Annotated in this window: 98 protein-coding genes and 2 pseudogenes (1 of these 100 cut by a window edge); 44 read left to right on the top strand and 56 right to left on the bottom strand. The window is 72.0% G+C overall.

Annotated elements, in window-relative coordinates:
• The 3 genes from OG285_RS05295 to OG285_RS05285 form a co-directional block, all read right to left on the bottom strand.
• A protein-coding gene (locus OG285_RS05295; RefSeq protein WP_356830380.1) for a ribonuclease D crosses the window boundary here: on the bottom strand, window positions 1–475 show its start. The gene continues 809 nt to the left of window position 1, outside the view; 475 of the gene's 1,284 nt are visible here — the first part of the coding sequence; the start codon lies at window positions 473–475; the stop codon falls past the left edge of the window.
• A 118-nt stretch (window positions 476–593) separates the two neighbouring features.
• Window positions 594–1,250: a response regulator transcription factor gene (locus tag OG285_RS05290; RefSeq protein ID WP_164259399.1), complete on the bottom strand. Its 657-nt coding sequence runs from the start codon at window positions 1,248–1,250 to the stop codon at window positions 594–596.
• A gap of 337 nt (window positions 1,251–1,587) precedes the next feature.
• Window positions 1,588–2,238, bottom strand: a complete 651-nt coding sequence (locus OG285_RS05285; protein WP_356835206.1) for a DUF3000 domain-containing protein — start codon at window positions 2,236–2,238, stop codon at window positions 1,588–1,590.
• A 92-nt stretch (window positions 2,239–2,330) separates the two neighbouring features.
• Between OG285_RS05285 and hemE the strand changes: the two genes are divergently transcribed.
• Window positions 2,331–3,395, top strand: coding sequence for a uroporphyrinogen decarboxylase (gene hemE / locus OG285_RS05280; RefSeq protein ID WP_356835204.1), 1,065 nt, complete (start codon window positions 2,331–2,333; stop codon window positions 3,393–3,395).
• A 60-nt stretch (window positions 3,396–3,455) separates the two neighbouring features.
• Here the strand turns inward: hemE and OG285_RS05275 are convergent, their stop codons facing one another.
• Entirely contained in the window at window positions 3,456–4,841 is a 1,386-nt protein-coding gene (locus OG285_RS05275) for an FAD-dependent oxidoreductase (RefSeq protein WP_371790296.1), read from the bottom strand.
• Between the two features lie 196 nt (window positions 4,842–5,037).
• On the opposite strand from OG285_RS05275, the gene hemG reads away from it, so the two are divergent.
• Together hemG and hemQ are read left to right on the top strand one after the other, a co-directional pair.
• Window positions 5,038–6,459: a protoporphyrinogen oxidase gene (gene hemG / locus OG285_RS05270; RefSeq protein ID WP_371790295.1), complete on the top strand. Its 1,422-nt coding sequence runs from the start codon at window positions 5,038–5,040 to the stop codon at window positions 6,457–6,459.
• Window positions 6,460–6,463: 4 nt separating this feature from the next.
• Window positions 6,464–7,201, top strand: coding sequence for a hydrogen peroxide-dependent heme synthase (gene hemQ, locus OG285_RS05265; protein WP_356835197.1), 738 nt, complete (start codon window positions 6,464–6,466; stop codon window positions 7,199–7,201).
• Window positions 7,202–7,231: 30 nt separating this feature from the next.
• Here hemQ and OG285_RS05260 read toward each other — a convergent pair whose 3' ends face one another.
• Complete coding sequence (locus OG285_RS05260; RefSeq protein WP_371790294.1) at window positions 7,232–8,890, bottom strand: alpha/beta hydrolase; 1,659 nt, start codon at window positions 8,888–8,890, stop codon at window positions 7,232–7,234.
• A 123-nt stretch (window positions 8,891–9,013) separates the two neighbouring features.
• A complete protein-coding gene (locus OG285_RS05255) occupies window positions 9,014–10,417 on the bottom strand; it encodes a DUF692 domain-containing protein (RefSeq protein WP_371790293.1) in 1,404 nt (467 codons plus the stop codon).
• Window positions 10,418–10,596: 179 nt separating this feature from the next.
• On the opposite strand from OG285_RS05255, the gene OG285_RS05250 reads away from it, so the two are divergent.
• Window positions 10,597–10,803, top strand: a complete 207-nt coding sequence (locus OG285_RS05250) for a hypothetical protein (protein WP_356835191.1) — start codon at window positions 10,597–10,599, stop codon at window positions 10,801–10,803.
• 120 nt (window positions 10,804–10,923) lie between these two features.
• Here OG285_RS05250 and OG285_RS05245 read toward each other — a convergent pair whose 3' ends face one another.
• Window positions 10,924–11,874: a LysR family transcriptional regulator gene (locus OG285_RS05245; RefSeq protein WP_371790292.1), complete on the bottom strand. Its 951-nt coding sequence runs from the start codon at window positions 11,872–11,874 to the stop codon at window positions 10,924–10,926.
• Window positions 11,875–11,986: 112 nt separating this feature from the next.
• Here OG285_RS05245 and OG285_RS05240 point away from each other — a divergent pair, with 112 nt between their 5' ends.
• Both OG285_RS05240 and OG285_RS05235 read left to right on the top strand, forming a co-directional pair.
• Window positions 11,987–12,880, top strand: coding sequence for an NAD(P)H-binding protein (locus OG285_RS05240; protein ID WP_356835187.1), 894 nt, complete (start codon window positions 11,987–11,989; stop codon window positions 12,878–12,880).
• A 106-nt stretch (window positions 12,881–12,986) separates the two neighbouring features.
• Entirely contained in the window at window positions 12,987–13,352 is a 366-nt protein-coding gene (locus tag OG285_RS05235) for a darcynin family protein (protein WP_356835185.1), read from the top strand.
• A gap of 80 nt (window positions 13,353–13,432) precedes the next feature.
• Here the strand turns inward: OG285_RS05235 and OG285_RS05230 are convergent, their stop codons facing one another.
• A complete protein-coding gene (locus OG285_RS05230; protein ID WP_371790291.1) occupies window positions 13,433–14,161 on the bottom strand; it encodes a peptidyl-tRNA hydrolase in 729 nt (242 codons plus the stop codon).
• Window positions 14,162–14,274: 113 nt separating this feature from the next.
• Here OG285_RS05230 and OG285_RS05225 point away from each other — a divergent pair, with 113 nt between their 5' ends.
• Window positions 14,275–14,952: an AIM24 family protein gene (locus OG285_RS05225; RefSeq protein WP_371790290.1), complete on the top strand. Its 678-nt coding sequence runs from the start codon at window positions 14,275–14,277 to the stop codon at window positions 14,950–14,952.
• A 100-nt stretch (window positions 14,953–15,052) separates the two neighbouring features.
• A complete protein-coding gene (locus OG285_RS05220; protein ID WP_371790289.1) occupies window positions 15,053–15,241 on the top strand; it encodes a hypothetical protein in 189 nt (62 codons plus the stop codon).
• A 65-nt stretch (window positions 15,242–15,306) separates the two neighbouring features.
• On the opposite strand, the gene OG285_RS05215 is transcribed toward OG285_RS05220, so the two are convergent.
• Entirely contained in the window at window positions 15,307–15,732 is a 426-nt protein-coding gene (locus OG285_RS05215) for an OsmC family protein (protein ID WP_356835177.1), read from the bottom strand.
• Window positions 15,733–15,763: 31 nt separating this feature from the next.
• A complete protein-coding gene (zapE, locus tag OG285_RS05210) occupies window positions 15,764–16,822 on the bottom strand; it encodes a cell division protein ZapE (RefSeq protein ID WP_371793456.1) in 1,059 nt (352 codons plus the stop codon).
• Between the two features lie 81 nt (window positions 16,823–16,903).
• Between zapE and OG285_RS05205 the strand changes: the two genes are divergently transcribed.
• From OG285_RS05205 to OG285_RS05180, 6 genes are all read left to right on the top strand, one after another.
• Complete coding sequence (locus tag OG285_RS05205) at window positions 16,904–17,713, top strand: pyrimidine reductase family protein (protein ID WP_356835173.1); 810 nt, start codon at window positions 16,904–16,906, stop codon at window positions 17,711–17,713.
• Between the two features lie 104 nt (window positions 17,714–17,817).
• Window positions 17,818–18,288, top strand: a complete 471-nt coding sequence (locus OG285_RS05200; protein WP_356835171.1) for an indole-3-glycerol phosphate synthase — start codon at window positions 17,818–17,820, stop codon at window positions 18,286–18,288.
• A 47-nt stretch (window positions 18,289–18,335) separates the two neighbouring features.
• On the top strand, window positions 18,336–19,730 hold the full coding sequence (murC, locus tag OG285_RS05195) for a UDP-N-acetylmuramate--L-alanine ligase (RefSeq protein ID WP_356835169.1): 1,395 nt from the start codon (window positions 18,336–18,338) through the stop codon (window positions 19,728–19,730).
• A 9-nt stretch (window positions 19,731–19,739) separates the two neighbouring features.
• On the top strand, window positions 19,740–20,147 hold the full coding sequence (gene msrB, locus OG285_RS05190; protein WP_356835166.1) for a peptide-methionine (R)-S-oxide reductase MsrB: 408 nt from the start codon (window positions 19,740–19,742) through the stop codon (window positions 20,145–20,147).
• 255 nt (window positions 20,148–20,402) lie between these two features.
• On the top strand, window positions 20,403–21,872 hold the full coding sequence (locus OG285_RS05185; protein WP_371793455.1) for a hypothetical protein: 1,470 nt from the start codon (window positions 20,403–20,405) through the stop codon (window positions 21,870–21,872).
• 41 nt (window positions 21,873–21,913) lie between these two features.
• Complete coding sequence (locus OG285_RS05180; protein ID WP_371790288.1) at window positions 21,914–22,243, top strand: hypothetical protein; 330 nt, start codon at window positions 21,914–21,916, stop codon at window positions 22,241–22,243.
• A gap of 66 nt (window positions 22,244–22,309) precedes the next feature.
• Here OG285_RS05180 and OG285_RS05175 read toward each other — a convergent pair whose 3' ends face one another.
• From OG285_RS05175 to OG285_RS05140, 8 genes are all read right to left on the bottom strand, one after another.
• A complete protein-coding gene (locus OG285_RS05175; RefSeq protein ID WP_371790287.1) occupies window positions 22,310–23,653 on the bottom strand; it encodes a protein kinase in 1,344 nt (447 codons plus the stop codon).
• A gap of 10 nt (window positions 23,654–23,663) precedes the next feature.
• Window positions 23,664–24,557, bottom strand: a complete 894-nt coding sequence (locus OG285_RS05170) for a protein phosphatase 2C domain-containing protein (protein ID WP_371790286.1) — start codon at window positions 24,555–24,557, stop codon at window positions 23,664–23,666.
• Window positions 24,554–25,216 (bottom strand): tellurium resistance protein, encoded by a 663-nt coding sequence (locus OG285_RS05165; RefSeq protein ID WP_371793454.1) that lies wholly within the window; start codon window positions 25,214–25,216, stop codon window positions 24,554–24,556. The genes OG285_RS05170 and OG285_RS05165 overlap by 4 nt, the downstream gene beginning before the upstream one ends.
• 78 nt (window positions 25,217–25,294) lie before the next feature.
• The gene (locus OG285_RS05160; RefSeq protein ID WP_356835158.1) at window positions 25,295–25,426 is read right to left on the bottom strand and encodes a hypothetical protein; all 132 of its coding nucleotides are present in this window, start codon (window positions 25,424–25,426) and stop codon (window positions 25,295–25,297) included.
• Window positions 25,427–25,437: 11 nt separating this feature from the next.
• Entirely contained in the window at window positions 25,438–27,063 is a 1,626-nt protein-coding gene (locus tag OG285_RS05155) for a hypothetical protein (RefSeq protein WP_371790285.1), read from the bottom strand.
• 5 nt (window positions 27,064–27,068) lie between these two features.
• Window positions 27,069–29,558 (bottom strand): GTPase-associated protein 1-related protein, encoded by a 2,490-nt coding sequence (locus OG285_RS05150; protein ID WP_371790284.1) that lies wholly within the window; start codon window positions 29,556–29,558, stop codon window positions 27,069–27,071.
• A complete protein-coding gene (locus tag OG285_RS05145; protein WP_371790283.1) occupies window positions 29,555–30,820 on the bottom strand; it encodes a hypothetical protein in 1,266 nt (421 codons plus the stop codon). Before OG285_RS05145 ends, OG285_RS05150 begins: the two co-directional genes overlap by 4 nt.
• Before the next feature lies 1 nt (window position 30,821).
• Window positions 30,822–33,047, bottom strand: coding sequence for a hypothetical protein (locus OG285_RS05140; protein ID WP_371790282.1), 2,226 nt, complete (start codon window positions 33,045–33,047; stop codon window positions 30,822–30,824).
• A gap of 165 nt (window positions 33,048–33,212) precedes the next feature.
• Here OG285_RS05140 and OG285_RS05135 point away from each other — a divergent pair, with 165 nt between their 5' ends.
• The 4 genes from OG285_RS05135 to OG285_RS05120 all read left to right on the top strand — a co-directional run bounded on the left by OG285_RS05135 (window position 33,213) and on the right by OG285_RS05120 (window position 36,381).
• The gene (locus tag OG285_RS05135) at window positions 33,213–33,833 is read left to right on the top strand and encodes a TetR family transcriptional regulator (protein ID WP_371790281.1); all 621 of its coding nucleotides are present in this window, start codon (window positions 33,213–33,215) and stop codon (window positions 33,831–33,833) included.
• Between the two features lie 2 nt (window positions 33,834–33,835).
• Window positions 33,836–34,570 (top strand): 4'-phosphopantetheinyl transferase superfamily protein, encoded by a 735-nt coding sequence (locus OG285_RS05130; protein ID WP_356835145.1) that lies wholly within the window; start codon window positions 33,836–33,838, stop codon window positions 34,568–34,570.
• Between the two features lie 276 nt (window positions 34,571–34,846).
• Complete coding sequence (locus tag OG285_RS05125) at window positions 34,847–35,125, top strand: hypothetical protein (RefSeq protein ID WP_356835143.1); 279 nt, start codon at window positions 34,847–34,849, stop codon at window positions 35,123–35,125.
• Window positions 35,126–35,172: 47 nt separating this feature from the next.
• Window positions 35,173–36,381: a Gfo/Idh/MocA family protein gene (locus OG285_RS05120; RefSeq protein WP_371790280.1), complete on the top strand. Its 1,209-nt coding sequence runs from the start codon at window positions 35,173–35,175 to the stop codon at window positions 36,379–36,381.
• Here the strand turns inward: OG285_RS05120 and OG285_RS05115 are convergent.
• Window positions 36,368–37,153 (bottom strand): DeoR/GlpR family DNA-binding transcription regulator, encoded by a 786-nt coding sequence (locus OG285_RS05115; RefSeq protein WP_266851854.1) that lies wholly within the window; start codon window positions 37,151–37,153, stop codon window positions 36,368–36,370. The two genes, OG285_RS05120 and OG285_RS05115, sit on opposite strands and share 14 nt — an antisense overlap.
• A 124-nt stretch (window positions 37,154–37,277) precedes the next feature.
• Here OG285_RS05115 and OG285_RS05110 point away from each other — a divergent pair, with 124 nt between their 5' ends.
• Window positions 37,278–38,162, top strand: a complete 885-nt coding sequence (locus OG285_RS05110; RefSeq protein WP_371790279.1) for an SIS domain-containing protein — start codon at window positions 37,278–37,280, stop codon at window positions 38,160–38,162.
• 3 nt (window positions 38,163–38,165) lie between these two features.
• A complete protein-coding gene (locus tag OG285_RS05105; RefSeq protein WP_356835136.1) occupies window positions 38,166–39,023 on the top strand; it encodes a class II fructose-bisphosphate aldolase in 858 nt (285 codons plus the stop codon).
• A 168-nt stretch (window positions 39,024–39,191) separates the two neighbouring features.
• On the opposite strand, the gene OG285_RS05100 is transcribed toward OG285_RS05105, so the two are convergent.
• The gene (locus OG285_RS05100) at window positions 39,192–40,667 is read right to left on the bottom strand and encodes a hypothetical protein (RefSeq protein ID WP_356835134.1); all 1,476 of its coding nucleotides are present in this window, start codon (window positions 40,665–40,667) and stop codon (window positions 39,192–39,194) included.
• A 166-nt stretch (window positions 40,668–40,833) separates the two neighbouring features.
• Between OG285_RS05100 and OG285_RS05095 the strand changes: the two genes are divergently transcribed.
• Window positions 40,834–41,454, top strand: coding sequence for a nucleoside/nucleotide kinase family protein (locus OG285_RS05095; RefSeq protein WP_371793453.1), 621 nt, complete (start codon window positions 40,834–40,836; stop codon window positions 41,452–41,454).
• A gap of 68 nt (window positions 41,455–41,522) precedes the next feature.
• Entirely contained in the window at window positions 41,523–42,647 is a 1,125-nt protein-coding gene (locus OG285_RS05090) for an aminopeptidase P family protein (protein WP_371790278.1), read from the top strand.
• 40 nt (window positions 42,648–42,687) lie between these two features.
• Here OG285_RS05090 and treZ read toward each other — a convergent pair whose 3' ends face one another.
• Window positions 42,688–44,433: a malto-oligosyltrehalose trehalohydrolase gene (treZ, locus tag OG285_RS05085; protein ID WP_371790277.1), complete on the bottom strand. Its 1,746-nt coding sequence runs from the start codon at window positions 44,431–44,433 to the stop codon at window positions 42,688–42,690.
• Between the two features lie 120 nt (window positions 44,434–44,553).
• Here treZ and OG285_RS05080 point away from each other — a divergent pair, with 120 nt between their 5' ends.
• Both OG285_RS05080 and OG285_RS05075 read left to right on the top strand, forming a co-directional pair.
• Window positions 44,554–45,933 carry a GH1 family beta-glucosidase gene (locus OG285_RS05080; RefSeq protein ID WP_356835128.1) on the top strand — a complete coding sequence of 460 codons (1,380 nt, stop codon included), beginning with the start codon at window positions 44,554–44,556 and terminating at the stop codon, window positions 45,931–45,933.
• Between the two features lie 14 nt (window positions 45,934–45,947).
• A complete protein-coding gene (locus OG285_RS05075) occupies window positions 45,948–47,042 on the top strand; it encodes an alpha-L-fucosidase (protein ID WP_371790276.1) in 1,095 nt (364 codons plus the stop codon).
• Window positions 47,043–47,093: 51 nt separating this feature from the next.
• Here the strand turns inward: OG285_RS05075 and OG285_RS05070 are convergent, their stop codons facing one another.
• Window positions 47,094–48,056, bottom strand: a complete 963-nt coding sequence (locus tag OG285_RS05070) for a GNAT family N-acetyltransferase (protein ID WP_356835123.1) — start codon at window positions 48,054–48,056, stop codon at window positions 47,094–47,096.
• A 124-nt stretch (window positions 48,057–48,180) separates the two neighbouring features.
• Between OG285_RS05070 and OG285_RS05065 the strand changes: the two genes are divergently transcribed.
• Window positions 48,181–48,750 (top strand): DUF1707 and FHA domain-containing protein, encoded by a 570-nt coding sequence (locus OG285_RS05065; protein WP_356835121.1) that lies wholly within the window; start codon window positions 48,181–48,183, stop codon window positions 48,748–48,750.
• Between the two features lie 12 nt (window positions 48,751–48,762).
• On the opposite strand, the gene treY is transcribed toward OG285_RS05065, so the two are convergent.
• Together treY and glgX are read right to left on the bottom strand one after the other, a co-directional pair.
• The gene (treY, locus tag OG285_RS05060; RefSeq protein WP_371790275.1) at window positions 48,763–51,108 is read right to left on the bottom strand and encodes a malto-oligosyltrehalose synthase; all 2,346 of its coding nucleotides are present in this window, start codon (window positions 51,106–51,108) and stop codon (window positions 48,763–48,765) included.
• 49 nt (window positions 51,109–51,157) lie between these two features.
• Window positions 51,158–53,332, bottom strand: coding sequence for a glycogen debranching protein GlgX (gene glgX / locus OG285_RS05055; protein ID WP_371790274.1), 2,175 nt, complete (start codon window positions 53,330–53,332; stop codon window positions 51,158–51,160).
• Between the two features lie 218 nt (window positions 53,333–53,550).
• Between glgX and OG285_RS05050 the strand changes: the two genes are divergently transcribed.
• The 4 genes and pseudogenes from OG285_RS05050 to OG285_RS05035 all read left to right on the top strand — a co-directional run.
• Window positions 53,551–54,783 carry an SAV2148 family HEPN domain-containing protein gene (locus OG285_RS05050; RefSeq protein ID WP_371793452.1) on the top strand — a complete coding sequence of 411 codons (1,233 nt, stop codon included), beginning with the start codon at window positions 53,551–53,553 and terminating at the stop codon, window positions 54,781–54,783.
• A gap of 114 nt (window positions 54,784–54,897) precedes the next feature.
• Window positions 54,898–55,161 (top strand): GlsB/YeaQ/YmgE family stress response membrane protein, encoded by a 264-nt coding sequence (locus tag OG285_RS05045; RefSeq protein ID WP_356835114.1) that lies wholly within the window; start codon window positions 54,898–54,900, stop codon window positions 55,159–55,161.
• Between the two features lie 87 nt (window positions 55,162–55,248).
• Window positions 55,249–55,962, top strand: coding sequence for a 3'-5' exonuclease (locus OG285_RS05040; protein WP_356835112.1), 714 nt, complete (start codon window positions 55,249–55,251; stop codon window positions 55,960–55,962).
• A gap of 114 nt (window positions 55,963–56,076) precedes the next feature.
• Window positions 56,077–56,184, top strand: a pseudogene (locus OG285_RS05035) (short-chain dehydrogenase); the annotation flags it as partial.
• 34 nt (window positions 56,185–56,218) lie between these two features.
• On the opposite strand, the gene OG285_RS05030 reads toward OG285_RS05035, so the two are convergent.
• The gene (locus OG285_RS05030) at window positions 56,219–57,070 is read right to left on the bottom strand and encodes an aminoglycoside phosphotransferase family protein (RefSeq protein ID WP_356835110.1); all 852 of its coding nucleotides are present in this window, start codon (window positions 57,068–57,070) and stop codon (window positions 56,219–56,221) included.
• 70 nt (window positions 57,071–57,140) lie between these two features.
• On the opposite strand from OG285_RS05030, the gene mgt reads away from it, so the two are divergent.
• The gene (gene mgt, locus OG285_RS05025; RefSeq protein WP_371790273.1) at window positions 57,141–58,415 is read left to right on the top strand and encodes a macrolide-inactivating glycosyltransferase; all 1,275 of its coding nucleotides are present in this window, start codon (window positions 57,141–57,143) and stop codon (window positions 58,413–58,415) included.
• Between the two features lie 94 nt (window positions 58,416–58,509).
• Window positions 58,510–59,064, top strand: coding sequence for a DUF1697 domain-containing protein (locus tag OG285_RS05020; RefSeq protein WP_371790272.1), 555 nt, complete (start codon window positions 58,510–58,512; stop codon window positions 59,062–59,064).
• A gap of 15 nt (window positions 59,065–59,079) precedes the next feature.
• On the opposite strand, the gene OG285_RS05015 is transcribed toward OG285_RS05020, so the two are convergent.
• Together OG285_RS05015 and OG285_RS05010 are read right to left on the bottom strand one after the other, a co-directional pair.
• The gene (locus OG285_RS05015; protein ID WP_371790271.1) at window positions 59,080–59,880 is read right to left on the bottom strand and encodes an ABC transporter ATP-binding protein; all 801 of its coding nucleotides are present in this window, start codon (window positions 59,878–59,880) and stop codon (window positions 59,080–59,082) included.
• Window positions 59,877–60,122: a hypothetical protein gene (locus tag OG285_RS05010; protein WP_356835102.1), complete on the bottom strand. Its 246-nt coding sequence runs from the start codon at window positions 60,120–60,122 to the stop codon at window positions 59,877–59,879. The genes OG285_RS05015 and OG285_RS05010 overlap by 4 nt, the downstream gene beginning before the upstream one ends.
• Window positions 60,123–60,291: 169 nt before the next feature.
• Between OG285_RS05010 and OG285_RS05005 the strand changes: the two genes are divergently transcribed.
• Entirely contained in the window at window positions 60,292–61,332 is a 1,041-nt protein-coding gene (locus OG285_RS05005; protein WP_371790270.1) for a ketopantoate reductase family protein, read from the top strand.
• A 49-nt stretch (window positions 61,333–61,381) separates the two neighbouring features.
• Here the strand turns inward: OG285_RS05005 and OG285_RS05000 are convergent, their stop codons facing one another.
• From OG285_RS05000 to OG285_RS04930, 15 genes are all read right to left on the bottom strand, one after another.
• A complete protein-coding gene (locus OG285_RS05000; protein ID WP_371790269.1) occupies window positions 61,382–62,131 on the bottom strand; it encodes a sirohydrochlorin chelatase in 750 nt (249 codons plus the stop codon).
• A 6-nt stretch (window positions 62,132–62,137) separates the two neighbouring features.
• A complete protein-coding gene (locus OG285_RS04995) occupies window positions 62,138–63,016 on the bottom strand; it encodes an ABC transporter permease (RefSeq protein WP_371790268.1) in 879 nt (292 codons plus the stop codon).
• Complete coding sequence (locus OG285_RS04990; RefSeq protein WP_356835094.1) at window positions 63,003–63,788, bottom strand: ABC transporter ATP-binding protein; 786 nt, start codon at window positions 63,786–63,788, stop codon at window positions 63,003–63,005. Before OG285_RS04990 ends, OG285_RS04995 begins: the two co-directional genes overlap by 14 nt.
• A gap of 36 nt (window positions 63,789–63,824) precedes the next feature.
• Window positions 63,825–64,937 carry an aliphatic sulfonate ABC transporter substrate-binding protein gene (locus tag OG285_RS04985; RefSeq protein WP_356835092.1) on the bottom strand — a complete coding sequence of 371 codons (1,113 nt, stop codon included), beginning with the start codon at window positions 64,935–64,937 and terminating at the stop codon, window positions 63,825–63,827.
• A gap of 300 nt (window positions 64,938–65,237) precedes the next feature.
• The gene (locus OG285_RS04980; protein WP_371790267.1) at window positions 65,238–66,596 is read right to left on the bottom strand and encodes a sulfate adenylyltransferase subunit 1; all 1,359 of its coding nucleotides are present in this window, start codon (window positions 66,594–66,596) and stop codon (window positions 65,238–65,240) included.
• Window positions 66,597–67,532, bottom strand: coding sequence for a sulfate adenylyltransferase subunit CysD (cysD, locus tag OG285_RS04975; protein WP_356835088.1), 936 nt, complete (start codon window positions 67,530–67,532; stop codon window positions 66,597–66,599).
• Window positions 67,529–68,098 (bottom strand): adenylyl-sulfate kinase, encoded by a 570-nt coding sequence (cysC, locus tag OG285_RS04970; RefSeq protein WP_371790266.1) that lies wholly within the window; start codon window positions 68,096–68,098, stop codon window positions 67,529–67,531. Before cysC ends, cysD begins: the two co-directional genes overlap by 4 nt.
• Window positions 68,098–68,799 carry a phosphoadenylyl-sulfate reductase gene (locus tag OG285_RS04965; RefSeq protein ID WP_356835084.1) on the bottom strand — a complete coding sequence of 234 codons (702 nt, stop codon included), beginning with the start codon at window positions 68,797–68,799 and terminating at the stop codon, window positions 68,098–68,100. The genes cysC and OG285_RS04965 overlap by 1 nt, the downstream gene beginning before the upstream one ends.
• Window positions 68,796–68,984, bottom strand: a complete 189-nt coding sequence (locus OG285_RS04960) for a hypothetical protein (protein WP_371790265.1) — start codon at window positions 68,982–68,984, stop codon at window positions 68,796–68,798. The genes OG285_RS04965 and OG285_RS04960 overlap by 4 nt, the downstream gene beginning before the upstream one ends.
• Entirely contained in the window at window positions 68,981–70,678 is a 1,698-nt protein-coding gene (locus OG285_RS04955) for a nitrite/sulfite reductase (protein ID WP_356835079.1), read from the bottom strand. The genes OG285_RS04960 and OG285_RS04955 overlap by 4 nt, the downstream gene beginning before the upstream one ends.
• A 174-nt stretch (window positions 70,679–70,852) precedes the next feature.
• Window positions 70,853–70,936 carry a putative leader peptide gene (locus OG285_RS04950; RefSeq protein ID WP_323136651.1) on the bottom strand — a complete coding sequence of 28 codons (84 nt, stop codon included), beginning with the start codon at window positions 70,934–70,936 and terminating at the stop codon, window positions 70,853–70,855.
• Between the two features lie 188 nt (window positions 70,937–71,124).
• The gene (locus OG285_RS04945; RefSeq protein WP_356835077.1) at window positions 71,125–71,703 is read right to left on the bottom strand and encodes a GNAT family N-acetyltransferase; all 579 of its coding nucleotides are present in this window, start codon (window positions 71,701–71,703) and stop codon (window positions 71,125–71,127) included.
• A gap of 33 nt (window positions 71,704–71,736) precedes the next feature.
• Window positions 71,737–74,352, bottom strand: a complete 2,616-nt coding sequence (locus OG285_RS04940) for a GNAT family N-acetyltransferase (protein WP_371790264.1) — start codon at window positions 74,350–74,352, stop codon at window positions 71,737–71,739.
• 96 nt (window positions 74,353–74,448) lie between these two features.
• Complete coding sequence (locus tag OG285_RS04935) at window positions 74,449–75,750, bottom strand: GAF domain-containing protein (RefSeq protein WP_371790263.1); 1,302 nt, start codon at window positions 75,748–75,750, stop codon at window positions 74,449–74,451.
• Between the two features lie 278 nt (window positions 75,751–76,028).
• A complete protein-coding gene (locus OG285_RS04930; protein WP_371790262.1) occupies window positions 76,029–77,666 on the bottom strand; it encodes an acyl-CoA dehydrogenase family protein in 1,638 nt (545 codons plus the stop codon).
• A 17-nt stretch (window positions 77,667–77,683) separates the two neighbouring features.
• Between OG285_RS04930 and OG285_RS04925 the strand changes: the two genes are divergently transcribed.
• Window positions 77,684–78,838, top strand: a complete 1,155-nt coding sequence (locus tag OG285_RS04925) for a YihY/virulence factor BrkB family protein (protein WP_356835068.1) — start codon at window positions 77,684–77,686, stop codon at window positions 78,836–78,838.
• Between the two features lie 157 nt (window positions 78,839–78,995).
• Window positions 78,996–81,326 carry a LuxR C-terminal-related transcriptional regulator gene (locus OG285_RS04920; RefSeq protein WP_356835066.1) on the top strand — a complete coding sequence of 777 codons (2,331 nt, stop codon included), beginning with the start codon at window positions 78,996–78,998 and terminating at the stop codon, window positions 81,324–81,326.
• 151 nt (window positions 81,327–81,477) lie between these two features.
• On the opposite strand, the gene OG285_RS04915 is transcribed toward OG285_RS04920, so the two are convergent.
• Window positions 81,478–81,828 (bottom strand): hypothetical protein, encoded by a 351-nt coding sequence (locus OG285_RS04915; protein WP_356835064.1) that lies wholly within the window; start codon window positions 81,826–81,828, stop codon window positions 81,478–81,480.
• A gap of 88 nt (window positions 81,829–81,916) precedes the next feature.
• Window positions 81,917–85,957 (bottom strand): amino acid adenylation domain-containing protein, encoded by a 4,041-nt coding sequence (locus OG285_RS04910; RefSeq protein ID WP_371790261.1) that lies wholly within the window; start codon window positions 85,955–85,957, stop codon window positions 81,917–81,919.
• Between the two features lie 250 nt (window positions 85,958–86,207).
• Here OG285_RS04910 and OG285_RS04905 point away from each other — a divergent pair, with 250 nt between their 5' ends.
• The 5 genes and pseudogenes from OG285_RS04905 to OG285_RS04885 all read left to right on the top strand — a co-directional run bounded on the left by OG285_RS04905 (window position 86,208) and on the right by OG285_RS04885 (window position 91,790).
• Entirely contained in the window at window positions 86,208–87,191 is a 984-nt protein-coding gene (locus OG285_RS04905) for an Ig-like domain-containing protein (RefSeq protein ID WP_371790260.1), read from the top strand.
• A 203-nt stretch (window positions 87,192–87,394) separates the two neighbouring features.
• A pseudogene (locus OG285_RS04900) lies at window positions 87,395–87,642 on the top strand (GNAT family N-acetyltransferase); the annotation flags it as partial.
• 117 nt (window positions 87,643–87,759) lie between these two features.
• Complete coding sequence (locus tag OG285_RS04895) at window positions 87,760–88,974, top strand: low temperature requirement protein A (RefSeq protein ID WP_371790259.1); 1,215 nt, start codon at window positions 87,760–87,762, stop codon at window positions 88,972–88,974.
• 295 nt (window positions 88,975–89,269) lie between these two features.
• Window positions 89,270–90,376, top strand: a complete 1,107-nt coding sequence (gene rsgA / locus OG285_RS04890) for a ribosome small subunit-dependent GTPase A (RefSeq protein ID WP_371790258.1) — start codon at window positions 89,270–89,272, stop codon at window positions 90,374–90,376.
• An 82-nt stretch (window positions 90,377–90,458) separates the two neighbouring features.
• Window positions 90,459–91,790, top strand: coding sequence for a DNA-3-methyladenine glycosylase 2 family protein (locus OG285_RS04885; protein WP_371793451.1), 1,332 nt, complete (start codon window positions 90,459–90,461; stop codon window positions 91,788–91,790).
• 91 nt (window positions 91,791–91,881) lie between these two features.
• On the opposite strand, the gene OG285_RS04880 is transcribed toward OG285_RS04885, so the two are convergent.
• From OG285_RS04880 to OG285_RS04865, 4 genes are all read right to left on the bottom strand, one after another.
• Window positions 91,882–92,247, bottom strand: coding sequence for a PPOX class F420-dependent oxidoreductase (locus tag OG285_RS04880; protein WP_356835055.1), 366 nt, complete (start codon window positions 92,245–92,247; stop codon window positions 91,882–91,884).
• A gap of 82 nt (window positions 92,248–92,329) precedes the next feature.
• Window positions 92,330–94,684, bottom strand: a complete 2,355-nt coding sequence (locus OG285_RS04875) for a Tat pathway signal sequence domain protein (protein WP_371790257.1) — start codon at window positions 94,682–94,684, stop codon at window positions 92,330–92,332.
• A 133-nt stretch (window positions 94,685–94,817) separates the two neighbouring features.
• Window positions 94,818–95,300, bottom strand: coding sequence for a DUF456 domain-containing protein (locus OG285_RS04870; protein ID WP_356835051.1), 483 nt, complete (start codon window positions 95,298–95,300; stop codon window positions 94,818–94,820).
• A 128-nt stretch (window positions 95,301–95,428) separates the two neighbouring features.
• The gene (locus OG285_RS04865) at window positions 95,429–96,472 is read right to left on the bottom strand and encodes a helix-turn-helix domain-containing protein (RefSeq protein ID WP_371793450.1); all 1,044 of its coding nucleotides are present in this window, start codon (window positions 96,470–96,472) and stop codon (window positions 95,429–95,431) included.
• Between the two features lie 266 nt (window positions 96,473–96,738).
• Between OG285_RS04865 and OG285_RS04860 the strand changes: the two genes are divergently transcribed.
• Window positions 96,739–98,262 (top strand): protein phosphatase 2C domain-containing protein, encoded by a 1,524-nt coding sequence (locus OG285_RS04860; protein ID WP_371790256.1) that lies wholly within the window; start codon window positions 96,739–96,741, stop codon window positions 98,260–98,262.
• Between the two features lie 12 nt (window positions 98,263–98,274).
• Here the strand turns inward: OG285_RS04860 and OG285_RS04855 are convergent, their stop codons facing one another.
• Window positions 98,275–99,024: a TetR/AcrR family transcriptional regulator gene (locus OG285_RS04855; RefSeq protein ID WP_356835047.1), complete on the bottom strand. Its 750-nt coding sequence runs from the start codon at window positions 99,022–99,024 to the stop codon at window positions 98,275–98,277.
• 104 nt (window positions 99,025–99,128) lie between these two features.
• On the opposite strand from OG285_RS04855, the gene OG285_RS04850 reads away from it, so the two are divergent.
• Window positions 99,129–100,265, top strand: coding sequence for an FAD-dependent oxidoreductase (locus tag OG285_RS04850; RefSeq protein ID WP_371790255.1), 1,137 nt, complete (start codon window positions 99,129–99,131; stop codon window positions 100,263–100,265).
• A 41-nt stretch (window positions 100,266–100,306) separates the two neighbouring features.
• Window positions 100,307–102,049, top strand: a complete 1,743-nt coding sequence (locus OG285_RS04845) for a pyruvate dehydrogenase (RefSeq protein WP_356831303.1) — start codon at window positions 100,307–100,309, stop codon at window positions 102,047–102,049.
• A 65-nt stretch (window positions 102,050–102,114) separates the two neighbouring features.
• Here OG285_RS04845 and OG285_RS04840 read toward each other — a convergent pair whose 3' ends face one another.
• The 3 genes from OG285_RS04840 to OG285_RS04830 all read right to left on the bottom strand — a co-directional run bounded on the left by OG285_RS04840 (window position 102,115) and on the right by OG285_RS04830 (window position 107,154).
• Window positions 102,115–102,327: a DUF397 domain-containing protein gene (locus OG285_RS04840; RefSeq protein WP_356831301.1), complete on the bottom strand. Its 213-nt coding sequence runs from the start codon at window positions 102,325–102,327 to the stop codon at window positions 102,115–102,117.
• A complete protein-coding gene (locus tag OG285_RS04835) occupies window positions 102,324–103,184 on the bottom strand; it encodes a helix-turn-helix transcriptional regulator (protein ID WP_356831299.1) in 861 nt (286 codons plus the stop codon). Before OG285_RS04835 ends, OG285_RS04840 begins: the two co-directional genes overlap by 4 nt.
• Before the next feature lie 862 nt (window positions 103,185–104,046).
• Complete coding sequence (locus OG285_RS04830; RefSeq protein WP_356831297.1) at window positions 104,047–107,154, bottom strand: glycoside hydrolase family 38 C-terminal domain-containing protein; 3,108 nt, start codon at window positions 107,152–107,154, stop codon at window positions 104,047–104,049.
• Between the two features lie 171 nt (window positions 107,155–107,325).
• Here OG285_RS04830 and OG285_RS04825 point away from each other — a divergent pair, with 171 nt between their 5' ends.
• Window positions 107,326–107,784, top strand: coding sequence for an ATP-binding protein (locus tag OG285_RS04825; protein WP_371793449.1), 459 nt, complete (start codon window positions 107,326–107,328; stop codon window positions 107,782–107,784).
• Window positions 107,785–107,869: 85 nt separating this feature from the next.
• Here OG285_RS04825 and OG285_RS04820 read toward each other — a convergent pair whose 3' ends face one another.
• Together OG285_RS04820 and OG285_RS04815 are read right to left on the bottom strand one after the other, a co-directional pair.
• Complete coding sequence (locus OG285_RS04820; RefSeq protein ID WP_371790254.1) at window positions 107,870–108,940, bottom strand: DUF2637 domain-containing protein; 1,071 nt, start codon at window positions 108,938–108,940, stop codon at window positions 107,870–107,872.
• A gap of 166 nt (window positions 108,941–109,106) precedes the next feature.
• Entirely contained in the window at window positions 109,107–109,955 is an 849-nt protein-coding gene (locus OG285_RS04815) for a (2Fe-2S)-binding protein (protein ID WP_356831293.1), read from the bottom strand.
• Window positions 109,956–110,075: 120 nt separating this feature from the next.
• Here OG285_RS04815 and OG285_RS04810 point away from each other — a divergent pair, with 120 nt between their 5' ends.
• Complete coding sequence (locus tag OG285_RS04810; RefSeq protein WP_371790253.1) at window positions 110,076–110,909, top strand: GntR family transcriptional regulator; 834 nt, start codon at window positions 110,076–110,078, stop codon at window positions 110,907–110,909.
• A 102-nt stretch (window positions 110,910–111,011) separates the two neighbouring features.
• Here the strand turns inward: OG285_RS04810 and OG285_RS04805 are convergent, their stop codons facing one another.
• Together OG285_RS04805 and OG285_RS04800 are read right to left on the bottom strand one after the other, a co-directional pair.
• On the bottom strand, window positions 111,012–111,782 hold the full coding sequence (locus OG285_RS04805) for a hypothetical protein (RefSeq protein WP_356831347.1): 771 nt from the start codon (window positions 111,780–111,782) through the stop codon (window positions 111,012–111,014).
• Window positions 111,783–111,934: 152 nt separating this feature from the next.
• A complete protein-coding gene (locus OG285_RS04800; RefSeq protein WP_371790252.1) occupies window positions 111,935–113,638 on the bottom strand; it encodes a PucR family transcriptional regulator in 1,704 nt (567 codons plus the stop codon).
• Between the last annotated feature and the right edge of the window lie 121 nt (window positions 113,639–113,759).

Below are 113,759 nucleotides of genomic sequence, written 5' to 3'. Positions count from 1 at the left end.
CGCTCTCGACCATCGCGCCGAGGCCGACCCGCGGGAAGCCCGCCAGGCGCCCGGCCAGCTCGGTGTCGAAGATCCGGGTGGGAATCATGCCTATTTCCCGCAGGCACGGGAGGTCCTGGGTGGCGGCGTGCAGCACCCACTCGGCGTCGGCGACGGCCGCGCCGAGGGCGGAGAGGTCGGGGCAGCCGACCGGATCGACGAGGGCGCTGCCCGCGCCCTCGCGGCGCAGCTGCACCAGGTAGGCCCGCTGCCCGTACCGGTAGCCGGACGCGCGCTCGGCGTCGACGGCGACCGGCCCCGTCCCCGCGGCGAACGCCGCCACGACAGCGGCCAGTGCTTCATCGGTGGCAACCACCGGCGGAATGCCCTCGCGGGGCTCCAGCAAGGGGATCGGCGCCTGTTCGACGTCGTCCGGGGGAGCGCCCCCAGTGGTTCGCAGTGCTGTCTCTGCTGCGGTCTCTTGAGCGTCGGTCACCCGTCAAGGGTATCGGTGAACGCACAGCACCCGCCGACGTAACGCTGCGTCGACGGGTGCTGAGGGGGCTGAAACCAGTCAGTGCCGTGCCGTGGTCCGCCCTGTCGGGCGGATCACGTCAGTGGATGATTCCGGTACGCAGCGCGACCGCGACCATCCCGGCCCGGTCGCCCGTGCCGAGCTTGCGCGCGATGCGGGCGAGGTGGCTCTTGACGGTCAGGGCGGAGAGCCCCATGGAGACGCCGATGGCCTTGTTGGACTGACCTTCGGCGACCAGCCGCAGCACTTCGACCTCACGGCCGGAGAGCTCGCGGTAGCCACCCGGGTGGCTCGGGGTGCCCGGGGGGCGGCGCTGCATCCGGGCGGCGCCGATGGGTGCGGCGCCGGGCCGGGTCGGGTGGCCGATGTTGTTGCGGGTGCCGGTGACGACATAGCCCTTGACGCCGCCCGCGAGGGCGTTGCGCACGGCGCCGATGTCGTCGGCGGCGGAGAGTGCCAGACCGTTGGGCCAGCCGGCGGCCCGGGTCTCGGACAGCAGGGTCAGCCCGGAACCGTCGGGCAGGTGGACGTCGGCCACGCAGATGTCACGTGGTTTGCCGACGCGGGGACGGGCCTCCGCGATGGACGACGCCTCGATGACGTCACGTACTCCGAGGGCCCACAGATGGCGGGTGACGGTGGAGCGGACGCGCGGGTCGGCCACGACGACCATGGCCGTCGGCTTGTTCGGGCGGTAGGCGACCAGGCTTGCGGGCTGCTCGAGGAGAACGGACACCAGGCCTCCTGGGAAGGTGCGGAACGAATGCCGGCCGGGGGAAGAGCCGGGGCGAACCGTGCTTGAAGGGTCACAGACTTCTTCGGCAGCAAACCCGCCCGCCTTTAGAGAATGATCACGATTTAGTGAGTAACAATTCGGGCAAATCGGATGCCTGACCGATCGTTCGAAAGATGCCCGTGTCCACGAAGGCCCTGTTCGTGCCGCCCGTGGTTCCGTTCGTGCGCCGAGCCCGGGTGTCATGCGGCGAGCCGGACCGGGCGCCGGCCGGGGGCCCCGGGCCGTGCCGTCGGCCCACCGGTGGGCCGACGGGCCGGGGCGCGAGCGCGTCGGTGCGTCAGTGCGTGCGCGGGCCGCGCCGCTGCGGCAGCGAGACCACACCCGTGTCCGGCGGCCCGACCGGCGGCAGCCCGGCGATCTGGCAGAGCAGATCGCACCAGGCGGCCAGATGCGCCCCGGTGTCCGGCACCCCGCCCAGTCCTTCGCGCGGGGTCCAGGACGCCCGGATCTCGATCTGGGTCGCCGGTTTGCGCTCCGAAAGCCCGCCGAAATAGTGCGACCCGGCGCGGGTGACGGTGCCGCTGGCCTCCCCGTACGACAGTCCGCGCCCCTCCAGCGCACCCGTCAGCCACGACCAGCAGACCTCGGGCAGCAGCGGATCGGCGGCCATCTCGGGCTCCAGCTCCGCGCGGACGAGCGTCACCAGCCGGAAGGACCCCTGCCAGCTGTCGTGACCGTCGGGGTCGTGGAGCAGGACGAGCCTGCCGTCCGCCAGGTCGTTGTCGTTCTCGACGACCGCGGCCTCCAGCGCGTAGGCGTACGGCGCGAGCTTGCGTGGCGGCTTGGTCGGGTCGATCTCCATCTCCGGCCGCAGACGCGCCGACTGCAAGGCGTCGACCGCCTGCCTGAATGCGGGCGGGACGGAGTCCGTCTCCGCGCTGTTCATACCGTCAGCGCCATCTGAAAATCGTCCCTGAGCCGCAGCCATGCCGGGAAGACTAGGCGGAACGAGGCAGTTGCGGGGGGAAGGACACCCGGCCCGGGGCAACCGCTTCGCCCGCACATGCGAAACTTCTCGGCGTGAGTGCCAACGACCGCCCCCTGGGCGCCCAGAACCCGACAGCCGACTCCGTCTTCCTCAAGGCGTGCAGGCGCGAGCCGGTGCCGCACACCCCTGTCTGGTTCATGCGGCAGGCCGGACGCTCACTCCCCGAGTACCTCAAGGTGCGGGAGGGGACCGCGATGCTCGACTCGTGCATGCGGCCCGACATGGTCACCGAGATCACCCTCCAGCCGGTCCGCCGCCACAAGGTGGACGCGGCGATCTACTTCAGTGACATCGTCGTACCGCTCAAGGCCATCGGGATCGACCTCGACATCAAGCCGGGCGTCGGCCCGGTGATCGCCCGGCCGATCCGCACCCGCGCCGACCTGGCCCAGCTGCGCGATCTGGAGCCCGCCGACGTCTGGTACGTGACCGAGGCGATCGGCATGCTCACCGCCGAGCTGGGACAGACGCCGCTCATCGGTTTCGCCGGTGCGCCCTTCACCCTCGCCAGTTACCTCGTGGAGGGCGGCCCGTCCCGCAACCACGAGCACACCAAGGCGATGATGTACGGCGACCCGGAGCTCTGGGCCGAGCTGCTCGACCGGCTCGCCGGGATCACCTCCGCCTTCCTCCGGATCCAGATCGAGGCGGGCGCGAGCGCCGTCCAGCTCTTCGACTCCTGGGTGGGCGCCCTCGCCCCGGCCGACTACCGGCGCTCGGTGATGCCCGCTTCGGCGAAGGTCTTCGACGCGGTGGCGCCGTACGGGGTCCCGCGCATCCACTTCGGTGTCGGCACCGGTGAGCTGCTCGGGCTGATGGGCGAGGCCGGCGCGGATGTCGTCGGCGTCGACTGGCGGGTGCCGATGGACGAGGCGGCCCGGCGGGTCGGCCCCGGCAAGGCGCTCCAGGGGAACCTCGACCCGGCCGTCCTCTTCTCCACCCGGGAGGCGGTCGAGGCCAAGGCGGACGAGGTGCTGGCCGCGGCGGCGGGGCTCGAAGGGCATGTCTTCAACCTCGGCCACGGCGTCATGCCGACGACCGACCCCGACGCGCTGACCCGGCTGGTGGAGCACGTCCACACCCGCACGGCCCGCTGAACCCCTCCGCTCCCGGTGCGCCGGACGGCCGGACCGTCCGGCGCACCGGGGCGTGAACGGTCAGTCCCGCGCGCCCGCCCGGCGCACCGCGGTGACCGCCTTCCGCGCGGCGACCAGCACCGGGTCCCAGACCGGTGAGAACGGCGGCGCGTACCCCAGGTCCAGCGAGACCATCTGCTCCACCGTCATCCCCGCGGTGAGCGCGACGGCCGCGATGTCCACCCGCTTCGCGGCGCCCTCCCGTCCTACGATCTGGGTGCCGAGGAGCCGCCCGGTCCGCAGCTCGGCGAGCATCTTCACCGTCATCAGGGCCGCGCCCGGGTAGTAACCGGCGCTGTTCGTCGACTCGATGGTCGCCGTGACGTACCGCAGCCCGGCCGCGTCCGCGTCCTTCTCCCGCAGCCCGGTCCTGGCGATCTCCAGATCGCAGACCTTGCTCACCGCGGTGCCGACGACACCGGGAAACGTGCCGTATCCGCCGCCGGCGTTGGCGCCGATGATCTGGCCGTGCTTGTTCGCGTGGGTGCCGAGCGCGATGTGCCGGTTCCGGCCGGAGACCAGGTCGAGCACCTCGACGCAGTCGCCGCCCGCCCAGATGTTCCGGTGGCCGCGCACCCGCATCGACAGATCGGTCAGCAGCCCGCCGTACTCGCCGAGCGGCAGCCCCGCGTCGGCCGCGAGACCCGTCTGTGGCTCCACGCCGATCCCCAGAACCACCACGTCGGCCGGGTATTCGGCGGTGTCCGTGGCGACCGCGTGGGCCCGTCCCCGCTCGTCCGTGCGGATCGCCGTGACCTCCGCGCCGGTGACGGTGGTGATGCCCATGCCGTCCATCGCGTCGTGGACCAGCTTCCCCATGTCCGGGTCGAGCGTGGACATCGGCTGGGCGCCGCGGGTCAGGACCGTCACCTCGTACCCGCGGTGCAGCAGCGCCTCCGCCATCTCGACGCCGATGTACCCGGCCCCGACGATCACCGCGCGGCGGCCGGACGCCGTCCGCAGCGTGTCGATGAGGGCCTGGCCGTCGTCCAGCGTCTGCACGCCGTGCACGCCCGGCGCGTCGATGCCGGGCAGCGCGGGGCGCACCGGACGCGCTCCCGTGGCGATGACGAGCTTGTCGTACGGGGTCCAGCCGGCCGCGCCCGATTCCAGGTCGCGGGCGTGCACCCGCTGCCCCGCGACGTCGATCTCCGTCACCTCGGTCCGCATCCGCAGATCGATCGACCGTTCGCGGTGCTCGCCGGGGGTACGGGCGACGAGGTCGTCCCGCTCGCCGACCTCGCCGCCCACCCAGTACGGGATGCCGCACGCGGAGAACGAGGTGAAGTGGCCGCGCTCGAAGGCCGTGATCTCCAGCTCCTCCGGGCCCCTGAGCCTGCGGGCCTGGGACGCGGCGGACATGCCCGCCGCGTCACCGCCGATGACCACCAGTCGCTCCGCTGCCATTGCGCGTACCTCCGGGGCTTGTTACCGCTCCTCGTGCGGGGCTTCCCGCTCCGTCTCTCCTGCGAAGGTACGTGTGCGGGACGCGGAACATTCCCCCGTGGTGCGGACGCCGTACCCCGGGTCGCGCCGGCACCACCTCGATCCGCCGGACCACGGCCCCCTCCGGGCCGCGGAAAGGATTTGAGAGAGTGGGGGCATGAATGCGGACACGCGTGCGGCCCATGTCGTCGTCATCGGAGGCGGGATCTCGGGTCTCGCGGCAGCGCACCGGCTGGCCGGCACCGGGGCCCGGGTGACGGTCCTGGAGGGGGCGGGCCGGGTCGGCGGCAAACTCCACGCGGGTGAGATCGAGGGCGTACGGGTCGACCTCGGCGCCGAGTCGATGCTCGCCCGGCGCCCCGAGGCGGTGGCCCTCGCACGCGAGGCCGGTCTGGGGGACGCGCTCCAGCCGCCGGCCACGAGCGGAGCCGCCCTCTGGAACAGGGGCGCACTGACCCCCATGCCCACGGGCCATGTCATGGGCGTACCGGCCGGGGCGGGCGGGCTCGGCGGTGTGCTCTCCGACGAGGGGCTGCGCCGGATCGGCCGGGACGCCGAACTGCCGCCCACCGAGATCGGCGAGGACATCGCACTCGGCGAGTACGTGGCCGCCCGGATGGGCCGCGAGGTCGTCGACCGGCTCGTCGAGCCGCTGCTCGGCGGGGTCTACGCGGGCGACGTCTACCGCACCTCGATGCGTGCGGCGGTCCCCGCGCTGTACGAGGCCGCACGCACGCATCCCACGCTGGGCGCCGCCGTGCGTTCGGTGCAGCAACGCGTCACCCCCGCCTCCGGCCCCGTCTTCATGGGACTCGACGGCGGCATCGGCACCCTTCCGCCTGCCGTGGCCGACGCGGTCCGCGCCCGGGGCGGCGAAGTCCTGCTGCACCGGCCCGCGCTGGAGCTGCGGCGCACCCCGGGCGGCTGGCTGATCCGTACCGGAGGGCAGGACGGCGGCCGCCACATCGAGGCCGACGCCGTGGTGCTCGCCGTACCGGCCTGGGCGGCCTCCGCGCTGCTGGCGGGTGAGGCGCCCGCCGCCTCCGCCGAGCTGGCCGCCGTCGAGTACGCCTCGATGTCGCTCGTCACCCTGGCCTTCCGCCGGACGGAGCTGAACCTCCCCGACGGCACGGGCTTCCTCGTACCGCCCGTGGACGGCCACTCCATCAAGGCGTCCACCTTCTCCAGCCGCAAGTGGGCCTGGTCCGACGCCGATCCGGACCTCGTCGTGCTGCGGACCTCGCTCGGCCGCCACGGCGACGAGGACCATCTGCACCGTGAGGACGCCGACCTGGTGGACCTCTCGCTGCGCGACCTGGGCGAGGCCGTCGGGCTCACGGCGAAACCGGTCGCCACGGAGGTGACCCGGTGGATCGGCGGGCTGCCCCAGTACCCCGTCGGACACCTCGCGCGGGTGGCCCGGGTCCGGGAGGCGGTCGCCGCCCTGCCGGGTCTGCGGATCTGCGGCGCGGCCTACGACGGGGTGGGCATTCCGGCCTGTGTCGCCGGCGCCGAGCGGGCTGCGAAGGAGATCACAGCAACCCTGGCGTCGGGCACCACCGGCGGCGCGGGAGAATAGCGGCATGACTGATGCTCCGGAGACCGTGACGTCCCCCAAGGCCCCGAACGCGGGCAAGAAGGCCAAGGACCTCAACGAGGTCGTGCGCTACACGCTGTGGTCCGTCTTCAAGCTGCGCGACGTGCTCCCCGGCGACACCGACCGCGCCGCGGTGGCCGGTGAGGTCCAGGAACTGTTCGACCAGCTCGCCGCCAAGGACATCACCGTCCGCGGCACGTACGACGTCTCCGGGCTGCGTGCCGACGCCGACGTGATGGTCTGGTGGCACGCGGAGACCGCGGACGAGCTGCAGACCGCGTACAACCTCTTCCGCCGCACCCGCCTCGGCCGCGCCCTGGAGCCGGTCTGGTCGAACATGGCGCTGCACCGCCCCGCCGAGTTCAACAAGTCGCACATCCCGGCGTTCCTCGCCGACGAGACTCCCCGCGACTACGTCTCGGTGTACCCCTTCGTGCGCTCCTACGACTGGTACCTGCTGGCCGACGAGGACCGCCGCAGGATGCTCGCCGAGCACGGGAAGATGGCGCGCGGCTACCCGGACGTGCGGGCCAACACGGTCGCGTCGTTCTCGCTCGGCGACTACGAGTGGCTGCTGGCCTTCGAGGCCGACGAGCTGTACCGCATCGTCGACCTGATGCGTCATCTGCGGGGCTCCGAGACGCGGATGCACGTCCGCGAAGAGGTCCCCTTCTTCACCGGCCGGCGCAAGTCGGTGGCCGACCTGGTGGCCGGGCTCGCCTGAGGCGGACCCGGTCGTCCATGACCCGGAAGATCAGAGAGCGGGCCGCGGCCTCGGCAGCGTCCGCTTCTCCAGCGACACCGGGTCCGGCAGCGGGTGCGGCGCGCATGACGCGCGCCGCACCGGCGTCCGCCCCGTCAGCAGGTAGTCGTCCAGATACGTGTTGACGCACGTGTTGGGGCCGCCGCCGATGCCGTGCGTACCCGCGCCCTTCTCCGTGATCAGCACCGACCCCCGCAGCCGCCGCTGCAGCTCCAGCGCGCCCGGGTAGGGGGTGGCGGCGTCCCGCTCGGCGGCCAGGATCAGCGTCGGCGGCAGCGCCCCGTCGGAGCTGCGGACATCGAGCGGCTTCTGCCGAGGTGCGGGCCAGTAGGCGCAGGGCAGATTCATCCAGACGTTGTCCCAGGTCTCGAAGGGCGCCCGGCGCGCCAGCGCGGTGTTGTCCGTGTCCCAGACCTGCCAGTCGCCCGGCCAGTCCGCGTCGTTGCACTCGACGGCCGTGTAGACCGCCGTGCCGTTCTCCTCCGCCTTCGCCGCCGCCGGGTTCGGTGCGGCCAGCTTGATCAGCGGCTTCGGGTCGCCCTGGAGGTACCGCGCGAGCGCCCGGGCGTCGGCCGGCCAGACGTCGTCGTAGTAACCGGCCTGGAGAAAGGCGCTCTGCAGCTGTGCGGGGCCGACGCCGCCCGCCGGCCTGTCCGCGAGCCGGGCCCGCGCCGTCTCGTAACTGGCCAGCACGTCCGAAGCGTCGGCCCCCAGGTGGTACGTCTTGTCGTGGTGCGCCACCCAGGTGCGGAAGTCCGTCCAGCGCCGCTCGAAGGCGAGCGACTGGTCGAGGTTGTCGCGGTACCAGATCTTGGCGGGATCCGGGTCGACCGCCGAGTCGAAGACCATCCGGCGTACGTGCGAGGGGAAGAGCGTGGCGTAGACCGCACCGAAGTACGTGCCGTAGGAGGCGCCCATGAAGGTCAGCTTCCGCTCGCCCAGCGCGGCCCGCAGCACATCCAGGTCCCGGGCGTTGTTCAGCGAGTTGTACTGCCGCAGGGCCGCACCCGCCCGGCGGGCGCAGCCCTGGGCGTAGGCCTTCGCCTGAGCGATCTTCTTCTGCTTGAACGCCTCCGACGGGTAGATCGGGGCCGTCGTCGCCGGCTTCGCGTACTCGGCGGGATCCTGGCAGGAGAGCGGCGCCGAGCGCCCGACCCCGCGCGGCGCGTACCCCACCAGGTCGTACGCGGCGGCCAGCGGCTTCCACACCGGTACCGCGGTCGCCATCGGGAAGAACATGCTGGAGGCGCCGGGGCCGCCCGGGTTGTAGATCAGCGCGCCCTGGTGGTCGGCGGACTTGCCGGTGGCGTGCGCCCTGCTGACGGTCAGGGAGATCTGCGCGCCGTCCGGCCGGGCGTAGTCGAGCGGGACCCGGACGCTGCCGCACCGCACGGACGCGGGCAGCGACTCGCTCTTCGGGCAGGTGCCGAAGGCGATCCCCGTGGCGGCCGCGCGGGCCGCGGCGGTCAGGGTGCCCGCCGCCTCGGCCGCTCCGGTGCCCGGAGCCGTGGCCGACCCGCCGTCGTCCGTGTACGTGCCGCCCGTGTACGTGCCCGGGGCATCCGTGCTGCCGGGCGGCGCCGCGGCCAGGGCGGCCAGCCCGGACAGCACCAGAACGCCGGCCGTTCCGTACAGCGCCACTGCCTTCATCGGGATCCCTTCGTACAGCTGCTGAATAAAAGGGATAATTCGTCCGGCAGTCGATGTTGTAAAGGACCGCTCGGCAGTGTCGGTGTCATTGACCCCGCTGACCGGTGACCGACGCGCCGGCAGTCACCGGTACGCGCGGCTGAGCCGGGTGCGGGCCGCGCGGGCGAACCTGGCCGCCCTGGTCGGCCGGCGCGGGGCCGACCGCTCCTGCCACCAGAGAGCGAGCCGGCGCCGGGCCGCGGCATCGGCGGGCTGTCCGGCGCGCAGCAGCTGCTCCGCGAAGCCGAGCGCGTCGCGCCGGTAACCTCCGCTCATCGGGCGGGACTTGGCGTACGCCAGGAACGCCGGCCGGTACTCGGCGCCGAGCAGGGCGGGCAGCTCCGGGGCGACCTGCGACACGACGTCGGCGCGCTTGGCGGCCAGCGCGCGGCTCTGGACGCTCAGGCGCCGGGTGTCGAACCCCTCGGGCGAGGGGGTGCCCGCGACCAGCGCCGAGAGCAGCGCGGTCTCCGCGAGGGCCAGCCGCTGCCGGGACTCGGTGGTGGAAGCGGGCGCCGGTGCCGCGGTCGGCGCCGACGGGCGCTGTGCGGGTGTCTCCCGGCCGCCGGGGGTCACACTCTCCCGTGCCGTGACCGATTTCCGTACGGCCCCGGCCCCGGCCCCGGCCTTTCGTGCCGTGACCGCTTCCCGGACGGTCACTGCCTCCCGGGCGCCCAGGGTCTTCCGTATCGCGGACAGTTCACCGGCCAGTTCCGCCGCGGGCGGGAAGTCGTCGTCCCGCTCCAGCAGCACACCCGGCGGGTCCACCCGGTCGCGCAACTGCGCCAGCACGTCGAGGACCGGCGCGGTCACCGGGTGGGCATGGGTGTCGTGCCAGACGCCGTCCTTCTCGACGCCGCCCGCGACGTGGACGTACGCGATGGCCTCCACCGGGAGTTCGTCCAGGGCGGTGGCGGGGTCCTCGCCGCGGTTCACGTGGTTGGTGTGGAGGTTGGCCACGTCGATCAGCAGCCGTACGCCCGTACGCTCCACCAGTTCCGCCAGGAACTGTCCCTCCGTCAGCTCCTCGTCCGGCCAGGAGATCAGCGCGGCGATGTTCTCCAGGGCGAGCGGGACGGGCAGGGCGTCCTGGGCCACGCGGACGTTCTCGCACAGCACGTGCAGCGCGTCCCAGGTGCGCGGGACGGGCAGCAGATGGCCGGCCTCCAGACCGGGGGACGCGGTGAGCGGCCCCCCGGCCCTGACGAACGCGATGTGCTCCGTGATCAGCGGCGACTCCAGCAGAAGGGCCCGCTCGGCCAGCGCTGCGAGCCGGTCGGCGGCCGGGAGTTCGGCGCCGCCGACACCCAGGGAGACCCCGTGCGGAACCACCGTCACGCCGCGCTCACGCAGCCGCAGCAGGGAGTCCGGGAGATGGCCGGGGCAGAGGTTCTCCGCGACCACCTCGACCCAGTCGATGCCCGGCAGCTCCTCCACCGCCGTGGCGATCTCCGGCCGCCATCCGATCCCGGTTCCCAGCTTCTCCATGGTGTCCCCCTCCGTCGCCGCTTCCGCGGCACGTGCGGGGGTGATGACCCCGCGGCGCCGCGGTGAATCCACCCGGTGGGACGTTCAGAGCTTTATTTGAGGTTCCCGGGCCCAGGTGCGGGCGTCGGCGGCCGGGGAGACCATGGAGAGCGACGACATGAGCAGGGAAGTGGGATCTCATGGCCAGTGCACCAGACGCGGAGCGCAAGGAAGAACCGCAGGCCGAGCGGGGCGCGAAGGGGTCACGTGACACCGGGTCGGCGCACCCTTCCGGTGGCCCTTCGGACCGGCCGTCCGGCACCGGCGACGCGAAGTCGGACACCTCGATCCGGCCCCGCAAGTCCGCCGACCCCGACGCACCCGACCTGCAGTCCGGCGGCGGGTGAGCTTTCCCCGCGACAGCCCTTGAGGTCCTGGCGACGGCACAGGCCCTGGCAGCGGAGGAGGGGCGCCTTCACGGCACTCCCTCCGCCGCCGGGAACGGCGTCGGTGCCACCGGGCCCACGTCAGGTGCCCGGGTTCCCGGGAGCGCGAAGAGTCCGGCGGACGGCGTCGCGGAGCCAGTGGTGGCCCCCGTCGGCCGCCTGACGGGGGTGCCACGCGATACCGACGGTGAGCGGCGGCAGGGGCAGGGGAATGTCGAGGAGGACCAGGCCGAGGGTGGTGGCGACGTCGGTCAGGGGGGAACGTGCGCCCCCGGGCAGCGCGGTGGGGACCAGGCACACCACATCGCTGCGGGCGGCCAGGGCCATCGCGGTCATATGGCTGGGGAGGACGACACTGACCCGACGGCGGAGGTTCCGCTCGGCCAGCGCGGTGTCCAGGGGGCCGCTGAACCTGCCGCGGCGGCTCACCACGACGTGTTCGGCGGCGGCCAGCCGGTCCGGTGTCAGGGCGGCGCCTTCGGTGAGGGGGTGGCCGGGCCGGACGGCCGCCGCCATCCGGAGGGTCACCAGTTCCTCGACCCGGGTCTCCGGGTCGACGTGGTCGATGGATCCGACCTCCAGGTCGATCCGGCCGTCACGGAGGGCCTGTCCCGCTTCCAGTTCCTCGGCCAGGAACCGCAGCGAAACCCCCGGCGCCTCCTGACGGGCCAGCCGCAGCAGCCCGGGCGCCAGCGCCGCGCCGACCAGGTCGGCCGCCTGGACGGTGAAGGTGCCGCGCAGGACGGCGGGGTCCACACCGGTGCCGGGCGCGAGCAGCGCGCCGAGACTGCGCACCACCGCGGCGGCCTCGTCGCGCAGGGCCTGCGCGCGAGGAGTGGGGACCATGGTCTGGCCGGCCCGGACCAGGAGGGGGTCCTGGAGGACGCGCCGGAGACGGGCGAGGGTGCGGCTCATCGCCGCGGGGGACGTGTGCAGGCGGGCGGCGGCGCGGGTGACGCTCTGCTCGGCCAGCAGAGCGTCCAGTGCGACGGCGAGATTGGCGTCGATGACAGGCTCTGGAGTGCTGCTCATGGGCGTAATTCCATTTCAGGCAATGACCCCGTGCTGAAGTTCCCATTGTGGCAACACTGAGGTCTCCGCAGGATGAGGGACGTACCGATCCGGCACGACCCTTGAGGTTTTCATGATCGTCATCACTGCTCCCACCGGGAACATCGGCCGTCACCTGCTGCCCCTGCTCCTGGATTCCGCTCCCGCCCGCGACGAGGCGTTGCGCGTGGTCGTGCGCGACCCCGCACGGCTCCCCGACGCGGTACGGGAACGCGTCGAAGTGATCACCGGCTCGCACGGCGACCCCGAGGTGGTCGACCGGGCCTTCGACGGCGCGGACGCGGTGTTCTGGCTCGTCCCCCCGGACGCCTCCCTGACCCCGGAGGAGGCCTACTGCGGCTTCACGCAGCCTGCGGCGAAGGCACTCACCGCCCACGGCGTGGGCCATGTAGTCGGCGTCTCCGCGCTCGGCCGGGGCACGCCGGTCGCCGCACGGGCGGGGCTTGTCAGCGCGTCCCTCGCCATGGACGACCTCATCGCAGGCACCGGTGTGGCTTACCGGGGCCTGGCCAACCCGTCCTTCTTCGAGAACGTCCTGGAGGAGGCCGACTCGATCCGCGAGAAGGGCGTCTTCACCGACGCCGTCGCCGCGGACCGCAGGGCTCCCCTCGTCGCCGTCGCCGACATCGCGGCGGCTGCCGCCGCCCTGCTCCTGGAACGTACGTGGACCGGCAGCGACAGCGTCCCGGTGCTCGGGCCGCAGGACCTGTCACCCAACGACCTGGCCCGCATCATGACGGAGCAGCTTGGCCGCCCCGTCCACTACGAACGCCGGCCGCTCGGCGAGCTGTACACCAGCCTCATCGGCTACGGCCTCAACCAGGCGTTCGCCCAGGGCATCGTCGACATGAAGCGGGCGAAGGACGAGGGCCTCGACGCAGGCGCCGTCCGGACCCCGGACACCGCGTCCCCCACCACCTTCGAGGAGTGGTGTGCCCGGACGCTCAAGCCCGCCGTCCTCTCCTGAATCCGCAGCACCACCCGTCACGGAACAGAACATCCCCACCGCGAACATGCGCACCGCGAACATGCCCACCGCGCCACAGCCGTACGCCACTTCGGAGCCGCCCGTCATGCCCGCTGAGAAAACCACGCCCCCGGTCACCGCGTTCCTGCTCGTCAAGACCACCCCCGAGTGGCTCGCCATGACCCCCCAGGAACGGGTGGACGCTTTCGCCACCCGGGTCGTCCCCGCGATCGAGGCCAGGACCACCGGCGTCCGGTCGCGTTTCTACGACACGGAGTTCTACTCCACCCGCGTCACCGACGTCTGGGTCTGGGAGGCCGACGACCACGGCGCCTACCAGCTCCTCATCGACGCGCTGCGCGAAACGCCGTTCTGGGACCGCTACTTCGAGGTCGTCGACCTCCTCGTCGGCACCGAGAACGGCTATGCCCGCACCTACGGCATCGACCCCGTCGCGACCGTCAGCACCTGATATACGGCACGAGCCGCGACACCGGTGCCTCCGGACCCTTGGACCGGAGGACACCGGCGTCGCGGCTCGGAAGCAGTGGCCTACGGCCGTCGTCCGCGCGGGAGAGGACAGAAACGACTGCCGCCTTCGGTCACCACGGTGCAGGACCCGGGTGCGATCTCGGTGAACCCGGCGTCGAGCACGGCAGGCAGCCCGCTCGCGGTCAGCTCCTTCCACTGCCCGGGATCCGCCGTCCGTACCGACAGCGGGAACCGCGCGGCCTTCCACGCGATCCGCTCGGAGGCCGACAGCTCCCACCAGGCGAGCTGTGCGCCATGGCCGGTCTGGGCCATCGACTTGCCCGCCGACATGTCCAGTCCGGGGTTGAGCCAGATGACCGGCGCGCCGGGGTCCGGCGCGGGCAGCGGTCCGGCGTCCTCCAGATCGGTGCCGCTGACCTGGAGCTTCGCCAGCTCCTTGGGCCAGCCGTCCAGCGGCACCGGCGGATAGACCCGCACCTCGGCCGCCATCCCGGTCACCGTCGTGCCGGGCAGCTGCGACGCCTTGCGCCACTCGGCGCCGCGGGCCCGCCGTACGACCTTGCGGATCCGGGCGTCCTGCCAGTCCGTCATCGCCTGCGCCCACTCGCCGTCACCCAGCGACCGTTCGTCCGAAAGCATCACGAGCACCGCACGCGCCGCCGTCTCCAGCGCGTCCGTCCGGGCCGGGGGATCGGCCTTCTCGATGTGGACCACCAGCGGAAGGACGAACTGAGGGGCCTCGTCGCGTGCCGTCGGCTCCGCGCGGAAAGGGCTGTCGTTGCTGCTCACCCGCCCCAGTCTGCCAGCCCGTCCGGGACGGATTCTCCGCGGAATCCCCGGAATTCCCGGCGGTGCCCGGCGGATTCTTGGCGGAGGGGAATCTTCCGGGTGAGGATGCTCCCATGAAGAGCGATCTTTTCCAGACCGAGCACATGGCGCAGCAGGCGACGGCCCCCGGCATGACCCTGCAGAACGCCAAGTCGATCAAGTACGCCGTCAACGGTGACATGCTCGCGCGGCAGGGCGCGATGATCGCTTACCGGGGGAGTCTCCAGTTCGAGCGCAAGGGCCAGGGCATAGGCGGGATGCTCAAGCGGGCCGTCACCGGCGAAGGGCTGCCGCTGATGTCCGTCACCGGTCAGGGCGAGGCCTGGTTCGCGCACGAGGCGGCGAACTGCTTCATCGTCGACGTCGAGCAGGGCGACGCGCTCACCATCAACGGCCGCAACGTCCTGTGCTTCGACTCCACCCTCTCGTACGAGATCAAGACGGTGAAGGGCTCGGGCATCGCGGGCGGCGGGCTGTTCAACAGCCTCTTCACCGGGTCCGGCAAGCTCGGGCTGATCTGCGAGGGCAACCCCATCGTCATCCCGGTCACCCCGCAGCAGCCGGTCTACGTGGACACCGACGCGGTCGTCGGCTGGTCCGCCCATCTGCAGACCTCGCTGCACCGCTCGCAGTCGATCGGCTCCATGATCCGCGGCGGCTCGGGCGAGGCCGTCCAGCTCATGCTTCAGGGCGAGGGATTCGTGATCGTACGACCCAGCGAGGCCAAGCCCGAGAAGCCGCAGCAGCACTGAGGACGAGCCCGATCGCCGCTGAGCCGGAGTGGTGCCGGACAGGGGCGGGGCTGACGGGGAGGGGTGCTGAGAAGGAGCGTTGCTGAGTAGGCTCGTACGCATGGACGAGTCCTACTGCGCGACACCGGCGGCACCCGCGTCGGCGACCGAAGCCGTGCCGGGCGGCCCTCCGTACGCCGAGTGCGTGCTGTGCCGCAAACCGACCGAGTACCCGGAGTCGACGCGCGGTGCGACGCTCTGCCCCGTCTGCGAATGGCAGGAGGCGGGCCGGACAGCCTGCTCCGGCTGAGAGTACGAGGCGCCACTGAGAGCGGCCGGCCGGCCGGGGTGCTCCCGGCCGGCGAGGCGTGCTGCTCAGCCCAGCTTGGCGGTGAGCGTGATCTTCGTACCCGTGAGTGCCTGGCTGACCGGGCAGTTGGCCTTGGCGTCCTCGGCCGCCGCGGTGAAGCCGTCCGCGTCGAGGCCGGGAACCTCGCCCTCCACGGTGAGGTGGATACCGGTGATGCCCTCACCCGGCTGGAAGGTGACCTCCGCCTGGGTGGTCAGCCGGGTGGGCGGGTTGCCCGCGCCGGTCAGGCCGTTCGAGAGGGCCATCGAGAAGCAGCTGGAGTGGGCGGCCGCGATGAGCTCCTCCGGGCTGGTCCTGCCGTTCGCCGTCTCGGCGCGGGAGGCCCAGGTGACCGGGTAGTCGCCGATTCCCGAGGTGTCGAAGGTGACCGTGCCCGAGCCCTTGAAGAGCTCGCCCTCCCAGACCGTATGAGCGACACGCGTGGTGGCCATGGTGAATCCCTTCTGGTGGCGGATTTCCAACCTACTGGCCCACCAGCGGCTTCGCGTCGCGCGCCAGCGCCGTCAGCCGGGAGATCGCCCGGAAGTACTTCTTCCGGTATCCGCCGTTCAGCATCTCGTCACTGAACAGCCGGTCGAAGGGGAGACCGGAGGCGAGGACCGGGACCTCCCGGTCGTAGAGCCGGTCGGCGAGCACGACCAGGCGCAGCGCCGTCGACTGGTCGTCCACCGGCCGCACACCGGTGAGGCAGACCGCGGCGACGCCCTCGGTCAGCGCGCCGTAGCGGCTGGGGTGGATCCGGGCGACATGGTCGAGCAGGGCCGGGAAGGGGTCGAGCGAGGCCCCGGCGGTCGCGTACGCCGCCTTGGTGACCTGCTCGTCGTCGTACGGTGCCGGGGCCTCGGGCAGGCCCCGGTGGCGGTAGTCGTCGCCGTCGATCCGCAGCGGCCTGAAGTGGGCCGAGAGCCCCTGGATCTCCCGCAGGAAGTCGGCGGCCGCGAACCGGCCCTCGCCGAGCTTGCCGGGCAGTGTGTTGGAGGTGGCGGCGAGCGCGACGCCCGCCTCGACCAGCCTGCTGAGCAGGGAGGAGACGAGGACGGTGTCGCCCGGGTCGTCCAGTTCGAACTCGTCGATGCACAGCAGCCGGTGGCCGCTCAGCGTCTGGACGGTCTGCTGGAAGCCCAGCGCGCCGACCAGGTTGGTCAGTTCGACGAAGGTGCCGAAGGCCTTGTGCTCCACCGGGGCGGGCGTCGCGTGCCAGAGGGAGGCGAGCAGATGTGTCTTGCCGACGCCGTAACCGCCGTCGAGGTAGACACCGCGCGGCCCGGTGGGCGCGGCGGGCCTGCGGCCGCCGAACCAGCGCTTGCGGCCGGAGCCGCTGGCCGTCGCCCCGCCGAGTCCCGCCGCGAAGGCGCTGAGTACGGTCACCGCCTCGCTCTGGCTCGGCTGATTCGGGTCCGGTACGTACGTATCGAAGCGGACCGAGTCGAAGCGCGGCGGCGGCACCATCTCGGCGACCAGGCGGTCGGCGGGGACGCGTGGCTCGCGGGCGCACAGGGACTGGGGGACCACTTCAGCTATGGGCGACGACACGTCCCCAGGGTAACGGCCTGCACCGCGACAGGCGGTGGAGGCCGTGAGCGCCGTGCCACACTGCCTGACATGCGACGCCTGCTCCCTGTGACCGACCAGACAGCTGCTGCTCCCGGAACGGAGCGGCCCGGCGGGGCCGCCCGCGAGTGGAGCCTGGACGAGCTCGCCGAGGCCTACGCGTATCCCGCCGACGCCGACGCCGACGCCCGGCCGGGCCGGGCGTGGCTGCGCGCCAACATGGTCTCCTCGATCGACGGCGCGGCCCAGCACGACGGACGCTCGCAGCCGATCTCGACCGAGACGGACATGCGGATCTTCGGCACGCTGCGCGCTCTCGCCGATGTGGTGGTGGTCGGTGCGGAAACGGTACGCCTGGAGGGGTACCGGCCGGCGCGGGCGCGGGCCGCCTTCGCCGAGCGGCGCGAGGCGGCCGGGCAGGGTCCCGCGCCCGCCATCGCGGTGGTCAGCGCGAGTCTGGATCTGGACTTCTCCCTTCCGCTGTTCGCCGCTCCTCTCGTACCGACTCTGGTGGTCACCGGCGCCGGGGCTCCGCCGGACCGGCTGGAAGCGGCGCGGCAGGCGGGTGCGCGGGTCGTGATCGCGGGGGACTCGCGTGCGGTCGACCCCGCCAGGGCCGTGCGGGAGCTGGCCGGTCTCGGTTTCCGGCGGCTGCTGACCGAGGGCGGGCCGCGGATGCTCGGTCAGTTCGTGTCGGCGGGGGTGCTGGACGAGCTGTGCCTGACGCTCTCGCCGATGCTCACATCGGGTGACGCCCAGCGGATCGTGGGCGGTCCGGGGCTCGCGGTCCCCGACCGGTTCGCGCTGGCCGCGCTGCTGGAAGAGGCCGGGTTCCTTTTTGCCCGATACCTTCGGATCTGACAATCTGCGGAATCTTCCGTTCCGCTTTCCGTTCATTGGGCAGACTTAGATCGCAGACCCCGTGCGGGCACGGGGAAGGATGGTTTCAGCAGAAGGGCCCTCAGTTGTTCACGAGCGTATTGATGATCGAGAAACCTCTGACGTCCGAGGACGTGGAGTTCGTGACCACGCTGCACGGGGACGAGCCCGTCTCCTTCGTCGTGCTCATGCAGCCCCGCGGCGACCAGGCGGACTTCCTGCTCCGGGCGATCGACGACGTCGCCCTGGGTGAACTGGACGAGGCGGGCCACGAGAACCAGGTGCCCGAGGGGCAGGAAGCGAGGGTCCCGGCGGAGTCCGCGCTCCTGCAGTCGCTGGAGGCGCTGCGGGCCACCGGCTGCACGGCGGTCGGCCGGGTCGTCGAGGAGCAACCCCTCGACGTGCTGCAGACCGTGGTCGGGGAGCACTCCGCCGATGAGGTGATCGTGCTGACCGCGCCGCACTACGTGGAGGAGTTCTTCCACCGGGACTGGGCGTCGCGGGCCCGCCACAAGGTCGGCGTACCGGTGCTCAAGCTCTTCGCGCACAGCGAATAGGCTGGGGCCTTCCATTACGCAGACGTACAGCTTGGGGAGACACCCGTATGGCACCCGGTAGCCCGACCGCCATGGACCGACCGCACTTCATCGGCATCGGCGGCGCCGGGATGTCGGGCATCGCCAAGATCCTCGCCCAGCGCGGCGCCCGGGTGGCGGGCAGCGACGCCCGGGACTCGCCGGCCGCCGAGGCGCTGCGCGGGCTGGGTGTGACGGTGCACGTGGGGCATGCGGCCGGGCATCTGGCGTCCGACGCCACCTGCGTCGTCGTCTCCAGCGCCATCCGCGAGGACAACCCGGAGCTGGTCCGCGCCGCGGAGCTGTCCATCCCGGTGGTGCACCGCTCGGACGCGCTCGCCTCGCTGATGCGGGGGCTGCGCTCGATCGCGGTGGCCGGCACCCACGGCAAGACGACGACCACCTCGATGCTGGCCGTGGCCCTGACCGAGCTCGCCCTCGACCCGGCGTACGCGATCGGCGGTGATCTCGCGGGCCCCGGCACGAACGCCCGGCACGGCGCGGGCGACATCTTCGTCGCGGAGGCCGACGAGAGCGACCGCAGCTTCCAGAAGTACGACCCCGAGGTCGCCGTCGTCCTCAACGTCGAGCTGGACCATCACGCCAACTACGCCTCGATGGACGAGATCTACGACTCCTTCGAGACCTTCGTCGGCAAGATCGTCCCCGGCGGCACCCTGGTGATCAACGCCGACCAGCCGGGTGCGGTCGAACTGACCGCCCGGGTCCGCGACCTCTCCACGCTGAAGGTCGTCACCTACGGCGCGTCCGACACGGCCGACGTCCGCGTCCACAAGGTCACCCCGCGCGGTCTGACCAGCGAGGTCACGGTCCTGCTCAACGGGAAGTTCCTGACCTTCACGGTCTCCGTCCCCGGCACCCACTACGCCCACAACGCGGTCGCCGCTCTGGCGGCCGGTGTCGCCCTCGGTATCCCGGCGCACAATCTGGCGTCCGCGCTCGGCAAGTACACCGGGGTCAAGCGCCGCCTCCAGCTCAAGGGCGAGGCCGCGGGGGTCCAGGTCGTCGACTCGTACGCCCACCACCCCACCGAGATGACCGCCGACCTCGAAGCCATGCGCGGCGCGGTCGGTGACGCGCGGATCCTGGTGGTCTTCCAGCCCCACCTGTTCTCCCGTACCCAGGAGCTGGGGATCGAGATGGGCCAGGCGCTGCGTCTCGCGGACGCCTCGGTGGTCCTGGACATCTACCCGGCCCGCGAGGACCCGATCCCGGGCATCACCAGCGAGCTGATCATCGACGCCGCCCGCGCGGCGGGCGCCGACGTCACGGCCGTCCATGACAAGGACCAGGTCCCCGGGACCGTCGCGGGAATGGCGAAGCCCGGTGATCTCGTTCTCACCATGGGAGCGGGCGACGTCACCGACCTCGGCCCGCGGATCCTGGACCACCTGTCGAGCTGAGGGAGCCCCATGCCGTACGACATCGAGAAGCCGGACGAGCAGTGGCGGGCGGAGCTGTCCGACGCGGAGTACGCCGTGCTGCGCAAGGCCGGCACCGAGCCCGCTTTCGTGGGTGAGTACACGGACACGAAGACGACCGGTGTCTACTCGTGCCGGGCCTGCGACGCCGAGCTGTTCCGCTCGGACACCAAGTTCGAATCGCACTGCGGCTGGCCGTCGTTCTACGACCCGAAGGACACGGACGCGGTCGAACTGATCGAGGACCGCTCGCACGGGATGCGCCGGATCGAGGTGCGGTGCGCGAAGTGCGGCTCGCACCTCGGGCACGTCTTCGAGGGTGAGGGCTATCCGACCCCGACCGACCAGCGGTACTGCATCAACTCCATCTCGCTGCGGCTGACGCCGGACGCGGGCTGAGTGTGCCGGGGGCTTCGAGCGGACGCCCGGTCATGACCGGGGCGCACTGAACGGGTGACGGAACGGACCGTCCGGGCCCGAACCCGGCCTGCCGCGCCGGACCTTGGCGTGGCAGGCCGGTGTGGTGCCGGGCGGCCCGGAGGAGCGCGGCCGGGCCCCTGATGTGTCGTACCATCCATCCGGCGTGCGGACGGGGCACGGACCGGACGGCCCCCGGGCGCCGGGGGAGGACATATGGGGAACCGGCAGTTGCCTGTGTTGCCGAAGTACCGGACGGACGCGGTGACACGTCGGCTGTGTGCGTCGGCTCATCTGGACGAGGGATTCGCCCGGCAGGTCCATGAGGAGTTCACCGCCGACGGGATGACCGCGACCGGGCTGACTCTCGGCGTCAATCTGGTGGCCCTGGTACGGCATGCCACTGCGGCGGTCGGACGTTCCGACGTGCGGGACCGCCGGCTCAGTTGGCTCTTCGGCGCGCTCGTGGCGGCGGTGATCATGTTGCTCTGCGGGATCGTCGACGGGCTTTCCGGGCTCGCTGCGGCAGGTGGCTGCGCGATCCTTGCCGTTCTCGGGACCGCGTGGTGGTGCGTTCACCGGGCGGAGAGCGAGGCCCGCGCCGTCGCGCTCGCCGTTTTCTGGACCGGCGCCAGGCCCGAGGATCTGGCGCCGGCCGTGTCCCCGGAGGTGGAGGGGCGGCTGCTGGAGATGAAGCGCGCCAACGTGGTGCCGTACGCGGCGGGAGCCGAGCGCACCAGTCCGTTCGTCGGCAGCGGGACGAAGATCAAGGAGGTCGTCTGGCAGCCCATGGACATCAGCCGCCCTGCTGACGCCCCCGGTGGTGGCAGCCTGACCATCACACCCTTCGACGCCGTCGACCTGCACACCTATGTGGCCAAGGAGATGGCGAAGATCGCCGGGCTCGAAGGGTTGCGGGCGCGGAACAGGCTCTATGTGCTGGGTACCCATGTTCCCCTCGTCGGGCCGGATTTGCTGCCCGATCCGCTGGGCCGCCCCTGCGCGCAGATCCCCAGTCGACTGGTGCAGGCCGGACTGATGCAGCCCGGTGCGGGGACGCGCACCTATCTCAGCCTGGAGCGGGTCGGCGACGGCGGACGGGTGATCGTGTCGATGCATCTGCGGGCCCGGCTGCAACACCCCAGCCTCTCCTGGGAAGTCGCCGCCTACGGAATCCCTCCGGTCAGCAGGACCTTCCACCGTGTCGATCGTCTGCCGCCCGACGGTTTCGAGCGGTGGTGGAGCCTGGTCCGGCTGGCGACGGTACAGACCTGGCCCGCGCTGCGCGGCGCGCCGCGCCGGAACCATCGCCGGGGCTCCGATGCGAACCGCAAGGCACGGGCGTTGGAGAAGTGGCGGAAGGACATCAGCAAGCGCCACGCGGCATACGACTACGGGGCGGTCGACAGCCTGCGCGAACGCGTCTCGTCCACAAGGGAGTTGGGTCACTCGGACCGTACGGACTCCCAGGACTTCCTGTACCGGCTCCAGCAGGGCGTACTGATCGCCACGGAGCGGTTCCTGAAGGACCACCACGTCGACACCAGCTCGTTCGACCGGGCGCAGCAGGTCATCAACACCCAGACGTACAACTTCTCCGGGGACGTGAACGGCCCCAGCAACTTCGGCGACAACGGCCGGATCGCGTCGTACGGACCGGGGGCACAGCCGTCCGGAGCCGCCGGGCACGGCGCCGGACAGCCCTGACCCGCCGGAAGTACCGGCGCATTCGATGATCAGGAGTATGGATGAGCACGTTCAATTTCCACGGCGGGGTCTCCGGGCCCAGCAACTTCGGTGACGGCGGGAAGATCGAGATCCACCATCACGGGGTGGGCCCGGCCGAAGCGATGCGGCTCGCGGGCGAACTCGTACAGCAGCTTCGTACCGAAGGCCGCCCCGCGCTTGCCGCGGAAGCCGAGGCGGTGCGCGGCGAGCTGGCGCGGGCCGGTCAGGGGCAGCTCCCCACGGATCAGGGGCGGATCCGGCAGGCCCTGGAGACCATCTCGCTCGGGCTGGCCACGGGCAGCGGGGGACTGCAGCTCGTAAGGGAGCTGGGCCGCGTCGTCGGACTGTGAGCCGGCCAGGGCCGCGGTGTCCGGTCACCGCGGCCCTGCCCGCGGTGACCGGAACCGCCGCCCGGCTCATTTCACCTGTACGACGGCCTTGGCCCTGGTCGTTCCATGACCGAGGTCCAGTTCGAGTCCTGAGCGGAGCGGTACGGTCTGCCCCGCTGCGATCTCCTGGGTCGTGCCGTCCGCGCGGGTGCCGGTCCACGGGGTGCCCGAACGGTTCGCCAGTCCGAACTTGCCCGGTTTCTGCGGGTGTTCGGTCAGTTCTGCGACCAGCGTGTCATCGCTGTAGTCGTGCCGGCCGGGCTCCGGCAGCAGATGGTGGATGTGCACCCGCGAGGTACGGTGCAGCCGGATGTGCCGCTCCGCGCGCGGCGGGGCAGTGGTGAGCACGAGCCGGGGCGGCAGGATCAGCGTGCTGCCGCAGGACCAGCATGCTCCGGCCGTGCTCTGTGCCGGCTGGGTCATGTTCTGCCGGCCGCAGTGGGCACAGTCGATCACCGAGTCGAGTGCGGCCCGCAGAGCATCCCGCCACTCCGATTCCCGTACCCGGGCCGCCGGATCCCGCAGTCCGGTCGTGAAGTTCTTCGTGAACAGATCCCGCAGCGACGGCGGAGCCACGGCCCAGGTCGCGAGAACGGTACTCTGCTCGACGGGGTCGGGTTCATTGGCGGCGTCGTGCGGATCGAAGACGAACAGCGGCTCCGCGCCGTACAGCCGCTTCTCAGCTGCCTCGTCCAGGCAGTGGATGGCCAGCTCCTTGCGGCCTTTCATCGGGTGATGGTTCATCAGGAACATGAACAGCAGCACCGAGAGGGAGTGCAGGTCGCTCTGGGTGCCGGGCGCCGCACCGCTGTCCCCGCGTACCAGTTCCGGCGCCATGAATTCCATGGTCCCGGAGATGCCGCTGCTGTCTCCTTCCACCACGGCGTTGTCGTTGTCGCACACCCGGACGTCCCCGGTGACCGGGTCGAAGAAGATGTTGCCCCACGAGATGTCCCGGTAGGCGATGCCCCGGGAATGCAGCGTCTGATAGGCCTCCACCGTGTACAGGCAGGCGGTCAGCAGCGCGCGCGGTGTGGTGCTCAGCTGCCTCTTGAACAGCATGGGCAGGCCCTTGAAACGGTCGGGGCGGACGTCCATGAGATAGCCGAACGCGCCGTTCACACCCTCGACGTACGCCGTGGGCCAGAGAAAGCGGTCGTCGTGGAGGTCACGGGCCACCAGCTGTCGCACGATGTCCTGCTGTGCGGGGGTGGCGCACGCCGGGTAGTACCACTTGAGCGCCTTGTCGCCGCCGTGTGTCCGCACCCGGTACACCTCGCCCTGCCCGCCGGCCCCGAGCATGCCGGTGACCTCCACCTCCTCCCCGTCGTCCGAGGTGAGGAGGGTGCCGTTGTCGAGCATTCCCGTCATGGTCTCTCCGTTATCCGTCTTCTTCGAGGGGCGGCAGGCACCGCCGGGCCGCGACCAGCGTGGTGTCGTCGCCGGAGAACTGTGCTGCCTTCGCCAGCCATTCGGGCAGCACCTCCCGTACGCGGGCGGTGCCCTCCGCGGACAGCCGCTCGCCCAGGCCGGTCATGAACTCGGTGAAGCCCCGGTCCGATGCGAAGCTCTTGGACAGGCCGTCCGTGGAGAGGGCGACGAGCCGGGGCAGGCGCGACGGATCGGTGACCGGGGCCCAGTGCATCCGCACCAGACGCCAGGCGTCGCGGCTGCACAACGACTCCGTCTCGTCGCCCAGTTCCGCCTCGACCGGGGCCAGCGGTGATTCCACCCGGCCGTCGTCACCCACCAGAGTCAGGTCGCCGTCACCGAGCTGCCAGGCGGCGAACAGCTGCGGAGTGAGGACGGCGCCGATGAGCGTGGTGCCGTACAGCACGAGCTTCTGCTCATCGGTGGCTGCCGGGTCGGCCCGCTGCTCCGACTCCTGGAGGCGCTCCCAGTTGCCGAGCGCCTCCTTCCGCCAGGCGCTGACGAGCCGGCGGGGGAAGGAGTACTGGGCGTGGTTCAGCAGCCAGGCCAGACTCGGCGGCCCGTCCGTGCCCGCGCCGGCGGCGAGTTCGCCGAACTGCTCCGCCTGACGGGTGAACGTGTCCACCGCGAACCGCGCACCGAGGCTGCTCCGCGCGTGTGCGGCCGAGCCGTGGCCGTCGGCGACCGCGAGGATCAGCGGCTCCTTCGCCGTGCCGCGTCCTTCGGCGTGGTGGAAGTCCTGGTTGCGCGGTTTGTTCACGCCCTGGACGGTGCCGGTGAGCGTGGTCCAGTCCGGTACGGGCGGCTCGTGCACCGCCGCTTCGTGCACCTGTGGCTCGCTCACCACACGTCGTCATCGTCGTCGTCCAGCACCGGCGGAGCATAGGGCGGCTGCGTCACCTTGGTGGTCGCAGAGCCCGCGACAGGTTGCGAAGCGGCCTTGACCGCAGCGGTCGAGGCCCAACGGATCGCCGCGGCAAGCTGCTTGGGGCTGTTGGCGTCCAGCGGCTGGAGCTCCGGATTGCCGAGGAACTCCTGCAGCACGCTCCGGTCGGCGTCCGTTCCGATGGCGATGGCCACCCGTACCGCCTTCCTGCCCCACGGCGTTTCGTCGATCGCCTTCAGCCCCGCCTTCCAGTCGTCGGTGGGCACCCCGTCCGAGACCAGTGCCAGCACCGGTTTGAGCGCACGCTGCGGCATGGGCGGGGTACGGAGCTCCGCTGCCACCACGTGCAGTGCCTCACCCAGATTGGTTGTCCCGTCCACCTGTACGTCCTGCCAGACGAAGTCGTCGACCGGTACCGGGTCCTTGTGGTGCCACTGAGCGGTGGTGGAGAACGTGAGCGTACGCAGCAGAAGCTGGGCCGCCGGATTGTCGTCCGCGACGGCACGCATCTCCGGGACCGCCTCCCGGATCGCGTAGTTGAGCTGGCCGATCTTCTCACCCAGCATGGAGTACGAGCAGTCCAGCAGCCAGATGAAGTGGACCGGCCGGTTTGCCATCGGTCCGCCGGGGATGTCACTCACTTCGGGTCCTTCCTTCGATTTCGTCGTTTCTGCCGGAGGTGCCGCAGAAGTGCGTCAACCGCCCAACCCTGTGATGAGGTACCGGGCGAGCAGCGAGAGCAGGGCGACCGGGACGACCGTCGCGGTGATGAACAGGGCCAGCGCGAGCCGCCGCCCCCTGGCCACATGTGGTGTGACGACTCCCATGCTGCCTCCGGTCACCCCTTCACCCGCTCAGTCCCGGTCTCAGTCCCGGTCGCGGCTCCGGCACGCGGTCCGGGAAGATCCACCGGGGGCTCTTCGGCGACGAGCGCCCCGACGCGGAGTCCCGACCGGGCCAGCAACCACAGCACCGGCTCCGCGGCCCGCCGCTGCTCACCGTCGAGCGCGCCCGCACCGGTGGCCTCGTGTGCGCTCACCGCCCAGTAGCGGGCTGCCCCGAAGTCGTGGCGCACTCCACGGACCAGTGCGCCCAGGCCGATGCTCTCCAGCCAGCTGTCGATCCTGCTTCCCGGCACGGGCAGAGAAGCGGTCCTGTCCAGCACATCCCGTTTGGTGACCACCGTGGCGACCGGGATCCGCCGTCGGTGCCCGGTGAGCGCCGCGAGTTCACCGGTGATCCGCTGGTAGGTGTCCATGGGGCCCTGGTCGGCGGGACGGGCGGCGGCCGCCCGACCGGCGTCCTCGCCGTGCAGCGAGCGCCGGACGTGAGGTTCCGCGAGGACGTCGGCCACCAGGATCACACCGTCGGCATGGGCCAGGTACTGCTGCTCCCTGACCACGCCGGCGTCCCGCAGGGATTCGCCCATCGGGTCGTACAGATACAGCAGGCGCCACCGTCTGCCGTACCCGACGCGCAGCATGAGAGCCCTGGGCTGGCCACCCTGTGTCTTGCGTGCCCAACCGGTGCTGTCCACCTGCCGGCTGAGTGCCCCGGCGTCCTGGCGGTCGGTCAAGGAGGCGTACTCGACCTTCAGCCCGCTGCGCCGTGACCAGGACTGCAGTCCGGCGACCATCGCGGCCATCAGCATGGTCTTTCCGGAGGACGATCCGCCGATCAGCGGCAGGTGCACGACACGCAGACCGCCGACCGCTTCGGGCAGCCGCTGTGCGCAGTACGGACAGCCCGCGGCGAAGCCGCCCCGGCCGCCGAGTGTGCTGGTGGCCAGCCGTCGCCCGCAGCCGCAGATGTGCCACAGCACTCCGTACCGGCCGGGTTCCAGTTCGCGGTGGGCGGCGCCGCAGTCCGGGCAGAGGTGGACGGCCAGCCGGAACGGCAGGTAGCAGCCGGGATGCGGGCACTTCATCCGGATGCCCCTGGCGAGCCTCCAGAGCCGTTCCGCAGCGCGCAGGAGCCCCGCACCCGTCAGGGCGGACAGCCATGTCAGGCCGAGCAGCGCCCCGAAGACCAGCAGGACCAGTGAGGTGAACAGCGCCGCGAGCAGTGCGCCCAGGACCGCCCCGGCGGCCGTTCCCGGTGCCATGGCCCGCAACACCGTGCGGGTGAACCTGTTCACACCGCGGATCCCGGTGCCGGGCCGCCGTCCCCGCAGGAGCCGCCCGGCCGATCGGCTCAGCCACTCGGTGGTCAGCCGGTCCCGGATCGAGAACAGCCCGCCGCGCGCCGCGTCCCGCGCGTCCCGCCACATCTGGCCCGACCAGTAGGCGCGGTGCGCGGGCTCGCCCGTACCGACGCCCGGGGTACGCGGATCGGGCGCCCCGGCCCGCCGGGGGCCCAGCATGTTCCCCGCGGTCATCAGGGAGAGCCCCAGGAACATCCAGAGCGTGTATCCGAGACAGAGGGGGACGGCCACCGCGACGGTGCCCCACAGGGCCACGTTCACCAGAATCACGCTGACCGGCCGCCCTGGCGCGGCGGCTCCACGTCGCCCCGGCGCACGCCGTCCACGGAGGGCCGGCGGCCTCGCCCGGACAGGCGTCGGCCGATACGGCCGAGGGCCCCGGGCCGGTTCCAGTCGCCGAACTCCCGTACCCAGCCGCCTCCGGCGCGCGTCAGCTGTTCTTCCACGGCGGCGATGTCCGCATCGGGCAGCGCTCGTACGACCGGCCTGAGCACCTTGTCCAGCAGCGACGTCCGCGTTTCGTCCCAGGCCCGGCTTGCCCGCGGCCGTGCGGACCAGGCGCTGAAGCAGTCGGCCACGTACGCCGGGGTCACCCGGAGCCGGTCTCGGACGGCCTCCTCCCGCGCGGCGCGGCCGTATGCCGCGATGAGTTCCGGGTCGCCGGTGTCGATCAGCATGTACAGCTCGCCGTCCGGCGGGTCCGGGGACAGCAGACGCCTGGCGACCGCCCCGAAGGCCTGCTCCAGCACCCCCGCTTCGACGGGCTCCGCGACGGCCCGCAGCGCCACCGCGCGGTTTGCCCATCCGCTGTCGACCGCCCCTTCACCGAGGTCCCGGGCGAATTCGAGGAGCAGGAGGGCCGCCCGTACCCTCGAATTGAGCTCATCGGGGAAGCAGCGCAGTACGTCGCGCGCGAGATCCGGTGAATGGGGGTCGTCGCCGGGGGCATCGAGCGCGGCCGTGACGAGGTCGGACCAGGTTCCGGATGCGCGGAAGGGGTCCGACCCGGTCGCTCCCAGCAGCAGGCGTGCTTCGCCCGCCGTCATCGCGCCGCCGCCCCACACCAGCCGTACGGCAGTACGCAGCACCCGGGCATCGGCGAACAGAGAGACCCCGCCTGCCCGGACCACCTCATGCAGCACGGCGACGCGGTCGCTCCCGGCGGCTTCGGGAGCAGCGGGTGCCTCCGCGCACATGCGCAGATGGGGCAAGGTCTGAACCCCCGCGACAGACAGCGGAACGCGGGCGAGCAGCCGGGCAACCGCGGGTGGATCGTCCGCGGCGAGGCTGTCGAGTTCGCCGAGCAGGGCGGCACGGAACTCGAACCGGTCCTCCAGCACGGTACGTACGACAGGGGTGTACGCGCCGTCCGGATCGTTGATCAACGCGTGGGACAGCCGGCCCGCTGTCCTGTCCAGCAGATCCGCGCAGTCCAGGCCCAGGATGTCGGCGATATGCAGCAGTTCGACCGCTCGCGGCACGTCCTGCGATGAGTCGGTGATCCCGGTGCGCAGTTCGGGAGCGAGCTCGGCGGCGAGGCGCTGTCTGAGGTCCGCGGTGAGCGCGGAACCCCGCGGAAGGACAGCCCCGGGTACGGCGGCGCGGACCGCGTCGGTCAGTACGGCGCCCCCGAGCGGTGCCGTGACCGTGCGTGGCGCCCGGCCCGCGAGTGCCGTGAACAGCCGGGACAGGGCCAGTGATTCGGCGGGGAGCCGGGACGTCCCGGGTGTGCTCAGCGCCTCGGTGAGTCGTGCCAGCTCCGTGTCGTCCAGCGCGTCCGGGTGGGCGCACACCCAGTCGGCGGCTGCGGTACGACCGCCCGGACCGAGGGCGATCCCGGAACGGAGTGCGACGACGGCGAGGCGGCCCGCGTCGAACGGGCTGCCGGGCAGCGCCGCCGCTGCCTTGAACAGGTCCGGCGCCCCGCCCAGCCAGACCTCGGCCGCGATCCCGGCCCAGTGGTCCGCTTCGGACTGCGGGGGCTGCTGCCGGGCCGGCTCGCCGGGGCCCGCGGCGGTGCAGTCGAGCACCAGGTGGCGCTGGTCGTGGGCCGGCGCGGGCCCGTCGTCCGGCAGCACCCCGATGATCTGCTGCCGGGCCTGCTGCGGTCGCCTCGTATAGGTGGTGAAGGTGAGCCGGCGGGCGCTCTCGCGCGGCAGTACGGCGACGGCCAGCGCGATCCACCGGGCCACGTCGGCGCTGTCCCGCTCGATGAGCACGATCTGCGGTGCGGATTCCTCCTCGCTCAGCCTCCGCAGACCGGCGAAGAACACCGCGAGCCACGGGGCGCGCGAGGTGGCGAATCCCGCAGGCCCGTCCCAGTCGAAGCGGCCCGGCGCGGGCAGCGCCTCCAGCGGCACCGGCACCCCGCCGTCCGGGGTCCCGGTGGCCCATTGCGGGGAGCGCCAGGCGGTGATGGGCAGCGCACTGCCCGGCAGCTCTGGGCCTGCCGGCAGGTGCACGGCATGGGCGTGGAAATTGCCCCATCGCCCGCTGTAGTCGGCTCCGGTGTAGACCGTACGGGTCAGCAGCCGGCTGCCGTCCGCGAGTGAACTGTGGCTGAACGCCTCGGGGAACGAGGAGAGTTCGGCATCGGTGGGGCGGGGCGGGGCGCTGCGGGGCGGCTCGTAGCCGATGAACTGCTCGGCTTCCCTCAGCACCGACTCGGGCATCCCGGGGGTCACCGCTGTGAACCGGAACCCCGAACCATCGGCTCCCGGCGGCGCCGAGGTGTAGTGGAACTGTGCCAGGCTCATGCGTCGGCCTTCCGTACAGGCTTGCCGGAGTCGTGGGCCCTGCCGGGCTTGTCGAGGGGGAGGAGACCGCGCCGGCTGAGCAGCCACAGCAGCGGATCCTCGATACGCAGCGGCCGCGGCCCGGACTTGGGGGCATCGGCCGGGGCGTCCGGGGGCGGTGGAGAGCCGAGAGCCGAGAGCCCGAAGAGCGACAACTGGGCGAAGTCCCGCTCCAGTTGCCGCGTCAGGGCGCCGGAGTCCCAGCTCTCCATCAGCGAGCGCATCTCCTCGTGCACGGCCAGCCGTTCCTGCTCACTCACCAGCCCGCCGCTGTGCGGTGCGTTGCGGAGCAGCAGGGAGTGCGGGTCGAGCAATGGCTGAAGCATGTCGGTCTTGGTGACGGCGACGGCGATCGGGGTGGTGACCCGGCCGCGGGAGCCGCCGCGGCCGTGCGCGCGCAGCTGGGCGGCCAGGTCGGCGGCGATCTGCTGCGGGGACGTCTCCACCGCGGGCAGGGGCGGCCCTTCGCCGACCGGCAGCTGGTCACGTACGGAGCCGAGCTGGAGCGGGTCCACGAGCAGAATGACACCGTCGGCCGCGGCAAGGTAGTGGGTGTAACGGTCCATGGCCTCAGCGCTCTTCAGGTCCTCACCCGCGGCGTCGAAGAAGACGAGCGCGGTGTGCCGGCTGCCGTCTCCCAGCCGCCCGCGCCGGGGCAGACTCAGCCGGTAGAGCAGCGGGTCGTTGAAGCCCATGGCGGCGGGCCGGGTGGCCTCGGGCAGACGCAGCCGGTCGTACAGATCCTCCGACATCTCCCGGTCGCGGCGCTGGGTGTCGCTACCCATCGCGGCGATCGACGCGTTGTAGGCACGTCCCACCCGGTTGCGCAGCTCATTGACGAGCACGGAGACGTAGGTGCTCTTGCCGGACGCCTTCGCGCCGACCAGGGCGATGATGCGGCTGTCCTGGTCGCAGTAGTCACTGGGCAGGTCGCTGTGACAGCGGCGGCAGACCCTTACGTGCGTGGAGACACCGCAGCCGGGACAGGAGGCGCGTGCGCCGTTGCCGCGCAGTCCGCCCAGCGTGCGCGAGGGCAGGAAGACCGGGCCGCGCATCCGCTGCGCCGGGGGTGTGCCGGGTCCCATGAACTCGGCCCAGGCGTCGTCGCGTTCCGCGGCGCAGGGCGCGCCGCCGCGTAGCCCGGTGGTCGGCATCGGGCAGCGGAACGGCAGCCGTGCGGCCGGGGCGCGATCGAAGCAGTAGGGGCAAATGACGGTTGTCATGTCAGCGCATCACCAGGGTTGCGGGAGAGAGTTCCTCGAGGCGTACGTGGGCGGCCGGGGCGCCGAGCAGGAACCCCCTGAGAGCATAGGGAGGTTGGCAGACGTCGGCGGCGATCTCGTGTTCGACGGTGCCGGTACGGTACAGCTCCTCGCCCGTCAGCCGGAGGACGGTGGTGCCGTCGGCGGGGCCGGTCGGCCGCAGGGGCGACGGCCCCTCACCGCCGCGGGCGACCAGGACGAACTCCGGCAACTCCGAAGGGGAGTGGGCGTCCGGCGGGGAGAGCGTGATGTGCACGGTGGTGGGCTTCCTGCGCAGCGGGCGGCGGGCCCCCGGCACGATCCGGTAGGCGATGGTGAGCTCTGCGGGGAGAACGGCCTCGGTGCGGACGGGTGGCACGACGATCGTATCCGTCCCGCGCGGTAAGGAAGTTGCGGTGAAGTGCGCGGCGGTCGGCCCCACCGGGACGTACAGGCCTTCGCGCAGGAACACGCTGCGTGCGATCCGGTGCGGGGTGCACCGGCCGTCCTGCTCCGTGCTCACGGCCACCAGCCCGGTGTCCGCAGGCCAGTCGAAGGTGACCCTGGCGAGCCGGGCGGTCGTGCGGGTCACGGCGAGTGAGTGAACGGGGGCCGGTGCCTCGATCAGCACGCTGGGGCCGACGACAGCGCATCCGCCGAGGACCGCGACGGCGGTGACCCGGCTGAGGCTGCCCGGTGGGGCCACCAGGCCCCCGGCTCGCGGCGCCCAGGGCAGAGGAGCGGGCAACTGCCCGCCGGCGTCCGGTAGTTCCGTACCGGGTGCGGGCGGTTCGCCCGGCCACTCGACCAGTTTCACCTCGGCGTCCTCGCCGCCGGTCCAGCCGAACCGTACGACCCCGTCCCGCGCCACGGCGCTGAGCTCCCGCACGGGGGACGGCCAGGGACGGACGGTGACGCGCGCATCGGATCCGGTTGACTCGACGTCCAGGCCGTCCGCCGTGCGGTAGCGGCAGCTGATCCGGATCCGGTACTCGCCGGTCCGCAGTCCGTGCGCCGTGAACCGGCCGCCCGGGGGAGTGGCCACCTGCTTCTGGCCGCCGGGGCCCGTGAGCAGCACGGTGACACCGGCGGCCCCGGGCGGCTGCTCCCAGCCCACCTCGATTCGGGACCTCCCGGCGACCGGCCTGATACGGGTCACTTCCGGTGTGGCGCGCAGGGGAACGGAAACGAGCGGCGCGTCGTCGACGACCCCGTCGAGCATCGGCAGCACCGCGTACCGGACCTCGCTGCCCAGCGGGGGCCGTGGGTCGAGCGCGGCTCCGCCCGTCGCCTGCGGATGGACTTCCGCGAGGGATGCCGGGCCGCCGTTCGAGTCACGGGTGAGCCTGATGACACGCCAGGTCCTGTCGGCTGCCCGGGCGGTCCCGTCGGGCCAGGTGAGTCGGACGGCGTCCGCGGTGAGTTCCAGCCGCAGCGGGCGGGGAGAGCGGGCGGTGGGGCGGTGGGTCCGGATGAGGCCGCGCATCGCGACGGGGCAGTCGTGCGCCAGCCGGGCCGCGCGCAGATAGTGGCCGCCCGCTGCTGGTACGTCTCCTTCGCCCTCGGACGAGCGGGCCCTGTCGAGTGCGGCATCCGCCTCGCGCACCCGGGCGGTGACGGCCGCCAGCCTGCCCGCGAGGAAGGGGTCCCGTTCGCCGCACGGCAGCAGCAGCGCCGCCAGCCGGGCGGCCCGGCGCAGCCGGCCGCGCTCCCATTCGTCCTGCAGCCCCTCGGCCGCGGTCCGCTCTCCGGCGCTGAGCTGCCGTCGTGCGCCTGCGGCACGGACGAGCGCGGCGGCTTCCGCAGGATCGACACCGAGCGAGACCGCCGTGCTGGTCCGGCCGCCCTGCGGATGGCTCTGCAGAAGCTCGGTCAGCTGATAGAGCAGCACCCGTCGCAACGCGGTCCGGTCCTGACCGTGCAGCTCCGCCAGCTGCTCCAGCAGAACAGCCATGTCGGGCTTCTGCGCCCGCAGTCTGCGCAGCTCCTCACCATCGACCCGGCGCCGCCCTCGTGGCGCGCGCGGTACGAATACCCCGTCGAGCACACGCAGTGTCCCGCCGCGCGCGATAAGCGCCTCGCCGAGATGTCGCAGTCCGAGTCCGTGCTGCTGCGCGACCAGGTTTCCGTAGCGGGGAACGAGCGGGGAGAGGGGCAGCCACGGCAGGGCTCGGGGCAGCCCGAGGTGGTGCCCGAATTCCAGCTCCACCGTCTGCCCCCATGAACGTGCGCGTTCTCCCGGGGCCATCCCAGCAGATGACGGCCCATGGTGCCGGGGATTCCGGGATCTTGAGTCCACTCGTGCCCGAAAAGAGGGTGCGCGGCCGCCACCCCCGGTAGCCACGCACGGGCCGGAGCACGGAGAATCACCGCTATGAGCCCCGCCGAGACCCCGACCGCCTCCGCGACGCCCGCTCCCGGGCTGCGCGAGCGCAAGAAGCTGAAGACCCGGCAGACCATCCGGCGCGAGGCGTACCGCCTCTTCGCCGATCAGGGGTACGCGGCGACGACGGTCGAGCGGATCGCCGAGGCGGCCGAGGTCTCGCCCAGTACCTTCTTCCGGTACTTCCCCACGAAGGAGGACGTGGTCCTCGACGACGAGTACGCACCGGTCCTCGCCGACGCGTTGCGGTCCCGGCCCGCCGGGGAACCGGTCGTGGACGCCATCCGGCACGCGCTCACCGGCTCGCTGGCCCAACTCCTCGGCGCCGACCGGGAGGAGCTGCTGTTCAGGGCGCGGCTCGCCTGCACCGTCCCGGCCGTCAGGGTCCGTGCGGCGGACGAACAGCTGCGCAGTCAGGACGCCGTCGCCGCGCTGATCCTGGAGCGAACAGGCCGCGAACGGGGTGACCTTGAGGCGCACTGCGCGGCCGCGGCGGTCACCGCTGTCTTCTCGGCGGTCGTCCGGCACTGGACCGAGGGCGGCGGCGCCGAGGATCTCGCGGAGCTCTTCGACCGTCAACTGTCGCTGCTCACGGCAGGTTTGAGGATCTGACGGTGCCGATGTCACAGCCGGGGTGCGTCCCCGGCCCCGGTCTGCGGACCGGCAGGTTCGGGTCGTTCGGCCCGGGCGCGGGGGGATCGCCGAGCGGTCCGGTCGTGCTGGTCGAGTCCTACGGTGACCCCGCGGAGGCCGCCCCGCTGCTCCCCGGGGAGGAGCGGCTGGTGGCCCGTGCGGTGCCCTCCCGCAGGGCGGAGTTCGCGACGGCCCGCGCGTGCGCCCGTGCGGCGCTCGCCCAGCTCGGCGTGGCGCCCGCCGCCATCCTGAAGGGCGCCCGGGGCGAGCCGCTGTGGCCCGCCGGGATCGTCGGCGCCATGACGCACTGCGCCGGCTACCGCGCCGCCGCCGTGGCCCGCGCGGCCGATGTCGTGTCGCTGGGCATGGACGCCGAGCCCCACCTCCCGATGCCGGGGGACGGGGAGCTGGGCCTGGTCACCGTGGACGAGGAGCTCCGGTACCTGCCCGAGCTCGCCGCCCGGCGCCCCGAGGTCTGCTGGGACCGGCTGCTCTTCAGCGCCAAGGAGAGCGTGTACAAGGCGTGGTTCCCGATGACGGGCCGGTGGCTCGGTTTCGAGGACGCCGTGATCACCCCGGACCCGGACGCGGGCACGTTCACCGCACGGCTGCTCGTGCCCGGCCCCGTCGTCGGCGGGAAGCCGCTCACCGGCTTCGAGGGAACCTGGTCGGTCCAGGACGGGCTGATCCGCACCACTGTCTCCGTCGGTCACTGACACCTGCCGCGGGCGTACCCCGTTCCTCCGTCACCCGGTCGGGGACGGGGCGGCCGAGACTGCCGTGCCTCGCAGGTCAGCGATGTTCCGTGCTCGAAGAGTGCGTGAAGCATGCTCGTAACTGCGCTAAGGAAGGTTTTTCCGAGCAGCTATTGTCATTTGCGTGGAGTGCAGTGCAGGATCAGTGCATCTTGCAGACCAGAACACCAGATTCCGCTTTTGGGCGGGGTTCAGCAGGTCTGCGCTCCCCCGACCGCCCTCTACGCGGAGGTGACTGTGCCGGCCGCTGTGCCCAGGACCGCCGTGATCAACGGCAGGATCTTCGGCGTCCCGGTGGCGTACGGCGGCCGCATGGGCCAGGTCCATGTGACCAATGACGGGAACGCCGGTCAGGGCGCCTCCCTGACGACGGGCGTCAACGACGGCATCAAGGACATCGTCGCCGGACGCGAACCGGTCTCCGCGTGCGGCGGTCCTGGGCGCACCCGGCGCTCCGGCGGCGGCGACAGGATCCGCGCCGAGTTCGAGATGTCCATCGCGCTGACCACCGAGTGACCTGCCCCACCACCCTCCCATCCGTACAACTGCGTTCAAGGAGCACCATGCAAGACCTCCGTATCGGCGTGGTCGGCCTCGGTCTGCGGGCCAGTCTGGCCGATGCCGCCCACCGTCCCGGCGCGGGGTCCGTCGTGACCGCCGTCGCCGACACCGACCCCGCCGTGCGGGCCAAGGTGGCGGACCGGTTCGCCGGGGCGGTCGCGGTGGACGACTACCGCGAGCTGCTCGACGGCGACACTGTGGACGCCGTCATCGTGGCCACCCCCGACGACACCCACGAGGCCATCGCCTGCGACATCCTGCGCGCGGGCAGGCCGGTGTACGTGGAGAAGCCGCTCGGCATCACCGTCGAGCAGTGCGACACCATCCTGCGCACCGCCCACGAGACCGGCTCCCGGCTCTACGTCGGCCACAACATGCGGCACATGGGGGTGGTGCGCCTGATGCGCGACATCATCGCGCGCGGCGACATCGGTGAGCCGAAGACCGTGTGGGTACGGCACTTCGTCTCGTACGGCGGCGACTACTACTTCAAGGACTGGCACGCCGACCGCACCCGCACCACCGGACTGCTGCTCCAGAAGGCCGCGCACGACATCGACGTGGTGCACTGGCTGGCGAACGGCTACACCTCGCGCGTCAACGCCATGGGCGACCTGATGATGTACGGGGACCTGCCGCGCCGCGAGCCGGGCACCCCCCGGCCCGAGGGCTGGCTGCGGGAGTTCGACTGGCCGCCGGCCACCCGCAAGGACCTCCACCACGTGGTGGACGTCGAGGACGTGTCCGTCATGAACATGCGGCTGGACAACGGCGTGATCGCCGCCTACCAGCAGTGCCACTTCAGCCCCGACTACTTCCGCAACTACACGGTCATCGGGACCGAGGGGCGGCTGGAGAACTTCGGTGACCGGCCGGGCGACGAGGTCAGGGTCTGGAACACCGGGCCGACCGACTACCGTGCCGACGCCGACGCGGTGTACCGGGTGCCGGAGTCGAAGGGCTCGCACGGCGGTGCGGACGGGCGGATCATCGCCGAGTTCTGCCGCTTCGCCAGGGACGGCGGCGTGACCGACACCTCGCCGGTCGCCGCCCGGATGAGTGTGGCCGCCGGCGTGATGGCCACGCAGTCGCTGCGGGCCGGCGGTGCACCGTACGACGTGCCGCCGCTGGACCCGGAGCTGATCGCCTACTTCGAGTCGGGCCAGCAGCGGGGCGCACAGGACGCGGCCCCGGCGCTCACACCGCGATGACCTCGACACCGGCGTCGGTGAAGAGAGCTGTCATCTCCTCGCTGATGCCGGTGTCCGTGACCAGCGTGTCCACCTGGTCGGTGGTGCAGATCCTGGCGAAGGCGCGGGTGCCGAGCTTGGTGGAGTCCGCTGCGACGACCACCCGCTCGGCGCGCTCGCACAGCAGCCGGTTGATGCCCGCCTCGTCCTCGTGGTGCGCCGCGGCGCCGTGGACGACGTCGAAGCCGTTCACCCCGAGCACGGCGGTGTCCATGGTGATCTGGCCGAGGACACCGTCGGCGAGGGGGCCCGTCAGCTCGTACGACTGGGGGCGGGCCACCCCGCCGGTCACGACGATCTTGAACTGGGGTCTGATCGCCAGCTCGTTGGCGATGTTCAGCGCGTTGGTCACGACGGTGAGGGCCGGGGTGCCGGACGCCAGGTCGGGCCGGACGGCGAGCGCGCGGGCCACCTCCGTGGTGGTGGTGCCGCCCGTCAGGCCGACCGCCTCGCCCGCGGTGATCAGCTCGGCGACGGCCTGCGCGATGCGCTGCTTCTCGGAGGCGCGCCGGGCCGTCTTGTAGCGTAGCGGGAGCTCATAGCTGACACCGTGGACGACGGCGCCGCCACGGGTGCGCACCAGCATCTGCTGCTGGGCGAGTTGGTCGAAATCGCGCCTGATGGTGGCGGCCGAGACATCGAGCGCGAGAGCCGCCGCTTCGACGTCGAGGCGGCCCTGCTCGACGAGCAGTTCCAGGAGTGCCTTCCAACGCGCGTCGCGGGACTGGGACATCTCTCGCACTCTCCTCTTCGGTGGAACGCTGTGACCTTAACCCAGAAACGTCTACTTGCTTGATTGTGCTTGAAACAACGCAGTATCTTGCAGAAGCAATCATTACCTTGAGGGGTGGATCAGCATGAGCCATGTCCAGAACGAGCTGGCCAGTCAGCCCGAGTGCTGGGAGCGCGCCGCGGCGCTGGCCGGGAGCCAGGCGGCGGCGCTGCCGGCCGCCGGGGAGCGCGTCGCGATCGTCGGCTGCGGTACCTCGTGGTTCATGGCGCAGGCCGCTGCCGCGCTGCGTGAGGGAGCCGGCCAGGGCGAGACCGACGCCTTCGCCGCGTCCGAGTTCCCCTTCAGCCGCACCTATGACCGGGTGATCGCGCTCAGCCGCTCGGGCACCACGACCGAGGTGCTCGAACTCCTCGCCAGGGTACGGGGACAGGCCCGCACGACCGCCATCACGGGTGACCCCAAGACCCCGGTCATGGAAGCCGCCGACGACATCGTCGTCCTCGACTTCGCCGACGAGCGGTCCGTCGTCCAGACCCGGTTCGCCACCACCGCGCTCACCCTGCTCCGGGCCCACCTCGGCCTGCACACGGACGCCGTGGTGGCCGACGTGCGGACCGCGCTCGCCGAGCCGCTGCCCGAAGGGCTCGTCGACTGCTCGCAGTTCACCTTCCTCGGCCGTGGCTGGAGCAACGGCCTGGCCCAGGAGGCCGCGCTCAAGATGCGGGAGGCGTCGCTCTCCTGGACCGAGGCGTACCCGGCCATGGAGTACCGCCACGGTCCGATCAGCATCACCACCGAGGGCACCGCCACCTGGATGTTCGGCGAGGCCCCCGAGGGCCTCGCCGAGCAGGTCGGCTCCACCGGCGGGATGTGGGTGGCCGGGGGCCTCGACCCGCTGGCCGAGCTGGTACGGGCGCAGCGCCTCGCCGTCGCCATCGCGGCCGCGCGCGGCCTCGACCCGGACTCGCCGCGCCACCTCACCCGCTCCGTCATCCTCGACGAGGGCTGAGCGATGGCACTTGCCGAGAGCGGCGCGCTGGTCGCCGACGCCGCCGCGCGGCGTAGCGCGGTGGCCGCGTTCAACATCATCACGCTGGAGCACGCGGAGGCGGTGATCTCCGGGGCGGAGGCCGCCGGCGCCCCGGTCATCCTCCAGATCAGCGAGAACGCGGTGAAGTACCGGCAGGGCCAGGTGCTTCCACTGGCCCGCGCCGCCGCCGAACTGGCCGGGGCGGCCTCCGTCCCGGTCGCTCTCCACCTCGATCACGTGAAGAGCGACGCCCTGCTGCGGCAGGCCGCCGACGCCGGGTTCAGCTCGGTGATGTACGACGCCGCGCACCTTCCGTACGCGGAGAACCTCGCCGCGACCCGGGACGCGGCCGGCTGGGCGCACGCCCGGGGGCTCTGGATCGAGGCCGAGTTGGGCGAGGTCGGCGGCAAGGACGGGGCGGCGCCGCTGGACGCGCACGCCCCGGGTGCGCGGACCCGCCCGGACGAGGCCGCTGCCTTTGTGGCCGAGTCCGGCGTGGACGCGCTCGCCGTGGCGATCGGCAGCTCGCACGCGATGACCTCGCGGACCGCGGTGCTGGACCACGGACTGCTCGGCCGGCTGCGGGACGCCCTCGGCGTGCCGCTGGTACTGCACGGCTCATCGGGGGTGCCGGACGCCGAACTGTCGGCGGCCGTCACCGGCGGCATCGCCAAGGTCAACATCGGTACGGCGCTGAACATCGCCATGACCGCGGCCATCCGTGAGGTGCTGACCGCTCAGCCCGAGGCGGTCGACTCGCGCAAGTACCTCAAGGCCGGGCGGCAGGCGATGGCGGACACCGTCACCAGGCTGGTCGAACTGGTCGGAGCCGCCGTCTGACGAGGCGGTCGCGGCCCGGGCCGGCGGCGGGTACGGAAGCGTGCCTGCCGCTGCCCGGTCCTGCCGGGCCGGCGGGCTGATCACCGCCGTTCGCGCGTGGTGACGCGGTTCTTACGCCCCTGCTCACGAGCGGTTCTTGCCGCCCTGCTCACGCCGGGCCGCGCCCACTCACTTCAGCCGGGCCACGGCCCACTTCGTCTCCTGGGCCAGCATCCCGAGGCTCCGCTGGGCGGACTTGCCCATTCCGGCGTGCAGGTCCCCGGCGACGGCCAGCGACTCCCGGGCGACGGGCGCGAGCCCCGCCCCGGCGGCGGCCAGAGCGAGTTCGAAGTGTTCGGCCGCGACCATCCGGCCCAGACCCAGCCGCCGCCACCCGCGCTCGGAACCCTCCGTGTCGAGGATCTCCGGGACCGGCCGCAGAGTCCGCCAGGCCGTGGGCAGGTCGCCGGTGCGCCGCTGGAGCTCGGCGAGCCTGCGGCAGGCCGTCCCCCGGTCACGGGGCCCGTCCGCCAGTGCGGCATACCCGGACTGGGCGCGGGCCGCCTGGCCGAGGTCGCCGAGCGCCTCCAGCTCGACACTCAGCACCCGCAGCAGATCGGCCTGTTCCCCGGTGGCGTCCAGGATGCGCAGCAGCGCGACCCGCGCATCCTCGGTCCGGCCCTGCCGCCTGGCCAGCCGTATCCAGGTCAACTCCGGCTCCCGCGCCGGATCCTCGCCCAGCTGCGAGCCGTCGGGCCCGCGCGCCCACTCCACGACGGCGCCGGGGTGCTCGGGTATCTCCGGCAGCCCCCACCGGACGGCCTGCGGCGCGGCGCGGGCGGCGCGCAGCAGCGGCAGATCCTCAGCGCTGCCGTGCAGAGCGACCAGCACGGCGGCGAGGCGCAGCTCCTCGCTGGTCCCCGCGCCGGCGGTCTCGGCCGCCAGCAGGTGGCGCAGCAGCGGCAGATCGCGGTCCTGCCGGTCGAACTGCGCCGCACGCAGCACCGTGGCGCGCCGCGCGATGTCGCCTGCCACCTCGGTCCACTGCGCCGTGTCGTCCCGGAGCCGGGCCAGATCCGCCAGACCGGGGCTCAGCACCGTCTCGCGCAGGGGCGGGCGCGGATGCGGGTCGAGCCGCGCACGGGCCCGGCCGCCGGCCGCGTCGAGCAGCAGGTGGTCCGGCTCGGTACGGAGCAGCGCCGTGTGCAGCCGGGCGAACAGCTCGGCGGGGGAGCGGTCGGGCAGGCCCAGTGCCCCGCGCAGTGCGGCCCGCCGGGCGTCGAGATCCGGCAGCGACTCCCGTATCGCCTCCTCCGACGCGGCCACCGCGGCCGGCAGCCGCGCCTCGGCGTCGGCGGGGGACAGGTGCACCAGACCGTGCCACCCGGGCAGTCCGACCGTCAGCTCCAGCGCCTCGTCGGCGCTCGCGGCGACGAGCCCGGCCGCGCCGTCGGCCGAGGCGTACAGCACGGGCCCCCCGCCGCACACGAAGTACGTACCGCCCGTGCCGTCCCCGGCCACCGCCTCCAGCGGGGCACCCGACGCCAGCCGGACCGCCGCGCCGTGCGCCGCCCCGGCCAGGTCGAAACCGAAGGGGCGCGCGGCCGCTTCGGCCAGCTCCGGCCGGTCCCCGAGGAGACCGATGGCACGTCCGTAAACCGTCATACGGGAAACGTAACAGCCATGTCCGACATGACTCCCACGCCGGTTGCACGAGGTCCCGGGCCCGTGGGACACGCCGGCCCGTGGGACATGCCAGGAAGGCCAACGGCAGAGGCGTTCCGCGTATCACTCGCGCCGGGGGCGACCGCGTGGAGAGAGAATGACCGCCATGACTCCGCAGCACCTCATCGACCGTGCCCGGCTGCTCGCCGGGGCCGGGCACCGGCGGATCCTCGGCATCGCGGGGCCACCGGGCGCCGGGAAGTCCACCCTCGCCGCCGGTCTCGCCGACGCGCTCGGGCCGAGCGCCGTCGTGGTCCCGATGGACGGCTTCCACCTCGCCGGGGCCGAACTGCGCCGCCTCGGCCGCGCCGACCGCAAGGGCGCCCCCGACACCTTCGACGAGGCCGGGTACGCGGCCCTGCTGGCCCGGCTGCGTACGCCCGGCAGCGACGTGGTGTACGCGCCCGCCTTCGACCGCGCGCTGGAGGAGCCCGTCGCGGGGTCCGTGCCGGTCGCCCCCGGTGTCCCGCTCGTGATCACCGAGGGGAACTACCTGCTGCACTGGCCGCGGGTGCGGGCCCTGCTCGACGAGGCCTGGTTCATCGGTCCGGAGAGCCCCGGGGGTCCTGCGGACGCCGCACGCGTCCGCAGGCTCGTCGAGCGTCACATCCGGCACGGCAGGAGCCGCGCGGAGGCCGAGCGCTGGGTGCACCGGTCCGACGAGGCCAACGCCCGGCTGATCGAGCAGACCAGGGACCGGGCCGGTCTGGTCGTGCCGTACCCCTGAACACCGCGTCCCGGGCCGCCGCCTCACTCGGCGTCGCGTCCGCGGGCGCGGCCCGGCAGGATGGGGCCATGTCCTCCGAACCCGTACCGTTCACCGCCGACGACTACCGCGCCCGTATGGCCCGTGCCGCTCGGAGCGCGGCGGAGGCCGGACTCGCCGGAGTGCTGGTCGCACCCGGCCCCGACCTCGTCCACCTCACCGGCTACCGGCCGACCGCCGCCACCGAGCGGATGACACTGCTGGTCATCACGGCCGGGCAGGACCCGGTTCTCGTCGTACCGGCGCTTGAGGCCGCGGACGCCGAGCACGCCGTCGGCGCCCCCGCGCTCACCCTCCTGGACTGGACGGACGGGAAGGATCCGTACGGCATCGCCGCCGCGCTCCTCAGCCCGGACGGCCGCTTCGCGGTCAGCGACAACGGCTGGGCGATGCATCTGCTCGGGCTCCAGCGCGCCCTGCCCGACAGCTCGTACCTGTCGCTGACGGAGGCCCTGCCGATGCTGCGCGCGGTGAAGGACGCGCCCGAGCTGGCCCGGCTCGAAGCGGCGGGCGCCGCGGCCGACGCGGCGTACGAGGAGATCCTCACGGTCCGTTTCTCCGGGCGCAGGGAGACCGACGTCGCAGCCGATCTGGCCGCGCTGCTGCGGCAGTTCGGTCACTCCCAGGTGGACTTCACGGTCGTCGGTTCGGGCCCCAACGGCGCCAACCCGCACCACGAGGCGGGCGAACGGGTCATCGGGACCGGCGACATGGTCGTCCTGGACTTCGGCGGCCTCAAGGACGGGTACGGCTCGGACACCTCCCGCACCGTCCACGTCGGCGCCCCGGGCGCCGAGGAGCAGCGGGTGCACGACATCGTCCGTGCGGCGCAGGACGCGGGCTGCCGGGCGGTGCGTCCCGGGATCGCCTGCCAGGAGATCGACCGGGTGGCGCGCGCCGTCATCACCGACGCCGGGTACGGCGAGCGCTTCATCCACCGCACCGGCCACGGCATCGGGGTCACCACGCATGAGCCCCCGTACATGATCGAGGGCGAGGAGCAGCCGCTGGTGCCCGGTATGTGCTTCTCCGTCGAGCCGGGCATCTACCTGCCCGGCCGTTTCGGCGTCCGGATCGAGGACATCGTCACCGTCACCGAGGACGGCGGACGGCGGCTGAACACCACCCGGCGTGAGCTGGCCGTCGTCGAGTGACCGCCCGGCCCGCCCCGGTCACCTCACCCGTGGCGGGCTCCTACGCATCCGCCAGCACGACACACGATTCCGGCGGCAGCAGCAACAGCCCGTCGGCGCCCGGCGGCCGGACCGGCTCCCAGGAGGCCAGGGTCCGGCTGCCGCGCCCGTTCAGCGGGATCCGCGCCGGTTCGTCGCCGAGGTTGACCGCGATCCGCAGATCGCCCCTGCGGAGCGCCAGCCACCGTGCCGCCTCGTCGTACGCCACCTTGACCGCGGCCAGATCCGCGTCGACCAGGTCGGGGCAGGTGCGGCGCAGCGTGATCAGCTCGCGGTACCAGGCGAGCAGCCGCGAGTGGTGGCCGCCGTCCAGCTCACCCCAGTTCAGACAGGACCGCTCCCTGGTGGCGGGAGACTGGGGGTCGGGGATGTCCCCCTCCGCCCAGCCGTGCTCGGCGAACTCCCGCCGCCGCCCGTTCCGTACGGCCTCCGCCAGATCCGGGTCGGTGTGGTCGGTGAAGAACTGCCACGGGGTGCCCGCCCCCCACTCCTCGCCCATGAACAGCATCGGTACGGACGGCGCGGTGAGCACCAGGGTCGCCGCGCACGCCAGCAGGCCGGGCGACAGGGACGCCGAGAGGCGGTCGCCGAGCGCCCTGTTGCCGATCTGGTCGTGGGTCTGCGCGAAGCCGACGAAGCGGTGCGCGGGCGTCGACGCACGGTGCACGGGCCGGCCGTGGGTCCGGCCGCGGAACGTCGAGTACGTGCCGTCGTGGAAGAAGACGCGGGTGAGCGTCTTGGCCAGGGCGGCCAGCGGCTCCCGGGCGAAGTCCGCGTAGTACCCCTGGGACTCACCGGTCAGGGCGGTGTGCAGGGCGTGGTGGAAGTCGTCGTTCCACTGGGCGTGCACACCGAGACCGCCCGCCGCGCGGGGGGCCGTCGTCCGCGGATCGCAGAGATCCGACTCCGCGATCAGGAAGAGCGGCCGCCCGAGACCGGCCGAGAGCGCGTCGGTCGCGGCGGACAGCTCCTCCAGGAAGGTCAGCGCCCGCCCGTCGGCGAGTGCGTGGACGGCGTCCAGGCGCAGTCCGTCGATCCGGTAGTCGCGCAGCCAGGCCAGCGCGCTCCCCAGCAGATACGCCCGGACCTCGTCGGACCCGGGTGCGTCCAGGTTCACCGCGGAGCCCCACGGCGTGTGGTGGGTGTCGGTGAAGTACGGCCCGTAGGAGGGCAGATGGTTGCCGGACGGGCCCAGGTGGTTGTGGACCACGTCCAGGACGACCCCGAGCCCCCGCTCGTGAGCCGCGTCGACGAAGCGCTTCAGCCCCTCGGGGCCGCCGTACGGTTCGTGCACCGCCCACAGCGAGACCCCCTCGTACCCCCAGCCGTGCCGGCCGGGGAAGGGGCAGACCGGCATCAGCTCCACATGGGTGACCCCCAGCGCGGCCAGATGGTCCAGCCGCCCGGCCGCCGCGTCGAAGGTGCCCTCCGGGGTGTACGTGCCGATGTGCAGCTCGTACAGGACGGCGCCCGGCAGCGCGCGGCCCGGCCACTCCTGGCGCCACTGGTACGCGTCGTGCGCGACGACGGCGCTCAGCCCGTCGGGTCCTGCGGGCTGACGGCGCGAGCGCGGGTCGGGCAGCACAGGGCCGCCGTCGAGCCGGAAGCCGTAGTGGTCGCCGCCCGCCGCGTCCGCGGTGACGGCCCACCAGCCGTCCCGCAGCGGATCGGGCTCCATGGCCAGCTCCCGTCCGGCCAGCTCCAGCATGACTTCGCTCTTCTCCGGTGCCCATACATCGAACAGCACAGCATCCCCTAGGGCCACTCGTCGGATCATGTCGTCGGGACCGCCATCGGCCGGCAGGCTCTCATCTTGACAAGATCAGGGGCTGGAGCGAGCGCACTCGGGCCATTAGGGTCGCGAGCCATGAGGATTCCGCCGCTGCCCGCCTTCCCGCCCGGTTTCCTGTGGGGCGCCTCCGCTTCCGCCTTCCAGACCGAGGGAGCGGCGGGCACCGACGGCAAGGGCCCGTCCGGCTGGGACGTCTTCGCCGCCCGGCCGGGCCGTATCAAGGACGGTGCCGACGGCTCGCGCGGCACCGGCTTCTACGAGCACTACCGCGAGGACGTGGCGCTGCTCGCCGGGCTCGGCGCCGGAGCCTTCCGCTTCTCGGTGAGCTGGCCGCGCGTCGTCCCGGACGGCTCGGGCGCCCTCAACCCGGCGGGTCTCGACTTCTACGACCGGCTCGTCGACGAACTGTGCGGCCGGGGCATCACCCCCGCGCCGACGCTCTACCACTGGGACACCCCGCTCGCGCTCGAACGGGACGGCGGCTGGCTCAACCGTGACACCGCGTACCGCTTCGCCGACTACGCGGGGGCCGTCGCCGAACGTCTCGCCGACCGGGTCCCGATGTGGATCACCATCAACGAACCGGCCGAGGTGACGCTCCTCGGCTACGCGCTGGGCGAGCACGCCCCCGGCAGGAAGCTGCTCTTCGACGCGCTGCCCGCCGCCCACCACCAACTGCTCGCGCACGGCCTCGCCGTCGGAGCGCTGCGCGCGGCCGGGGCCTCCGCCGTCGGGATCGCCGTCTCGCACACTCCGGTCTGGACGGCGGGCGAGAGCGAGGAGGACCGGTTCGGGGCCGGGCTCTACGACACGCTCTCCAACTGGCTGTTCGCCGACCCGCTCCTCACCGGCGCCTACCCCGACGAGAACTTCGCGGCCCTGATGCCGGGACCGGTCGCCGACGACCTGGAGACCATCTCGGCCCCGCTCGACTGGTACGGGGTCAACTACTACAACCCCACCCTCGTCGGCGCGCCCGCCCCGCAGGCCCTCGACACCTTCGCCGGGTTCGACATACCTCCCGAACTGCCCTTCGGCATACGGGAGATAGCCGGGTACGACCGCACCGACTTCGGCTGGCCGGTGGTCCCCGACGGGCTGCGCGACATGCTGATCCAGCTGGAGAACCGGTACGGCGACCGGCTGCCACCGCTCTACATCACCGAGAACGGCTGCAGCTACGACGGTCTGCGGGACGCCCGCAGGATCGACTTCCTCGACGGCCATCTGCGCGCCCTGCACGCGGCCATGGACGAGGGGGTCGACGTCCGCGGCTACTTCACCTGGTCGCTCACCGACAACTTCGAGTGGATCGAGGGGAACGCCCAACGGTTCGGCCTGGTCCACGTGGACTACGAGACGATGGTGCGCACCCCGAAGGACTCCTACCGGTGGTACCGCGAGGTGATCCGCAGTTCACAGGCCGGACTCCCTTACGAACACCCCCCGCGATGATCAATACTTCAACCATGCTCGCTCCGTGGTGGCAAGAGGCTCAGCTGGGGATCTTCGTGCACTGGACGCCCGCGTCCGTGCCGGGATGGGCCCCGCCGTACGACGCCGCCGGGCGCTCGCACCTCGGCTGGACCTCGTACGGCGAGTGGTACGAGAACTCCCTGCGCTTCCCCGGCAGCCCGGTCTCCGCACACCACAGGGAGACGTACGGCAACCGCCCGTACACGGCGTTCGGCGGCGACTTCGCGGACGCGCTGAGCGGCTGGGACCCGGCGGACTGGGCACGCCGCTTCCGCGCGGCCGGGGCCCGCTACGCGGTCCTCGTCACCAAGCACCACGACGGCTACTGCCTCTGGCCGTCCGAGGTCCGCAACCCCCACCGCCCCGGCTGGCACACCCCGCGCGACGTCGTCGGTGAATTCGCCGAAGCGGTCAGGGCCGAGGGGCTGCGCTTCGGTGTCTACTACTCCGGTGGCCTCGACTGGACGTTCCAGCCGCGCCCCATCGCGACCGGCGCCGACACCGTCGCCGCCGTCCCGCGCGGCGCCTACCCGGCCTACGCGGACGCCCAGTTGCGCGAGCTGATCAGGCGCTACCACCCGGACATCCTCTGGAACGACATCGCCTGGCCCGCGGGGCGCGCCGGGATCCGGAGCCTGGTGGAGTACTACCGGTTCACCGTCCCGCACGGCGTCGTCAACGACCGGCTCTACCCGTACACCCCGCTGTGGCGGGCGCTGCGGGTGCCCGGACTGCGGGCCGCGTACAACAGCTGGGAGCGCCGCACGGTCGTCAGCGACGAGGGCTTCGTGCCCAAGAAGCCGCCGTACTACGACTTCAGGACACCGGAGTACTCCCGCTACACCGGCCCCGACCCCTTCGAGATCACCCGCGGCATCGACCACAGCTTCGGCTACAACCGGAACTCGGGCGAGGACTCCTTCATCGGCCGTGAGGCGCTCGCGTCGCTGCTGGGGACGGTCCGGTCCGACGGCGGCAACCTGCTGCTCAACGTCGGCCCGCGCGGCGAGGACGCCGCGATCCCGCCCGAGCAGCAGCGCCGCCTGGACTGGCTCGGTGAGGCGGCCGGGGCAGGCTCCGCCGCATAGGACACCACCGCGAGCGGGGGCCGCGCCGACCCGCTTGCCGGTTTGGGCCGTTCAGTCCCACACCATGTTGACCGACCGCTCGAAGTTCGTGTAGCCCGCCCGCTCGAAGGCCCGCGCCATCGGGACGTTGCCGACGTCCGTCGACGCGCGGATGCGCGGCACGTCCAGGCCGGCGAGGATCCTGGTCCCCTCGGCGAGGATCTCGTCGATGTACCCGCGTCCCCGGTGGCCGGGCAGTACGCCGATGTACGCGATGACGGCGTTGTAGTTGTTGCGCGCGGGGAGCACGAAACCGACCGGATCCCCGTCCGGCAGCTCCGCGATCCGCCACCAGCCGTCCGGGCTCCGGTAGCGCACCAGCTCCTCGTCGTACTGCTCCTCGGCCACCTCGCGCGGAGTCGGCCCGGACTCCATGGACGCCCGGGTGTGCGCGTCGAGCGTGCCCTCGGCGACCAGGGTCATCAGGGAGACCAGATCCTCCCGGTCGCGCACCGCACGGAACGCCAGCCTGCCGCCGGGCACCGCAGCGGCCGCCGCTCCGGGGGTCCACTCCAGCCGCAGCCGCTCGACCAGCAGCCGCGCCCCGGTCCGCTCCACGGCCCGCATCCGCGCCTCGACCACATCGCGGGCCACCGGGTCCGTGCGCCAGTCCGGCGGGACGAATCGGCCGTACTCGGGCCGCTCCGACCCGGCCGGGAAGAGCCGCGCCATCGCCGTCTCCAGCAGCCGCACACCGGTCTCGCCGCGCTCCGGCTCGGGCAGGCTGTCGTCCAGATCGAAGAAGTCGAGGGTGTACGGGGCGCCGCCGGGCGCGGGGGCCCACCAGGCGGCCCGCGCCAGTACGCGGTCGCCCCGCAGCGCCACCCACATCCACTCGGGGCGGCGCAGACCGCCCGCGAGGTCGTCGGCGAGTTCGTGGTCGAGGGCATAGGACAGCGTGCTGAAGAGGGCCAGCTCGTCCGGCCCGTTCAACGGGCGGATCACCAGCTCGTGGCCGTGCGGCTGTCCGGGCAAATCGGCTCCTGGGAGGGGGAGATGTCCGCAGACCGTAACAATCGGCGTCCGGCCCGGTCACATGGATATCGGAATCCCGGGGACGCCTGGACACCTCGATCGGGTCCGGCCGACAATCAACCCTGTGACGTCCTCCTCAGAGTCCCCGGCGCCCGCCTATGAGCCGCACACGGCCCCTGTCCGGCTCTCCGACGCCGAGCGCGACCGGGCGCTCGATGTGCTCAAGGAGGGCGCGGTCCGGGGCAGGCTCTCCCACGACACCTTCATGCGCCGGACGGAACTGGCCCTGGCCGCCCGCAGGTCCGACGAACTGGCCGCGCTCACCGCGGACCTGGAGAGCGGGACCGACTGGTCGCAGCGGCTGCTGCGCGCGGTGGGCCAGGTGTCGGCCTTCCCCGGCCGGATGCGCAGGGCCTGGGCCGCCGAGCGCCTGCCGAAACTGCTGCTGCCCGCACCCGCCCCGTACCCGCTGCGCATCGGCCGCGACCCGGCCAACGGCCTGCGGCTGAACCACGAGACGGTGTCGCGGATGCACGCCGAGCTCGGCGTGCGGGCCGGGGTGTGGGTGCTGCGCGACCTCGGCTCGGCCAACGGGACGACGGTCAACGGACACCGGGTCACCGGCGCGGTCGTCGTACGGGACGGCGACTCGGTCGGCTTCGGGCGCATGCACTTCCGGCTCTCGTCCCGGTGAGCCTCCGGCGGCTCATCCCGCTGTCCCCGCTGTCGGCACGACCCGCCTGAGCAGTGCCACCGGCCGTACGGCGAACAACTCGCTCAGGGCGACCCGTCCGGTGAACTCCCGCTCGGGTGCCAGCAGATCGAGCCACACCCCGGCGGGCAGCGGCAGTTCCGTGTCCCGCCAGCCGCCCTCCTGTTCGAGCCGCAGCGACAGCCGGGTCACCGCGGTGACGGCCTCGCCCGAACGGCAGAAGGCCAGGCAGTGGGAGGCGGCAAGGCCCTCCGCCGTCAGCGGTGTGTACGTCCCCGACTCGCCGAAGACATCCGGGCAGTCGCGGCGCAGCAGCAGCGCGGTGGTCGTCAGCGCCAGCTTCTCGTCCGACGGGTCGACGGGCACGGGCGGCCTGCGGTTGTCCGGGTCCACCAGCGCGATGTACGTGCCCTCCGTGCCCTGATAGACGTCGGGCACACCGGGCATCGTCAGGTGGACCAGCGCGGCACCGAGCACATTGGCCCGTACGTACGGGCCGAGCTCGCGGGCGAAGGCGGCGACCGCCGACTGCGCGGGACCCGCGGGCCCCGCCGCCGTGAAGTCCTCGACCGCCTGCTCGTACACCTCGTCCTGCTCGGTCCAGCTGGTGCGCAGGCCCGCCTCGCGGACGGACTTCAGCAGTGCGGGGCCGAGCCGGTCCCGGTCGGGCAGCCCGAAGCCGAACGCGGTCTGCCACGCCACCCAGGCCAGCTGCGGATCGGGCGCCGGAGTGGTCAGCCGCCCCAGCAGGGCCGCCCACTGCTCCGGGCACTCCGTGAGGACCGCGATCCGCGCCCGGACGTCCGCGCTGCGCTTGGTGTCGTGCGTGGTCAGTACCGTCCCGCCGGCCGGCCAGTCGCGGGCCGTCTGCGCGCAGAACGCGTGGAACCGTGCCGGGCCGACCGCGGGCGCCCCCGGGTCGCCGCCCACCTCGCCGGCCGACACCAGCGGCGTGTACCGGTAGAAGGCGGTATCCTCCACGGACTTGGCGCGCAGCGCCGACGCGGTCTGGGCGAACCGCGCGCAGAAGGCGGCCCGGTCGGGGCCGCCGCCCAGCCTGCCGAGCGCCAGATCCCGTACGACGCCGACGGCCGCCGACTCCTCCGGCACGGTGAACGACGCGGCGGCCTGCCGTACCGTCTCCGGACCGAGCGTGGCCTCCGCGGCGTCGGGGGCCGGTCCGCCCGCGGTCGCGTACGGCCGGTAGACGGGCATCCGTACCAGCAGTTCGCACAGCGCGGCCCGCAGGGCCCAGGGCGCGTGGTCGCGCAGTGCCGGGTCGGCCGCGCAGATCCGCTCCGCGGTGCGGACCAGGAACGCGGTCTCGGCCGCCAGCTCATGCGTGATGACCTTGTACGCGGCCCGGCGGACCGTCGCCTCCCAGTACCCGCCCCGGTCGCCCGGGGGGCCCGCGTAGTCCCGGTAGCGGCGGACCAGGTCGTCGGCGCCCGCCGGGTCGGTGAACAGGCCGTCGATCCGGTGCAGCGCGTCGTATCCGGTGGTCCCCGCGACCGCCCAGTCGGCGGGCAGCCGCTCGTCGCCGGTGAGGATCTTCTCGACGACCGTCCAGCGGCCGCCCGTCGCCTCGCCGAGCCGCCGCAGATAGGCGCCGGGATCGGCGAGTCCGTCCGGGTGGTCGATCCGCAGCCCCTCGATGACGCCGTCGTCCATCAGCTCCAGGATCTTGGCGTGGGTGGCGTCGAAGACCACCGGGTCCTCGACGCGCACCCCGATCAGGTCGGAGATGGTGAAGAAGCGGCGGTAGTTGAGCTCGGTGCGGGCGAGCCGCCACCAGGTGAGCCGGTACCACTGGGCGTCGAGCAGCTCGGGCAGCGGCAGTTCCGCCGTGCCCTCGCGCAGCGGGAAGGCGTGGTCGTAGTAGCGCAGCACGTCGCCGTCGACCCGCAGCCGCCCCAGCTCGTCGCCGAGCCGGTGGCCCAGCACGGGCAGCAGCACCTTGCCGCCGCCCGACTCCCAGTCGATGTCGAACCAGCGCGCGTACGGCGAGACCGGCCCCTCGCGGAGCACCTCCCACAGCGGCCGGTTGAACCGGGGGGCCGCCGCCATGTGGTTCGGCACGATGTCCACGACGAGGCCGAGCCCGTGTGTCCCGGCGGTGTGCGCCAGCGCACGCAGCCCGGCCTCGCCGCCCAGCTCCTCGCGGACCCGGGTGTGGTCCACGACGTCGTAGCCGTGGGTGGAGCCGGGGACGGCGTCCAGCACCGGCGACAGATGGAGGTGCGAGACACCGAGGGCCGCCAGATACGGCACCGCCGCCTCGGCGGCCGAGAACGGGAACTCCGGCTGGATCTGGAGCCGGTACGTCGCAGTGGGCGTCATGGGAACCTACGTACCCCGTTTCGCCGGCTCCCTGTCACCCCGCGGCCCGTCAGGCCGGCCGTTTCAGCACGGTCAGGCTCCGTCCGATCAGGGCCAGCCGGTCGCCGGCGTCCACCTTCGGGCCCGGCCCCGGCGGCACACCGTCCTCATGAGCCGTGTCCACGACGACCTCCCACTGCCTGCCGTGGTTCACCGGCACCAGGAACTCGATCTCCTCCGCGCTCGCGTTGAACATCAGCAGGAACGAGTCGTCGGCGATGCGTTCGCCGCGGGTCCCCGGCTCCGAGATGGCGTTCCCGTTCAGGAAGACCGACAGGGCCTTGGCGTGCGCCGCCTGCCAGTCGCGCTGGACCATCTCCTCGCCCTCCGGGGTGAACCAGGCGATGTCGGACAGGTCGTCGTGGGTGCCCTCCACCGGGCGGCCGTGGAAGAAGCGCCGCCGCCGGAAGACCGGATGCTCGCGGCGCAGCGCCACCATCGCCCGGGTGAAGGCCAGCAGGGTGCTGCTCCCGCGCGGACTCCCCTGGCCGGAGCTGCCCTGTTCGGAGCCGTCCGGCTCCGCCCCGGCGGCCTCCGGGTCGGGCCAGTGCACCCAGGCCAGCTCGCTGTCCTGGCAGTACGCGTTGTTGTTTCCCTGCTGCGTACGGCCGAACTCGTCGCCGTGGCTCAGCATCGGCACGCCCTGCGAGAGCAGCAGGGTGGCCATGAAGTTCCGCATCTGGCGGTCCCTCAGCTCCAGTACACCGGGGTCGTCGGTGTCGCCCTCGGCGCCGCAGTTCCACGACCGGTTGTGGCTCTCGCCGTCCTGGTTGTTCTCACCGTTCGCCTCGTTGTGCTTGTCGTTGTACGCCACCAGGTCGTGCAGCGTGAACCCGTCGTGGCAGGTGGTGAAGTTGATCGAGGCGAGCGGGCGCCGCCCGTCGTCCTGGTACAGGTCCGACGAGCCGGTCAGCCGCCCGGCGAACTCCGCGAGCGTGCGGGGCTCGCCCCGCCACAGGTCCCGTACGGTGTCGCGGTACTTGCCGTTCCACTCGGTCCACAGCGGCGGGAAGTTCCCCACCTGGTAGCCGCCCTCGCCGACGTCCCACGGCTCGGCGATCAGCTTCACCTGGGAGACCACCGGGTCCTGCTGCACCAGGTCGAAGAAGGACGACAACCGGTCCACCTCGTGGAACTGCCGGGCCAGGGTCGCCGCCAGGTCGAAGCGGAAACCGTCGATGTGCATCTCGGTCACCCAGTAGCGCAGCGAGTCCATGATCAGCTGGAGCACGTGCGGGGAGCGCATCAGCAGGCTGTTGCCGGTGCCCGTGGTGTCCATGTAGTAGCGCGGATCGTCCGTCAGCCGGTAGTAGGAGGCGTTGTCCAGGCCGCGGAAGGACAGTGTCGGGCCCAGGTGGTTGCCCTCGGCCGTGTGGTTGTAGACCACGTCGAGAATGACCTCGATCCCGGCCTCGTGCAGTGCCCGTACCGCCTGCTTGAATTCGAGCACCTGTTCACCGCGGTCGCCCCAGGAGGCGTACGTGTTGTGCGGGGCGAAGAACCCGATGGTGTTGTAGCCCCAGTAGTTCGAGAGCCCGTTGTCCGCCAGCCGGTGATCGTTCACGAACTGGTGAACGGGCATCAGCTCCAGCGCCGTGACGCCCAGTCCGGTCAGGTGCTCGATGACCGCCGGATGCGCCAGCGCCGCGTACGTCCCGCGCATCTCGTCGGGGAGCGCCGGATGGAGCATGGTCAGGCCCTTCACATGGGCCTCGTAGAGCACGGTCTCGTGGTACGGGGTGCGCGGCAGCCGGTCGTCGCCCCAGTCGAAGTAGGGGTTGACCACCACCGAGGTCATGGTGTGCGGAGCGGAGTCCAGGTCGTTGCGCGAGTTCTGCCGGCCGAAGTGGTAGCCGTACACCGACTCGTCCCATTTGACCTCGCCGCTCACCGCCTTGGCGTACGGATCGAGGAGCAGCTTCGCCGAATTGCAGCGCTGCCCGCTCTCGGGCGCGTAGGGGCCGTGCACCCGGAACCCGTACCGCTGGCCCGGCATGATGCCGGGCAGATAGGCGTGGCGCACGAAGGCGTCCGTCTCTCTCAGCTCCACCGCCGTCTCTGAGCCGTCGTCGTGCAGCAGGCACAACTCGATTCGGTCGGCGGCCTCCGAAAAGACCGCGAAATTGGTCCCGGCGCCGTCGTACGTGGCACCGAGCGGGTATGTCTGTCCCGGCCAGACCTGCATGGGCACGACTCTTCCACATCCGGCGCCGAGTCACGCGTGTCAGCGCGTCCTCGCCACGAACCACTATGAATCCCCTCACTCGGCCCCCTGCTGTCACGGAGAACGGTCACCACGAATAAGGGAGTTGGGAAAGGAGCCTGTGCATCCGGCTGCACCGGCTCCCGCGCGCGGAGTACCCTTCCTTGATCGTTGCAGGGGGACTGAAAGGCGGTACGCGGGTGGGCTCGGGAGGGCTGGAGCTGCCCCCAGGTGACCCGGGTCACGACGGGGGCTCCACAGGTGTCCCACCCGGGGCGGTCTCCCTGGCGCGGCCCATGGAGATCGGGGCGGAACTCGACTGGGACGCCGGCGCCTGGAACGAGGTGCGGACCCGTGCGCAGCGCGCCGGGCGCGCCTACATCTGGCTGAACCTGGTGGAACAGCGGCTCCGCGCGGTGGTGGCCGCCGTGCTGCGCCCCATCTACGAACCGGTGCACGCCGACGACTGGGTGGTCGCGGCCGCGGGCCCGGCCGGGCAGGAGTGGGTGCAGCGCGCCGTGGCCGTACGGGAGGTCTCGCGCCGCAAGGGGTATCTGCTCGACCCGGCCGACGACAACGTCCTGAGCTTCCTCACCCTGCCGCAGCTGCGGGAGCTGATGGTCCAGCACTGGCCGTGCTTCGAGCCGTACTACGACGACCGGCGCGACGTGGAACTGGCCCTGGACGAGCTGGAGGTCACCCGCAATGTGGTCTCCCGCAACCGCGCTTTGTCCGAGGCGGTGCTGGCCCAGGCGGAACGGGCCTCGTCGCGGCTGCTGAACATCCTGGGCGCCGGGTCGGGCGCGCCGTCCGCCGACCGGCTCCCGGTGGACGCGGTCGAGGACCTGGTGGGGGACCGGTACGCGGACGTCATCGGCGTCCACCCGGACCGTGTGCGGCTCCAGCGGCAGATCCCCGCCGAGGACCTGTTCGGCGGGGCACGCCGGCTCGACGCGATAGGGATAGGCCTGAACCTCCTCGTCCAGAACTTCTCGGGTCGCCGGCTGGTCCGGCTGGCCGAGTCGGGGTGCCGGGTCCGGCTGCTCTTCCTCAACCCCGCCAGCAGCGCCGTCAAGCGGCGTGAGCGGGAACTGGGACTCAAGAAGGGTGAACTGAGCCGGGCGGTGGAGACGAACATCCTGCACATGCGCCGGGTGCGGTCCCGGCTCCGGGACCCGGGGGCCTTCGAGATCCATGTGTTCGACGAGACGCCGCGCTTCATGGCCTGTCTGGTCGACGGTGACGGAGCGGACGGTATCGCGGTCGTCCAGTCGTATCTGCGCAGGGCGCGCGGGATGGAGGCGCCGGTCCTGGTGCTCCGGGGCGGCGGTCGCGCGGTGGTCCGGCACGGACAGGACTCGGAACACGGCCTCTTCGAGACGTACCGGGACGAGTTCGAGTCCGTGTGGGGAGACTCGCGGCCGGTTTCCTGACCGGGCCTCACCGCGAGTGCATCCCCTCTTCGGGGGTACGGGGTCCGACATCAGGATCGGACGTCGGGATCGACGGTCGTGATCGGGACGCCGTAGCGAGCAGATCGAGGGGTCATGGAGATTTCAGGCATCATCAGCGCGATCGTGATCGGCATCATCATCGGGGTGCTCGGACGGCTCGTCGTGCCGGGACGCCAGCGCATCGGCATTCTGCTGACGATCGTGGTCGGCATCGTGGCCGCCTTCGTCGGTGCGTTCATCGCCCATGCCGTCGGAGTGGACGACACCAAGGGCGTCGACTGGATCGAGTGGCTCATCCAGATCGCTCTCGCCGCCGTGGGTGTCGCCGCGCTCGACCGTTCCAGGGGACGCCGCTGATCCGGTGACCGGGGGGCCGGACCCGATGTCAGTGGCGCGTGCGAGGGTGGTCACCACTTGGGGGACGTACCACGAAGGAGGGCCGCCATGAGCTGGCACCGGGGACCACTGGTCGGCTTCGACCTGGAGACGACGGGGACCGACGTCGAGACCGACCGCATCGTGACGGCGGCGGTCGTGCGGCTGGACGCGGACGGTGGCATCGGCGAGCAGCGCACCTGGCTGATCGACCCCGGGGTGGTGATACCCGAGCAGGCGGCGGCGATCCACGGCATCTCGACGGACCACGCCCGCGAGCACGGCGCGCGGGCGGCGTCCGCAGTCGAGGAGATCGCTCACACGGTGGCCGGGGTGCTGCGCTCGGGCGTGCCGCTGGTGGTGATGAACGCGCGGTACGACCTGTCGCTCCTGGACCGTGAGTGCCGGCGCCACGGGGTGGCGTCGGTCAGCGAGCGGCTCGGCACCGTGCCGTCGCCCGTCATCGATCCGCTGGTGATCGACAAACACGTCGACAAGTACCGCAGGGGCAAGCGCGCCCTCCAGGCGCTGTGCTCCTACTACGGGGTGGCGCTCGACGCCGCGCACGACGCGAGCGCGGACGCGGTGGCCGCCGCCCGGGTGGTGCGCCGCATGGGGGAGATGCACCAGCCTGTCGGGGCGATGCCGCTGGCGGACCTGCACGGCCTCCAGGTGCGTGCGGCAGCCGAGCAGTCGGCTTCGCTGCAGGCCTATCTGCGGCGCACCGCGAATCCGGCCGCGGTCGTCGAGGCGGCCTGGCCGGTCATTCCCCGGAGCCGGTGACACTCCCGCCGCGCCGGACCTTCACCGGGTCAGGTCCCGCGCCCCGCGGACGAGATGGGGTTGCCCCGACGCTGCCCGGCGCGGACGATGCCGTGCTGTGACGAGTACTCAGACCGCCTGGGCACCCCGCAGGACACCGCGCACCTGGTGGACTTCCTCTGTTCTCCGCAGGGCTGTTGGGTCAACGGTCAGTTGCTGATGAGCAACGGCGGACTCGCCTGACCCCGCGGGCTCCCGGTGTCGCCCGTGGTGCCCGCTAGAACGGATACCAGCGGACCCCGGGGTCGTTCTCGCGCAGTGACGTCACCCTGCGGCGGAACTCGTCGAGTGCCCGGGGATTGACCGGGGCGTGCTGGGCGACCCAGGCGCAGCTCGCCGTCTCGCGGGCGCCGCGCAGGACCGCGCAGCCCTCCCATTCGCGGACGTCCCAGCCGTAGGCGCGGACGAAGGAGTCGTACGCCTCCGGGGGCAGCCCGTAGCGGTCCCGGGAGAGGGCCATGACCACCAGGTCGTGCTCCCGCAGATCCGACGAGAAGGTCTCCAGATCGACCAGGACCGGTCCCTCCGGGGCGATGTGGACGTTGCGGGGGAGCGCGTCGCCGTGGATCGGGCCCGGGGGCAGCCGGGGTGTCAGCGCGGCCGCCGCCGAGGCGAAGCCGTCGCGGCGCTCGCGGAGGTAGTCCGCGTCCGCCGGGTCGACGGCGTCCCCCGCGAGCCGCAGCCAGCGCTCGACCCCGCCCAGGAGTTCACGCCGGGGGAGTGCGAACGCCGGCGCGGGCAGGGCGTGGACGGAGCGCAGCAGCGCCGCCAGGTCCGCGGGCTCCGCCGGGCGGACCGCGTCCGGGAGCCGGTGCCAGAGCGTGACCGGATGCCCGTCGGCCAGCCGGGGCGACGGCTCTGCGGCGCGCACCGCGGGGATGCCCGCTTCCGCGAGCCAGCCCGCCACCGACAGTTCGCGCTCCGCGCGCTCCAGCAGCTCCGGGGCCCTGCCCACCTTGATGACGAGCCCGCCGTCCGCGAAGACCGCGTTCTCGCCCAGCGCCAGCATCTCGGCGTCCTGTGCCAGACCGGCCGTGCGCAGTATGTCCCGCGCCCTTGACTCGTCCATGTGGTGTCTCCCGCTCTCGTTGGAACGGGCCAAGTTTCGCATCCGCGCGGCCGGGACCCGGCATCCGAGGATGGTCCAGGGTCTCATCGAAAATAACTTGAACGAGACGTCTCGTCTCGCTTATCGTCATGGCATGACTTCACCGAAGCGTGCCCATATCGCCATGTTCTCCATCGCGGCCGCCGGGCACGTGAACCCGAGCATCGAAGTGATCCGGGAACTCGTCGCCCGCGGCCACCGCGTCACCTACGCGATCCCGGCGTCCTTCGCCGGGAAGGTCGCGGAGACCGGCGCCGAGCCCGTTGTCTACACATCGACTCTGCCCACCGACGACGACCCCGAGGCCTGGGGCACCGAGGTGATCGACAACATCGAGCCGTTCCTCCGCGATGCCATCGCCGCACTGCCGCAGCTGATCGAGGCGCACGAGGGCCCGGACGGCGTGGGCGTACCCGATCTGATCGTGCACGACATCACCTCGTACCCGGCGATCGTGCTGTCCCGCCGCTGGGGCATCCCGGACATCTCGCTCTCCCCGAACCTGGTCGCCTGGCAGGGGTACGAGCAGGAGGTCGGCGAGCCCATGGTCGCCGGGCTCATGGCGACCGAGCGGGGCCGGGCCTACTACGCGCGCTTCCACGCCTGGCTGGAGGAGAACGCAATCGACGAGCACCCCGACCCGTTCGTCGGCCGTCCCCGCCGCAGCATCGTCCTCATCCCGCGCGCGATGCAGCCCAACGGCGACCGGGTCGACGACAGCAGGTACACCTTCGTCGGCGCCTGCCAGGGCGACCGCAGGGACCAGGGGGACTGGCAGCGTCCGGCGGACGCCGAGAAGGTGCTGCTCGTCTCGCTCGGCTCGGCCTTCACCAAGCAGCCGGGCTTCTACCGCGAGTGCATCGCGGCCTTCGGCGACCTGCCCGGCTGGCACGTGGTGCTCCAGATCGGCCAGTACGTCGAGGTGTCCGAACTGGGCCCGGTCCCGGCCAACTTCGAGGTGGCGCGCTGGATCCCGCAGCTCGCCGTGCTCCGGCAGGCCGACGCCTTCATCACCCACGCGGGCGCGGGCGGCAGCCAGGAGGGGCTGGCCACCGCGACACCGATGGTCGCCGTCCCGCAGGCCGTGGACCAGTTCTCCAACGCGGACATGCTTCAGTCGCTGGGCGTGGCCCGGCACGTACCGATGGCCGACGCCACCGCGGCGACGCTGCGCGAAGCGGTGCTCGCCCTGGCCGGCGACCCGGAGGTCGCCCGGCGGCTGGCGGACATCGGCGCCGGGATGGCGACGGAAGGCGGCACCCGGCGCGCTGCCGACCTCATCGAGGCGGAACTGCCCGCACGGTAGGCCCCGTCGGGCGGCGCCCGCAGCAGCGAACGGAGACCGGGGCCGCCCCGCGGCAGCGGCCCCGGCAGGGGAGCGCGCCGTCTATGTTCGTCCCATGACGACCAGATACGCGGTACTGCTGCGCGGGATCAACGTGGGCGGCAACAGGAAGGTCCCGATGGCGGACCTCAGGGAACTGCTCACCGGACTCGGCCACGGCGACGTCCGTACGTACCTCAACAGCGGGAACGCCGTCTTCAGCAGCGGAACGGCCGACGAGGACAGGCTGGCGGCCGCAGTGGAGGAGGCCGTCGCGGACCGCTTCGGTTTCACGGTGGACTGCCTCGTCCGCAGCGGCGCCTATCTGCGGACCGTGGCCGACGGCTGCCCCTTCCGGACGGCCGGTCTCCAGGGCAAGCAGCTGCATGTCACCTATTTCTCCGGACCCGTGGAGCCCGATCGCTTCGCCGCCCTCGACCAGCAGGCTTATCTGCCGGAGGAGTTCAGGCTCGGCGACCGGGCTCTTTATCTGTACGCCCCGGACGGGCTCGGCCGCTCCAAGCTCGCGGAGGCCCTCAACAGGCGCGCCGTGGACAAGGGCATCACCGGCACCTCCCGCAACTGGAACACCGTGCTCAAACTGGCGGAGATGACCGGCGAGCGGTCCTGAGCCCGTGATCAGCCGTCAGTGCTGGGCCGCCCGCTCCGAACGGGCCGCCCAGCGGCCGTCCGTGCGGGTGATCCGCACCGGATGGTCGAAGCACTTGCTGACCTGGTCGGTGGTGAGCACCTCGTCGGCCGGCCCCGAGCCCAGGCACGCGCCACCGCGCAGCAGCATCGCGTGGGTCGTGGACGCGGGCAGCTCCTCCAGATGGTGGGTGACCAGGATCGTCGCCAGCTCGGGGTGCTCGGCGCGCAGCTCGTCCAGGCTGGTCAGCAGCTGCTCACGGGCGGCCAGGTCGAGTCCGGTGGCCGGCTCGTCGAGCAGGACGAGACGGGGGCTCGGCATCAGCGCACGCGCGATCAGGGTCCGCCCGCGCTCGCCCTGAGAGAGCGTCGGCCAGCGCGACTCGGCCTTCTCGCCGCCCATGCCCAGCATGGTCAGCAGCCGGTCGGCCCGCTCGACCTGCTCCCCGGTCGGCGACCAGCGCGGCACGGGCTCGATGGAGTTGGTGAGGCCCGTCAGGACGACATCACGGACCCGCAGCGGTGAGTGGAGCGGGTGGCGCGGATTGATGTGCCCCAGATGGGAGCGGAGCTCCCGCAGGTCGACCCGGCCGAGCGTCCGCCCGAGGATCTCCACCTTCCCCCGGGTGGGGTGCGTCACCGCGCCCAGCAGCCCGAGCAGGGTCGACTTGCCCGCGCCGTTGGCGCCGAGCAGGGCCCAGTGCTCCCCGCTGTGCACGGTCAGCGAGACCGAGTCCAGCAGCAGGTTCCCGTCCCGTACGAAGTCGACGTCGTCCGCACGGATCACGACGGTGCTCACAGGTCGTTCAGCTCCTTCATCTCTTGCTCGGTCAGGCGCACCGTGACGACCGGGATGAGTGCCGGTGGGGCCTCGCCGGTCGGTGCGCCGTCGGGCAGCGGGAACCAGGGCAGAAGGGCGAGGCCGTGCGTCTCGCACACCGCTCCTGCGTCCGCCGACGCGCGGTCGGGGGGAGGGCAGCGGTTCTGCACCGAGGCGTTCCCGGTCGGGGAGGGCGCCTGCTCAAGCTGGTCGGCGGTCATCGTGGCCGAGCCGATCCGCCGATCCTACCCTCCTGCCGCAGCGCGCCCGGGCCCTGCCCGGTCGGCTGCGCGGTGCCGGGACCGGGACGCCGCACGGGCAGCCCGCCGACGGACCGGAACGTGTCGTGGATCATGGCCCGTCGCCGTCCGCCTGTGCCAGAGTCCCGGTATGCGCTACATCATCATCGGGGCGGGTGCCATCGGCGGCACCATCGGCGGGCTGCTGTCCGAGAGCGGCAGCGAAGTGGTTCTGGTGGCCCGTGGGGCGCACTACGAGGCGCTCCGGGACGGTGGACTGCGGATCTCGACCCCGGAGGGTGCCCGCACCCTCGCGCTGCCCGTCGCCGACGGCCCCGCCGCGGTGGAACTGCGCCCCGACGACGTCCTGGTCCTGACCGTGAAGACGCAGGACAGCGGCGCCGCCCTCGACGCCTGGGGCGCGCGCCCGGTGGCCGGTACCGGCGCGACGGCCGCCGAGGTGCTCCCGCTGGTCTGTGCGCAGAACGGGGTGGAGAGCGAACGCCTCGCGCTGCGCCGCTTCCGCCGCGTGTACGGCATGTGCGTCTGGCTGCCCGCGACCTTCCTGGAGCCGGGCTCGGTCGCCGCGGCCGGCTCCCCGCTCACCGGGATGCTGCACATCGGCCGCTATCCGTCGGGCACGGACAGCACCGCCCGGCAGATCTCGGCGGATCTGGAGAAGGCCGCGTTCGAGGCGCCGGTCGTCGCGGACGTGATGCGCTGGAAGTACGCCAAACTCCTCTCTAACCTGGCCAATTCACTCCAGGCGGCCTGCGGCGTCCACGGCACGGACCCCGCGGCCGACGCCCTCATGGAGGGGCTGGTCCAGCAGGCGGAGGCGGAGGGACGTGCCGTCTACGCGGCAGCCGGGACCGAGGCCGCGAGCGCCGAGGAGCAGCGGCGGACGCGCGCCGACAAGATCACCCTGCTCCCGGTCGAGGGACAGCGGCGCGGCGGCGGTTCCTCGTGGCAGAGCCTCAGCCGGGGCACGGGCTCGATCGAGGCCGACTTCCTCAACGGTGAGATCGCTCTCCTCGGGCGGCTGCACGGCGTACCGACCCCGGTGAACGACGTGCTCCAGCGGGTGGCCAACGCCTTCGCGCGCGAGCACCGGCCCGCAGGCTCCATGCCGGCCGCCGAGCTCGCCGCACTGGTGGCCGACGAGGTGCGGCGCGGATCCGGCTCCGGCTGACCGGGGCGCGCCGCCCCGACACAGGCCCTGCGCCGTACGGGCGGGAGGGTCAGGCGCTCAGTGCCGCAGGACCCGGCACCCGCGCCTCGTCGTACCTGGCCAGCAGCAGCCGGGCCAACTCCCCGCAGGGGCCCAGCACATCGGACAGCACATCGGCGCCGGCCGCGCGGGCCCCCGCCTCGATACGGTCCGGCAGCCGGCCGGGAGCGATGACGTAGGGCGCCACCGCGACGCGGTCGATGCCGGAGGCCCGCAGCTCCCGGACCGCGTCCTCGGTGCGGGGCAGAGCGGCGGAGGCGAACGCAGGCCGCACGGCGCACCAACCGGTGTGCCGCAGCTCCCGCGCAATTTCAGCGATCACTGCGATCGCCTCCGGGTCGGTGGAGCCCGCCGAGGCCAGGACCAGCCCCGTCGAGCGCTTCCGGGACGGGGTGAGCCCCGCCTCGTACAGCCGCCGCTCCAGCGCGGTCAGCAGCAGCGGGGACGGGCCCAGCACCTCCGCCTGGCGCACCCGCATTCCGGCCGGTGCCTCGCGCAGCACCCCCGGGATGTCCCACTTTGCGTGGAAGGCCCGGGTCAGCAGGAGCGGGAGGGCCACCACGTCCCGTACGCCGTCGGACGCCAGCCGTTCCAGCAGCCGGGGGACCGACGGGGCGGCGAAGTCCAGGAACCCCGTCTCCACCCGCACCCCGGGGCGCAGCGACCGCACCCGCCCAGTCAGCGCGCGGACGGTCGCCGAGTGCCGCGGGTCACGGCTGCCGTGTGCGACGACGAGGAGCACCGGACGGTCGTCGTACATCCCGGTTCAGCTCCTGACCAGCAGACCGCGGCTGCGCAGCACACGCCGCTCCAGCGGGCTGAAGATGAGCAGGTCGATGGCGATACCGACGACGAGGATCAGGAAGATGGCCAGGAAGACCATCGACATGCTGCTGGTCTCCCGGCCCTGCTCCAGCAACTGGCCGAGACCCACACCCAGATCGGGCGACGAGGCGATGATCTCCGCGGCCATCAGCGAGCGCCAGGAGAACGCCCAGCCCTGCTTCAGACCCGCCAGATATCCGGGCAGCGCGGCGGGCAGCACCACATGCCAGGTGCCGCGCAGACCCGATGCGCCGAGCGTACGGCCGGCCCGCAGATAGAGCGGCGGCACCTGGTCGATGCCGGAGACCAGGCCGTTGGCGATCGAGGGGACCGCGCCCAGCAGGATCACCGCGTACATCATCGTGTCGTTGAGCCCCAGCCAGATCACCGCGGGCGGGACCCAGGCGACGGACGGCAGGGACTGGAGACCGGAGAGGATCGGGCCGATCGCGGCACGGACGAACTTCACCCGCGCCACGAGCAGGCCCAGCGGGGTGCCGATCACCAGCGCCAGCAGGAAGCCCAGCAGGCCGCGCGAGACGCTCGTCCAGATGTAGCCGAGCAGGGTGCCCTGCGCCCAGGCGTCGGAGACCTCGCCCCATACCTGGGCGGGCGACGGCAGCTTGTAGCTGTCGGTGACCTTCGCCCAGATCAGAATCTGCCAGACGACCAGCACCAGCACGACCGCCACCGCGGGCGGCAGTACTTTCCCCACCAGCACCTGACGGACCGGGACCCGGTCCACCCGTACGGTGTCGAGTGCGTCCAGACCCGCTTCCAGGCCGGCCAGCTCGTCCGTCCTGACGTCAGTGTTGGCCATGTCGGCGGATCTCCCCACGCAGTTGTTCTGTGATCTCCACCGAGAGCTCCGCCACCGCGGAGTCCTCGATCCGGCGCGGATGCGGTATGTCCACCGTCCACTCGTGCGCCACCCGGCCCGGCCGCGAGGAGAGCAGCACCACCCGCTCGGCGAGCCGCACCGCCTCGCGCACGTTGTGGGTGACGAAGAGGACGGAGACGTTCGTCTCGCTCCAGATCCGGGTCAGTTCGTCGTGCAGCACATCGCGGGTGATGGCGTCGAGCGCGGCGAACGGCTCGTCCATCAGCAGCAGTTGGCTGTCCTGGGCCAGCGCGCGGGCCAGCGCCACCCGCTGGCGCATCCCGCCGGACAGCTCGTGCACCCGCTTGGCGTACGCGCCCTCCAGCCGTACGAGGGCGAGCAACCGCTCCGCCTCGGTCCGCCGGTCGGCCTTGGGCACGCCGCGCAGCCGCAGCGCCAGCTCGATGTTCTTGCCCGCGGTCAGCCACGGGAACAGCGCGTGCTCCTGGAACATCAGCGCGGGCCGGCCGCCCGGGGTCGTGATGGTCCCCGACGACGGCGCGTCGAGTCCGGCCACCAGATTGAGCAGGGTGGACTTCCCGCAGCCGGACGCCCCCAGGAGCGTGACGAACTCGCCCGGCGCGACGTCGAGGGTGATGTCGTCGAGGACGAGCTGCCCGGCGGGTCCGCCGAAGGACTTCGAGACGTGGCCGATACGGGCCGCGTGGGTCACCGAGGTCCGGTCGTCGGACTTGGCGAGTGCTGTGGCCATGGTCGTCACCTCCTGGGAACGGGTCTGGAGCCGGGACTACTTGACGCCGAGACCGGCGTCGGGGACCGCGGGCCGGCCGGCGGCCTTCAGGACCTTGTCGAGCGGACGCAGGTCGTAGATGCCCTTGAGGTCGGGCTTCTGCAGCAGACCGGCCTTGACCGCGTGGTCGGCCTCGGTGCTGAGCGTCGAGGCGAGCGGGTCGTCGGTGGTCTGGATCGACTTCCACGCGGGGTCGAGCACATTGGCCGGCAGCGCCTTGCCGGACAGCTTCTTCAGCGCGGCGTTGGCCGACGCCTTCGCCGCGTCCGGGTGGGCCTTGATCCAGGCGTTGGTCTTCACCGAACCGCGAAGCACCGCCTCGACGACGTCCGGGTGCTCCTTGAGGAACTTCTGCGACACGATCATGTTCGTGATCACGAACTTCTTCTGCGGCCACAGGTCGCTCTCGTCGAGCAGCACCTTGCCGCCCTGCTGGACCAGCTTGGAAGCGGTCGGCTCGGGCACCCACGCGCCGTCGATGGAGCCGGACGCATAGGCGTCCGGGGTCACCTTGTTGTCCGTACGGACGACGGAGACGTCACCCTTGCCGCTGGTGGCATCGGTCTTCCAGCCCTTGCTCGCGATCCAGTTGAGGAACGCGACGTCCTGGGTGTTGCCGAGCTGCGGGGTGGCGATCTTCTTGCCCTTGACGTCGTTCAGGGACTTGATCTTCTTCGGATTCACCACCAGCTTGACACCGCCGGACGCGGAGCCGCCGATGATGCGCAGGCTCTTGCCCTGGGACTTGGTGTAGGCGTTGATCGCCGGGGACGGGCCGATCCAGCCGATGTCGATCGAGCCGGAGTTGAGTGCCTCGATCTCGGACGGGCCCGCGTTGAAGGTGGACGTCTTCAGCCGGGTGCCGCCCAGTTCCTTCTGGAATATCCCCTGCTGGTCGCCGACCAGCGCGGTGGCATGGGTGAGGTTCGGGAAGTAACCGATCTTCACCGAGTCGGCGGAGAGCTTCTTGGCCCCCGCTGCGACCTTGGACTTCCCCGTGTCGTCCGAGGCCTTGTCGGATCCGTAGCCGCAGGCGGTGAGCGCCACGGCCAGCAGCGGAAGGGCGGCGGCAGCGACGAGGCTGCGGCGCAGGGGGAGGGTGGCAGGCACGGGAGGTTTTCCTCTCGGTGGCCCGGTGCGGGCGTCCCTCAGGACACCGCCGGGCGGTCGGCTGGTCTGGCAGGTCTTCGCCGGGTCGGGCGCGGCGAGTGGTGCGTCCGGGCGCGCAAGCAGTGCGCGTACGCCTTCACGCACATCGCCCGACCCCGCCCTGGCCGCTTCCGCACTCCGTCCGGCGGCGCTTCCGGCCGAGGGCGCCTCCCCCAGACTTCGTCCGGGGGCACCCCCAGCCGACGCGGCCGCCCTCCTTCGCGGAGGTGGCGTAGATGTCCAGCGCGTACAGGGCCATGGCTAGAAGTCCCACCCGGTCTCTTCCTGCGCCGCCTCAACCGTCTCCGACGCGGTCTGCGCGGTGACGGCGAAGGCGTCGCCCGCCATCCCGGCGGCCAGCGTGGTCCCGTCGGCCGGGTCGATCAGCAGGAAGGAGCCGGTGCGGCGGGAGTCCGCGTACGCGTCGAGCGCCAGCGGCTCGGCGGTGCGGATGACGACCCGGCCGATGTCGTTGGCGACCAGCCGGCCGGGCGCCGGGTGCTGCGACAGGTCGTCCAGGGTCAGCCGGGACGGGATGTCCTTGACGATCGCCTTGACCGTGCGGGTGGTGTGCTTGAGCAGCACCCGCTGGCCCACCGACAGCGCCGAGTCGGCCACGTGGCAGACGGTCGCCAGGACGTCCTGCGTCGGCACCGGGGCGTGCTCGGTCGGTGCGATCAGATCGCCGCGCGAGATGTCCAGGTCGTCGGTGAGCCGCACGGTCACCGACTGCGGGGCCCAGGCGATGTCCGCGCTCTGTCCCAGGACGTCGATTCCGGCGATCGTCGACGTACGGCCCGACGGCAGCACCGTGACCGCTTCCCCGACCCGCAGCGCGCCCGAGGCGATCTGGCCCGCGTAGCCGCGGTAGTCGGGGTGCTCGGCGGTCTGCGGGCGGATGACGTACTGGACGGGGAAACGTGCCTTGCAGCCGGTGAGATCGTGGCTGGAGGGGACCGTCTCCAGGTGCTCCAGGACGGTCGGGCCGCCGTACCAGTCCATGTGGGCGGAGGGCTCCACCACATTGTCACCGGCCAGCGCGGAGATCGGGATCGCGGTGATCTCCGGGACACCGAGCGAGGCCGCGTACGCGGTGAACTCCTCGGCTATGGCGGCGAACACCGGCTCGGCGTAGTCGACCAGGTCCATCTTGTTCACGGCGAGCACCACATGGGGCACCCGCAGGAGCGCGGCGACGGCGGCGTGCCGGCGGGTCTGCTCGACCACGCCGTTCCGCGCGTCGACCAGCACCACGGCGAGTTCGGCGGTGGAGGCGCCGGTCACCATGTTCCGCGTGTACTGCACGTGGCCCGGCGTGTCCGCGAGGATGAACCGGCGCCGGGGCGTGGCGAAGTAGCGGTAGGCGACATCGATGGTGATGCCCTGCTCGCGCTCGGCGCGCAGCCCGTCGGTGAGCAGCGCCAGGTCGGGGGTCTCCTGGCCGCGGCTGATCGAGGCCTGCTCGACGGCCTCCAACTGGTCCGTGAAGATCGACTTGGAGTCGTGCAGCAGCCTGCCCACCAGGGTGGACTTGCCGTCGTCGACGGAGCCGGCGGTGGCGAAGCGCAGCAGCGTGGTGGCCGACAGCTGATCGGCCGGCCGGTCGGTTGACGTGGTCATTTAGAAGTACCCCTCGCGCTTGCGGTCTTCCATCGCGGCCTCGGACACCTTGTCGTCGGCGCGGGTCGCGCCCCGCTCGGTGAGCCGGGACGCGGCGATCTCGGTGATCACGGCGTCGAGCGTGGTGGCGTCGGAGTCGACGGCGCCGGTGCAGGACATGTCGCCGACGGTGCGGTACCGCACCAGCCGGGTCTCGACGGTCTCGGTGTCCTTGGGCCCGCCCCACTCGCCGGGGGTCAGCCACATGCCGGACCGCTTGAACACGTCACGCTCGTGCGCGAAGTAGATCTCCGGGAGGTCGATCCGCTCCCGCTCGATGTACTGCCAGACGTCCAGCTCGGTCCAGTTGGAGAGCGGGAAGACCCGGACGTGCTCGCCGGGCGCGTGGCGGCCGTTGTAGAGCTGCCACAGCTCGGGGCGCTGGCGGCGCGGGTCCCACTGGGAGAACTCGTCGCGCAGCGAGAAGACCCGCTCCTTGGCGCGCGCCTTCTCCTCGTCGCGCCGCCCGCCGCCGAACACCGCGTCGAAGCGGTGCTGCTGGATGCCCTCGGTCAGCGGGACCGTCTGGAGCGGGTTGCGCAGTCCGTCGGGCCGCTCGCGCAGCTTCCCGGCGTCGATGTACTCCTGGACGGAGGCCACATGGAGCCGCAGCCCGTGCTCGGCCACCACGCGGTCGCGGTAGGCCAGCACCTCGGGGAAGTTGTGCCCGGTGTCGACGTGCAGCAGCGAGAACGGCACGGCGGCCGGGGCGAAGGCCTTCAGCGCCAGATGCAGCATGACGATGGAGTCCTTGCCGCCGGAGAAGAGGATCACCGGCCGCTCGAACTCGCCCGCGACCTCGCGGAAGATGTGGACGGCCTCGGACTCCAGGGCGTCCAGGTGGCTCAGGGCGAACGGGCTGTCGGTGCCTTCGGTGACAGTGGAGGCGGTCGTCATCGGGCCAGGCCCCTCTCGGTGAGCAGCGCGTGCAGCGCGGCTGCGGACTCCTGCACGGTCTGGGTGTGCGACTCGATGCGCAGGTCCGGGGTCTCCGGCGCCTCGTAGGGGTCGTCGACCCCGGTGAGCCCGGAGATCTCGCCCGCCGCCTGCCTGGCGTACAGGCCCTTCACATCACGTACGGAGCACACCTCGACCGGGGTCGCGACATGCACCTCCAGATACGTGGTGCCGGTGCTCGCGTGCCGTTTGCGCACCGCATCGCGGCTGTCCGCGTACGGCGCGATGACCGGCACCAGCGCCTTCACCCCGTTGGACGCCAGCAGCTCGGCGACGAAGCCGATCCGCTGGACGTTGGTGTGCCGGTCCTCGCGGCTGAAGCCGAGGCCCGCCGAGAGGAACTCGCGGATCTCGTCGCCGTCGAGCACCTCCACCCGGTGGCCCTCGCCGCGGAGGGTGTCCGCGAGTTCGTGGGCGATGGTGGTCTTGCCCGCGCTCGGCAGACCGGTGAGCCAGACAGTGGCTCCCTGGTCCGTCGTCATCTCGTTCTCCTGATCCCTCGTCATCAGCCGTGCAGCCCGCACTCGGTCTTGTTCCGGCCGGCCCAGCGGCCGGCGCGGGCGTCCTCGCCCTCCGCGACCCGCCGGGTGCACGGCGCGCAGCCGATGGAGGGGTAGCCGTCCATCAGCAGCGGGTTGGTGAGGACGCCGTGCTCGGCGACGTACGCGTCCACGTCGTCCTGCGTCCAGCGGGCGATCGGCGAGATCTTGATCTTCTGCCGCTTCTCGTCCCAGCCGACGACGGGGGTGCCCGCCCGGGTGGGGGACTCGTCGCGGCGCAGGCCGGTCGCCCAGGCCGAGTAGTTCGTGAGCCCGTCCTCCAGGGGCTTGACCTTGCGCAGCGCGCAGCACAGGTCGGGGTCCCGGTCGTGCAGCTCCGGTCCGTACTCGGCGTCCTGCTCGGCGACGGTCTGCCAGGGCAGCAGCGTGATGACGTTGACGTCCATCACGGCCTCCACGGCGTCGCGGGTGCCGATGGTCTCGGGGAAGTGGTAGCCGGTGTCGAGGAAGACGACATCCACGCCGGGGAAGGCGCGGGATGCCAGGTGGGCGACGACCGCGTCCTCCATGGAGGAGGTCACACAGAAGCGCTTGCCGAAGGTGCCGGCCGCCCAGCGGAGGATCTCCAGCGGCGACGCGTCCTCCAGTTCGCGGCCCGCGCGCTCGGCCATGGCCTTCGGGTGTTCGGTCTCCGGAGTGCCGGTCATATCCCGCCCCCTTCAACGGTGTTGGCCTTGTTCTGCTGGAGTCCGCGGGCCAGCAGCCCGAGGAACTTCAGCTGGAAAGCGCGGTTGCACGCCGCGCATTCCCAGGCCCCGTGGCCCGTCTCGTGGGGGCGCAGGTCCTCGTCGCCGCAGTACGGGCAGAAGAAGGGCGCCGCCCGTTCGCTCATGAGAGGGACTCCGCGTCCGCGCGGGCGGCCCAGGTCGCGAACCGCTCGCCGTCCGCGCGCTCGGCCTGGAAGTTCTTCAGCACCCGCTCGACGTAGTCGGGCAGCTCGTCCGAAGTGACCTTCAGCCCGCGGACCTTGCGGCCGAATCCCGCGTCCAGGCCCAGCGCGCCGCCCAGGTGCACCTGGAACCCCTCGACCTGGTTGCCGTCGCCGTCCAGCATCAGCTGGCCCTTGAGGCCGATGTCGGCGACCTGGATCCGCGCGCAGGCGTTCGGGCAGCCGTTGATGTTGATGGTGATCGGTTCGTCGAACTCCGGGATCCTGCGCTCCAGTTCATCGATGAGCGAGGCACCGCGCGCCTTGGTCTCGACGATCGCCAGCTTGCAGAACTCGATGCCGGTGCAGGCCATGGTGGAGCGCCGGAACGGCGAGGCGTTGACCTTGAGGTCGAGCGCTTCGAGACCGGCGACCACCGAGTCGACCTGCGCCTCCTCGATGTCCAGCACGATCATCTTCTGCTCGGTGGTGGTCCGCAGCCGTCCGGAGCCGTGGGCCTCGGCCACCTCGGCGATCTTCGTCAGGGTCGTGCCGTCCACCCGTCCGACACGGGGCGCGAACCCCACGTAGAAGCGGCCGTCCCGCTGCCTGTGCACTCCGAGGTGGTCGCGCCAGACGTCGGCGGGCTGCTCGGGGGCGGGGCCGTCGGTCAGCTTCCGCTGGAGGTACTCGTCCTCCAGGATCTGCCGGAACTTCTCCGGGCCCCAGTCGGCGACCAGGAACTTCAGCCGGGCCCGGGTGCGCAGCCGGCGGTAGCCGTAGTCGCGGAAGATCGAGATGACGCCCTCGAAGACGTCGGGCACCTCGTCCAGCGGCACCCAGGCGCCCAGCCTGACACCGAGCTTGGGGTTGGTGGAGAGACCGCCGCCCACCCACAGGTCGAAACCCGGGCCGTTCTCGGGGTGGTCGACACCGACGAACGCGATGTCGTTGATCTCGTGCGCCACATCGAGCTGCGGGGAGCCGGAGATCGCGGTCTTGAACTTCCGCGGCAGGTTGGAGAAGGCGGGGTTGCCCACGAAGCGGCGGTGGATCTCGTCGATGGCCCAGGTGCCGTCGATGATCTCGTTCTCGGCCACGCCCGCGACCGGGGAGCCGAGGACCGTACGGGGGGTGTCACCGCACGCCTCGGTGGTCGAGAGGCCGACCCCTTCCAGGCGCCGCCAGATCTCCGGGACGTCCTCGATCCGGATCCAGTGGAACTGGATGTTCTGCCGGTCGGTGAGGTCGGCGGTGCCGCGTGCGAACTCCTGCGAGATCTCACCTATGACCCGCAGCTGCTCCGTGGTGAGGCGGCCGCCGTCGATGCGCACCCGCATCATGAAGAACTCGGCGTCCAGCTCCTCCGGTTCCAGGACCGCGGTCTTGCCGCCGTCGATCCCTTCCTTGCGCTGCGTGTAGAGACCCCACCAGCGCATCCGGCCGCGCAGGTCGCCGCCGTCGATGGAGTCGAACCCGCGCTTGGAATAGATCGTCTCAATGCGTGTCCGCACATTGAGACCGTCGTCGTCCTTCTTGGCCTGCTCATTGCCGTTCAGCGGGGTGAAGTGACCCTTGGCCCACTGGCCTTCGCCGCGGTGACGGGTCACCTTGCGGCGGGGCGTGGCTGGCGGGGGTGTTCCAGGGCTGGCGGCCATGATGCTTCGTCCTTCTGTGGCGGCTCAAGGGGGCGGGTGATCAAGCTGAAGGGACCCCGGTGACCTGCCTGTTCACGGCAGGGCACGGTGGCGGTGGGATTGCTGGACCCCAACGGGGGACTTCGCTCGTCCGCTACTACGGGGACGGCGGGGAAACGGCGTGGCTGGTGGAGATCAGCGCGCCGGACAGATGGCGCTGGACATGCGGCAGAGATCGACGTGGCGTCGACTCACCAAGGCAATTCCAGTTCCAGGCATGACGGAAGCGTGTCACGGCGATCTCACGCCAGTCCACTACTATCCAATATATGGACGAGATGGTCCCACATCGTGGGACGCTGTGGTGTCCGTCACCCGGCTCGTCACCGAGTCCGTCACCCGGCCCTTCGCGTCGCCCGTCGCTCAGCGGGCGTCATACGGCGGAGCGCCCCCCCGCCGGGCGGGCGTCAGGCGTCCGCACCCGGCCACGGGCCCGGAGTCCCGACGTCCGGCTCTTCCCCGGTCTCGGTCCTGAACAGCTTGAAGCCGCGGCTCAGGTAGTTGTCCATCGCATGGGCGCCGTCCTTGCTGCAGGTGTGGACCCGGACCCGCTCGGTGGCCGCCCGCCCGGGGGTGCGCTCGGCGAGGTCCCAGGCCCGCCGGGTGCCGTACGTGAGCAGGTGGCCGCCGATCCGCCTCCCCCGGAAGGCCGGGATCAGCCCGAAGTACATGATCTCCACGGCCCCGTCGTCGTGCGCGCACAGCTCCACGTATCCGGCCGGAGTGCCCCGGTCGTACGCCACCCAGGTCTCGGTTCCCGGCCGCGCGAGCAGCTCCTGCCACTGGGCGTACGTCAGCGAGAGCCGGTCCGTCCAGCGGATGTCCGCGCCCACGGAGGCGTAGAGGTAGCGGCTGAACTCCGGGGAGGGGACCTCGGCCCGGACGATCCGGATGCCGTCGCCGGGCTCGGCGGCCGGGCGCAGATCGGCCGGCGAGGTCTGCTCCAGGTGCCAGGTGGTCACGGTGACGGTGCTGTCGCTCTTCATGAGGGCCAGCGAATCACGCGGCGGAGCGGTGCCTCACAGCAGCCCCGCGGCCCCCCGGTGCAGAAAGGCGAGCCGGGCCCGCTTCTCCGGCTTGTCGATCTCCGGACCGAGTTCGAAGCCGAAGCGCCGCAGCCGGTCGATCACCTTCTGGTTGCGGACGTCCGGTTCGGCCACGATGCGCTGCCGGGCGGGATCCGCGAGGACGAAGCGCAGGAACACGCTCAGCAGCGTGGCGGTGAAACCGTGCTCGGGTTTGCCGTCGGAGGGACCGATCAGCAGATGGATTCCGTGATCACCGGGCTGGACGTCGTAGCAGTCGCCCACCGGGTCGGCCTCCGGCTCGTAGCTCTGGAAGAGCGCCGCGGGTATCCCGTCGCGGTAGAGCAGATAGGCGTGGTGCGTGGTCAGTGAGTCGACATAGGTGTACGTCTCCAGGACGTCCTCCGGGCTCGCGTCGCCCATGCCCCAGAAACGGGCCCGCTCCTGGCTGACCCAGCGGTGGATCAGGGCGCTGTCCCGCTGCGGGTCGACCGGGCTGATCCGGACGGTCCCGAATCCGTCGACGCGCTGCTCGTGCACGGTGGTCATGGAGCTCCTCAGCTGGTTCCAGTCGGTGATCACGGGGACGAGCCCGCCGCGTACCCACAGCGGCAACTGGTCGATCCGGTGCGGGTCGCCGGGTGCCCCGGACGCCCCGAGCGGCACCGCCCAGAGGCTGTCGTCGCGCCGCGCCAGGTCCCAGACGTACCGGGCGGCGGGGGCCCGGGTCGTCCGGTGGGTGAGTCCGGGGACGCTGGAGGTGGACAGGACGCAGTCGTGGTCGCCGGAGAGACCGGGCCACCCGGCGGGCGGTGGTCCGGACGGGGCGCCCGGCTCGCCGGGCACCGCCTGCCACGGGGCGAGCCGGTGCAGTTCGCCCCACGGGACCTCCGGCGGCACGGTCTCCTCGGCCGCCGCCCGGACGACCGCCGCCCGGTCGATCTCCGGCAGCAGCTCCGACGCGAGCAGGCCGTCCAGTGCGAACGCGACCCGGGTGACCAGCGCCAGCCAGGGGCGGAAGACCTCCGGACAGCCCTCGGCCACCGCGGGCCCGGCCAGGGCGGCGAGCGCCGGGTGTCCGGCCAGCCGCCGCACCACGGCTGCCCGGAGTGCGGCATACGCGGCGGCCTCCGTGCTCCCGGCGTCCATCCTGCGGTCCCAGCCGGCCAGCCGCTCCCGCAGCGCGGCCGCACCGGGGCCCGGCTCGTCGAGTCCGTACAGCAGATCGAGCAGGGGCTGTTCCACGGGCAGCCGGCTGTCCATGTGCACCGCCGCCATGTCCGGTGCCGACCAGTCCTGCGCCCCGGCCAGCAGCCGCCGGATCCGCCGGGCCCGGTGCGGGGGAGCGAACTCGACCCCGAGCGGGGCGGCCAGCTCCCGCTGGTTGGCCATCACCGCGACCCCGTCGACCGGCTCCCGCGGCAGCGGCGCGCGCGTGCCGCGCCAGGCGTACCGAGATTCCCAGCCGGGTACGACACGCAGCCCGTTCTCCCGGTCGCGCACCGGAACCGCCCCGGCGACCCGGTGCAGCAGACCGCCCCGGGTGTCCGCGGCCTGGACGACGTTGACAGGCTCGGCCCACCGGTCGAAGGCCCGGTCCACATCGGCGACCGTACGGGCGCGCAACAGCAGCGGCAGTGCCTCGAAGCCGAGTTCACCGGTCACCCGCGGGGGGTAGCGGAGGCTGATGGCCGAAGGGGCGTCCGGGCCACCGATGATGACCGGGCCGCGTGCCGTCTCGGTCACCTCCACCGTGACCGGCTCGCCGCCCGCCACCTCGATGGTCTCGGTGTGTGAAGGAGCGGGCTCCCATCCGTCCGGGCCGAACGCCTCCACGGCCGTGCCCGTGCGGCGCAGGCGTTCCCGGTAGAGGTCCTGGTAGTCGGCCATGGCGTTGGTGATCGACCAGGCCACCGTCGACGCGTGCCCGAAGTGCGCGATGCCGGGCACGCCCGGCACGGCGAGGCCCGCCACGTCGAACTCCGGGCAGGCCAGGTGGATCTGCTGGTAGACGCCCGGCGCCTCGATGAAGCGGTGCGGGTCGCCCGCGAGGATCGGTGCGCCGCTCGCGGTGTGTTCCCCGGTGACCAGCCAGCCGTTGCTGCCCGCGGTGTGGGGCCCGTCGGTGGCGAAGAGGCCGACGGCCCGGTCGCCCAGGGCGCGGGCAGCTTCCTCGCGCCAGAGCTTGGCGGGGAACCCGGCGAAGAGGATGTGCGTGGACAGCCAGATCGCCAGCGGCGTCCACGGCTCCCAGCTGCCCGGTTCCAGGCCGGCCGCGGCGAACTCCGCCGAGTTCCCCGCCCCTTCGGCCAGCCCGGCGTTGACCCCGTCGGTGTACGAGCGGACCCACTCGGCGGTGTCCGCGTCCAGGTGCGCGTAGCAGCGCCTGGCGGTGTCCGCCAGCCCGGCCTGCCGGGCGAAGAGGTCCCAGCCGACGGCCTCCGCGCCCAGGAAGGCGGCGCTGGTGCCCTGCGCCCGGTGCCGTTCGGTCTCGATCTGCCAGGCGCGGTCCGTCGCCGCGTTGCGGCCCTGTGCGTGGGCCAGGGCCCGCGCGCTGTCCGCCCGCAGATGCGGAATGCCCCAGTCGTCGCGGTGCAGCTCGGCGCTCACCCTTGCCCCCGTTTCCGTTAGGTTAGGCTCGCCTAAGCTAATACATGCCTGGTCAGGAGACAATTCGCGGCTGGTACCGGTCGCGGCTGGTACGGGTCACCGCTGCGGATCGGCGCGGCGCACGGCGGGCGCCGTCGAGTGCGGAAGCAGCTCCGCCGGGTCGGCCGGGCCTGTCACTTCCACCTCGACCCCTTCCGCGAACCGGTACGGCCGGTGCGCCAGCACCTCGGCGAGACCGCGGCGCACCCGCGACATCTCCGCGCGCACCGTCACCGTCCGGGTCGCGTCGCCGAACAGGTCGTCCGCCAGCTCGGCCGCCGTACGGCCCTCGCGGTGCAGGCTCAGCACGTACAGCAGCTCCGCGTGGCGGGGCGTCAGATCCTGGGTCCAGCTGCCGGACGCCCCCGACACGGTCACCGACCAGCGCCTGCGCCCGCTCAGATCGAGGACGACCCGGCTCACCGCCGACCCGTCGGCCGGCTGCCGCAGCCCGGGCCCCTCCCCGTCCGGCCGGATCAGCCAGCCGCCGGGCAGCGGCTCCACCGCGCACATCCCGAGCGAGGGCAGCCAGATCCGCCCCGGGCCGAAGGACTTGGGGAGCGGCAGGCGGCCGGCCGGCGGCATCCCGGTCACGGCGGCCGGCCAGCCGTGCGCGTCCACCACCAGGGCCCGGCCGCCCACCCTGCTCAGGATCGGCGCGGCCACCGACCGCAGCCGCTCCACGGAGTCGAGATGCCGGTCCCGCAGCTCCGCCGCGGCCAGCCGGGCCACCGAGTCCACCAGCGCGAGCATCGCCGGGTGGAAGGTCGAGTCGGGGCCGCTGACATCGATGACCCCGAGCAGCCGCCCGTCGCGCGGGTCCTGGACCGGCGCGGCGGCGCAGGTCCAGTCCTGCAAGGTACGGACGAAGTGCTCGGCGGAGTGCACCTGGAGGGTCTGGCCGGTCGCCAGGACGGTGCCGACGGCGTTGGTGCCGGTGGAGCCCTCGCTCCAGGCGGCGCCCTCCTGGAGCCAGATGCCGTTGGCCCGGCGCTGGACGGCCCGGTTGCCCTCCCGCCACAGCACCCGCCCGTCGGCATCGGTGACCACCATGACCTGCATCGACGCGTCGGCGACCGAGGCGAGTCCACGGCTGAGCGTCGGCAGCAGCTCGCCGAGCGCGGTGGATCTGCGCCGGTGCTCCAGCTCCTCCGCGCTCAGCAGCACACTGCTGGTGTCCCGCTCCGGGTCGAGGCCGATCCGGAGCATCCGCTGCCAGGAGGCGCCGATGACGGGGCGCGGCGCGAGCTCCGGACGGTCTCCCGAGAGCGTCGCCTCCCGTATGCCGTGCAGTGTCCTGGCGCTCTCGCGGGTGTGCCGGGCTATGGGGCCGGCCGCGTTGGAGGCTCCGCTCCTCATGGGTACTCCCGAATGTGATCCACGGCTTCGGCCTGCCGGACCGACGGCCCGGCCGGCCGGGCCGGCTGATGCGGTGCCTCATGGTGCATCTCCGGGGATCCCGGCGCACCGGACTCGGCACAACCTGTGCAACCGTCTGCAACCCTGGCGTCGGTACAGCAGGCCGTACGAAGGTGGGGGCCCAGCCGGGGTGGTGCCGTGTCGGCGCAGCATCGACCCCGGCTGGCCCCGTGCTGCCCCGCGCCAGGCCCGCTGCTCCTGCCCCCCCCCCGCGGCCGCTAGCCGCCGACCCGTGCCCGGTCGACGACCGACCCCAGGTCCAGAGTGTGGGGCAGCGTGCCGAACGCCGTACCCCAGTCACCGCCCAGCCGCGACGCGCAGAACGCGTCGGCGACCTCGGGCGGCGCCCAGCGCACCAGCAGCGAGCCCTGGAGCACCAGCGCGATCCGCTCGGCCACCCGGCGCGCACGGGCCTCGATGCCGTCCAGATCGGCGAGTTCGGTGAGCAGGTCCCTGATCGCCCGGTCCAGCCGGTGGTCGGCGCCGCGCGCCCGGCCCACCTCCTGGAGGAACGCGTTGAGCGCCTCCGGCTCGCGCTGGAGCGCCCGCAGCACGTCCAGCGCCTGCACGTTCCCCGAACCCTCCCAGATGGAGTTGAGCGGCGACTCGCGCAGCAGCCGGGGCAGCCCCGACTCCTCCACATAGCCGTTGCCGCCCAGGCATTCGAGGGCCTCGGCCACCACGGGCGTACAGCGTTTGGTCACCCAGTACTTGGCGGCCGGCACCGCGAGCCGGAGGAACGCCCGCTCCTCCTCGGTGTCGCTGTCGTACGCGGCGGCCAGCCGCATCGCCAGCGTCGTCGCCGCCTCCGACTCCAGCGCCAGATCGGCCAGGACATTGCGCATCAGCGGCTTGTCGATCAGCTCCCCGCCGAACGCCCTGCGGTACGTGGCGTGGTGCACCGCCTGCGCCACCGCCTGCCGCATCAGCGCGGCCGAGCCGATCGCGCAGTCCAGCCGGGTCGCCGCCACCATCTCGATGATGGTCCGCACCCCCCGCCCCTCGTCGCCCACCCGGCGCGCCCAGGTCCCGTCGAACTCGACCTCGGCCGACGCGTTGGACCGGTTGCCGAGCTTGTCCTTCAGCCGCTGGATCGCGAAGACGTTGCGCGCCCCGTCCGCCAGCACCCGGGGCACCAGGAAGCAGGTCGGCCCTTCCGGCGCCTGCGCCAGGACCAGGAAGCCGTCGGACATCGGTGCCGAGCAGAACCACTTGTGCCCGGTGAGCAGATACGCGCCGCCGTCCCCCGCGACCGGCACCGCGGCGGTCGTGTTGGCGCGGACGTCGCTGCCGCCCTGCTTCTCCGTCATCGCCATCCCGAACAGCGCCCCCGGCTTGCTGTCCGGGGTTCCCAGCTCCCGCTCGTACACGTGCGAGGTGAGCCGCGGCTCCCACTCGGCGGCGAGCGCGGGGTCGGCCCGCAGCGCGGGCACCGCCGCATGCGTCATCGACACCGGGCAGCCGTGCCCCGCCTCGACCTGCGCCCACACCAGGAACCCGGCCGCGCGCCGCACATGCCCGGCAGGACGGCCCCAGGCATCGGTCAGCCCCGCCGACACGGCCTTGCCCAGCAGCCGGTGCCAGGCCGGATGGAACTCCACCTCGTCGATCCGGTGCCCGTAGCGGTCGTGGGTGCGCAGCCTCGGCGGGTTCTCGTTCGCCTGGAAGCCCCACTCGCGCGCCTGCGCGGACCCGGCGCTGCGGCCCAGCAGGGCGAGCTCCTCCCGTACGCCGTCGACGAGTTCCGGCGGGGTGTGCCGGTCCACGGCCTCGGTCAGGACCCGGTCGGTCGTGAAGACGTCATGTCCCACCAGGGGTGGAGGCTGGTTGGTCACGGTGTGAGTGCTGGGTGCCATGGGGCTACGGTATGGAGGTGCAGGCAGCAAATGAAACAGGGGAGCGGCATCCAGGTCTGCTCCACCGGGCCAGAGCCCTCTATCGCAACGTCTCCAAGCGCAGAATGGCGTGGTTGCTCCTCAAGGACACCGTCAACTCGTGCATGGAGTACCGGATCCTGGGACTCGCGGCCGAGGCGGCCTTCTTCACGCTGCTTTCCCTGCCGCCGCTGCTGCTCAGCCTGATCGCCCTGCTCGGCTACGTCGACGGCTGGACCGACACGCACACCGTCGCCAGCCTGGAGAAGAACATCCTGCACGCGGCGAGCACCGTCCTCTCCGACCGGGGCGTGCACGACTTCGCCGAGCCGCTCCTGGAGAACGTCACCCACGGCAAGCGCCCCGACGTCGTCTCCATCGGTTTCGCCTTCGCCCTGTGGTCCGGATCGCGGGCGGTGAACGTCTTCATCGACACCATCACGGTGATGTACGGACTCGACGGCCGGCGCGGCATCGTCATGACCCGGCTGCTCTCCATCGGCCTCTACATCGTCGCACTGGTGATCGGGGCGGTGGTGCTGCCGCTCGCGGTGGCCGGCCCCGACCGGGTCGTGCAGTTCGTGCCCGGGGCCGAACAGGTCATCTCGGTCCTGTACTGGCCGGTCGTCGTCCTGCTGTCGATCGCCTTCCTCACCACGCTCTACCACGTGTCCGTACCGGTGCGCTCGCCCTGGATCGAGGACGTGCCGGGGGCCCTGGTGGCGCTGGGCATGTGGTTCCTGGGAAGCCTGCTGCTGCGCATCTACCTCACGAGCACGGTCGAGGGACCGACGATCTACGGCTCGCTGGCGGCGCCGGTCGCCGTGCTGCTGTGGATCGGGGTCTCGGCCTTCGCCGTCCTGGTCGGCGCCGCGGTCAACGCGGCGATCGACCGGATCTGGCCCTCGGTGGCGACCGCCGCGGCACGCGCGGCGAACGAGCGGCTCCGGCGCCAGCAGACCGCCCGCCCGGAGGGCGGAGCGCACACCCCGGACCACCCCGGCGCCGGAGCCCCCGAGGCCGACGACGAAGGGTCGGACATGCCGTCCGAATTCCCCGAGCGCTGGTCGAAATTCCTGCCGCCCGAGGATGTCACGGCCCGCCTGCGCACGAAGAAGCCCGAGGACAAACGTTCCGCACCGGACCAGGACTGACGGCGGGAACGCCGTCGTCCGACCCGCCCGGTTCGCTCGTCCGGTGGGACTGCCGGTCGCCTGGTGTCACTGAACGTGGTCCAGCCCGTACGCTGGGGTGCACGAAAGAGACGCGCGGTGGACGCAGAGACGTTCAGGAAGCGCGGCGGGGGGCGACATGGCACTCACTTACAGCCGGCGCACGGGTGAACTGCCCATGGAAGTCACCGGATTCGTCGGCCGCTCCGCGGAGCTCGACCGGATCCGTGACCTGGCGGCGCGGGCCAGACTGGTGACCCTCGTCGGTCCCGGCGGAGTCGGCAAGAGCCGGCTGGCGCTGCGCGCCGCACTGACCCTCAAGGGCAACTACGCGGACGGCGTCGTCCTGGCCGAGCTGTCCTCGCTGCACGACCCCGAGCTGCTGCCCCAGGCCGTGGCGAGCGCGCTGGGGCTGGCCGAGCAGTCCGGACGGCTCCTCCTGGACGCCGTCATGGACCACGTCCAGGACCTCCGGCTGCTGCTCGTCCTCGACACCTGCGAACACCATCTCGACGCCTGCGCGTTCCTCGCGGACCTGCTGCTGCGTGAGGCGCCCGGAGTGACGGTGCTGGCCACCAGCCGGCAGCCGCTGGACGTCCCGGGTGAACACACCCTGCTCGTACCGCCACTGGCGTACGGCGACGCGACGACGCTCTTCGAACAGCGCGCGGCGGCGGTGGTGCCGGGCTTCCGGATCAACGCGGCCAACCACCAGGACGTCCTGGCGCTCTGCCGCCGCCTGGACGGCATCCCGCTCGCCATCGAGCTGGCCACCGTACGGCTCAGAGCCATCCCGCTCGACCAGCTGTCCGCCCGGCTCGAACACCGCTTCCGGATCCTCACGGGCGGTCGCCGCAGCGCCGCGCTGCCCCGTCACCAGACGCTGCGCACCGCGATCGACTGGAGCCACGACCTCTGCTCGGCCGAGGAACGGCTGCTCTGGGCCCGGCTCTCGGTCTTCGCCGGGCCGTTCGACCTGACGGCTGTCGAAGAGGTCTGCTCGGGCGCCGGCCTGCCGCGCGAAGAGATCCTGGAGCACCTCATCGGCCTGGTCGACAAATCGGTGGTGCTGCGGGACAGCGGGGACGGCTCCCGCTACCGGCTGCTCGACACCATCAGAGAGTACGGGGCGGACCACTGCGCCGCCCTGGACGACGAGCAGGAACGCTGCCGCGCCCGCCACCGCACCCACTACCTGGCCCGGGTCCAGCACTTCTACGAGACCGTCCTGACCTCCGAACAGGTACCGCTCTACTGGGAGTTGTACCGCGACCTCGCCGACCTGCGCAGTGCGCTCGACTACTCGCTCTCCCGGCCCGACGGCATCAGGCCCGGCCTGGAGATGGCCGCCAGGCTCTGGCTGTTCTGGGTGACCGCGGGGCTCTCGAAGGAGGGCCGCTACTGGCTGGGCAAGGGCATCGACGCCGACCCGGAGCCCTGCCCGGAACGGGCGCTCGCGATGCTCTGGCGCAGCCTCCTCGCCCTGGTGCAGGGCGATCTCGAACCGGCACTCGCCGGATTCGAGGCGACCCGGAAGGTGGCAGGACAGGCGGGATCGGAACTCGATCTCGCCCTGGCCACCGGCTACACCGGCGGTGTCCGCTGGCTGCTCGGCGACCCCGAGTCGGGCCAGCGCCTGCTCGACGAGGCGCTGGCCCGCCAGCACCGCATCAACGACCGGCTGGGACTGGTCGTCTTCCATTACCAGAAGGGCTATATGCACGCGGTGCTCCGCGAATCGGACGCTGCGGTCGAGGAGTGCGAGAAGGCACTGCTGCTGCTCGGCGACGAGAGCGGCGAATGCATCATCAAGGGCCAGATCCTGGTCATCGAGGCCCTGGCGGCCTGGGGGAGGGGGGAGGCCGCGGAGTGCGTGGCGCTGGCCCGCTCCGGTCTGCAGCGCAGCCGCGAGGTCCGCGAGATGTTCGGCGTGGCGAACAGTCTGGAGCTGCTGGCCTGGGGCGCCGCCGACCTGGCGAGCCCCAGCAGGGCGGCCTGGCTCCTGGGCGCCGCCGGGGCACTGTGGCGCAAGGTCGGCTCGCCGATGATGGGGGCCGCGGCGTACCTCGACGACCGCGCCCGGGTGGAGAGCGCGGTCCGTGCGGAGCTGGGGGACACCGAGTTCGCCAGGCTCTTCGCGCTGGGCGCCGAACTCCCGCTGGAGCGGGCCGTCGAGCTGGCACTCATGGACGCCGACACCCCGGTCGTCCCGCTGCCCAGGCGGCCGGAATCAGCTCCCGGCGACACGCTGACCCGCCGGGAGCGGCAGGTCGCCGCGCTGGTCTCCGAAGGGCTCACGAACCGGGAGATCGCCGAACAGCTGGTGATCTCCAAGCGCACGGCCGACGCCCACGTCGAACACATCCTGGCCAAGCTCGGGTTCTCGTCCCGCGCGCAGATCGCGGCACTGGCGGGACAGTCCGACCACACCGGCGCCGGTACCGACGTTGAAGCAGCGCCGCCGGAGTAGCCACCCGTACGCGTACGGACCCCGAACCAGGACCGCGAGCCGTACCGGACCGCAGACCCGTACGTACCGCCGACCCGTACGGAGCCGCCCCGGCCAGGGGGCGGTCTCCGCTCAGGGAAGCGGGGTGCGGTCTCCGCTCAGGGAAGCGGGGTCACGGGCACCGGTCGCTCTGGCCGCAGATCCAGGACAGCGCGTCGTACAGCCCGCGCGCGTAGTCGTCCGGGACACCGCGCTGCACCGCGTCCTCCAGCTGTACGGTCACCGCGTCCACCTCGGCGGTCAGCCGCCCGAGATCCGGCGCGCCGCCGGTGATGCCGGTGGCCGGGGCCGCGTCCGCACGGCCAAGGGCCCACAGATACCCGGTCAGTACACCGCGCGAGAGCTGCGTCTGCGCGTCGGGAGCCGCGGTCGCTTCCACCTTCCGGTAAGCCGCCTCCACTTCGGCGCGGTACCTCGTACCCACGCGTTCGTCGTCGAATGGTTCTCTCTCCGGGGTGCTCATACCTCTGAGTGTGTCCGATTCCTTGGGGGTGATGTCTCCGCGGGGTTCCGCCGGGACGGTTTCCGGCGCCGACAGGGCGTCCTGCCGCTCAGACGGAGGACGCGCCGGCGGCGTCGAGATGGCTGCTGAGCGACCGCCCGATGTGCGCGAGCGGCGCCGCCTGGGTCATGGCGTGGTGGGTGCACGCGATGTCGTGCGACTCGATCCGCCCGGTCACCCAGGGGCGCCACGCCTCCCCGGTGAGCGCCTGCGCCGACTTTCCCTGGGTGGCGTGGAAGTACAGCAGATCTCCTTCGAACACGCCCTCGACGAAGGTCGGCTGGAGCCGGACCGAGTTGGTGAGGACGGAGGTCATCGCTGCCACGTGGTGCTCGGCGAGCCCGTGGTGCTCGGCGAGCGCGGCCGGGCGCCCGTTGCCGCCGTCGCTGCTGAGGATCGCGGCGACATCCGTGGCGGTCAGCGCCGAGAGACCGGGGCCCTGCGGGGTGTGCCCGGCCGCTTCGAGCAGCAGCGCCAGCGCCGCGTGGTCGTCGGGCAGCGACCGGAGCCGGCCGCGCGGGTCGATGGGGCGGGAGTCCAGCATGGCCAGCAGGGCGACCCGTTCGCCCCGGTCCTGGAGCCGTACCGCGATGGCGTGGGACAGCGCACCGCCCAGCGACCAGCCCAGCAGGTGGTAGGGGCCGGACGGCTGTACGGAGCGGATGTGCGCCACATAGTCGGCGACCATCTCCTCGAAGGTCGCCGGCAGCCCTCCCGGCCCCGAAAGCCCCCGCGCCTGCAGCCCGTACACCGGGAGGTCGGCCGCGAGATGACGGGGCATTCCCGCATAGCACCAGCTCAGGCCCCCGGCCGGGTGGACGCAGAACAGCGGCGGCCGGGAGCCGTCGGTGCGCAGCGGCAGCAGCATCGCGAACGGGTCCTGGGCCGCGCCGCTGTCGAGCAGCCTGGCCAGTCCGGCCACGGTCGGAGCCTCGAAGACCGCGCCGATGGAGAGGGCCGTGCCGAGCGAGGAGCGGATCCGGCCGATGAGCCGGGCGGCCAGCAGCGAGTACCCGCCCAGGGCGAAGAAGTCGTCGTCGATGCTGACGTCACCGACGCCCAGCACCTCGGCGAAGAGGGCGCAGAGCGTCCTCTCCTGCGCGCTGCGGGCGGGCCTCCCCGTCCGTTCGGCCGCCGCCTCCGGCGCCGGGAGCGCGGCCCGGTCGAGCTTGCCGTGCGGGGTGAGCGGCAGCGTGCCGAGCAGCAGATACGAGGCGGGGACCATGTACCCCGGCAGCCGCTCCGTCGCCCAGGTCCGCAGTGCGGCTGCGTCGAGGGCCCCGTCGGCCGCGGACCTCGGCGCCGGGACCGCCCGCGGCGCGGGCCGGCCCACGGGCACCACGTACGCGGCCAGGACCGGCTCGCCCTGCGGGGTCTCGCGTACCGCGACCGCCGCGCGGGCCACCCCGGGGTGCCGGGTGAGGGCCGCCTCGATCTCACCTGGCTCGATCCGCAGCCCCCGGAGCGTGACCTGGTCGTCGGTGCGCCCGAGGTACTCCAGCGTGCCCTGGGCGGTCCACCGCACGAGATCGCCGGTGCGGTACATCCGGCTGCCCGGCGCACCGAACGGATCAGCGAGGAAACGTTCGGCCGTCAGCGCGGGCCGGTTCAGGTAGCCGCGCGCCACCTGCGCACCGGCCAGGTGCAGTTCACCGGGCACCCCGGGCGGCACCGGGTTCCGGGCGGGGTCCAGGACGTAGGCGCGGACGTTGTGCCCCGGCCGCCCGATGACCGGCAGGTCACCCTCCCGGTCCAGCCGGCAGTACACGGCGTCGACCGTGCACTCGGTCGGGCCGTAGTAGTTGTACGCGGTCGTGTCCCGGCACTCCCGCAGCGTCCGCCACAGCCTCTCGTCCAGCGGCTCCCCGCCGACCATCAGCAGCCGGGGGCGGTGGCGGGTGCCCGTGAGCAGACCGGCGGCGATCAGCTGGTGCAGATAGGAGGGCGTGACATCCAGGAAGTCGATCCCGTGCCGGTCGACATAGCGGGCCAGCGCCGCCGGATCGAGCCGTACGGCGTCGTCGATCACATGGAGTTCCTGGCCCGCCGCCAGGAAGAGCGGGCCCTCCCACGCGGTGTCGAACGTGAACGTCGCGGTGAGCGCCGACCGCAGCGGCCGGCCCGCCGCCGCGGCTGCCGGTGCGATGAGTTCGCTGTGGTGGTCGGCGCAGAGATTGCTGAGCGAGCGGTGCTCGACGACGACGCCCTTGGGCGCTCCGGTGGACCCGGACGTGTAGCTCACATAGGCGGGGTGGTGCGGCAGCAGCGGGGCACGGCGGTCGCTGTCCCGGGGGTCGGTGTCCGGCCCGGCAGCCAGTTCGCGGACGGTAGCGGGGGCGTCGACCAGCAGCGCGGGCACGGCCGGGGGCAGCCCGGGGGCGGCAGCGGCGGTGGTGACGACACAGAGCGGAGCGGCGTCGGTGAGCAGATACCGGATGCGCTCGGCGGGGTGCTCCGGGTCCACCGGTACGCACGCCGCGCCCGACTTCAGCACCGCGAGCAGCGCCACCGGATAGTCGGCGGTGCGCGGCAGGGCCAGCGCGACGAAGGTCTCGGGACCCGCACCGCGTGAGATCAGCAGCCGGGCCAGCCGGTTGGCACGCGCGTTGAGTTCGCCGTACGTGAGGACGCTCGCGCCGCACACCAGCGCGGTCGCCTCCGGCGCGCGGCGGGCGTGGGCCTCGAACAGCGTGGTCAGTGTGTCGGCGGGCACCGGGCGCCCGGTCTCGTTCCAGCCGCTCACCACCCGGTGCCGCTCGTCGGGGGTCAGCAGCCCGATCTCCGCGACGGGCCGGTCGGGACCGGCCGTGGCCAGCGTGTCGAGCAGGGCCAGGAACCGGCGGTGGTGCGCGGCCGTGACGTCCGCGCTGTACAGGGCGGGATCCGCGTTGAAGTCGATCCGCAGCGAACCGTCGGCGGGGCGGTCGTACACGTTCACGCCGAGTCCGGTCACCGGGCCGTTGGAGAGGTTGTGCAGGACCGCGGGGTGCCGGCCGAACGTCAGCTGCGGGTCGTACCCCATGATGTTGATGCCCCAGTCGCCCAGGTACCCGCCGGTGGGGATGCCGCCGAGGTCCTTGACGAGATACGGCGCCGGGTAGCGCTGGTGGCGCAGCAGCCCGCGCGCCTGCCGTGCGGTGTGGCGCACCAGCTCGGACACGGTGGCGCCGGGCCCGGGACGTACCGACAGCGGAAGCACGTTGGCCAGCATCACCGGGACCGTACGGGCCACCGCTCCGGTGCGGGCGGTCACCGTCAGGTCCAGTGACACCTCGTCCTGTCCGCTGAGCCGGTGCACGTACAGCGCGAGCGCCGCCATCGCGACCGACGGCAGGCTCGTCCGCGCCTGCCTCGCCAGGGCCCGCAGCCCGGCGGCGGCCGGGGCGCCGACCGGGCCGCTCTCCCGCACGAAGCGGTGCGGGACCGACTTCAGCCGCCCCGCCGCGTCGGGCGCCGCCGGGAGGCCCGCGAGCTGCGCGGCCCAGTACTCCCGGTCCTCGGTGAACCGCTCCGAGGCGTGGTACGCGGCCTCGTCGGCGAGCAGTTCCTCCAGCGTCCCCCAGCTGGGATCGGGGCGGAACCGGCCGGACTCCAGCGCGGAGTAGAGCTCCGCCACCCGCTGGATGAAGAGGGAGAAGCCGTAACCGTCGAGCGCGATGTGGTGCACGCTGATGTAGAGGAGGAAGCAGTCATCGGCGGTCCTGAGCACCGCGAAGGTGAAGAGCGGAGGACATGCCAGGTCCAGCGGGCACCGCATGTCGTCCCACATCCAGGTGTGCGCGGCGGCCCACGGGTCGTCCCCGCCCCGCAGATCCACCAGCGGCAGCGACCACTGCGGCGCCGGTCCGACGCGCTGCCAGGTGCGCCCCTCGCCGTCGGTCTCGAACCCGGCCCGCAGCGCCTGCGTCTCGCCGACCGCCTCACGCAGGGACTCCTCCAGCAGTTCCAGGTCGAGCGGGCCGCGGATCTCGACGAACTCGGCCGCGCGGTAGTTGGGGTTCTCCGCGTCCAGCTCCTGGGAGAACCACATTCCCGTCTGTGCGGCGGTCAGCGGCAAGCGACCGTTCCGGCTGCCGGACTTCCTGTTCATGCGTGCCGTCTCCTGACGCAGGTGCTTGGTCTCTACGGGCCATCAGGGCCAACGAGCGTCACGGGACAGGTGTATTGGTCCGGGGCGAAACTCTTTGGGACGGGCGTCCGGGACGGGCCTCGCACCGGGTGGCCCGTCCCCTACCAAGACTTGGCCTGCGCTTTACGAGAACCCCTGCAACCGCACCGCCCGGACAACTGTCTCTAGGGGTGTTGTATCCAGCGGGAAGTAATGTGAGCGGAGCATGGGCATGGGCCGGGTCAAGGGCAGCATAGGAATCGGACTGCTGGTCAGCGCGGTACTGGCGGGCACGAGCGCCTGTGGGGGAAATGCCTCGGCGTCCGCCTCGGGTGACTCCGCGAACGGGGGGTCGGCCAAGGCATCGGCGAGCGCGCGCCCTTCACCGACGCACCCGGCGGGCCCGCCGATGCTGCTGGAGACCATAGCCCCCAAGACCGGTGCGACCGTCGGGGTCGCGATGCCGATCTCGGTGGTCTTCACCAACCCGGTGGCGACCTCGGCCCGCGCCAAGGTCGAGAAGCACCTCAAGGTCTCCGCGTCCGCGCCGGTCGCCGGCGCCTGGCACTGGTTCAGCAGCACCCGCGCCGACTGGCGGCCCGAGAAGTACTGGCAGCCCGGCACCAAGGTGACGCTGGACGCGGACCTGAAGGACGTGGGCAACGGCAACGGCCGTTACGGCACGCACAACTACCAGCACAAGTTCACCATCGGTGACGACGTCGAGGCCACCGCATCGGTCCCCGGCCACTCGATGAAGGTGACGCGCGACGGCAAGACGGTCCGCACCCTGCCGATCGACGCGGGCAGCCCCAGCTTCCCGTCCTGGGACGGCACGATGGCCGTGATGGACAAGGCGCGTGAGGTCCACATGACCTCGTGCAGTGTCGGCATCAGCTGCACCAAGGGCAGCCCCGACTTCTACGACCTGACCCTGCCGTGGGACGTGCACCTCACCAACTCCGGCACCTACATCCACTACTCGACCGGCGACCCCTACCCGGGCCACAGTTACGGCTCGCACGGCTGTGTCCACCTGTCGCTCGCCGATGCCAAGTGGTTCTACGACTTCGTCAAGCAGGGCGACCCGATCACCATCACCGGCTCCCCGCGCGGCAAGGCGGCCGGTGACAACGGCTACGCCGACTTCAACCTCTCCTGGGACCAGTGGCTGAAGGACAGCGCCACCGGTCAGCAGACGACGGCCACCGGCTGACCCACCCGCAGTACCGTCCCGACGGCTTCCCGGCCCGCAGCGCTCGCTGCGGGCCGGTTCGCGTACGGGCCCGCGGCTGTTGTCCGCGGAGCGGACGACCCGTAGCCTGTAGTAGGTGAATAGTGCTATTGAGCCTTACGCGGTCCGGGCCGGGGTGCCGTCGGCCGGGACCTGTCTGAGCCTGCGGGCCGCGGCCGGTCTGGGGCCCGGGCCGCGTCACCGGTGACGGCGGCTGCTTCTTCCAGATCGTCGACATCTGTCTGACGCCCGCGCACCAGGGCAGGGGCCTCGGCAAGCGGATCATGGCGGAACCCCCGGCGAACTCGCGCGCCGCGCACCCGCCGGTGTCTATGGCTCGCTCATCGCCGACCGGGACGCCCGCCTCCTCTACGAGAAGTTCGGGTTCGTACAGACGGCACCGGAGTCCGTCGGGATGTTCCTCGCCGTCTGAACTCCGCCCCCGGAGCTGCCGCGTCGGCGGTGCGTCACGCCGTGATCTGCGCCAGGGTGAGGTGCCGAGGCCCGGAACAGGGCCGGTACCGGGTGCGAGCGGAGGAGCGGGACGCCGATGAGCGACGAGACGACGGCGCCGGGTGCGGGAAGCGGCCGGTTCCCGCTTCCCGGACTCCCGATGCGGGCCCGCGACCCCGGTGAGCCGCACCGCGCCTCCACCCCGCTGGAGCTCTTCTTCGACCTGTGCTTCGTCGTCGCGGTGTCACAGGCGGGCGGCCGGCTGGTGCACGCGCTGGCCGACGGCGACCCGGCCCACGGGATCACCGGCTATCTGGTCGTGTTCTTCGCGATCTGGTGGGCCTGGGTCAACTTCTCCTGGTTCGCGTCCGCGTACGACACCGACGACGTGCTCTACCGGGTCGCCACCCTGGTCCAGATCGCTGGGGTCCTCGTCCTCGCCGCCGGGGTACCGCGCGCCTTCGACCACGCCGACTACGGGATCGCGATCGTCGGCTACCTGATCATGCGCCTCGTGCTGACGCTCCAGTGGCTCAGGGCGGCGCGCAGCGAGACGGGCGCCGCCAGGACCGCGGCCCTGCGGTACGCGGCCGGGCTGGTGGTCGTACAGATCGGCTGGGTCGTCCTGCTGCTGCTCCCCGGCGCGGCGTGGAAGTGGGGCTTCGTGCCCATGGCCGCCGCCGATCTGGCGGTGCCCGGGTTCGCCGAGCACCGCCACCGGACCCCCTGGCATCCGCACCACATCGCCGAGCGCTACGGGCTCTTCACCATCATCATGCTCGGGGAGACCGTCGCGGCCGCCACCGTCGCGGTGCAGTCGGCGGTGGACGAGTCGGCCGCACTGGGCGAGCTGCTGCCGATCGCGGCGGGCGGTCTCGTCATCGTCTTCGGCGCCTACTGGATCTACTTCGCGGTACCCATCCACGAGCACCTTGCCTCCAACCGGCAGGCGTTCCTCTGGGGGTACGGCCACTATCTGGTCTTCGGATCGGCCGCCGCGATCGGCTCGGGCATCGAGGTCACCGTCGAGCAGGTGACGGGCCACGCGCACATCCCGGCGGTCGCGGCAGCGGCGGCGGCCACCGTGCCCACCGCGCTGTTCCTGCTCACGGTGTCGCTGCTGCACACACGCCACTTCAAACGGGGTGCGGCCGAGCGGGCGGTCCTGCCGGTCAGCGTGCCGCTGGTGCTCGCGGCCACCTTCGCCGGGCACTGGGCGGTGCCGCTGGCCGGTCTGGTCGTCGCCGCCACGGTCGCGGTGGGCGTCTGCCTGGCCCACCGGAAGCCCGGTGCGCCGGGGGCCGTCGTGTGACGTGCCGAGAACATGTGACGTGCCGAGAAAAACAGGTGGTGCCGTGCGGGCGGCCGGGCTAGTGTCCGTCTCGTTCCGCACGGCGCCGGCGCAGTACGCCATGGCCGTGGCCGATTCCTGTGTGACCCGGGAGGTGTGACCGATGACTGTCGTTTCCGCGGTGGGCGTTGCCCGCACTCAGCCAGTCGTTCCTCTCTCCCGCGGTCCCCGGGCGACCCTTCTGTAAGTCGCCTGCCGGGGCTGCCCCTTGAAGGGTTCCCCCTTGTCTTCTCTGTCTCCTCACTCCTCTTCCGAGGTGTCCTCCGCTGCTTCCGCACACCCGCTCGTCCCGTACGGCTGGGACGCGGGCTGGGAGGCCGAGTTCGCCCCCTACGCCGCACAGGGGCTGCTGCCCGGCCGGGTCGTACGCGTCGACCGCGGGCGGTGCGATGTCATCACCACGGCCGGGCCGGTGCGGGCCGACACCGAGTACGTCGTACCGCGCGACCCCATGCGGGTCGTGTGCACCGGTGACTGGGCCGCGGTCGACCCGTCCGGAGACCCGCAGTTCGCGCGGGCGCTGCTGCCGCGCCGGACCGCCTTCGTGCGTTCGACGTCGTCCGAGCGGTCCGAGGGCCAGATCCTCGCCGCCAACGTCGATCACGCGATCATCGCCGTGTCGCTCGCCGTCGAGCTCGACCTCGGCCGGATCGAACGGTTCCTCGCCCTGGCGTGGGAGTCCGGCGCCATGCCGCTGATCATCCTCACCAAGGCCGACCTGGTACCGGACCCCACCGCCCTCTCGTATCTCGTCGAAGATGTCGAGACCACCGCACCGGGCGTACAGGTGCTGCCCGTCAGCGCCGCCACCGGCGACGGGGTGGACGTCCTGGCCGCCGTGGTCGCCGGAGGGACGAGCGTGCTGCTCGGAGTCTCCGGAGCGGGCAAGTCGACCCTGGCCAACGCGCTGGCCGGCGCGGACGTGATGGAGGTGCAGGCCACCCGGGCCACCCGCGATGTGGACGGCAAGGGCCGGCACACCACCACGACCCGCAATCTGCTGGTCCTGCCCGGCGGTGGCGTCCTCATCGACACCCCGGGGCTGCGCGGTGTCGGGCTCTGGGACGCGTCGAACGGGGTCAGCCAGGTCTTCTCCGAGATCGACACGCTCGCCGACGGGTGCCGTTTCCACGACTGCGCCCATGAGACGGAGCCGGGGTGCGCGGTACTCGCGGCACTCGACGACGGCTCGCTGCCGGCCCGCCGCCTGGAGAGCTACCGCAAGCTGCTCCGGGAGAACCAGCGCATCCTCGCCAGGACCGACGCCCGGCTGCGCGCCGAGATCCGGCGGGACTGGAAGATGAAGGGGGCGGAGGGCCGGGCCAACATGGAGGCCAAACGCGGCAAGGTCCGAAAGGCCTGAACGGATCGGTTCCCCGGCCCCGGGCGCGCTGTCCGTTTCCCGCCGGCCGCGGCCCGGGGCCCGGGGCACACTGGTCTCCGTGATGGATGAAGAGACCAGGTACGAGGCGGTGAGCAGCCGCGACGCGCGTTTCGACGGAGAGTTCTTCTTCGCCGTGCGCACCACCGGGATCTACTGCCGGCCCAGCTGTCCGGCGGTGACCCCCAAACGCCGGAACGTCTGTTTCTACCCGACGGCGGCGGCTGCCCAGGGCGGCGGGTTCCGCGCCTGCCGCCGCTGCCGGCCGGACGCCGTCCCCGGCTCTGCCGCCTGGAACGTCCGTGCCGACGTCGTCGGCCGCGCGATGCGCATGATCGGCGACGGGGTGGTCGACCGCGAGGGTGTGCCGGGCCTCGCGGTACGGCTCGGCTACAGCACCCGGCAGGTCCAGCGGCAGCTGACCGCCGAGGTCGGCGCGGGCCCGGTCGCGCTGGCCCGCGCCCAGCGTTCGCACACCGCGCGCGTCCTGCTCCAGACCACCCGGCTGCCCGTCACGGAGATCGCGTTCGCCGCCGGTTTCGCGAGCGTGCGGCAGTTCAACGACACCATCCGGCAGATCTACGCCCGCACGCCGAGCGAGCTGCGGGGCGAGGCGGTCACCTCGGTACCTGGTGCCCCCGCCGGGACGGCAGCCGGTATCCCGCTGCGGCTCGCCCACCGTGGCCGCTACGCGGCACGGGAGGTCTTCGACCTGCTGGCGCGGGAGGCGATCCCGCGCATCGAGGAGATACTCGGCAAGCCCGGCTCCCGCACCTACCGGCGTACCCTGCGGCTCCCGTACGGCTCGGGCATCGCCGCCGTCGGTGAGCGGGCGGCCGGGCGCTGGCTGGACGCGCGGATCCACCTCACCGATCTGCGGGACCTGACCACCGCGGTACAGCGGCTGCGCCGGCTCTTCGACCTGGACGCCGACCCGTACGCCATCGACGAACGCCTCTCCGCCGACCCGCGCCTCGCGCCGCTCGTCGCGCGCCGTCCGGGGCTGCGCTCGCCCGCTACCGCGGAGTCCGAGGAGTTCGCGGTACGGGCGCTGGCCGGGCGGGAGAAGTCGCAGTGGCTGGTCGAGCGCTACGGCACAGCGCTCGACCAGCCCTGCGGCGGACTCACCCACCTCTTCCCCGCAGCGGCCGAACTCCTCGACGACGAACCCTCACTGGGCGCCGTCTCCGGCGTACGCCTCGACCCGGGAGCCGACCGCGACGAGACCGAACAGGCGCTTCTCGGCCTGCCCGGCATGACCCTGCGGACGTCGGCGCTGATCCGGATGCGGGCGCTGGGGGACCCGGACGTCCCGCTCACCGGTGAGCCCGGCGGGGAGATCTGGCGGCCCTGGCGCTCGTACGCGCAGCGCCACCTGTGGCTCGATCAGCCGTGAGTACCCGGCCGGCGTGAGCACCCCGGTCAGCTCCAGCGCCCGATCAGCCGTGAGCAGCAGGGCGGTTGTACGCCGGGGGAGTGTCCACCGGTCACTCCAGGCCCCAGCTGTGGATCTTCGACGGGTGGATGCGGATCAGCTCGTCGCTGAAGTGCGGGCCCAGCTCGTGCGGCCCGGTCAGCAGCTCGGCCTCACCCCTGATGTCCACCCCGCGCACCGCCCACGGCTGCACGCTCACCACGTCGTCGACGACCAGCGCGACCTTCGGATTGGCCTGCAGGTTCCGCCACTTCTTTGTCGTGCCGAGGGCGTACCCGCCGATCAGGATCGTCCCGTCCTCCTGCGGATAGAAGCCGACGGGGTTGGCCTGCGGCTGCCCCCTGGGGTCGACGGTGGCCAGCCGCCCCAGGCGCTGGGTGGCGAGATACGCGCGTTCGGCATCGGTGAATTCACTCATGTGCCCAGCATCGCGCGCGGACCCCGCCACCGCATCGGCGGCGCGGCCGGAGCCGGACGGAAGGCCCCGGGCACCCGCTGGATCAGGCGGGCAGACCCCAGCGGGCGGCCTGCTCGTTCGGAGCGACCGGCCGCACCGTCAGATCCGGGCGGTCGCCCGCCGCGGTGATGAGCGCCGACTCGCCCCTGCGGAGAGCGATGACGACGGTGCCGTCGCCCGTGTCCTCGTACCGCAGCGTGTGCCCGTGGCCGTCGCGTACGTCGAGGGGACCCGCGATCCCGTGGCGCACGGCGCACGGAGCGCCCGCCTCGCTGGTCACCCTCACCCAGCGGGTCACCCCCTTCTCCCGGACCGCACTGAGCAGGAACGCCCCCTGCGTCCGGAAGTCGTGGAGCACGAGGTCGCGCCAGGCCGCCGGGACCGCGGGGAAGACCCTGACCACACCGCCCCACGACTGGCAGAGCATGTCGTGCAGCGACTGCGCCGCGGACAGCGGAGTCTCGATGACCGGGCCTGACTCCTTGTACATCGTGTTGGCCTGGATGAAGCGGGTCATCAGCTCACCGAGGTACTTCAGGGCGTCCTCGCCCTTGCCGAGCAGCGCGGACATCGAGGCGGCGCCGGTGAACGTGTAGCCCTGGAGGGCCCCTTCGAAGCCGACCCAGTGGGCCAGCGACTTCTCGATCAGCGCGCGTTCGTCCGGGGTGCGGCCGGTCAGTTCGTACAGCGGGTAGACCGCGAGGAGATGCGAGTAGTGACGGTGGGACATGGCGAAGGGGACGCCCGAGCCGATCATGAAGCCGTTCTCGTCGACCGGGTACGGCACCAGTCTGGCCAGCACCTCCTGCCAGCGTTCCTTCAGCGGGTCCCTGATGCCGAGGGTGGCGGCAGAATCGACCAGGGTGCGGCAGCCCCAGCGCAGCAGCATCAGGTCGTAGTTGGTGTCCGGCGCGTCGACCCCGTACTCGGGTGAGAAGGTGGCCGGCAGATGCAGCTTGCCGTCCTTGCCCGGGGTCAGGAAGTGCAGGTAATAGGTGACGGCCTTGCGCAGCAGCGGGAAGAGCGTGTCGCGCAGGATCCGCTCGTCCATGGTGTGGCGGTAGCTCAGCCAGACATTGTGCAGCGCCCAGGTGAGGTTGCCGACCTCGGGCGTCGGCGGGTCCTCGCCGGGGATGCCCACGCCGTAACCGCCGTTGGCGACCGCCGCCCCGTTGACCAGCTGGGGGTCGGTGGTGCGCGGAATGCCGGCCGAGTCCTTCCGGTACGGAGCCGCCAGCTGGTTCGACAGGTTCTCCCGGAATTCGCCCAACGCCCTTGTCACCGCGTCGAGTTCCAGATGATTCGAACCGTGGATCAGCCAGTACTCCAGCTGGACGTTGAGATTCCACCAGGTGTTGGGCCAGGGGGTCGGCTCCAGCCACGGTCCCGACGTCGCCATGACGGGTGCGTCGGCGCGGGCGGCGGATGCGACCTTGTAGAGCTGGATCCAGTAGAAGCGCTGGATGCGGGCGTCGGGTACCGAGACGAAGCTCTTGCGGTAGTAGCGGTGCCACCAGGCGCGGTGGGTGAGGGCGTGTACGCCGAAGGGGACCGGTGCCACCCCGCGGATCAGCCGTACGGCCCGGTCGGTGGCGGTGTTCTGCGGGTGGGAGTGCGCCACGGTGGCGTACAGGGTGCGCCGCGCGCCGTGGGTGCGCTCCTGCCACGCGGTCACGTGCCGGCCGCCCGCGAGCAGCGGCTGCACGGCGGCCGTCACCCCGCTGTGCTGTTCGGTCACGGCGGGCGGGTTGGCCGTGTAGCCGTCGGGGAGGGGCTTCGACGCGGCGCGCGGGCTGATCGCCTCGGCCGGGTGGAAGACCCAGCGGAAGTTCTTCTCGCCCTTGGTCGGAGTGATCTCGACGGCCAGCACGGAGAGCGAGTTGTGGACCAGGGCGCGCAGGGTGAGGGTGCCTCGGTCGGTGGTCAGCGTGCCGGTCAGTTCGGCGTCGCGCAGCCCCAGCCGCCAGTCGAGGGCGGTGATGGTGCCGACCGGCTCCAGGGTGAAGTAGCCGATGGGCAGCCGGGCGAGGCCGAACAGCGAGCCGAACTCGGGGCGGTGGTCGGTGACCTCGGAGTGCTGGACGTTGAAGCGGACCGCGTTCCTGCCGGGCTCGGCGTAGATGCCCGAGCCGAGGTAGCCGTTGCCGAGGTACGGGCCCTCGTACCAGGTCTGCGGCATCCGCTGCCAGACGAGGTCGGCGTCGTCGAGAATCGCCTTCCAGCTGTCGTCCGACGACTGGACGGCGGTCGGCGTGAGGCCGGGCGACGTCGTGATGGAGCTCTCCGGGGCGGCCCGCGCGGGTACGGCGGTCAGGCCCCCGGTGAGCAGGGCGCCGCCGACGGCGGTGCCGGTGGCGAGAACGGTGCGTCGTTTCGGTGGTTCAGGTACAGCGGCCATGACGCCTCCCGGCGGCTCGTAACCCAAGAAATCATCCGAGCTATCCCCCGGAGAAAGGTAGACAGGGCGCTGAGGTGCGTCAATGAGTCGGGAGAGATCCCATGTATTGCGAGTCCGTGGGGTCCGTTGCGTGCTAGCCCCAGATGAGCGCGCCGAGCCAGGCGCCGGTGACACTCAGGCAGGCGAGCAGTTCGACGAGAACCGCCGTCCCGATGGCCCGCATGACGGTACGGGTGGAGGCCCAGCCGGCCCGGTGGCTGCCGAGCCGTGCCCACTCCGCCCCGTAGATCCCTCCGATGAAACCGGCGATACCGCCGAGCACGGGCACGACGAAGAAGCCCACGATGCCCGCCGCCCCGCCCGTGTACACCGTCCTGCGCGGTGCCCCGGACTCACGCGGGCGGCGCGTGGGCAGCAGCGGACGGAGCGCCTGGTTCAGCAGCAGCAGCGCGGTCGCGCCGGCGAGAATGCCCCAGGCCAGGCCGGTCGTGTCGGTCAGTGCCCACCACGCGGCGGCGGCCCACACGATCGCCGGCCCCGGCACACCGGGAACCAGGACCCCCACCAGGCCGAGCAGCATCACCAGGCCGACCGCGACGAGCTGCCACAGACTCATCTGCCAAGCGTGCAGTAAGCGACCGTCTCCCGCAGCGCGGCGCCGGGCCCCGGCCGCAGGCCCGGCCGGGTGTACGGATCGGGTGCGGGCACCCGGCAGGTGCGCGGGGTGCGGTCGCCCCGCCCCGGTCAGCCGCCCCCGTCGGCGGAGTCGGCCGGCGTGTTCCGGCCCGGCGTGTTCCGGTCGGGCGTCCTGGCGACCCACCCCTTCTCGTACGCGTGCCAGCCGAGCTGCAGCCGGGTGGTGACCCCGGTCAGCTCCATCAGGCCCTTCACCCGCCGCTGCACCGTCCGCAGCCCCAGCTCCAGCTGTTTGGCGACGCTCGCGTCCGTCATCCCGGCGAGCAGCAGCGAGAGGATCTGCAGATCCGTGGCGTCGGGGCCGGGCTCGCCGTCCTCGGCGACCTCGCCGCTCCGGCCAAGCCGCAGAGGAAGCGCCTCCCGCCACACCGCTTCGAACAGTCCCCGCAGTGATTCCAGGAGACCGCTCTCGTGGACGACCAGCGCGGAGGGCTGCGCGCCCCGCCCGGTCAGCGGCACCATCGCCAGGCTCCGGTCCGCGATCACCAGCTTCGTCGGCACCCGGTCGACGACGCGTACCTGCTCCTTGCGGCCGAGCGCGTCAGCCAGCTCCGCGATCCCGCCCGGCTCCTCCAGCACGACCCGCTCCAGCACCACCCGGTAGGAGACCCCGCGCGTCGCCGCCCGCTCCTCGGCATCGTTGTCACCGCCGGACACCGCGAGCGGACGGCCGCCCGTCACCAGCGCGCAGACCTCTTCGGTGGCGCCCAGCTGCAACTGCAGGAAGCGCTGGGACACCGCGTTCGCCCCGGTGACCACCTCCACCAGGTCGAGCACCGCAGGCTCCTTGGCCTCCGCCCTGAACTCCTCGACCAGCAACGCGGCCGCCAGCTCGGCCTGTTCCAGCTCGTGGCGGTGCTGGGTGAGCAGCGCGCCGAGCGCGACCCCCGGCGGCGCCGCCACCCACCGGCCCGTCCGGGCCGACGACTGCGCGGCCAGACCGTGCCGTTCGAGGCGGCGCAGGGCGCGTTCCGTGTCGGTCTCGGAGAGCTGGAGCCGGTGCGCGAGATCGGCCACTTCGGCCGCGCCCAGCGCGACGAGTGCGCGGTACGCCGACTCCTGGAGGTCGTCCAGACCTATGACGCCGAGCAAGTGAACCCCGATCCGGTGGCGGCTTTGAGTCACGGCGGGTTTCCGCCGCGGCACATCATCGCCGTTCAACTCCGGTTTCTGCCAGGGTGTTCGAACTGGTGTAACAGAACCCGCCTTCCGGGCCGGTCCGGTTGACCGTATCGGGCGGTTTGCAGCGGCTCGCTCCGCGACTCCGTTGGGCCGCACCCCCGTGGGGGGCGGTGTGGCCCAACGGGCCATTCCGCGCACCCTGTACCAGGACCACCCCATCGATGGACAATAGGGGCATGAGTCAGCAGGGGGAGCAGGAGCAGCCCGCCACCGCCGACGACTGGTGGGGCCGGCTGTACGACGAGACCGCAGAGGACCGGGCGACCGCCGACAAGGGCGACAGCCTGGACGACCGCTTCGCATCCGCGGCGGGGACGGTGGGTGCCGTACGGGGAGCGGCTCCCGGTGCGGACCGGCCTGGTGCGGACCGGCCTGAACCACCGGTTCCGGAGGCGGAGTTGCCGCCCGCGGCGGGCTCGCTGTCCCGGCCCGCTCCCGCTCCGCGGCCGGTTGCTGAACCGCCGGACCGGGCACCGTGGGAACCACCCGCGGACGGCGTACTGCCTTCCCGCACCATCCCCTTCCAGCGGGGGAGGAGCGGTGGTACGCCCGCGGCCACTGGGCCGGACGCCGCGGAACCGCTGGAGACGGTGTCCCCGCCGGATGCCGGCCCGGCTGCCCCACCGCCCCTTCCCCGACGCAGGCCCCCGGCCGGACCGGTACCCACCCCAGCCTCAACGGCCCCACCGGACACAGCCACAGCCGCGCCCTCCGTCCCGCGCCCCGCCGTCGCCCATGTGGGTGAGGGGCCGCCCACCTACGACGCCGAGCCCACGGCCCTGCCCGACGCGCACCCCGACGCTCTCGACGAGCTCGTCGCCGACACTGTCCTCGACGGTGCCTGCTACGGCTCGTACACCGTGCGTGCCACCTCCGTACGCGGGGACTCCGCACGGTATCGGGGCGAGCCCCGCAGGGACGCCCTGCTCACCGCCCGTTTCGGCAGCGGCGACACCGCACTCGTGCTGGTCGCCGTCGCCAGCGGTGCCCGGGCTTCGGAAGGGGCGCACCTGGCTGCGGCCGACGCCTGCCGGTGGATCGGCGCAGCCGTCGGACGCAGCAGGCTGCGGCTCGCCGAGGACATCAGGGAGGGCCGCAGGGGCGACCTCAAATCGGGGCTGCACCGGCTCACCGGGCGCGGCTTCGGCAAGCTGCGGGCCCGCGCCGCCGAACTGGGCCTCGAACCGGACGAGTACACGGCGTCCCTGCGCTGTCTGCTGCTCTCCGGAGATCCCGATTGCCGCACCCGGGTCTTCTTCGGGGTCGGGGGCGGCGGGCTCTTCCGCCTCCGTGACGGCGCCTGGCAGGACCTGGAGCCCGAGCCGCCGGGGCCCTCCGGAACCGCCGGTGAGGCCGTGGTCGGTTTCGGTTCCGCGCCGTCCTGGGCCCCGGACGCCGACCGGCTGACCATGGACTTCGGTACGGCGGCGCCGCTCTCCGGACGACACGGGCCCCCGCTGCCGCCGTCCGCCGAGCCGTTCCGCTTCCGTGCGTCGGTGGCCCGGCCGGGAGACACGCTGCTGCTGTGCAGCGCGGGCCTCGCCGAACCGCTGCGCGGCGAGCCCGCGCTCTCCGGTGAACTGGCCGCGCGCTGGGCGCCGACCGAGCCGCCGGGGCTCGCCGAGTTCCTGGCCGATGCCCAGGTACGTGTCAAGGGGTACGCCGACGACCGCACCGCCGCAGCGGTCTGGGAGACGTAGGCCTGGCCGCTGTTACCGGCCCGGCCGTCCAGGAGGGTTGGCCGGTGGGGTGTCCGCCGGTCCACCCGGCTGCCGGAGTGCGGTGATGCCGCTGAGGGCGAGATCGATCCCGGCGAGGAACTGCTCGCGGTCGTCGTGCTCGCGCAGCTGGTCCGCGACGGCCCGGGTGAACGGGTACGCGTCGGGGTCGAGCCCTTCCCATGCCGTCGATACGGTGTCGAGGAACTCGGCGCGCTCCACGCCGGGCCCGGGGGCGTTCGCGGTGTTCGCCGCGTTCTGGCCGGCGGCGCCGAGGACGTAGTGCACCAGCAGCGAGGTCGCCGTGAACCAGCCTGCCTCGGGCGCGCCCAGTGCGCGGACCTGCCGGCCGATGCTTTCGAAGATCCGCGGCGTCACCGATCCCGAGGGATTGCGGGAGAGCTGCGTCGAGAGCTGTGGGGCGAGCCACGGATGTGCGTCGATCGCGTCGAACAGGCCGAGCGCGACAGTGCGGATCTCCTCCTGCGGTGAGCCCGGGGACCCGGCGGGCTCGATGGCCAGAGCGGCGGCGACGACGGCGTCGGTCGCGGCGCCGAGCAGCTCAGCCTTGTTCGCCACATGCCAATAGATCGCCCCGGGTCCGGTGGACAGACGCTCGGTCAGCGCCCGGAACGTCAGCCCGCCCTCGCCGGCCGCGTCGAGCAGCTCGACGGCGGCCTCGACGATGCGCTCCAGGGAGAGCGCCTCTGTGCGCCGCTGCGAGCGGCGCGTCCGCGTTGCCATGCCGCCATTTTGACATGTCTGGAGCGTTGTTCCAACATGGATTGGAACGACATTCCATAGAGGTCGGCCGGACTCACCGGAGCCTCGATCCCGAAGGAGCCACGATGCCCACCCCCGTCACGATCATCGGCGCCGGACTCGGCGGCCTCACGCTCGCCCGCGTCCTGCACGTCCACGGAATCCCGGCCACGGTCTACGAGGCCGAGTCCTCCCCTGCGGCTCGTGCTCAGGGCGGGATGCTCGACATCCACGAGGAGAACGGCCAGGCGGCTCTGGAGGCGGCGGGCCTGATGGACGAGTTCCGCGGCCTCGTCCTGGAGGGCCGCGAGGCCACACGCGTCCTCGCCTCGGACGGGACCGTTCTGTACGACGACGACAGCACACGGGGACGCCCGGAGGTGTTGCGGGGTGAGCTGCGGCGGGTCCTGCTCGCATCGCTTCCGGCCGGCACCGTCCGGTGGGGTCACAAGGTGAGCGCCACCCGTGCTCTGGGTGAGGGCCGTCACGAGGTGGTTTTCGCCGACGGTGGCACCGTCGTCACGAGTCTGCTGGTCGGGGCGGACGGTGCGTGGTCGCGGGTCCGGCCGCTGCTGTCCGGCGCCGCGCCCGAGTACACCGGCGTCTCGTTCGTCGAGACCTATCTGTTCGACGCCGACACCCGTCACCCCGCCACCGCGAAGGCGGTCGGCGGCGGGGCGATGTTCGCACTCGCGCCGGGCAGGGGCATCCAGGCCCACCGGGAGAACGGCGGCACCCTGCACACCTACGTGGCACTCACCCGGACGCAGGAATGGTTCGCCGGTATTGATTTCACCGATGCCGCCGCGGCCGCGGCACGGATCGCCGGGGAGTTCGAGGGCTGGGCGCCGGAGCTCACCGCGCTCATCACTGACGGCCGGACCCCGCCGGTCCTGCGCACCCTGCACGCGCTGCCGGCCGGGCACCGGTGGGACCGGGTGCCGGGCGTGACCCTGCTCGGCGACGCCGCCCACCTCTCCGCCCCGAACGGCGAAGGCGCCAACCTGGCCATGTACGACGGCGCCGAACTCGCCCAGGCCCTCGCCGCACACCCCGACGACACCGAAGCCGCCCTCACCGCATACGAACAGGCCATGTTCCCCCGCAGCACCGAAGCCGCCACCGACGGCACCCAGCTCCACGAGCTGCTCTTCGGCGACGACACACCCCACAGCCTGATCAACATGTTCACCGGACAGGACCGGCCGCATGAGAAGGCGTAACAGCGCAGGCGCGACCGTGGCGCCCATGGGTTGATGGAGGCATGGCCAAACAGAACGTTGCGGAGCAGTTCGTCGACATCCTCGTCCGCGCGGGTGTGGAGCGCCTGTACGGAGTCGTCGGCGACAGCCTGAACCCTGTCGTGGACGCCATCCGGCGCAACTCGGCCATCGACTGGATCCAGGTCAGGCACGAGGAGACCGCCGCGTTCGCGGCAGGAGCCGAGGCCCAGATCACCGGGAAGCTCGCGGCCTGCGCCGGATCCTGCGGCCCCGGGAACCTGCATCTGATCAACGGCCTGTTCGACGCCCACCGCTCCATGGCACCGGTCCTCGCGCTCGCCTCGCACATCCCCTCCAGCGAGATCGGCCTCGGGTACTTCCAGGAGACCCATCCCGACCGGCTGTTCCAGGAGTGCAGCCACTACAGCGAGATGATCTCCAGCCCGCAGCAGATGCCCCGGCTGCTCCAGACGGCCATCCAGCACGCCATCGGCCAGAGCGGTGTCAGCGTGGTGACCCTCCCCGGCGACATCGCGGGCGCCCCTGCCCCGGACCGTACCGGTGAGACCGCACTGGTCACCTCGCGCCCCTCGGTGCGCCCCGGTGAGGCGGAGGTCGAGAAGCTGGCCCGTCTGATCGACAAGGCCGAACGGGTGACGCTCTTCTGCGGGAGCGGCACGGCCGGCGCGCACGCCGAGGTGATGGAGTTCGCCGAGCGGATCAAGTCCCCGGTGGGCCACGCGCTGCGCGGCAAGGAATGGATCCAGTACGACAACCCGTACGACGTCGGCATGAGCGGCCTCCTCGGCTACGGGGCCGCCTACGAGGCCACGCACGAGTGCGACCTGCTGATCCTGCTCGGCACCGACTTCCCGTACAACGCCTTCCTGCCCGACGACGTGAAGATCGCCCAGGTCGACATCCGCCCGGAGCACCTCGGCCGCCGTACCAAGCTGGACCTCGCCGTCTGGGGCGATGTGCGCGAGACGCTGCTGGCCCTGACACCGCAGGTGAAGGAGAAGACCAGCCGCAAGTTCCTCGACAAGATGCTCAAGAAGCACGCCGACGCGCTGGAAGGTGTCGTCAAGGCCTACACGCGCAAGGTCGAGAAGCACACCCCGATCCACCCCGAGTACGTGGCGTCCGTCCTGGACGAAGTAGCCGACGGCGACGCCGTGTTCACCGTGGACACCGGAATGAACAACGTGTGGGCGGCCCGCTATCTCACCCCCAACGGCCGCCGCCGGGTGATCGGTTCCTTCAGCCACGGGTCGATGGCCAACGCCCTGCCGCAGGCCATCGGCGCCCAGTTCACCGACCGGCACCGGCAGGTCGTCGCGATGTCGGGCGACGGCGGCTTCTCGATGCTGATGGGCGACTTCCTGACCCTCGTGCAGCACGACCTGCCGGTGAAGGTCGTCGTCTTCAACAACTCCGCGCTCGGCATGGTCGAGCTGGAGATGATGGTGGGCGGCCTGCCCGCGTACGGCACCACCCACCAGCACTCGGACTTCGCGGCCATCGCGCGGGCCGCCGGAGCCTACGGCGTGCGCGTGGAGAAGCCGAAACAGCTGGCCGGGGCGCTGACGGACGCCTTCAAGCACAAGGGTCCCGCCCTGGTGGACGTGGTCACCGACCCGAACGCACTCTCCATCCCGCCGCGCATCAGCGCCGACATGGTCAGCGGTTTCGCGCTCTCCGCGTCCAAGATCGTGCTGGACGGCGGCGTGGGCCGGATGGTGCAGATGGCCCGCTCCAACCTGCGGAACATGCCGAGGCCGTAGCCGGGACTGACACCACGGCAGAGCCCCCGACCGTTCGCCGGCCGGGGGCTCTGCCGTGGTGCGGATCAGGCGAGCGTGTCTGTCACGACGGCGTCAATGAACGCGCCCCACGCGGTGTCACGGATGACGATGGCGGGACCGGCGGGGTTCTTGGAGTCGCGGACGGGCATCGCGGACGTGACGCCGTGGGCCACCTCCACGCAGTCACTCTGCCCCCCGCTGTACGAGGACTTGCGCCAGGTGAGACCAGAAGCAGCGGCGTTACCGATGTGAGTCATGTGATCTTGTCCTTCAGTCTTGCGATGAGGTCGGCTGACTCGTCGAACGGTAGCGAACTGGCGCGAAGACGCTCGAATCCGCTTCCATAAACGGACACTTCGGCGAGGTCTTCCACGTACAGCGCTGACGTCAGGCTCTCCACGTGTACGACGTCGAGGTCCGCTGTCTCCGGGAAGCCGAGCACGGTAAAAGAGCCCGCCATCCCAGGGTGTGGAGGAGCGACCAAGGGCAGTACTTGTATGGTCACAGTCGGCAGCTCCTGAAGATCCAACAGACGCTGGAGCTGATCCCGCATCACTGACTTGTCGGGGAGCCGAGTGTGTAGCGCGGACTCGTGAACGATTGCCCACAGCTCCAGCGGATTTGGACGTGTGAGCACCGACTGGCGAGCCTGGCGGACCTGAACGAGCTGCTCCACGCGCTCTGCGGTATCTGACATGTTGATGGCCGAGATGGTCGCGCGAGCATATGCAGACGTCTGGAGCAGCCCAGGGATCAACGTTGTCTGATACGACCGCATGCTCTTGGCGTCCGACTCCAGGCTGATCAGGTCTGCGTATGCCGGAGAAATGACGTCACGGTAGCTCTGCCACCACCCGCGACGGGCACCGTCCCGTGCGAGACCGTGAAGCGCCGCCCGACGTTCTGAGTCGTCCACCCCGTACAGATTCAGGAGTTCGTCGAGGCTCGCCACCTTCACGCCCACGGTGGCGTTCTCGATGCGGCTGATCTTCGACGAGTTGAGGCCGGTAGTCGACTTCGCCACCACGTCCTCAACTCTCAGCCCATGCACCTCTTCACGCAGCCTTCTGAGCTCCGAGCCGAGACGACGCCGTCGAACTGTCGGTTCACTCATGCCGGCTCCTCCACTTCAAGTCCCTGCATTCTGCCGCCAGATGGAGCGGCAGGGCTACAGGATTCCACAGTTGCAGACTCTGCGGCGCCATCAATGTGCAATTCTTCGTTTTTGATTTTGCGGTTGCGTTCTCGACTTAAGTTACGCCACACTGACGGTGCCAGTCCAGGCACGCTGAGTGATCACGTGCAGAGTTGAGGAGGCGGTGGATTGTGGCGGATGAGACATCTATGAGCGATCCGGTCTATTTATCGGAGCCGTTCATCGACCCGCCTGAGCCGGTAGCTGGTTGCGGCGTGTGTGGGGTGCTGTACAAGGACTGGCGGTATTCGATGGCGCCGACGAGCCCCGGGTACGACCCGTCGCACGCGTCGGACGTCGCGGTTGAAATCAGGGATCACCCCCACACCAAGAGGGTTCTCACGTGCCGCACTTGAGCATTCGCGTCTACCGCGTGGACCGCCGTACGGGTGAGCGTACGCAGATCTCCGGGCCGCGATCCGTGGCTCCTCTGGAGGCGCCTGAGGCGTCGTCGGTCTGGCCGGCGTGTACGTGTCCGATCCATGCCGGTGCGGACGTCGACAAGGTCGGTCAGGGGGAATACCGGCCAAAGGCGTGGTGATGGAAGATCCAGCACCCATGACGCCGGGGCCACTCGATACCAGTTGAAGCCCCCGTGCGGCTGCTCGTCACACAGCCGGTCGCGCGGGTGAGGGGCGGCAGGGCCGTGCGAGTCGATGAGGTCGGCTGACCACGGCTCTGCCCGCTCCTCGTACAGCCGCTGCGCGACAGGCCCGGGCCGCAGGGCGTGAGGGAGAAGTGGCGCCGCCCGCTCCGGAATACACCTCGGAGCGGGCGGCCCTCAGGCGGGGCGCACCCGGAGTGTCAGGATCTGGAAGGGCCGCAGCGCCACCGCGAGCGCGTCCCCGCCGGCCGTCACCTCCCGCAGCGGCCGTTCCAGCAGGTCGGTGATCTCGGCACGTCCCACCGGGAATCCGAAGCCGACCGTGGCGTCCGCGCGCCCGCCCGCCGACTCGTAGAGCCGCACCACCACATCCCCGCTGCGGTCCTCGGCGAGCTTCACCGACTCCACCGTCACGGCCGGATGGTCCGTGGTCACCAGCGGCGCCAGCGCCGGGGCGTCCGCCGTCCGCAGCGGCAGATTGAGCGCGAGACCCTCGCGTACGGCGCCGGTCACCCCCGCCCCCGGGTACAGCGCGTAGCTGAACCGGTGGGTCCCCAGGTCCGTCTCCGGGTCCGGGCTGTGCGGGGCGCGCAGCAGCGTCAGCCGTACGGTCGTGCCAAGTCCGTCCCGGTGCTCCGCCCGCGTCACATCGTGGCCGTACGTCGAGTCGTTGAGCACCGCGACCCCGTACCCCGGTTCGGCGACCCGCAGCCAGCGGTGCGCGCAGATCTCGAACCGGGCCGCGTCCCAGCTGGTGTTGGCGTGTGTGGCGCGGTGCACATGGCCGAACTGGATCTCCGCCGTGGACCGTTCGGCGTGCACATCGAGCGGGAAGGCGGCCTTGAGCACCTTCTCGGACTCCTGCCAGTCGGCTTCCGTGACGACATCGAGGCGCGGGCTCTCCGCGTCGAGCCGCAGCTCCTGGGTGATACGCGAGGCTCCGAAGGTCCGCACGACCCGCACCGCCGCCCGCAGCGGCCCCGTGCCGACGACCTCCACCGAATCGGCGGCGGTGAGATCGGTGCGGCTGCGCCGGTAGTGCCGGTCGATGTCCCAGGCGTCCCACTGGTTGGGGTGGTCCGGGTGCAGCTGGAGCAGATTGCCGCGGCTCCCGGGTGCCAGGACCTCGCGGCCCGCCGTCAGATCGCGCACCGAGGACAGCAGCCCGTCGGAGTCCACCGTGACCCGCAGCAGCCCGTTGTCGAGGACGACCGCCGGGCCGTCCCGGGTCACTGTGGCGGCGGCGCCGGCCGCCGCGCCGCTGAGCGGCGCGGACCCGAGGGGCGGTACGTCGACGAAGGCGAGGGTGCCGCCGTCCGCCGTGCCTCCGGTGCTGTCCGCGGTACGGACGACCTCGCGGCGCCCGTACGGTGAGGCGTTGAGCACGGTCCTGGGGGAGTGGGATCCGCTCGGCGGCCTTACGTCCGGGCCCAGTTCGAGTGCGGCGACCGCCCCGGTGATGACCGCCTCCAGCTCCTCCCGCAGCCGCGCGTAGGTATCACGGGCCTCCCGGTGGACCCAGGCGATCGACGAACCCGGCAGGATGTCGTGGAACTGGTGCAGCAGTACGGTCTTCCAGATCCGGTCCAGCTCATCGTGCGGATAGGCGTACGCCGCCGACCGGAGCGCGGCCGCCGTCGCCCACAACTCGGCCTCCCGCAGGAGGTGTTCGCTGCGGCGGTTGCCCTGCTTGGTCTTCGCCTGGGTGGTGTACGTGGCGCGGTGCAGCTCCAGATAGAGCTCGCCCGACCAGACGGGCGCCTGCCGCCCGTACTCCTTCTCGGCCGCCTCGAAGAACGCCGAGGGCTTCTCGATCCCGACGCGCGGTGAGCCCTCCAGGTCCCGGAGCCTGCGCGCCTTCTCCAGCATCTCGCGGGTCGGGCCGCCCCCGCCGTCGCCCCAGCCGAACGGCACCAGGGAGCGGGTCGCCCGTCCCTTGTCCGCGAAGTTCCGCTCGGCGTGGGCCAGTTCGGACCCGTGCAGCTGGGAGTTGTAGGTGTCGACGGGCGGGAAGTGGGTGAAGACCCGGGTCCCGTCGATGCCCTCCCACCAGAAGGAGTGGTGCGGCATCCGGTTCGCCTGGTTCCAGGACAGCTTCTGGGTGAGGAACCACCTGATTCCCGCGAGCTTGGCCAGCTGCGGGAAGGCCGCCGTGTAGCCGAAGGAGTCCGGCAGCCAGATCTCCTCGGTCTCGACCCCCAGCTCCTCGGTGAAGAAACGCCTGCCGTGCACGATCTGGCGGGCCAGCGCCTCGCCGCCCGGCATGTTGGCGTCCGACTCGACCCACATGGAGCCGACCGGGGCCCAGTTGCCGTCCGCCACGGCCTTCTTGATGCGCTGCCAGATGTGCGGCTGGTGCTCCTTGACCCAGGCGTACTGCTGGGCCTGCGAGCAGGCGAAGACCAGCTCGGGATAGTCGGCGGCCAGCGCCGTCACATTGGCGAAGGTCCGTGACGCCTTCCGCACGGTCTCGCGCAGCGGCCACAGCCAGGCCGAGTCGATGTGCGCGTGGCCGGTGGCCGAGATCCGGTGCGCGCCCGCCTCGGCGGGCCTGGCCAGCGCGGGCGCGAGCGCCTCCCGCCCGGCCGCCGCCGTACCCGGCACGTCGTGCAGGTCCAGCGCGTCCAGCATGTCCTCCAGGGCGCGCAGGATCTCGTGGTGCCTGCTCCGGTCGGCCGGCAGCTCCCGCATCAGCTCGGAGAGCACCTCGATGTCGGTGACCAGGTGCCAGACGTCTTCGTTCAGGACGGCGAGATCCGCCGATGCGAACCGGTAGCCGGGATCGTCGCCCGCGGTCAGTACGTCGCCCAGCCGCGTCGGTTCGAATCCGTGCCGCAGCACCGCGGGGTTGGCGGCGGCCTCCAGCAGCAGACTCACCGGCTCGCCGCCCGCCGCGGGCGCCGCCACGGGCACGTGGCGGTTGCGCGGGTGGATGCCCTTGACCGGCACGCCCCCGGCGTCGTAGATCATCCCCTCGGCCTGGAATCCGGGGCCGTCGCCGGTGAATCCCGGGTCGATCACAGCCTCCACCCGGCGGCCGGCCCAGGCGTCGGGGACGGCGCCCTCCAGCCGGAACCAGCTGGTCGACCAGGGCCGCCCCCACTGCGTCCCGGCCGCGAAGGGCTCGTACGTGCCACGCAACGCCTCCGCCACGGGCACCGGCTCGCCCGGCGCATGCCAGACGGACAGGGCGAGCCCCACCCGGTCCGTGTACTGCGCGGGGCGGATGAACTGGTGCAGGGCCCGTTCCAGGCGGCCCTCAACCAGCGATCGGTCGTCGTGCATCGCGGCTCCTACGGCATCGGATCGGCGTGACGTTCCCCGCTTGCCTTCCCCGGTGGAGCGCACGGCACCCGCCCGGCATGCGTGAGCACCCGCCTGCCGGGCATGCATTGCGTGAGCTGTTCGAGCACGACTTCGAGCATGACAGAGCACCACGACTTGCAGGCGGGGGATATGACGGGGCGTCACAGTGGCACGAGTACCGCACCCGACCGGTGCGGCCAGGGATCCGGCACGCCAGGGGGGCGCCGGAGCGGACGGCTGCGCCGCAGACTGGGCCGGGGGGACCTGCCGGCGGTGAAGGACGTACGGCACGGGCTCCGGGAACTGCTGCGGCGGTGCGGGAGCCAGAGCAGTGCCGATGTCGCCGAGCTGCTCACCAGCGAACTGGTGACGAACGCACTGATCCACACCGACCGGGGGGCGGTCGTCACGGCCGGGGTCGGCCCGGCCGGGCTCCGGGTGGAGGTCAGGGATTTCACACCGGGGCAGCCGGAGCCGGGCCGGGCCACCGACGAGAGCACGCACGGCCGGGGCCTGGTCCTGGTGCAGGCACTCGCGGACGCCTGGGGCGTACGGACGCACGAGGTGGGGAAATCGGTCTGGTTCGAACTCGAAGGCGGTCAGGTGTGACTCACACCTGACCGCCTTCGGGCCGTACCCCTGAATCCGGCAGCGACTTCCGCCGGATTCAGGGGTACGCGTCATGCGGCATCGCTCAGCCGAATTGCTGTTCGAGATCCTTCAGTTTCTGCTCCAGGGAGTCGAGGCGGGGGAGTGTCTGGGTGTCGTCCTCAGCGGTGAGGTCGACGGTCACGGCGTCCGTTCCCGTCGTGGCCCGGTCGGAGTCAGGACTCGTCACGGCCTGCAGGGAGGGCCTGGAGCGTAAGGGCAGTTGTCCCGGCTCGGGTATGGCAGGCTCCGATACCGCCTTCGCCGCACCCACGGCCGGAGGCGAGCCCGCAGCCTCCACCTGACGGCTGCCGCGACCGCGCCCCAGCGACCGGTGCTGCCGGTTGATCGCCTTGAGGTGGGCTCGTTCCAGCTTGTCGTGCTCCCGCTTCCGGAGCCGGTTCTGCTCCTTCTGGCGCCGGTCGTCACGGACCTCGTCGACCGCCTCGTCCAGCGTCCGCACACCCTCCAGGAGCATCAGCGACCAGGCGCCGAAGGTCTCCCGGGGAGCACGCAGCCACCGTACGATCCGGATCTGCGGCAGCGGGCGGGGGACGAGCCCCTGCTCGCGCAGCGCCGCCACCCGGGTCTGCTTCAGCGCGCGGTCGAACAGCACCGCGGCCGAGAGCGACATCCCCGCGAAGAACTGCGGGGCGCCCGCGTGGGCCAGACCGCGCGGTGCGTGCACCCAGTTGAACCAGGCCGCCGCGCCGGCGAACGTCCACACCAGCAGCCGGGAGCCGAGCGCCGCGTCACCGTGGCTCGCCTCCCGCACGGCCAGCACGGAGCAGAACATGGCGGCGCCGTCGAGGCCGAACGGGACCAGGTACTCCCAGCCGCCCGTGAGGTTGAGGTTCTGCCGGCCGAAGCCGACCAGTCCGTGGAAGGACAGCGCGGCGGCAACCGCCGCGCAGCAGAACAGCAGCAGATACGAGGCGGTTCCGTAGACCGCCTCCTTGTGCCGTCTGCGTTCCTCGCTGCGCTCCCAGGTGTCGTCGGCCGATCCCTTGTCGGCGGAGCGCCTGCCGCGCACGAGCACCGCCACCGCGACCAGGACCCCCGCGATCATCACGCCACCGGGAAGCAGCCAGTCCAGAGATATGTCGGTCAGTCGCATGCGGTGTCCCTTGCATCGCGTCAGTGCCTTGCGGCCGCAATATTGGCTCAGATCCCGGGACGCTCCGAGCGTTTCGGGGCAAGAGCACGCCAACGGAGTGCGGGGAACACCGGATAGGGGCGATCTGGTCGAACTGCCTTGCGTGCGAGCTGGGTTGGGTTCGAATTCAGTCAGCCGAAGGAGGGGTGTCAGCGCTGAGCCTGGCCACTCGGTCGGCGTCGCAGGTGCGGGGGCAGGTAACGCAGGTGTCCCCGGGGCGCACGGTGTAGAAGAGGCAGCAGCTCGCGCGGTCGCGGGTCGGCAGCGGCCGGCCCTGAGGCCCGGTCAGCTCCCGGAAGCCGGCCGTGCCGACATACGGCGCGGTGGCCCCCGGCAGCAGCAGCTCCAGCTCCGCCACCGCGCGCGACTCCTCGCCGAGCAGATGGCCGATGTACCAGAGGCCTTCCACGATCTCGTCGGTCGCCATCCCCCACAGCGCCCGCCGGCCGCGGCGCATCCGCGGCCCGAAGCCGTCGAGCACCGGCTCCAGATGCTCGGCGACCGCCGCCCGCACCTCGGCCCGCAGCGCGTCCTCGTCCGCGACCACGCGCGCGCCGGGCGCCCCGGCCGCCGGGTCGTCCGGAAGACAGGCGAACGTGTCGGTCCGTACGGCCATCCGGCCCAGCGTGCGCTGGAAGGCGACGGCGCCGACCGGGAGCCTCGGCACCCTGCGGTGCAGGAACCACGGGACCGTGATCAGCAGACAGGCGGGCCAGGCGTACCGGTGGAAGCCGAAGCTGGCGATGACGTCGGGCCGGGCCCGCTGTCCGTAGTCCCGCAGCACCTGGGCGCTGTCCCAGTCGAGGAAGGCGTCGAGCGCGCTGCCGCCCGCCGCGAGGTCGGCGGCGGACACCCAGCCGCCGCCGGACGGGGCGAGCCCGTCCGCGGGCTCGGTGACGGACAGGCCGGGAAACACCCCGGCCAGCCGTTCGTAGGCGGCGGTGACGGGGGAGCGCAGCAAGGTGGAGACGGGCATGCAAGGACCACCGAATCGCGATCGTTGACAGGTAAGCCTTACCTTATCCGATCCGATCGATGTTTGAACTGGAGCCCAGTCCGCCTATCGTGCTGAACAGGACGCCGGAGGAGGACCCAGGTGGAACAGGGCAGAGGATGCGACGCGGTACAGCCGCACGCGTCCGCGCATCCGCCCGGCCCGGCCCGGATCCCCGATCCCGCCCGCAGCCCCGAACAGCGTGAAACCGCAGGACCGGACCGTGGTGAGCACCGCCGCTGCGAGCCGGCCGCGGGGACGGTGCGGCCGGTGTCCGGAGGTACCGGCATCCCGGCGGCCCCTGAGACGAAGCAGGTGCGGCGCCATTCGGTGCGCGGTCAGATCCTCGACGCGTTGCGCACCGCCCTGGTGGACGGCGAGCTGGTCCCCGGCGAGGTCTACTCCGGCCCGTCGCTCGGCGAGCGCTTCGGCGTCTCGGCCACCCCGGTACGGGAGGCCATGCAGCAGCTCGCGGTCGAGGGCGCCGTCGAGGTCGTGCCGAACCGAGGCTTCCGGGTCGCCGAGCGGAGCGCTCGGGAACTCGCCGAGCTGGCCGAGGTACGGGCACTGATCGAGGTCCCGGTGATGCTGCGGCTGGCGCGCGCCGTCCCGGCGGACCGCTGGGCCGAGCTGCGGCCGCTCGCCGAGGCCACGGTCTCCGCCGCCGCGGTCGGCGACCGTGCCCGCTACGCCGAGTCGGACCGGGCCTTCCACGGGGCCGTACTCGGTCTCTCGGGGAACCAGCAGCTGGTCGCCGTCGCCGACGACCTGCACCGCAAGGCCCAGTGGCCGCTGGTGAGCGCGCCCGTCACCCGGCGCGCCGACCTCCTCGCGGACGCGTCGGAGCACACCGCCCTGCTGGACGCCCTGATCGCCCGCGACCTGACGGTCGTCCAGTCGCTCGTACGGGAGCACTTCACGGGCGCACCCGGCTGAACCGGAGCATCCGGTGCACTGGGAGCTCCGGTTCAGCCGGCGCGGCCCGGTCTGGGCCGCCGGTGCGGGGCTTCCGTACCGCGCCGCAGTACCGCCGTGGGCTCACACCGCCGCGGCCGGCGGGGTGAGCTGCGCCGCCAGCCAGGTCGGAACGCCGTCGAGCAGCCGGAACAGCCGGGCCGCCTCGGCCCGCAGCCTGGTCGCCTCCGGTTCGGGCTCCGCGTCGGCGAGCGCGGCGAGTGCCGGGGCCGTACCGACGAGGTAGCCCAGCTCCTCCCGTATCCGCAGGGACTCGGTGAAGCCGTGCCTGGCCTCGGCGAGTTCGCCCTCCCGCAGCGCGAGTGAGGCCAGATGGCGCCAGGTGAAGGAGAGCAGCAGCGTCTGACCGTGCGCCGTGGCGCCCGCGTGGGCCCGGCGGTAGGCGGCGCGCGCCGACTGGGCCGAGTCCGCGAGGTTCTGGGCGATGAGCCCGCGGCGGAAGTCCAGGAGCGGCCGGCCCGGAGACCCGGGCGCGATCAGGGCGGCGGCCCTGCCCATCGCGGCCCGTGCCTCGTCGGCCCGGTCCCGGACGCCCAGGAGGGTCGACGCGTAACCGAGCTGGCCGCGTTCGCAGGCCGCGGCACCGCGTGCCTCGTCGCTGCGGGCGAGCGCTTCGGCCGTCCGCAGGGCGTCCTCCGCGTCCGTCCAGCCCTGCTCCGTGTAGAGACACCGCTCGATCAGCAGCGCGGCCCGGTGCAGGGCTGCTTCGGCGTCGTGCTTCGCGTGCGGTTCCAGCAGGGCGGCCGCGTCCGCCCAGCAGCCGCGCGAACGCAGCCGCCATACCGCGGTCTGGAGTGGAGGATCGTCATCAGCTGTCGTTCCGTAACCAGACATGGCGGTATAGGCCACATTGCCCTCCCCGAGCGCACCATTGAGCTGTTGAGTCTGGGCGCATCTCAGCACGGATTGGCATGCCGGGCCAAGGGGTTGAGTGAATCAATTCACAATGTTGCGGCTCCGCGCGGGCCCCCGCGGGGCCCCGCGCGTCAGCTCATCCGCAGGGCCAGGAAGAAATCGAGCTTGTCCTCCAGGCGAGAGAGATCACGCCCCGTCAACTGCTCGATCCGGCCGACGCGGTAGCGCAGCGTGTTGACATGCAGGTGCAGCCGGGTCGCACAGCGGGTCCACGAACCGTCGCAGTCCAGGAAGGCCTCCAGGGTCGGGATCAGCTCCGCCCGGTGCCGCCGGTCGTAGTCCCGCAGCGGGTCGAGCAGCCGGGCGGTGAACGCCCGGCGTACGTCGTCGGGGACGAACGGCAGCAGCAGCACGTGCGAGGCGAGCTCGTGGTGGCCCGCCGCGCAGACCCGGCCGGGCCGGGCCGCGGCCACCCGCCGGGCGTGTCTGGCCTCCTCCAGGGCGCCGCGCAGCCCCTCGGCCGAGTGCACGGAGGCGGAGATCCCGAGTGTCAGCCGCCCGTCGTCGGCGAGCCCGGCCGTGAGCGGTTCGCGTACGGCGGTGAGCAGCTCGTCCGCGTGCAGCCCGACGTCCGAGTCCTGGTCCGCGTCGTCCTCACCGGCCTCCGGGGCGAGCGGCGGCAGGGGGACGAGCGCGATGGCCTCGTCGCCCGTGTGGGCCACCGCGATCCGGTCGGACGAACCCGGGCCCGAGCCGCCCGGCAGCGCCTGCTCGACCAGGATCTCCTCAAGGAGGGACTGGGCCACCGGGCCCGCGTCGATCACGGGTCCGTCCTGCTGGTCCCAGTCGACCCGGGCGACGACCACCTGCCAGCGCGGGGCCGTCCCGATGCCCGGCATCAGCACCGGCGCGGCCACCCGCAGCCTGGCCGCGATCTCGGCCGGCGGCGCACCCGTCTGGACCAGTTCGAGCACTTCCTGGGCGAGCCTGCGCCGTACGGTCCTGGCCGCGTCGCGCCGGTCGCGCTCGACGGCGATCAGCTGGGTCACACCCTGGAGCAGATCCAGCCGGGCCGCGGGCCAGTCGCCCGCGTCCGCCTCGACGGCGAGCAGCCAGTCGGAGAGCACCGTCTCGCGCACATCGCGCGGGCCGGACGCCACACCGCGCCCGCCGCCCCGCACCGGGAACAGCGAGTACGAGGTGGAGTCCACCGTGACCCGGTGCGGACCCCGGCGCCCCGTCCGGGTCGCGGCGAGATGCCCGGCCGCCAGTACGGCGCCGGTCCCCTCCGGCAGCGGGTCGCCCGCTCCGGCGATCTGCCGGCCGGTGGGCGAGAGCACCCAGGCGTGCAGGTCCAGGTCGGTGGTCAGCAGGTCGAGCACCACGTCGGGGCCGCCGCCCGCCGGGCCCGAGGTCATCAGCCTGCGGTGCCGGTCCACGACGGCGGCGAGGTCCCCGGCCCGCTCGCCCGAGACCTGTCGCACCACGTATTCGGTGACGACGGCGAAGGCGACCGATTCCTCCACCGCGAAGACCGGCAGCCGGTGGCGCACACAGGCCTCCACCAGGTCGTCGGGGACGCCCCCCAGCTCCGCCTCGCCCGCCGCCAGCCCCACGACCCCGGCGCCCGCCAGGATTCGTACGAACGGCTCGGAGTCCTCCGCGGAGCGCCGCCAGGCGAGCCCCGTCAGGACCAGTTCACCACCGGTGAGATACCGGCTCGGGTCACGCAGGTCCGTGGTCATCACGCCGCGGACCGTGCGGTCCAGCTCGTCCTCACCGCCGAGCAGCCGCAGGCCCAGCGCGTCCGTGTCCAGCAGTGCGCGCAGCCGCATCTCGTCGCCGCCGATCCGTATCGTCCGCCGATCCGGTGCAGCCGGTCGGCGGAACTTGTCGTTTCCAGAGGAAAGCCAAGAGGTAACTGAACCTTGTCTTTCGTTCGAACATACAAGACGA

This window comes from Streptomyces sp. NBC_01471 (assembly GCF_041438865.1).
Lineage (GTDB): Bacteria > Actinomycetota > Actinomycetes > Streptomycetales > Streptomycetaceae > Streptomyces.
This window is presented reverse-complemented; position numbering and strand designations above follow the sequence as displayed.

What these genes read in the sequence shown, in the direction of transcription:
- OG285_RS04835 (WP_356831299.1), bottom strand. Translation starts at nt 103,184, where the DNA reads ATGAGTGAACCGACAGTTCGACGGCGTCGTCTCGGCTCGGAGCTCAGA.
- OG285_RS04955 (WP_356835079.1), bottom strand. Translation starts at nt 70,678, where the DNA reads ATGGCCGCCAGCCCTGGAACACCCCCGCCAGCCACGCCCCGCCGCAAG.
- OG285_RS04965 (WP_356835084.1), bottom strand. Translation starts at nt 68,799, where the DNA reads ATGACCGGCACTCCGGAGACCGAACACCCGAAGGCCATGGCCGAGCGC.
- OG285_RS04805 (WP_356831347.1), bottom strand. Translation starts at nt 111,782, where the DNA reads ATGTCTGGTTACGGAACGACAGCTGATGACGATCCTCCACTCCAGACC.
- OG285_RS05075 (WP_371790276.1), top strand. Translation starts at nt 45,948, where the DNA reads ATGCTCGCTCCGTGGTGGCAAGAGGCTCAGCTGGGGATCTTCGTGCAC.
- glgX (WP_371790274.1), bottom strand. Translation starts at nt 53,332, where the DNA reads ATGCAGGTCTGGCCGGGACAGACATACCCGCTCGGTGCCACGTACGAC.
- OG285_RS04960 (WP_371790265.1), bottom strand. Translation starts at nt 68,984, where the DNA reads ATGAGCGAACGGGCGGCGCCCTTCTTCTGCCCGTACTGCGGCGACGAG.
- mgt (WP_371790273.1), top strand. Translation starts at nt 57,141, where the DNA reads ATGGTCCAGGGTCTCATCGAAAATAACTTGAACGAGACGTCTCGTCTC.
- OG285_RS05275 (WP_371790296.1), bottom strand. Translation starts at nt 4,841, where the DNA reads ATGGCAGCGGAGCGACTGGTGGTCATCGGCGGTGACGCGGCGGGCATG.
- OG285_RS05240 (WP_356835187.1), top strand. Translation starts at nt 11,987, where the DNA reads ATGATCGTCATCACTGCTCCCACCGGGAACATCGGCCGTCACCTGCTG.
- OG285_RS05010 (WP_356835102.1), bottom strand. Translation starts at nt 60,122, where the DNA reads ATGACCGCCGACCAGCTTGAGCAGGCGCCCTCCCCGACCGGGAACGCC.
- OG285_RS04855 (WP_356835047.1), bottom strand. Translation starts at nt 99,024, where the DNA reads ATGGCAACGCGGACGCGCCGCTCGCAGCGGCGCACAGAGGCGCTCTCC.
- OG285_RS05150 (WP_371790284.1), bottom strand. Translation starts at nt 29,558, where the DNA reads ATGAGCCTGGCACAGTTCCACTACACCTCGGCGCCGCCGGGAGCCGAT.
- OG285_RS04860 (WP_371790256.1), top strand. Translation starts at nt 96,739, where the DNA reads ATGAGTCAGCAGGGGGAGCAGGAGCAGCCCGCCACCGCCGACGACTGG.
- OG285_RS05040 (WP_356835112.1), top strand. Translation starts at nt 55,249, where the DNA reads ATGAGCTGGCACCGGGGACCACTGGTCGGCTTCGACCTGGAGACGACG.
- OG285_RS05215 (WP_356835177.1), bottom strand. Translation starts at nt 15,732, where the DNA reads ATGGCCACCACGCGTGTCGCTCATACGGTCTGGGAGGGCGAGCTCTTC.
- OG285_RS05090 (WP_371790278.1), top strand. Translation starts at nt 41,523, where the DNA reads ATGTCCTCCGAACCCGTACCGTTCACCGCCGACGACTACCGCGCCCGT.
- treY (WP_371790275.1), bottom strand. Translation starts at nt 51,108, where the DNA reads ATGACGCCCACTGCGACGTACCGGCTCCAGATCCAGCCGGAGTTCCCG.
- OG285_RS04820 (WP_371790254.1), bottom strand. Translation starts at nt 108,940, where the DNA reads ATGCGACTGACCGACATATCTCTGGACTGGCTGCTTCCCGGTGGCGTG.
- msrB (WP_356835166.1), top strand. Translation starts at nt 19,740, where the DNA reads ATGCCGTACGACATCGAGAAGCCGGACGAGCAGTGGCGGGCGGAGCTG.
- OG285_RS05145 (WP_371790283.1), bottom strand. Translation starts at nt 30,820, where the DNA reads ATGACAACCGTCATTTGCCCCTACTGCTTCGATCGCGCCCCGGCCGCA.
- OG285_RS05255 (WP_371790293.1), bottom strand. Translation starts at nt 10,417, where the DNA reads ATGGAGAAGCTGGGAACCGGGATCGGATGGCGGCCGGAGATCGCCACG.
- OG285_RS05245 (WP_371790292.1), bottom strand. Translation starts at nt 11,874, where the DNA reads ATGAGCAGCACTCCAGAGCCTGTCATCGACGCCAATCTCGCCGTCGCA.
- OG285_RS04825 (WP_371793449.1), top strand. Translation starts at nt 107,326, where the DNA reads ATGACGGGGCGTCACAGTGGCACGAGTACCGCACCCGACCGGTGCGGC.
- OG285_RS04840 (WP_356831301.1), bottom strand. Translation starts at nt 102,327, where the DNA reads ATGACTCACATCGGTAACGCCGCTGCTTCTGGTCTCACCTGGCGCAAG.
- OG285_RS04850 (WP_371790255.1), top strand. Translation starts at nt 99,129, where the DNA reads ATGCCCACCCCCGTCACGATCATCGGCGCCGGACTCGGCGGCCTCACG.
- OG285_RS04880 (WP_356835055.1), bottom strand. Translation starts at nt 92,247, where the DNA reads ATGAGTGAATTCACCGATGCCGAACGCGCGTATCTCGCCACCCAGCGC.
- OG285_RS05105 (WP_356835136.1), top strand. Translation starts at nt 38,166, where the DNA reads ATGGCACTTGCCGAGAGCGGCGCGCTGGTCGCCGACGCCGCCGCGCGG.
- OG285_RS05000 (WP_371790269.1), bottom strand. Translation starts at nt 62,131, where the DNA reads ATGTACGACGACCGTCCGGTGCTCCTCGTCGTCGCACACGGCAGCCGT.
- OG285_RS05115 (WP_266851854.1), bottom strand. Translation starts at nt 37,153, where the DNA reads ATGTCCCAGTCCCGCGACGCGCGTTGGAAGGCACTCCTGGAACTGCTC.
- OG285_RS05235 (WP_356835185.1), top strand. Translation starts at nt 12,987, where the DNA reads ATGCCCGCTGAGAAAACCACGCCCCCGGTCACCGCGTTCCTGCTCGTC.
- OG285_RS04935 (WP_371790263.1), bottom strand. Translation starts at nt 75,750, where the DNA reads ATGAGGAGCGGAGCCTCCAACGCGGCCGGCCCCATAGCCCGGCACACC.
- murC (WP_356835169.1), top strand. Translation starts at nt 18,336, where the DNA reads ATGGCACCCGGTAGCCCGACCGCCATGGACCGACCGCACTTCATCGGC.
- OG285_RS04945 (WP_356835077.1), bottom strand. Translation starts at nt 71,703, where the DNA reads ATGAAGAGCGACAGCACCGTCACCGTGACCACCTGGCACCTGGAGCAG.
- OG285_RS05095 (WP_371793453.1), top strand. Translation starts at nt 40,834, where the DNA reads ATGACTCCGCAGCACCTCATCGACCGTGCCCGGCTGCTCGCCGGGGCC.
- OG285_RS04830 (WP_356831297.1), bottom strand. Translation starts at nt 107,154, where the DNA reads ATGCACGACGACCGATCGCTGGTTGAGGGCCGCCTGGAACGGGCCCTG.
- OG285_RS05180 (WP_371790288.1), top strand. Translation starts at nt 21,914, where the DNA reads ATGAGCACGTTCAATTTCCACGGCGGGGTCTCCGGGCCCAGCAACTTC.
- OG285_RS04990 (WP_356835094.1), bottom strand. Translation starts at nt 63,788, where the DNA reads ATGGCCACAGCACTCGCCAAGTCCGACGACCGGACCTCGGTGACCCAC.
- OG285_RS05220 (WP_371790289.1), top strand. Translation starts at nt 15,053, where the DNA reads ATGGACGAGTCCTACTGCGCGACACCGGCGGCACCCGCGTCGGCGACC.
- OG285_RS05285 (WP_356835206.1), bottom strand. Translation starts at nt 2,238, where the DNA reads ATGGCTGCGGCTCAGGGACGATTTTCAGATGGCGCTGACGGTATGAAC.
- OG285_RS05250 (WP_356835191.1), top strand. Translation starts at nt 10,597, where the DNA reads ATGGCCAGTGCACCAGACGCGGAGCGCAAGGAAGAACCGCAGGCCGAG.
- OG285_RS04815 (WP_356831293.1), bottom strand. Translation starts at nt 109,955, where the DNA reads ATGCCCGTCTCCACCTTGCTGCGCTCCCCCGTCACCGCCGCCTACGAA.
- OG285_RS05205 (WP_356835173.1), top strand. Translation starts at nt 16,904, where the DNA reads ATGCGACGCCTGCTCCCTGTGACCGACCAGACAGCTGCTGCTCCCGGA.
- OG285_RS04950 (WP_323136651.1), bottom strand. Translation starts at nt 70,936, where the DNA reads ATGCCTGGAACTGGAATTGCCTTGGTGAGTCGACGCCACGTCGATCTC.
- OG285_RS05020 (WP_371790272.1), top strand. Translation starts at nt 58,510, where the DNA reads ATGACGACCAGATACGCGGTACTGCTGCGCGGGATCAACGTGGGCGGC.
- cysD (WP_356835088.1), bottom strand. Translation starts at nt 67,532, where the DNA reads ATGACGACCGCCTCCACTGTCACCGAAGGCACCGACAGCCCGTTCGCC.
- OG285_RS04930 (WP_371790262.1), bottom strand. Translation starts at nt 77,666, where the DNA reads ATGGCACCCAGCACTCACACCGTGACCAACCAGCCTCCACCCCTGGTG.
- hemQ (WP_356835197.1), top strand. Translation starts at nt 6,464, where the DNA reads ATGACTGATGCTCCGGAGACCGTGACGTCCCCCAAGGCCCCGAACGCG.
- OG285_RS05175 (WP_371790287.1), bottom strand. Translation starts at nt 23,653, where the DNA reads ATGACGGGAATGCTCGACAACGGCACCCTCCTCACCTCGGACGACGGG.
- OG285_RS05045 (WP_356835114.1), top strand. Translation starts at nt 54,898, where the DNA reads ATGGAGATTTCAGGCATCATCAGCGCGATCGTGATCGGCATCATCATC.
- OG285_RS04895 (WP_371790259.1), top strand. Translation starts at nt 87,760, where the DNA reads ATGAGCGACGAGACGACGGCGCCGGGTGCGGGAAGCGGCCGGTTCCCG.
- OG285_RS05030 (WP_356835110.1), bottom strand. Translation starts at nt 57,070, where the DNA reads ATGGACGAGTCAAGGGCGCGGGACATACTGCGCACGGCCGGTCTGGCA.
- OG285_RS05165 (WP_371793454.1), bottom strand. Translation starts at nt 25,216, where the DNA reads ATGGCAAACCGGCCGGTCCACTTCATCTGGCTGCTGGACTGCTCGTAC.
- OG285_RS05135 (WP_371790281.1), top strand. Translation starts at nt 33,213, where the DNA reads ATGAGCCCCGCCGAGACCCCGACCGCCTCCGCGACGCCCGCTCCCGGG.
- OG285_RS04800 (WP_371790252.1), bottom strand. Translation starts at nt 113,638, where the DNA reads ATGCGGCTGCGCGCACTGCTGGACACGGACGCGCTGGGCCTGCGGCTG.
- OG285_RS04995 (WP_371790268.1), bottom strand. Translation starts at nt 63,016, where the DNA reads ATGGCCAACACTGACGTCAGGACGGACGAGCTGGCCGGCCTGGAAGCG.
- OG285_RS05110 (WP_371790279.1), top strand. Translation starts at nt 37,278, where the DNA reads ATGAGCCATGTCCAGAACGAGCTGGCCAGTCAGCCCGAGTGCTGGGAG.
- OG285_RS05120 (WP_371790280.1), top strand. Translation starts at nt 35,173, where the DNA reads ATGCAAGACCTCCGTATCGGCGTGGTCGGCCTCGGTCTGCGGGCCAGT.
- OG285_RS04875 (WP_371790257.1), bottom strand. Translation starts at nt 94,684, where the DNA reads ATGGCCGCTGTACCTGAACCACCGAAACGACGCACCGTTCTCGCCACC.
- OG285_RS05260 (WP_371790294.1), bottom strand. Translation starts at nt 8,890, where the DNA reads ATGAAGGCAGTGGCGCTGTACGGAACGGCCGGCGTTCTGGTGCTGTCC.
- OG285_RS05080 (WP_356835128.1), top strand. Translation starts at nt 44,554, where the DNA reads ATGAGGATTCCGCCGCTGCCCGCCTTCCCGCCCGGTTTCCTGTGGGGC.
- OG285_RS04915 (WP_356835064.1), bottom strand. Translation starts at nt 81,828, where the DNA reads ATGAGCACCCCGGAGAGAGAACCATTCGACGACGAACGCGTGGGTACG.
- OG285_RS04910 (WP_371790261.1), bottom strand. Translation starts at nt 85,957, where the DNA reads ATGAACAGGAAGTCCGGCAGCCGGAACGGTCGCTTGCCGCTGACCGCC.
- OG285_RS04920 (WP_356835066.1), top strand. Translation starts at nt 78,996, where the DNA reads ATGGCACTCACTTACAGCCGGCGCACGGGTGAACTGCCCATGGAAGTC.
- hemG (WP_371790295.1), top strand. Translation starts at nt 5,038, where the DNA reads ATGAATGCGGACACGCGTGCGGCCCATGTCGTCGTCATCGGAGGCGGG.
- OG285_RS04870 (WP_356835051.1), bottom strand. Translation starts at nt 95,300, where the DNA reads ATGAGTCTGTGGCAGCTCGTCGCGGTCGGCCTGGTGATGCTGCTCGGC.
- cysC (WP_371790266.1), bottom strand. Translation starts at nt 68,098, where the DNA reads ATGACGAGGGATCAGGAGAACGAGATGACGACGGACCAGGGAGCCACT.
- OG285_RS04905 (WP_371790260.1), top strand. Translation starts at nt 86,208, where the DNA reads ATGGGCCGGGTCAAGGGCAGCATAGGAATCGGACTGCTGGTCAGCGCG.
- OG285_RS05100 (WP_356835134.1), bottom strand. Translation starts at nt 40,667, where the DNA reads ATGACGGTTTACGGACGTGCCATCGGTCTCCTCGGGGACCGGCCGGAG.
- OG285_RS04980 (WP_371790267.1), bottom strand. Translation starts at nt 66,596, where the DNA reads ATGACCACGTCAACCGACCGGCCGGCCGATCAGCTGTCGGCCACCACG.
- OG285_RS04885 (WP_371793451.1), top strand. Translation starts at nt 90,459, where the DNA reads ATGGATGAAGAGACCAGGTACGAGGCGGTGAGCAGCCGCGACGCGCGT.
- OG285_RS05225 (WP_371790290.1), top strand. Translation starts at nt 14,275, where the DNA reads ATGAAGAGCGATCTTTTCCAGACCGAGCACATGGCGCAGCAGGCGACG.
- OG285_RS05160 (WP_356835158.1), bottom strand. Translation starts at nt 25,426, where the DNA reads ATGGGAGTCGTCACACCACATGTGGCCAGGGGGCGGCGGCTCGCGCTG.
- OG285_RS04845 (WP_356831303.1), top strand. Translation starts at nt 100,307, where the DNA reads ATGGCCAAACAGAACGTTGCGGAGCAGTTCGTCGACATCCTCGTCCGC.
- OG285_RS05005 (WP_371790270.1), top strand. Translation starts at nt 60,292, where the DNA reads ATGCGCTACATCATCATCGGGGCGGGTGCCATCGGCGGCACCATCGGC.